Genomic DNA, 94,567 nt, shown 5'->3' with positions numbered 1-94,567 from the left:
CCTCCCGCCCGCCATTCCCTGATCCTCTCGGCCCACCAGCGCAGATCATCGTCCGAATAGGAACCGGCATACAGGGTCTGGTGGTCCGGTCCGTGGAGGCGGACGTAGACGAAATCGGCCGTGGCTTCGAGGACGCAGGGCAGCCGGGCCCCGCTCGTGACGCAATAGGCGGCGTTGTGCTTGGCCAGCAGGTCGAAGACCCCGGGCTGGTTCCACGTGTCATGCCGAAACTCGACGGCCACCCGTATCGGTTCAGGCAGCGCCGAGAGGACGGCGGCCAGCCGGGCGTCGTCGCGCTCCATATCCGGCGGCAGCTGCAGGAGCAGCACGCCGGCCTTGCTGCCAAGCTCTTTCCAGCATCGGGTGATGCGTCCGATCCAGGCCTCCGGTTCCCGCAGTTTTCGGGCGTGGGTGAGGCCGCGCGGTGCCTTCACCGAGAATTCGAAGTCCTGCGGCAGCCGGTCCCGGTAGCGGGCAAAAGCCTCCTCGCGCGGCCACCGGTAGAAGCTGCCGTTGAATTCCACCGTGTCAAAGCGCCCGGCATAGTACTCAAGCCACTTCCCAGCGGGCAGGCCGGCGGGATAGAGCTGCCGCCGCCAGTGGTTATAGGTCCAGCCCGAGGTCCCGATCCGTAGTCTGCTCACCGGACCCAAGGTACTCGGGGCACCCGGAAATCTCACCGATGGCCGTACCGCGGTGTCCGCTGCGGACGCACACTTGTACTATCCCGTGTCCCCTGAGCGAAAGGATCCGCTATGGCACAGCGAGAGAGCACAGGTTCCGGACGAGGAATCTATCTGCGCATGGTTCAGGACTTCAGGGCGGAACCGGCCGCGGTGTACCACGCCTGGACCGACTTCGCCCATGCCACAGACTGGTGGGGCCCGGAAGGGTTCATTGTCCCGGCGGACCGGGTCAGCGTGGACGACAGGGAAGGGGGCAGTTACAAGGCCTGCATGGTCAACACCGTCACGGGGGACGAACTGTGGTGGGGCGGAACCCTGGAACGGCTGGATCCGCCGGACCACCTTTCGATGACACAGCAGTGGGAACAGCCGGATGGAACTCCGGCCAGCAACGTCACCTTGATAACCGTGGACTTGGAACCGCGCGACGCCGGCACCCAGATGACGTTCCAACAGGGACCGTTTTCGAGCACCCGGGACAGGGACGGCCATGAAAGCGGTTGGAAGCAGTCATTCCACCGGCTCGCAGACTACCTCGCCCGCAACGCGTGAAATAACCCGCGGTCTTTCGCGGTTGCACCACTAGGTCCGCTGGTTCGGCATGCACCGTGGCCGGCGACAGGAAAAGACGTGCACAACGAAAGGCCAGTGTTCCATGACGTACCCGCTTTCCATCCTCGATTTCGCTTCCATTGACGAGGGCGGGACCGCCGCTGAGTCCTTCCGCGACAGCCTGGCGCTCGCCCGGCACGCTGAAGGACTGGGGTACCGGCGCATCTGGTACGCCGAGCACCACAACATGCCCACGATTGCCTCGTCGGCCACGAGCGTCCTGATCTCCTTCATTGGCGCCAACACGTCCTCCATCCGGCTGGGAGCCGGAGGCATCATGCTGCCCAACCATGCACCCCTGACCATCGCCGAGCAGTTCGGCACCCTCGAGTCCCTGTATCCCGGCCGAATCGACCTGGGCCTCGGCCGCGCCCCGGGCAGTGACCAGAAGACCCTGCGTGCACTGCGGCGGGATCCGATGTCCGCCGATTCCTTCCCCCAGGACGTCCAGGAACTGCAGGGCTACCTCACCGGCAATAGCCTGATTCCCGGTATCGACGCCATCCCCGGAAAGGGCACCAACGTGCCGCTGTACATCCTGGGATCGTCCCTGTTCGGTGCCCGGCTGGCTGCCGCCCTGGGCCTGCCGTACTCCTTCGCGTCACATTTCGCGCCGCAGGCCCTGCAGGATGCTGTCGCCCTCTACCGCAGGGAGTTCCGGCCCTCGGCCCAGCTGGCCGAGCCCTATGTCATCGCCGGGGTTAACGTCCTGGCGGCGGACACAGCGGAGGAAGCGCAGGAGATTTTCCTGCAGTCCCAGCGCCGCCGCGTGACCCAGTTACTGGGCAAGGACCGCACGTACACGGATGAGGAAGCGGACCTGGTGCTTGAATCCCCGGCCGGCCAGCACATCAAGATGATGGGCCACTACTCCGCCCTGGGCACCACAGCGGAGGTCCGTGAGTACCTCGACTGGTTCGCCGGCCATGCCGGTGCCGACGAGCTCATCGTTGCCACGCATGCCCCCACGCTCGAGCAGCGCCTGCGTTCGTTCACCCTGCTGTCCCAGGCCATGCAGCCGGTCCAGGCGTAGGCGGCTGCGGCCGGGCGTGGCCGTGGACCTATGCCAGAATCAAAACCATGACGACGTCTTCCCCTGCCATCCGCGTCAAGGTTCCCATGCGCTGGTCGGACATGGACGCCTACGGGCACGTAAACAACGTCGAGGTGCTCCGGATGCTGGAAGAGGCGCGGATCCTGGCTTTCGGACCGCCGGCCGGCACCGGAGCGCCCGGTGTCCGGCCGCCGGTGGCCCTGTTCGATTCCGTGCCGGGGCATGTCCAGTCCCTGGTCTCCGAACACAGGGTCAAGTACCTGGCGCCGCTGGAGTACCGTAACGTGCCCGCCGACGTCGACCTGTGGATCAGCTCGGTCAAAGGTGCAAGCCTTGCGATCTCCTACCGGGTTTCGGACCCGGTGACCGGCACGGCATGCATCAAGGCCGAAACAACCCTGGCCTTCGTGGACGCCGTTTCGGGGAGGCTGCTGCGGGTGAGCGAGGAGCAGCGGGTGCTGGTGCGGCCCCACTCCGGAGCGTCTGTCTTTTCCTGACGGCTGTCAGGCGCCACGGGGGCCGGACTATCATTCGGGAAAGCGGCCAACGAGGGCCAGCTGCCAACAGCACCGATTAACCGGGGGATCCGCCGCGCCCTTAAGGAGGCCCGTCGTGTGGAACAACCTGTGGACCAGCCTTGGCATCACCCCCGTTGACGCCTTGTGGGTCGTCATTTCATCCTTCGGGATCTACCTCGTCTTCTTCCTGATGGTCCGCGGCTTCGGCCAGCGGGCGCTGGCGAGCTGGTCCACGCTGGATAAAGCGATCGTGATAGCACTCGGTTCAGTGCTGGGGCGCGTCATCCTGGGTTACACGCCCACGCTCGCGGCCGGCATCATCGGCCTGGCGACGATGTTCGTGATGCTGCGGCTGGAGGGATACCTGCGGCGGAGCAAACGCGGGGCCTACCTCACCAGCAAGCCCATCCTGCTGATGGCGGGGGAGCAGGTCTTGGAAGGCGCGCTTGGCCGGGCCCGGATCCAGGACGATGAGCTCTACTTCAAGCTCCGCCAGGCCGGGATCCGCAACTTCTCGGAGGTGTCCCTGGTCATCCTGGAGCCCACGGGGGACGTGAGTGTGCTGCGGCGGGGGACACCGGTGGATCCTGTGCTGCTGCGCCGGATCGAGGACCGCGCCCTCATCCCCAAAGAGCTGCTCATGCCGGAATGATCACCGCGCAAGGGCCTTCCGCCGAGAGGCCAGTTGCGGCTCTGTCCAGCCGTGAAACCGGCCGCAACTGCCCTGTCGCGAGGGGGATGGGACCGCCTGGCGGAGGGGCGTGGTCGCGGACCGGCGAAAAGTAGTGTAGAGTCTTTCTCAGTTGTTGTGTTGCGCATTTTGTATTTCAAGCGGCGAAACCCAAACGGGCTAGCCGCTTTTCTGTAAAAGCGGTAAAGGAACACCGCGACTGAAACCTCCCGAAAGTCGGGAAGTGTTTCAATCCAGAAGGAATATTAAAATGGCTACAGGTACCGTGAAATGGTTCAACTCCGAAAAGGGCTTCGGCTTCATTGAGCCCGACGACGGCAGCGCCGACGTCTTCGCTCACTACTCCGCTATCAACTCCAGCGGCTACAAGTCCCTCGAAGAGAACCAGAAGGTCTCCTTCGACACCGAGCAGGGCCCCAAGGGTCCGCAGGCCACGAACATTCAGGGCCTCTAATTCCAGAAGCCTAGACGCCGCCGCTGAGGCAGGCATCTAAAGAGAAGAGCAGGGCGGGCAACCGTCCTGCTCTTCTCGTTTAACCCCTCCGCCGAGAGGCCAGTTACGGCTCATTTGAACGCTCAAACGAGCCGTAACTGGCCTCTCGATGGTTTTCGGCGGCGCCGAAGCGGAGGTCAGTCCTCCACGCGCACAGCCGTTTCGCGCAGGTACTGTTCCACGCGGGTGTAGGCGTCCTGGGTCAGGGCCCGCCAGAGCTGCAGCGCCAGCCGGGGCTCGTGTTCTTCCATGCGGCTGATTTCCTCCGCCGGCAGCCGCCAAAGAGTGACATCGCCGTCGGCTTTGACCGTGGTTTCCTGCCGTTTGTCTTCTCCCAGCGCCATTTCGCCGAAAGTCATCCCGGCGCCGAGCCGGTTCAGCTTGACCCGGTGGCCGCTCGGGCCCGGCATCAGCGTCTGGACGTGGCCGGAAGCGATGAAGTAGACGCCGCTGAAGCGCTGTCCGATCCTGCGGATCACGTCTCCATCCTGGTAGCTGAGCTCTTCCATTCGCCCGGCGAGGTTCTTCGCCGCCTGTGGATCGAGCGGCGACAGGGCGGGGGAGTCGGCCGGCAGAATACGTTCGGGCTGCACGAGGTCCGCACCGTAGCGGCGCAACAACTCCTCCTCGCACCACTCCACCGCGGCGGACCGGGTCCCGAAGGAGGCAACCGGCTGGCCCCCTTCCGCCAGTGCAGCCGGCACGTCGCCGGCCGTGTCCACTACGGCCAGCTGCCGCCCGGACTCTGCGAGCATGCTCGCAGCTTCACTGAACATGCGCAGGGCGACGCCCGAGACTTCATCGACACTGCGCAGGTCCAGGACCACCAGCACGACGTCGTCCTCCAGGGAGGCGAGTTCCCGTACCATGGCCTCGGCGCCGGCGAAGAGCAGGTCACCGTTGAGTTCCAGGATCCGGGCACGGTGGGCGTTGGCACGCAGGAGGGCCGCCGCGTCTTCGCTGCGGCGGATCCCTGAGGGGGTGGTGCCGATGTCGTAGGAACCGCGCAGGGCGGATTTGCCCGTGCGTCCGGCCCGGACGAAGTGCAGTTCAAGGTCGTGGGACAGCCGCTGGCTGACCGCCACGCCCCGGACGCTGCTTCCGTGCCCGTCCAACGGCGGGGAATAGACCGCCAGGCCGATTTGGCCCGGCAGTACGGCAATCGTTCCGCCCCCCACACCTGACTTGGCGGGCATGCCGACGCTGCTCATCCAGGAACCGGCATCGTCATACATGCCGCACGTGGCCATGACGGACAGGACACGTTCCACGGATGCGATATCCAGGACCTGGTCATTGGTGAGGGGGTTGCGTCCTGCGTTGGCCAGGGTAGCGGCCATCATGGCCAGATCGAGTGCGTTGACCATGACGGAGCACTGGCGGAAGTAGTCTTCGATCACCGGTGCGGGGTCTGATTCGATAATGTCGAAACTCCGCAGCAAATAGCCAAGGGCATGATTGCGGTGGCCGGACTTAAGTTCTGACTGGTATATGCGTTCGCTAACGGACAATTGACGTCCGGCAAAAGCCGAATATGTATTGAGGATCCGCTTGAACCGGGAATTGCCCCCCGCTCCGCGCACGAGGGATGTTGCGGTGAGGGCACCCGCATTGATCATGGCGTTCGCCGGCCGCCCTGTTCCCTCCGCCAGTGAAATCTCGTTGAAGGAGTCGCCGGAGGGCTCCACGTCGACTTTCGCGTCAACTTCCTCCATCCCGCGGTCAGCGAGGGCAAGACCGTAGGTAAAAGGTTTGGAGATCGACTGGATGCTGAACTCCTCCCTGGTGTCGCCGACCTCGTAGACATAGCCGTCAGCTGTCGCCAGGACGATTCCGAAGTGGTCCGGATCCACGTGCGCCATCGCGGGGATGGAGCTGTACGGCTGCCCGTCCTTGAGAGCGGCAATCTCGGCGTGGATACGTTGGAGGTAGTGCTCGATGGGGGATTCCATCCTTCCAGCCTAGGCGTTCGAAAACATCCGTGACGTAACCGTTACCTTCGTGTATGCTGGGCGCAGTTGTTGTGTTGGGCTTTTGTAATTGACGCGGCGGGACCCGAATCCAGGGTCAGCCGCTTTTTTTGTAAAACGCCTCATGGGACACTTCAACTGGAAACTCTCCGACGGTCGGAGAAGTTTCGTTTCAGAAGGATGATTAAAAATGGCAACAGGCACCGTGAAATGGTTCAACTCCGAAAAGGGCTTCGGCTTCATCGAGCCCGATGACGGCAGCGCCGATGTTTTCGCCCACTACTCCGCCATCAATGCGAGCGGCTACCGCTCACTCGAAGAGAACCAGAAGGTTAGCTTCGACACCGAGCAGGGCCCCAAGGGTCCCCAGGCGGTAAACATCCAGCCTGTCTAACAAGACTTCGGCCCTTCCACGGGCCAGCTGGACGCACAGATGCAGGACGGTTTCCGTCCTGCATCTGTTGCTTAAAGTCCGCGATCCGAACAGTCCTGAGGTTCCGGCCCCCAAAATCTGAGGCGCTTGTGGCCCATGGTGCTGGTGTGCGCTCCCCATCCACAGAATTCGGTCCAGTACAACCCCTTGTGAGAGAATTCAAGGTCCCGGGTGACCCCGGGCACACTGCCGAGGCTGATCTCCTGCCCGGCTCCTCGCACGATAGGACCCCTGGCCGATGGCTGAAAACACTCCCCGCGCGGATGCAGTACCGCATTCGGAGCGAATCGATGATGACGGCGGCAAAGCTGCCAAATGGAAAATTGTTGGCCCCGGACTCGTGGTTGCGGCCACGGGTGTTGGCGCAGCAGACATGGTTGCCACCCTGGTGGCAGGTTCGCGTTATGGCTACGGGCTGCTCTGGGCGGTCATCCTCGGCGTCATCCTGAAGATCATCCTCGTCGAGGGTGCCGGCCGTTTCACGCTCGCCACAGGCAAGACCATCTTCGAAGGCTGGCGCTCCCTGGGACGCTGGACCACCTGGTACTTCGGTCCCTACATCATGATTTGGGGCTTCGTCTACGGTGCGACGGCGATGTCCTCCGCGGCGCTTCCGCTCGCGGCGGTCTTCCCGTTCCTGCCGCTGTGGGCCTGGGCCATCGTCATGGGCCTCGCCGGCTTCGTGATGGTGTGGTTCGGCAAGTACGCCACCTTCGAGAAGATCACCGCCGTCCTGGTCGGCCTGATGTTCGTCACTGTTGTGGGCCTCGCCATCATCGCTACCCCCAACATTCCGGAGATGTTCAAGGGCCTGGTCCCGATGATCCCCGAAGGCGGCGTCGTTTACACCCTGGCCCTGGCCGGCGGCGTCGGCGGCACCATCACCCTCGCTGCTTACGGTTACTGGCTGCGTGAAAAGGGCTGGTACACGCCGAAGTGGATGAAGGTCATGCGCATCGACAATTCCATGGCGTACGTGATGACGGGCATCTTCGTCATCGCCATGCTCATTGTCGGAGCCGAGGTTGTCCGCACCGCAGGCATCACCCTCAGCGCCGGAGATAAGGGCCTGCTGGACCTCTACGACGTGCTGAAGCTGGAATACGGCGACTTTGTGGGCACCGGCTTCCTCGTCGGCTTCTGGGCTGCGTCATTCTCCTCCATTATTGGCGTCTGGAACGGCGTTTCGCTCATGTTCGCTGATTTCTGGGGCAACATGCGCGGCAAGGAATCCGGCCACCCGGATACCCGCGTAGGTGGCAAATACTTCAAGTTCTACGTCCTGTGGCTGACCTTCCCGCCGATGATCCTCTTCGCGCTGGGCCAGCCCATCGGCCTGATCCTGGCCTACGGCGTACTCGGCTCCCTGTTCATGCCGTTCCTGGCCGTCACGTTGCTGGGCCTGCTCAACGGCAAACGGATCCCGAAGGAATGGGCCAACCGCCTGCACACGAACATCGCCCTGGGAGCCACTGCCCTGCTGTTCATCGTCCTCGGTGTGCAGCAGGCATGGAAGGCTCTGGCCCCCGTTTTCGGCGGCTAGCAGCACCCTTCCGAGCCCTTCTGAACTGCCCTGCCGCACCCGATTGCGGCGGGGCAGTTTAGCGTATTACCAGGTGTTCCACGAGGGAAAAACCAGCTTCGGAAAGAAGTCGCCGGACCCCATCCCCGCGCCGAGAACCCTCCGCTACTCTTAAATGGCGAGAGAAGGTTCAGCATGGAAATCAGCGCAGCGGGTGGCCTGAATCGTCTGATTGCGGGCCGGTATCGACTCAACGAACCTATTGGCCGTGGCGGCATGGCCACCGTCTATCGAGGACAGGATGAGGCTCTCGGCCGCGGCATCGCAGTGAAGCTTTTCCGAGCGAGCGCTGTCGACCCCGACGACGTCGGGCGCCAGAATACCGAGACGCGCCTCCTGGCCTCACTCACCCATCCCGGACTCGTTACTCTGTTCGATGCAGGCAAGGATGATGCCGGACGCGACGACGGCAAGGCCGGCGAACCCCGGGCATTTCTGGTCATGGAACTCGTCGAGGGGCCGGACCTGCGTAAAAGGCTCCGGGAGGCTGCAATACCCGCAGCCGACGCCGCCTACATCGGAGCGGAACTGGCTGGCGCCCTGGCCTATATTCACGGCAAGGGCGTTGTCCACCGTGACGTGAAGCCGGCGAACATCCTGCTGCCACCGGGCGTCCCCGGTACGGCACCGCGCGCCAAGCTCACGGATTTTGGCATAGCACTCATGCTGGACGGTGCCCGGATGACGGCCACAGGTGCAACCCTCGGCACGGCCAACTACCTCAGCCCGGAGCAGGCGTCCGGCGCGTCTGCCCAGACGTCCTCGGACATCTATTCCCTGGGACTCGTGCTGCTGGAATCCGTCACCGGCCGCATCGAGTTTGGCGGCAGCCCTGTTGAAGCCGCCGTCGCCCGCCTCAGCCGCGATCCGGATATTCCAGGGAGCCTGGGTCCGCAGTGGCGATCGCTCCTCGGTTCAATGACGGCGCGTGATCCGAGGGACCGTCCTACCGCCGCGGAAGTCTCCGCGTTGCTGCTCGACTACCGTTCGGCAGGAGCACCATTCCAGCGCTCTTCGTCGTACCCGGTCGGCCTACCCGCCCAGGACGCAGCGGCGAGCATTGTCGACGGGGCTGTGCAGGGCACCTCCGAGCAGAGGGAGACGGGCGCTGTCGGGGATCGCAGACTGCACCCCCTCACGCCGCTGCCTGCCATTGAAAAGGCCGCCGCGGCTTATCTTGCCGGAGACGGCGGATTGCGGCATCCCGACGTCCACACACCTGCTGCTCCGCCCACGCCGCCTTCCATCGGCCGGGTTCCGGCTCCCGGAGCAGTTCGTACCCAGGAAAAACGGCATTCGCAGCGATCCTGGACCCGGGTACCGGGGAACGTTCCGGAGCTCGCGCTTCGCCTGCCCCAGGGAAGGGCCGTCATGGCCGGAAGGGCGTTGCTGGCCGTGCTGGTCATGACAGTGCTGACAGTGACGGTAGTGCTGGCGGCGAACCGGCTGAGCGCGTCCCAGGACGGACGCTTCGACCTCATTCCCGGGCAAGGTACCGGCTCCAGCGCAGAACCCGGCGGGGGCACGCCGTAGGCCGGGTTGTTTGCATGAGACGCCGCGTCTCGCATACTTAGAGGATGACTTTCCCGGCAATTGACCCAACCGAGCGCTGTCCCTGCCTGAGCGGGGATACCTACGAAGGTTGCTGCCGCCGTTTCCATGCCGGGACAGTTCCGGCTCCTACCGCGGAAGCGCTGATGCGTTCCCGGTATTCCGCCTTTGTGACCGGGGACGCCGGGTACCTGCTGCGCACCTGGCATCCCAGTGCGCGCCCTGCCCGCCTGGAACTGGAACCGGAGCGGACGTGGCGCAGGCTGGACATCCTTTCCACACAGGCCGGCGGGCCCTGGGACTCCACCGGCGTCGTCGCCTTCGAGGCCCATTACCGTGAGGACGGACTGGCCGGGGTGCAGGGCGAGCGCAGCAGCTTCATTCGCGAAGAAGGACGTTGGCTCTATGTGGACGGCGAGTAGGCCTTTGGCCTTCCCGATGAGGTAGCCCGGACCTAGGCTTAAAAGACGTTCGACGGCGGCCCGGACAGGGTCCTCTCCCGGGAAGCTCTCCCGGGAACAGGCAACTCAGCGCAGCGCCTGTCACGAGTCGGACCCTATGCAGACGAGGACACCATGAAAGCACTCGTTTATGAAGGACCCGGACAGAAGGCATGGAAAGACGTTCCGGATCCGACGATCCAGGATCCCCGCGACGTCATCGTCAAGATCGACACCACCACCATCTGCGGAACGGATCTGCACATCCTCAAGGGCGACGTTCCCGCTGTGGCTCCCGGCCGGATCCTGGGACATGAGGGCGTCGGAACCGTCACGGAAAAGGGTTCCAGCGTCAACTCCTTCAATGTGGGTGACAAGGTCATTCTGGCCTGCGTTTCAGCCGACGGTTCCTGCAGTTTCTGCAAGGACGGGCTGTACTCGCACTGTCTTGGCGATGAGGGCCAGGTCGGCATTGGCTGGATCTTCGGGCACCTGATCGACGGAACCCAGGCGGAGTACGTCCGCGTGCCCTACGCCGATACCTCCATGTATCTCCTCCCGGAGGGCGTCTCGGCGGAGCACGGTACCCTGCTGAGCGACATTTTCCCCACCGGTTTCGAGATGGGCGTGCAGTACGGCCGGACAAAGCCCGGCGACGTGGTGGCAGTCATCGGTGCCGGGCCGGTCGGGCTGGCGGTCATAGCTACGGCGGGGCTGTACGGTGCCGCGAAGATCATCGCCGTCGACCTGGACGCGAACCGCATCCAGCAGGCGCGGAAATTCGGTGCCACGCACGGCGTCAACTCCGGTGACGCGGACTGGAAAGAGCAGATCATGTCCCAGACTGACGGGTGGGGCGTGGACGTTGCCGTGGAGGCGGTGGGCATTCCGCGCACATTCGAGATGTGCACCGAGATTGTCCGTCCCGGCGGGAACGTGGCCAACGTGGGCGTGCACGGTGCTCCGGTCAGCTTGGACCTTCCCCGGCTGTGGATTGAGAACATCGACATCAGCATGGGCCTGGTCAATACCAATACCCTGTCCATGCTCCTGAAGCTGATTGCTGAAGGAAAGCTGCCGGCGGAACAGTTCATCAGCCACCGGTATGCGCTGCACGACATGATGACGGCGTATGACACGTTCTCCCGGGCTGCGGAGACCGATGCGCTGAAGGTGATGCTGCAGGCATAGCCATCTTGCCCGCGGTCCGGAAGTTTCGTCGGTTTCGGACCAGCAACAGGAACTGCGGCCGTGTTGCGGCCGCAGTTCCTGTTGTTTCATGACGCTTAGATGACGGAAGTATGTTTCGGGCCCGTTTCGAAGTTGTCCTATAGGCAAATCTTGATGTTTAGTGGTCACACTCGCGTCAAAGGGTGACGCGGCCATGTCTTTCCGCGTCCTTTCCGGCACGAACCAAGCGCGTGCCCCTTACTGAAACCGAGGCAGCATTGAGCGCGACCATTCCTCCCGTGACCCGCGTAGAGCAGCACGGAATCGAGCCGATTCCCGGGGCAGAACGAACGTCACGGCCGCTGGACCTGTTCCGCCTCTCCTTCGGAGGTGCGAACACCTTTGCCACAGTGGTCCTGGGATCCTTTCCCATCATCTTTGGATTGTCCTTCCGTGATGCCGCGCTCGCCACGCTTCTGGGAGTTGTCGCCGGAGCCCTGGTCCTGGCGCCAATGGCCGTCTTCGGTCCCACGAACGGAACCAACAATGCCGTCTCGTCATCAGCCCACCTCGGTGTCCACGGCCGCGTCGTCGGGTCTTTCCTCTCGCTGCTGACCGCTTTCGCGTTCTTTTCCATCTCTGTCTGGAGCTCCGGCGATGCGCTGGTTGGTGGAGCCAACCGATTGGTGGGACTGCCAAACAACGTGTTTACCCTCAGCGCGGCCTACGCGGTCTTCGCTGTCCTCATCCTGACCGTCTGCATTTACGGCTACCGGTTCATGCTGTGGGTCAACAAGATCGCCGTCGTAGCCGCCTCGGCGCTTTTCCTGCTCGGGATCTTCGCTTTTGCCGGTGCCTTCGACCCCTCCTACGCGGGAGTCTTTGGCCCCGGCGCTGACGCCGAGACCGCGGCGCTGTTCTGGCCGTCCTTCATCGGGGCAGCCCTCATCGCCATGTCCAACCCGATCTCCTTTGGCGCTTTCCTGGGTGACTGGTCCCGGTACATTCCCAAGGAAACGCCCAAGATCAAAGTCATGGGCGCGGCCTTTATGGCGCAGATGGCGACCCTGGTTCCGTTTTCCTTCGGGCTGGTCACGGCTTCCATCGTGGCTGTCCAGGCTCCGCTCTTCCTGGAGAACTCCGACTACGTGGGCGGCCTGCTGGAAATCGCACCGGCGTGGTACTTCCTGCCTGTCTGCCTGATCGCGCTCATCGGCGGTATGTCCACAGGAACCACAGCCCTGTACGGAACGGGCCTGGACTTCTCCTCGGTCTTTCCCCGGTTTTCCCGGGTGCAAGCCACGATTTTCATCGGCACGCTGGCCATTATGTTCATTTTCGTGGGCAGGTTCGCCTTCAACGTGGTGCAGAGCATCTCGACGTTCGCGGTCCTGATCATTACCTGCACCGCGCCGTGGATGATCATCATGATCATCGGTTTCGTGACCCGCCGGGGCTGGTACGACTCAGATTCCCTGCAGGTCTTCAACCGGCGGCAGGTCGGCGGGCTCTACTGGTTCAACAACGGATGGAACTGGCGGGCCATGGGGGTATGGGCAGTCTCCGCAGTTACCGGACTGATGTTCGTGAACCTGCCCGGGCAGTTCGTGGGTCCGCTGGGCAACCTGGCAGCCGGCGTCGATCTCAGCATCCCCGTTTCCCTGGGGCTGGCAGCAGCCCTGTATCTGCTGGTCCTGCTCATCTTCCCGGAGCCTGCTGACGCATTCGGGCCACAGGGACCCCGCTTCGTCCGGGCGGGTGCACCCCGGAACATCCCTATCACCGCTGACCGGGAACACACCCCTAACGCGGGATCCGTGGCATCGGAAACTGCACCAACCAACGCAGTCTAGGGACCCGGAGGGAGGAGCGAAGTACGGTTTTACCGCAGCAGCTCCTCCCTCCACTGAGCGTAATGCGGGGCAACTTCCCGGTCGGCCTCATGGGCTGATGCGGCAAGGGCACGCAGGACCGAACCCTCGGCAGCCAGTTCAAACCGGTGGGCGGAAACCGTCTGGTCCTGACGGCAGCGGTCCGAGGGCTCCACGGGGTCAGGTGACGCGGCCGCCGGACGCCAGCCCGCCGCCGTCGCGCTGGCCAGGACCTTGGAATCGCCGAGCACCCCCACGGAACGGTGCCGGACGCCGGCGAGGTCCAGGTCTTCGTAAAGGCTGTCCCCGGAGGGCCCTGTCAGCCGGGTGACGCTGCGCAGCGCTCCGCCCGGTTCGCCGGAGCGGCCCAGGACCAGGGTTTCCCGAAGCAGTACGCGGGAGCGCTCCGCGAAACGCACCCGGGTTTCCCGCTCTACGTTTGAGCCGCCGGCCACCACGAACGGCGCGCCGTCCCAGATCAAGGCGGCATCCTCCGCCACCACGGCATCCAGCGACCAGCGGGATGCACAGCCGTCGGCGTCGTAGGCCACCATTCCCGCGGGCTCAATGACTTCCAGGGTCACCCCGGATCCGACGTGCAGTTCGATCCGCACGTCGTCACCGCCGAGCAGCATCATGTGGATCCCGATCAGGGCCACCCGCAGGTGCAGCGGTCCCGCCGTTCCGGCCACCGGCCGCGGAGCCAGGTACAGGCCCTGGTCCAAGACGGAGAACCTCGCGCGGTCACCGGCGCGCTCGACGGCGATGCGGGTCGGCCGGGTACCGCCGGCCGGCGTGGTGGCGGGATGGGGATCAGTGCTGGTGGACGGCACCCGGTGCCTCATCATGGCTGTGAATGTAGCCGCCCTCTTCGTCCGCGTGGAAATGCGGTGCCATCGGTCCGGGATCCTGCGGAGTGTGCGCGCCGTCGCGGTGCCGGGCCACCATCCAGCGAACCCAGGTGCTGAGCTCGTCGATCGTTTCCTGCCGCTTGCGGGACAGCGCCAGAACGGGTCCGCCCTCACGTGCCGCAGTGGCATCGGCGACCATCTGCTCGACGTCGACGTCCACATGCGGGCCGAGGTCGATCTTGTTGATGACCAGCAGGTCCGCCCGGGCGATGCCCGGTCCCCCCTTGCGCGCCACGTCTCCGCCGCCGGCGACGTCCAGGACGAAGATCTGCGCGTCCACGAGGGCGGGGGAGAAGGTCGCGGTGAGGTTGTCCCCGCCGCTTTCGACCAGGACCAGGTCCAGCGGGGCGAAATCGGCTTCCAGATCTTCCACAGCCAGGAGGTTGGTCGTCACATCGTCACGGATGGCCGTATGGGGGCACGCCCCGGTTTCGACGGCGCGGATCCGTTCCGCGGGAAGCACACCGGCCGAGCGGAGGAAGCGCGCGTCCTCGTCGGTGTAGATGTCATTGGTAATCACGCCGATGTTCAGTTCCTGGGACATGGCCCGGCAGACCGTGGCGATCAGCGAGCTTTTGCCGGTTCCCACGGGACCGGCAACGCCGAGCCGGAGGGAACGGGTGGACGGGGGTGTGGTGTTCTCAGGCAACGAACAGCCTCCTTGTTCTTGTGGTGTGGTCTTCGGCCCAGTGCTCCATCCAGGGAGCGCTCAGTGCGGGAAGTTCCTCAAGGCCCCGGATGCCCCGGGCGGCTTCGGCGACGGCCTCGATGGTCTCTTCAGCGGCCAGGATCCACCCGGTCGCAGTCATGGGGTCAATGGGCAGGAGTTTCAGTGCCGCCGCAACAACTGACTGCGCGTCGTCGTAGCAGCAGAGCCGGGCCAGGGACGCTTCACCCATTCCGAGGGCAGCAGCGGTCACGCCCAGCGCCACCGGCCGCAGGGGCTTCCGTACCTCTGCTGCCAGGCGTTCGACGGCGGGGTCCGCGCCCTTGAGGGTTCCCGCCAGGCGCAGCATCCCGCGGCCGAGCCGCCGGGAGGCATCACGCTGGGCAGCGGACGGGGTCCGTGCATCCAGGGCGGCTTCAAGCTCGGGAAAGAAGCCGGCACCCGCTGAACCGGACTGGATCAGCCGTGCGTGGCGAAAAGCCAGGACGGTCGCGCAGGCCTCCATCTGCACCACTGTGTGCAGCCGCGAGAGCAGGTACGGGTACACGCCGTCGACCCCCAGCCCGGCCAGCACGGCAGGCTCCAGGCCCGCCGAATGCGAGTAGGCGCCGGAGGGCAGGCGGGAGTCCGCGAGCAGGAAACCGGCCAGCACCGAACCAGTGTCAGACATGGGACCGCCTAGAACAGGGTGTAGCGCTGGGTGAGGGGAAGCTCGGAGACCGGCGCCGGCTCAATGACCTGCCCGTCGATGCTGACCAAAAAGGTCTCCGGGTTGACCTGGATGTCAGGAAGGGCGGTGTTGTTCGGCAGGGAAGCCTTGGTGACGTTGCGGGTGGAACTGATGGCGGTCAGCGAACGGGTCAGTCCCAGTTTCCCGGCAAGCCCGTCCTGGAGTGCGTCGGGGGAAACAAACGACGTCGAGAGGTGGGGTGCGGAGGTAGCGGTGCCGGCGAGGGCTTCGCGCATCCAGACCGGCTGCGGGGTAGGCAGCGAAGCGTTCGGATCGCCCATCTGCCCGGCCACGATGGCACCGCCCTTGATCACGATCGAAGGGCGGATCCCGAAGAAGGCAGGGTTCCACAGCACCAGGTCCGCCATCTTGCCGACCTCGACTGAGCCAACCTCGGCGTCGATGCCGTGCGCCACGGCGGGGCAGATCGTGTACTTGGCAATGTAGCGGCGCACCCGCTCATTGTCTGCTGGCAGGGCGGATTCGGCGGCGCCCATGTAGTCCTTCATCACGTGGGCCACCTGCCATGTCCGGGTTATCGTCTCGCCGATGCGTCCCATGGCCTGGGCGTCTGAGGAGGTGATGGACATGGCACCGAGGTCCTGGAGGACGTCTTCGGCCATCATTGTGTTGGCGCGGATCCGCGACTCGGCAAAGGCAAGGTCTTCGGGGATGCGCGGATTCAGGTGGTGGCAGACCATGAGCATGTCCAGGTGCTCGGCCACGGTGTTAACCGTGAACGGCAACGTGGGGTTGGTCGACGCCGGCAGCACGTTGGCTGCGGCGGCCACGGTGATGATGTCCGGTGCATGCCCGCCGCCGGCTCCCTCAGCGTGGAACACATGGATGCCGCGGCCCTTGATGGCCGCGAGGGTGTCCTGGACGTAGCCTGCTTCGTTCAGTGAATCCGCGTGCAGCGCCACCTGCACGCCCCAGCGGTCGGCCGCCGTCAGTGCTGCATCGATGGCAGCTGGAGTAGAACCCCAGTCCTCATGGACCTTGTAACCTGCAGCGCCGGCGAGCGCCTGTTCTTCCAGCGCGGCCTGGCTGACGGTGTTTCCCTTGCCGTAAAGCAGGAAGTTCAGCGGCAGATGGTCCAGCGCCCGGTGCATCACCTGCAGGTTCCAGGCACCGGGAGTGACGGTGGTGGCCTTGGACCCTTCAGCGGGTCCGGTGCCGCCGCCGCCCACCGTAGTGATGCCGGAGGCAAGGGCCTCCCTCAGCGCGTCGGTTCCGAGCAGGTGCACGTGCGTATCAATGCCGCCCGCTGTCAGGATTTTGCCTTCGCCGGCTATCACCTCGGTGCCGGGCCCAATCACCAGCGCAGGGTCGATCCCGTCCATGATGTCCGGATTTCCGGATTTTCCGACCCCGGCGATCCGGCCGTCCTTGACCCCGACGTCGGCGCGGACGATCCCCCAGTGGTCCACGATCACGACGTTCGTGACGATCAGGTCCGGAGCACCTTCAGCGGACGTCCGGGTGGACTGCGCCATTGACTCCCGGATGTTCTTGCCGCCGCCGAACACCGATTCGTCGCCGCCAAACGTCAGGTCCTGCTCGGGGGAGATCCACAGGTCGGTATCGGCCAGCCGGATCTGGTCTCCGACGGTGGGTCCGTAAAGGTGGGCGTATTCGCGCCGGCTCACCTGCATGCCTGGGCTCCTTCGGAAGGGGTGCGGATCTGGAGTCCAGGCACAGCGGCAGCGCCGGCCAGCCGGACGAGCGTCACCTCGCGCGACGCCCCCGGTTCGAACCGGACAGCTGTTCCGGCGGGTACGCCCAGCCGGAATCCTTCGGAGGCGCTCCGGTCGAAGGAGAGCGATGAATTCACGTCAGCGAAGTGGAAGTGGGACCCGACCTGGATCGGACGGTCGCCGTCGTTCACCACTACCAGGGTCCGGGTTTCCCGGCCGGCGTTGATTTCCACGGTGCCTTCAGCGGTGCGCACTTCGCCGGGGATCAGGGGAGCGCTCATGAGATCGGCTCCGTGATGGTGACGAGCTTGCGTCCGTCGGGAAAAGTAGCCTCGATTTGGAGGTCCGGAATCATCTCCGCGACGCCTTCCATCACATCGGCACGGGTCAGGACATTGCGTCCCTCGCTCATGAGGTCTGCGACCAGTCCGCCTTCGCGTGCGCGTTCCATGACCCAGCAGGAGAGAAGGGCAACGGTTTCGGGGTAATTAAGTTTGACTCCCCGGTCGCGCCGGTCGCGGGCGACCATACCGGCTACGCTCAGCAGCAGTTTTTCCGTGTCCGACGGTGTGAGGAACATGGGTGGATTGTTCCACCTCGATGTTTCGGAAAGTCACGGAGATGTTTCCGGTATGTTGCATCCGCAGCTGGCGCCGGGCAGGGAAGCTGCCGGGGCCTCCGCTAGTTCTTGCCCGGTGCGGCAGCTTTGGCGGCCGACTTCGCGGCCTTGGCTGCCGTCGCTGTCTTGGCCGCCTTTGCAGCCTTTTTCGTGGTCGAGCCCGTGGCATCCTTGGCGGTCTTGATGGCTGCTGCCGCGGCTGCCGTTTTCACCGGCGTCGGCACCTTGACGACCTTGACCTTCTTTTTGTTCTTCGTGTCCAGGATGAGGGCCGCTGCGACTCCCAGCATCCAGACGTCCTTGGCATACGGCACTCCGGCCGGTGAAGGCCGGAAACCGTCGTCTTCAGTGAGTTCGGGAGTCTTGAGGTACATGGTGACCAGGCCGCCGGAGAAGGCGCCCAGCGCGAGGCCCGCGAGCCGGCTGGGGACAAAAGGAGTCATGAGGGTGAGTCCGAGAGTAATCTCTGCCGCGCACAAGAGCTTTCCGAAGCGGGCAGGTTCCAGGTCCAGGACCTGGGGGAAGGCGTTTCCCGCCATCTGCTGCAGGCCGGCCGCCGATTCTTCGTCCAGGTTCCGCTTGTTAAGGCCCGAGTTCAGGATGTAGGCACCGGTTGTAAGCCGCAGTGGAATATGGCTGAGTTTCATGGTCGTCCTAACTGGGTCGCGCCGGTCAGCGGTTTCACGCCCGAGCCTACGGCGGTGCGGGACACGGCGCCAGACTTCGAGGACAAAGCCATGGGCATCCCGGCCGCGACATTGGGAGCACAAACCCAACACACCGCCGCCACGTTACCTTCGTCTCCTTGTTTCTGCTTTGATTAAGCAGGTACCAAGCACTCCGAAGATACGTGCAGAAGACTTTTGGACGACACGAGAAGGTCACCAATGGATTACCTCCCGGCCGAACATCCACGGCCGCGACATTTCATTCTCCATCTCAGCGACACCCATCTGCTGGCGGGCCCGGACCCGCTCTACGGATCAGTGGACAGCAAGGCGAAGCTTCAGGCCGTCTTCGAGAGGCTGGAGGCCGCTGAACGCAAGCCCGAGGCGATCATCTTCACCGGTGACCTCACCGACAAGGGCGAAGCCGAGGCCTACGCCCAGCTGCGGTCGATTGTGGAACCGGCGGCCGACCAGATGGGGGCAAAGGTCATTTGGGTCATGGGCAACCATGACCGGAGGGATACCTTCAGGGAACGCCTGCTGGACGAGGCTCCGAGCATGGCTCCCATGGACCGTGTCTACGAGGTCAACGGGCTGCGGATCATCACCCTGGATTCGACTGTCCCCGGCTACCACCACGGTGAACTCAGCGACGCTCAGCTCACCTGGCTTCGCTCCCAGCTGCGCACGCCTGCCGCAGAGGGAACCATTCTGGCCCTTCACCACCCGCCCGTCCCCAGCGTCCAGGACCTCACGGTCCTGGTGGAACTGCGCCACCAGCGTGACTTGGCGGCTGCGGTGGAAGGCACGGACGTCCGGGCCATTATCGCCGGCCACCTGCACTATTCGACCTTCACCACCTTCGCGGGGATTCCCGTGTCGGTCGCGTCGGCAACGTGCTACACCCAGGACCTGGCAACACCGGGAACCCGCGGACAGGACGCCGGCCAGGCGTTCAACATGATCCACGTGTATGAGGACTCCGTAGTCCACTCCGTGGTTCCGCTGGAGGAGCGGGACACCGTGGGGGAACGGGTGGATGAGACAGAGACCCGGCGCCGGCTGGACGCCGCGGGAATCCGGATCCTGGACGCCCGTACCCTGAGCAGCGCCTAGGCCGGCAGCTGACTAGTCCTCGTCGTCGGGCTCGGGGCCGAGGTTGAAGAAACGTCCCGTGATGGAAGTCGGCGTGAGTTCCACATAGCGGCTCTTGCGCGTGCGCACCCAGGGCTTCAGGGGGAGTTTCTCGGCCTCCTCAATCTCAGCGGAAAGCTCGAGTTCCCGGGTAGTGCCCTTGATGACCACCGACCAGGCTTCGTCGCTCATGATGCCGTCGGTCTCGAAGGCGACGTGGGAATTGACCGTCAGCTCCGCAAGCTTGTTCCCCGGTGCCGTGCGGAAAAGAAGCACCCCGTCGTGGGCGTAGTAATTGATGGGGAAAATATCAGGCTCTCCGGCAACGCTCATCGCGATCCGTCCGTGAAAGGTCTTTTCAACGTACTTCCAGGATTCCTCGGCCGTGAGCTCGACAACCGGAGGCTTCTCTTCGCTAGTCATGACCCCAGTGTGTCAAGCCGCGCGTCCTACCGCCACAGTAAGGCGGCTTCCGAAGTTGACGGCGGCGCAACAGGTTACAAGAGTAGGGTGCGGAAGCTATTCCACCTGATCAGCACTTACCTCAAGCGAGAGAGAGCATGATGACGGACGACGAAAAGCAGTACTCCGCACAGCAGAACCTGACCACCCGCCAGGGCCATCCGGTCACGGACAACCAAAACACCCGCACCGTGGGCTCCCGGGGTCCGGCCACGCTGGAGAACTACCAGTTCCTGGAGAAGATCAGCCACTTTGACCGGGAGAGGATCCCCGAGCGTGTGGTCCATGCCCGCGGGTTCGTGGCTTACGGAGAGTTCGAAGCGACCGGTAAGTGGGGCGAAGAGCCCATTTCCAAGTACACCCGGGCCAAACTGTTCTCCGAGCCCGGCAAGAAGACCGACGTCGCCATCCGGTTCTCCACGGTGATCGGCGGCCGTGACTCTTCCGAAGCCGCACGGGATCCCCGCGGCTTCGCGGTGAAGTTCTACACCGAAGACGGCAACTGGGACATGGTGGGCAACAACCTCGGTGTCTTCTTCATCCGTGATGCGATCAAGTTCCCCGACGTGATCCACTCGCTGAAGCCGGACCCCGTCACCTTCCGCCAGGAACCGGCCCGGATCTTCGACTTCATGTCACAGACCCCTGAGTCCATGCACATGCTGGTCAACCTCTTCAGCCCCCGGGGCATCCCCGCGGATTACCGGCACATGCAGGGCTTCGGCGTGAACACCTACCGCTGGGTCAACGCTGACGGGGAATCCAAGCTGGTCAAGTACCACTGGCTGCCAAAGCAGGGCGTGAAGTCCCTGACCGAAGAGGACGCCGCCAACATCCAGGCCGGCGATCTCGGCCACGCCTCCAAGGACCTCTATGAGGCGATTGAACGCGGTGACTACCCGCAGTGGGACCTGTACGTGCAGCTGATGGATGACAACGACCATCCGGAACTGGACTTCGATCCGCTCGATGACACGAAGACCTGGCCTGAGCAGGACTTCGTGCCCCAGCTGGTGGGCACCATGACGCTCAACCGGAACGTCTCCGACCACCACAATGAGAACGAACAGATCTCCTTCGGCACCGGTGTGCTGGTGGACGGACTGGAGTTCTCCGACGACAAGATGCTGGTGGGACGTACCTTCAGCTATTCGGACACCCAGCGCTACCGGGTGGGGCCGAACTACCTGCAGCTGCCGGTCAACTCGGCCAAGAACGCCAACGTGGCCACCAACCAGCGCGGCGGGCAGATGTCCTACGGCACGGACCTGGCCCCGGGCCAGAACCCGCACGTCAACTACGAACCCAGCATCACCGGCGGTGTGCAGGAGGCTCCGAAGCAGGGCCCGTCCGAGGTGGGGCCGGAGCTGAACGGGAGGCTGACCCGCGCCAGGATCGAGCGCACCAATGACTACATGCAGGCCGGACAGCGGTACCAGCTGATGGAGCAGTGGGAGAAGGACGACCTGGTCAAGAACTTCGTCGACAACATCTCGCAGGCCGCACGTCCCGTCCAGGAACGCATGCTCTGGCACTTCTACATGTGCGACGACGAACTCGGCGCGCGGGTCGGCGAAGGCCTGGGCATTGGGCTGGCTGAGATCAAGGACCTGGGCCCGCTTCCCACCCAGACCCTGAACGAGGAAGAGCTGGACCGCATGAAGAACCTTGGTGCCAACGGTCCGCGGAACGTCGAGGGCCTGACCATGACCCACTGCGTGCCGAATGAGCACGTGGTGGTCACCCGTTAACTGAGGCGGGAACCAGAAGACAGTGCGACGGGGGGGGGGGGGGGGTTGGGGGGCCCCCCCCCCCCCCCCCCCCCACTTAACTGTCAGTTCGGGGTGACGTACGCGCCGGAGATGCCGCCGTCGACCATAAAGGTGGAGGCCGTGATGAAGGAGGAGTCGTCGCTGGCCAGGAAGGCCACGGCTCCGGCCAGTTCCTCCGGCTCGGCGAAGCGGCCCAGCGGTATGTGCACCAGCCGGCGGGCGGCCCGCTCCGGATCCTTGGCGAACAGTTCCTGCAGCAGGGGAGTGTTCACCGGTCCGGGGCACAGTGCGTTGACGCGCACCCCCTGCCGCGCGAATTCCACGCCGAGTTCCCGGCTCATTGCCAGGACCCCGCCCTTGGAAGCGCTGTAGGAAATCTGTGAGGTGGCCGCGCCCATGACCGCCACGAAGGACGCCGTGTTGATGATGGAGCCCCTGCCGGCTTCCAGCATGTACGGCAGGGCGTACTTGCAGCAGTAGAAGACAGAGGTCAGGTTGACCTCCTGCACTTTCCGCCACGCGTCGATTCCGGTGTCCAGGATCGACGCGTCGTCCGGAGGGGAGATCCCCGCATTGTTAAAGCTAATGTCCACCCGCCCGTAGGTCTCCTGCGTGATGGCGTAGAGGCGCTTGACGTCTTCTTCATTGGTCACGTCCACCGGAACGAACAGGCCCCCGACCTCATCGGCGGCAGCTTTCCCGGCGACCGGATCGATGTCCGCGACGACGACGTGTGCCCCTTCGGCTGCCAGCCGGCGGGCACTGGCGAGGCCAATCCCGCTGCCGCCCCCGGTAATGACCGCAGAACGGCCTTCCAGCCGGCGAGGGGGTGTGGATGAGACCGGATCCAGCATGGTGTTTCCTCCTTTGGCCGTTACCGGCCCGTGGCAATAAAGACGTTCTTGGTTTCCGTGAACGCATCCAGGGCGTCCGGGCCCAGTTCCCGGCCGAGCCCTGACTGCTTGAAGCCCCCAAACGGCGTCCAGTAGCGCACCGATGAGTGCGAGTTCACGGAGAGGTTTCCTGCCTCCACGGCGCGTGCAGTCCGCAGCGCCCGGCCCAGGTCCCGGGTCCAGATGGATCCGGACAGCCCGTAGGCGGAGTCATTGGCAATGCGGACGGCGTCCTCCTCGTCCCGGAAGGGAACGACGGCGAGCACGGGTCCAAAGATCTCTTCCCGGAGGGCGCGGCTGTCCGGGGCAGGGGCGAGCACTGTTGGCGGGAACCAGAATCCGGGGCCGGCCGGCGCCTTGCCCTGGAACACGACGTCGTCCTCCGCTACGTATCCGGCGACCCGGTCCCGCTGCGCTGCGGAAATCAGGGGACCCATGGCGGTATCCGCCTGCCGCGGATCGCCCACTGACAGCCCCGTGACATGGGGCTCGAGGAGCTCAAGGAAACGTTCGTACACCCGGTGCTGCACCAGGATCCTTGAGCGGGCGCAGCAGTCCTGCCCGGCGTTGTCGAACGCCCCGCCGGGGGCTGCGGCTGCTGCGGACTCGAGGTCGGCGTCGTCGTAAATGATGTTGGCGCTTTTGCCGCCGAGTTCCAGCGTGACCCGCTTCAGCTGCGCGGAGCACCCGGCCATGATTCCCCGGCCCACCTCGGTGGACCCGGTAAACACCACTTTCCGCACCGCCGGATGGGTCACAAAGCGCTCGCCGATGACCGACCCCTTGCCCGGAAGGACTTGGAATACCCCCTCGGGAAGGCCAGCCTCCCGTGCCAGCTCGGCCAGCCGCAGGGCCGTGAGCGGGGTCAACTCGGCCGGCTTGAGGACCACGGTGTTTCCGGCAGCCAGCGCCGGAGCGAATCCCCAGCCTGCAATGGGCATGGGGAAGTTCCACGGCACGATCACTCCCACCACCCCAAGGGGTTCATGGAACGTGACATCGATGCCGCCGTCCACGGGAATCTGCGTGCCGGTGTGTCTCTCCGGAGCGCCGGCGTAGTAGTTCAGCACGTCCCGGACGTTGCCTGCTTCCCAGCGGGCGTTGGCCAGGGTGTGCCCCGCGTTCGCCACTTCCAGGGCGGCGAGGTTTTCCACGTCGGCGTCCACGGCGGCGGCGAAACCCCGCAGGAGCCGGGCACGGTCTGAGGGGCCGGTGGCGCGCCAGGACTCGAACGCCCGTGCCGCGGCCTCAATGGCGGCATCGGTTTCCGCCAGCCCCAGGGGAGTGACGGCGGTGATGATCTCCTCCGTGGCGGGATTCAGGATGGTGGTGCTCACCGGCGTGCTCCTTGCGCTTCGGGTGTCCTCGTTAGGCCTGTCCCGTCCTTTTGGGTGCGCACCCTGGCGCACTCGGCCACGAATCCCTCGAACAGCCGCAGGTCCCCGGGATTCTGTTCGGGATGGAACTGCACGCCCAGGACCCAGTTCCGTCCCGGCAGTTCGACCGCCTCCACCGTCCCCTCGGGCGCTTCCGCGGTGATCCGCAGTCCGCGGCCGAGCTCGGCGATGCCCTGGTGGTGGTAGCAGGGGGCGCTGGCGGCCGGTCCCAGCAGGGACCGGATGATGCTGTCCGGCGCAGTGCTGAAAGTGACATCGGCGAAGCTCCCGGGCGTGGCCTGATAGTCGACTTCGGGGCGGACGTCCGGCAGGTGCTGGATGAGCGTTCCACCCAGGACGACGTTCAGGATCTGCGCTCCCCGGCAGATGGCGAAAAGGGGGAGGTCCCTCTCCAACGCTGCCCGGGTCAGGGCGAAGTCGTGCGAGTCCCGCTGCGGCTGGCTGACGGTCTTGGGGTGCGGTGCGTGGCCGTAGGCGGCCGGGTCCACGTCGGTGCCGCCGGAGGTGACCAGCCCGTCGAGTCCGTCCAGGATGGCTGTCTCGGTTCCGAGCGGCGGGAGCAGGACCGGGCTGCCGCCGGCCGCTGTGACCGCCTCAACGTAGGTGCCGGGAACAAGTGCAGCACTGCCTTTCCATACTCCCCAGGCAGCCTGCTGGTAGTAGGTGGTGATGCCGATCAGCGGCCGCCTCGAAAGACCGGTTCGCAAGGCCGGGCGTTCGCTGCCGGACTCAGAGCCGTTCAAAGCCACGCTTGCGCTCCCAATCGGTGACGGCTCCGTCAAAGGCAGCCAGCTCGACGTCGGCCGCGTGCACGTAGTGGGTGACGACCTCGTCTCCGAAGGCCTTGCGGGCAATCTCGCTGCCGGCCAGCAGGTCCCGGGACGCCCGCAGAGTGGTGGGCAGGCGGTCGGCGCCGGTGGTGTAGGCATTGCCCGCCGTGACCGCCTCCAGCGGCAGCCGGTTCTCCAGGCCGTGGATAGCCGCGGCAACCAGGGCAGCGGTCGCCAGGTAAGGGTTCAGGTCACCCCCGCCAACGCGGTTTTCGGTACGCATTCCCGCACCGTGCCCGACGACGCGGAGGGCGCAGCTGCGGTTGTCCAGGCCCCAGGCGATCGCTGTCGGTGCGAAGCTGCCCTCCACGAACCGCTTGTAGGAGTTCACGTTTGGTGCCAGGAAATAGGTGAGTTCCTTCAGCGCTGCCAGCTGGCCGGCGATGAACTGCTCCATGACCGGGCTGAAACCGTGTTCGCCCCCGCCTGGGAACACCGGTTCGCCGTCCAGGTCCCGGAGGCTGAAGTGGATGTGGCAGGAGTTGCCCTCCCGTTCGTTGTACTTCGCCATGAAGGTCAGGCTCTTGCCCTGCTGGTCGGCGATCTCCTTGGCTCCGGTCTTGTAGAAGGAATGGTTGTCACAGGTCCGCATCGCCTCGTCAAACCGGAACGTCACCTCCTGCTGGCCGAAATTGCACTCGCCCTTGGAGGACTCCACCACCATCCCGGCGCCTTCCATGCCGGTGCGGATGGCGCGCAGGACCGGCTCCAGCCGGGAGGTGGCCAGCAGCGAGTAGTCCACGTTGTACCGGCTGGAGGCCTGCATGCCGGTGTACCCCCGGTCCCAGGCATCCGAGTAGCTGTGGTCAAAGAGGATGAACTCCAATTCGGTGCCGATGTAGGCGCGGTACCCCAGTTCTTCCAGCCGGTCCAGCTGCCGGCGCAGGATCTGCCGGGGCGAGGGAGCCAGCGGAGACCCGTCGGTGCGCAGGACATCACACTGCACCATGGCTGTTCCGGGCAGCCATGGCACCATCCGCAGGGTGTCCATGTCCGGACGCATGACCAGGTCCCCGTAGCCGTTTTCCCAGGAGGATGATTCGTAGCCCTCGATCGTGTTCATGTCCACGTCGACGGCGAGCAGGTAGTTGCAGCCCTCGGCGCCGTGGGGATAGACGTCCTCGAGGAAGGACCTCGCGCCGCAGCGTTTGCCCTGAAGCCGGCCCAAATGGTCGGTGATGGCCACGATCACGGTGTCGATGCTGCCGGCCGCGACAAGGTCACGCAGTTCTTCGAGAGCCAGTCCGTTGGGGGATTGCTGCTTCATGCTTTCCACACTCCGAGGTCGTAGTACCGCTTACCTGATTTCCGATTCCGCCTGGTCGATCTGCGCGAACTCTTCTTCGGGTGCGCTGGCCACCAGGTGGTGCCGGCTATAGAACCAGAAGTAGGCCAGTGCCGCCACGAAAATCCCTGCGGTGATCGAGGCAGCGAGCACATCCACCACGAAGGTGGCGATGACGGCGACCACGGCAAGGAAGAGGGCGACGCCGGTCGTGAACGCACCGCCGGGGGTGCGGTATCCGCGCGCGAGGTCTGGTTCGCGGCGCCTGAGCACAATGTGCGAGAGGTTCAGCAGCACGTAGGAGACTGTGGCGCCGAAGACCGCAATGTTGATCAGCAGGCCGCCGTCGCGGGTAAACGCGGCGAGCAGGAAGCCAATGGTGCCGGGGACGATCAAGGCCATGTACGGAGTGCGCCACTTGGTGGTCAGGGACAGCCAGCGGGGCAGGTATCCCGCCCGGGAAAGGGCGAAGAGCTGACGCGAGTAGGCGTAGACGATCGAGAAGAAACTGGCCACCAGGCCCGCAAGGCCTGCGTAGTTCACGAAGTCGGCCAGGAACGTGTTGCCGCCGTAGGCGATGCGCAGCGCCTCGGGCAGCGGGTTGTCCGAGGTGCTCATGGCTTCGGCGCCGGCAGCTCCGGGCACCAGCACCAGCATCAGGGCGCCGAAGACGAGCAGGAGGGCCATCGCCGCGATGATTCCGCGCGGCATGTCCTTTGTGGGATTGGCCGTCTCCTCGGCGGCGAGGGGGACACCTTCAATGGCCAGGAAGAACCAGATGCCGTAGACCAGTGCCGCCAGGACACCGGCAATGCCCATCGGCAGGAAGGAACTGGCCCCCGCGGCGTTGGAGGGCACGATGTCGAAGAGGTTCGCGGCGTCGAACTTCGGGACCAGCCCCACCACGGTGGCGACAAGCGCGAGGACCGCGACGGCGGTGATGACGAACATCAGTTTGAGGGCTTCACCGACGCCGCGCAGATGAATGCCGATGAAGAGGGCATAGGTGACCAGATAGACCGGCCAGGAGTTGGTGAGGCCGAAGAGTCCCAGGGCTTCTATGTAGCCGCCAATGAAGGTGGCGATGGCTGCAGGCGCGACCGCGTACTCAATCAGCACCGCCATGCCGGTGGCGAAGCCGCCAAGGGGGCCCAGCGCCCTGCGCGCGAAGCCGTAGCCTGCTCCGGCGGTGGGGAGGGTGGAGGACAGCTCCGCCAGGCCAAAGACCATACAGGTGTACATGATGCCCATGAGGACGAAGGCGATGAGCAGTCCGCCCCAGCCGCCCTGGGCCAGTCCAAGGTTCCAGCCGGAGAAGTCTCCGGAGATGACGTAGGCGACGCCCAGGCCTGCCAGCAGGATCCAGCCTGCTGCGCCGCGCTTGAGCTGCCGGTGGCTCATGTAGTTTGCGTCGACCTTGGTGTAGTCGACCCGGGATTTAGCCATGCCGTTTTCCTTCTCGGAGAGGGACCGGATGAAACGCAGGAAGAGCTGACGGAGCGCCGTACACGGATGGAGAGGCAAACGCATTGCAATGGACTAATTTCAGTCCATAGGGAAGCTGGGGCCAGTCTGCTGTCAGCTCATATGTTCCGTCAAGGGCCTGATGGAACATTTCATTGGTCTGATTCCATCCATTTGAAGCTACGCTTGCTCCATGAACGACCCCAGCATCGCTTCGGCAGGACTTGCGCCGCGGTCCGCGCGGCGGCGGAATGCCTTCGAAGAGACGGTGGAAAGGCTGCTGCAGGGACTGAAGCTGGGGATTTATGCTGCCGGCACGCGGTTGCCGCCCGAGCGGGAACTCGCCGCGCAGCTGGGCGTTTCCCGGGCGACGCTGCGGGACGCGCTCGCGGAACTGCAGGCTGCGGGCTACCTGCAGTCCCGCCGGGGCCGGTACGGGGGCACGTTCGCCGCTACGGTGCTGCCGGGCACGGCTGCCCTTTCACCGGACAGCGACGCCGCCGAACTCCAGGATGTGCTGCTGTTCCGCAGGGTGGTGGAACCGGCTGCCGCGCGGTTGGCCGCGGAGGCGACACTGACCGCGGCGGCCAGGTCCCACCTGCTCTCGGCGCTGGCTGAAGTGGACCAGGCGAACACGGACACCTTCCGGCCCAAGGACTCCAGGTTCCACATTGCCGTGGCCGAACTCTCGGGATCCTCCCGGCTTGTGGCAGCTGTTGCCGACGTACGGGCACAGACCAGTGACCTGCTGGACCGGATTCCGCTGCTCCAGACCAACCTGGACCATTCCCAGGCGCAACACCGCGAAATCGCCGAAGCGATCCTCAAGGGCGATGCAGACGCAGCCGAGGCTGCCGCCGTCGCACATTTGGAGGGCACCGAGCGCCTGCTTCGCGGCTTCCTGACCTAGCGGAGTCCTGACCGCGGCAGCCCCGGCGCCGCGCGTTCGATGCTAGTTTTCCCAGGGCGCCTTGATGGGGAAGTACTTTTCCAGGAAATCCGTCACGCGGTCGGTGCGTTCTTCAGTGGAGACTTCGGGGAAAGAACCGTCGTTCAGGCAGAACAGGTCCTTGTTCCGCTTGGTCAGGAGCTGGTCCATGGACTTCAGGCCCCGGTAGGACGTGGTGTCCACGTATTTCACCTTGGCGGTTTCCTGCGTGACGGCACGGCCGGTCAGCAGCGCGTAGTAGTGGTAGAGCGAGTTCGTGACGGAGATGTTGTCCTTGGCGCGGAACCTGCTGGCGGCCGTGGCGGCGAACTCTTCCGGGAACACGGCCTCCATTTCCACCAGCACGCTTTTGCGCAGCGGAGCCGCTGTGTGTTCGAGGTGGCGGGTGGTGACCCTTCCGAAACGCTCCCACAACAGCCGCCGGTTGACCCGGGCGGCGTTTTCGAAGCCGCTGCGCTCGGGATCGTTGGCGCCCAGCCCAATGCGGGTGCTGGCCTCGATGAACTTGGTGATGCCGCCGGGGGAGAAGAACAGGTCCGGTCCCACCGGGCGGCCGAAGAACATGTCGTCGTTGGAGTAGAGGAAGTGTTCGGAGAGCCCGGGGATGTGCTGGAGCTGGGACTCCACGGCCTGGGAATTGAAGGTGGGCAGCACGGACGGGTCGCGGAAGTGCTCGGTTGCCGGCACAAACGTGACCGACGGGTGGTCTGCCAGCCAATCCGGGCGCGGAGAGTCGGACGCGATGAAGATGCGGCGGATCCACGGCGCGAACATGTACACCGAACGCAGGGCGTACTTGAGTTCATTGATCTGCCGGTAGCGGGCCTCGTGGTCGTCGCCCTCGCCGACGACGGCATTCTCCATCAGGGCGGCGCGCCGTGCCCGGTATTCGGGGGAGCTGCCGTCCACCCAGGAGAAAACCAGGTCCACGTCGAACCGGATGTCAGTGGCATGGTCCGCGAACATGTTCTCGATGGTCGGCCAGGTCAGGCCGTGCTTGTCCACGCTGCCGCGCACCACTTCGGAGGCCGGCAGGGTACGGCGGGTCAGCGAGTTCTCCACCGGGAGGGTGATTTCCTTCTCGCCTAGTTCCCAGAGTTCCACCTGCACTCCGGCTGAAGGCCCGAAGACGAGGTTCGTTCCGCTGGTTCCGCGGGGGCGGAAGATGCGGAAAATGCGGGTCTTTTCGTGCTGGGACAGGTCGCCGTCGGCGATGAGCAGTGTCCGGGATTTCTCGGTGTCGACGCTGCGCGAATAGAACGGTTCGTCGCGGCATGCGTCGACCAGGGCCCGGCGGAGCTCCTCGCGGAGCCTGACGTCGACGGCGATGACGGGACGCTCGTCGTTGCCGCGCACCAGCAGGTAGTCCAGGCCCGCGTCGTCCAGGACCCGGCGCAGGAAGAGGAGGTCTTCGACCATGGCCTGGTGCGGCGTCAGGCCGGTGTCCATCAGGGTCAGCCGGCCCTTGATCTTGGTGACGTTGGGACGGTGCTCCACCCGTTCAATGACAGCGAGGGACGCTGTCTGCAGGTCTTCGGCTTCGAGGCCTTCTTCCGGGGTGCCGAAGTAGACGTCGTGCTCGGCTGTGATGTCGGTAATGGGAGCCTCCGAAGTGTCGTGCCGCTGGGGCACACGTGAATGGTGGAAGCGTGCGGCGCTGCACGGTGTCCGGTTCCGGGCTCATGCCGGGCCGGTTGGGGCCGATCGGATGCCGGGAACCGCCGAACTATGGGCGGTGCTGCCGGGGATGCGTAGCATTGACTGGAGCACGCGGAAACTTCCGGGAGCCGATGTGAAATACCGTAACACCCTGTTTGCGGCAGTAATAATGACCGGGCTCAGTCTGTCCTCCTGTGCAGTGCCGCAGGAGAGCAAGGAGCAGCCCGTGACGTGGCGCTGGTATGAAGTTGATGCCGCTTCCCTGGAGTTCGAGCACCGCTCTGACTGGACGGTGGAAGAGATCGCCCCGATCGCCAATGATCCTGCCGGGGGTGTGTCCCTGGAGGTGCGCGACGGCGGCGGGCGGCTGATCGCCGGGCTGGACACCGGCGTCATTACTGACCTGGTCTGTCTTCCAACGGAGCAGCCTCCTGCCTATGTCGAATACGACGCCCAGCCGATGCCCGAACTGGAGTCAGCAGACGGCACGGAGCAGCGTTTTGTGTACCGGTCGGTGTCTCCTGCTCCGGGTATGGGGGCACAGGTGACCTATGCGGTGGTCAGCGGGCCGGTTCCGACTCCCGAAGCAGTTGCCTGCGGGCTTTTTGATTACTTCAGACTGACGGAAGCAAGCGGTGGACGGTTCTCCGGGGCGGTTCAAGCTGATGAAGGTTCCAGCGTTGCCCAGCATCTGCAGAAGGCAGCCGACTTTGAGAACTCGCAGGAGTTCCGGGATGTGAAGCGGATGCTGGTTTCGCTGCGGAATACTGACTGATCTCGCTGTACGGCTGACCCGGGCATTTTCGAGTTTTCCTCCCGTTTCGGTGGCTTCCTGTGGATAAGTAACTATGCTTTGCGGCAGTTTGAGTAGCATCTACGCACATTGGATAGCCAACCCGGGGGTTCTTGATGTTCAGTCTCGCTGATCGACGCCGTGCTGCTGCGGTTTTCTTGTCCCTTGCCGGTGTTGTTGCGCTGTCGGCGTGTTCGGAATCGCCGGATCCCGGTGCCAATGCAGCGCAGTCTCCGAGTGCTTCGGCGAGCGAAACGGCTTCAAGCCCCGCTCCGTCGCCGTCTCCTTCCGCGACTTACAAGCCTGCTTCGGCGGAGGGTCCTGCGGAGAATGTTCCTTTGCCGGTGATGCCGGAGGAGGCGAAGGTTGAGTCCAAGGAAGGCCTGATTGCTTTCGCTAGGCACTGGTATGACCTGGTGAACTACGGGTACGAGACGGGTGACGTAGAACCGGTAAAGGCCGTTAGCGGGCCAGACTGTTATGCATGCGAGAGCTTCTACAGGGGCATAACAGACGTGTACAGCACAGGTGGGTGGTTGGAAGGTGGGGAAATCGAGATAATCACACTCGATTCTGAGTATAAGTTGACGTCTGAAGGGCGGCGTCAAGTCCTCATCTCTGTAAAGCAAGGAGACATGGTGTACTGGGATAAGGCCGGTAATCCAGATCCCCGGCCGGGTGATGAGATTTCATTCCTCCAAATAATGGAACTCTCATTCGAAAATGATGAGTGGTACGTCCACATCGCGGAATCGACTGGCGAGTGAAATGTCGTCGATTTACGGCATGTGGCTTAAGGGCTTACTTCTCGTCGCTGTGATGTACGCTTCCGGGAGCCAAACATCCCAGGTGTCTCCTCTCGCAGAATCGCCCATCATTGATTGGGGTGATGGAAGCGTGCGGGGAGAAACACGCTGGGTGCAGGACCCCTCATCTGGTAAATGGACAAGTGCGGAAGTGCCTTTCACTAACAGTAAGTATGTCTTCCGCTACATGCTCCTGTGTTTTGACGAGAACGACGGTGACATAGCGTGCCTGCCCTCCCTTCCTGAATGCCGCAGTGCCTCGGACGGCGTGGTGGTGCAATGGGAGAGGAGTCTTCGCACGACTACCGCGCCCGTCTGGGAGCAGGTAGGCGGGCCAACATGTATTTATTCCGAAGACCCTGCCGCCTTCGAGGAGCGGCTCCGCGACGCGGTACTGACGGCTTTCCAGGAGGCTCCCATTGCGGCCGGTTCCATGGTGCTGCAGCCGAGCCCGCACACACTTGTGGGCGCCCATACCAATGTCTATGTCGAGGCGAGCGGACAGGTCTTCGAGATGAATCTCCTGGGCCAGGAAATCCGCATTGCAGTGGAGCCGACGGAATACACCTTTGATTACGGTGACGGTTCGGTCTACGGCCCGGCAGCCGTTCCGGGAGGCCCGCTGCCTGAGTCCAGATGGGGCGAGCAGACGGCAACGAGCCACGTCTATGGGCAGACCGGCGACTTCCCGGTGATGGTGACGACTTTCTTCTCGGGAGAGTATTCGGTCAACGGTGGTCCTCTGATTCCGATTGACGGACGCGCGGAGGTGACGTCACCGGCGCAGGTCCTGAGTGTCTGGCGGACCGAGTCCAGGAACGTTGCCGACAACTGCCTGGTCAATCCAACGGGGATTGGCTGCTGAGTTCAGGCCTCAACCGGCAAGCAGAACTGAAGCAGCGAAAATGTTTGCGGTTTTCGGGCAGCGCGGGATAAGAGACGTCAGTACGCGCAACGCGTCCCGGGACAGTAACCTCCCGACGGGGAGCATCATTGGTTAAGGCTGCCGGACCACCAGCATTGCCCAGCTCCAGCATTTTCGAGTTTTCCTCCCGTTTCGGTGGCTTCCTGTGGATAAGTAACTATGCTTTGCGGCAGTTTGAGTAGCATCTACCGCACATTGGATAGCCAACCCGGGGGTTCTTGATGTTCAGTCTCGCCGATCGACGCCGTGCTGCTGCGGTTTTCTTGTCCCTTGCCGGTGTTGTTGCGCTGTCGGCGTGTTCGGAATCGCCGGATCCCGGTGCCAATGCAGCGCAGTCTCCGAGTGCTTCGGCGAGCGAAACGGCTTCAAGCCCCGCTCCGTCGCCGTCTCCTTCCGCGACTTACAAGCCTGCTTCGGCGGAGGGTCCTGCGGAGAATGTTCCTTTGCCGGTGATGCCGGAGGAGGCGAAGGTTGAGTCCAAGGAGGGGCTGATTGCTTTCGCGCGGCACTGGTATGAAGTAGCGAACTATGCGTATCAAACAGGTGACGTCGAGCCGATGAAAGCAATAAGCGGACCCGACTGCACTGCGTGCCACGGAGTATATTCAGCATTAGAGCGATGGTACGAGGGGGACAAGTGGCTTGCGGGTTCCCTTATCGAGATTGATTCCATCGCCTCCGAATACGCGCAGACGGAAACAGGTGAGCGACAGGCCTTGATCATGTTTGCACAGGTCCCGATTCAGTCTTACGGGCCGGAAGGCCATATCGAGACTGCTGGCGAGGGCGATACATACGTTCAGCTCCTGAACGGGCGCTATGAAGATGGTTCCTGGATCGCCTACGACATTGTGACGATGAAAAAACTGCCATGATCTCCGCCAGGCAAAGAGCGCTAAACGGATTTGTCTCCCTAGCACTTATGCCACTAGTTCTTGCCGCAGGAAATGCTGAGGGCGAGCTTGGAGAGGCCGGGACGGTCAGAGGCGAAGTTAATTATTATCAAGACCCCGTAAGTAAAGCCTGGTCGCATATTCAAGTGGGTCTGGCAGATGACCCTATGCAGTATCAGTTCGAATTGGCCTGCTTTGATGAGAGCAACGGAGATCTTGAGTGTCTACGGGTTTTCGGAATGTCGTGTGATTCTGGTCCTGACGGACGCCTGGTGTGGTGGATGACGGCGTTCAAGGGTGTACCTGAACCCGAATGGAAAAGGATTGGCTCCCAGCCGAGCTGTATTTATTCCGAAGACCCTGCTGCCTTCGAGGAGCGGCTCCGCGACGCGGTACTGACGGCTTTCCAGGAGGCTCCCATTGCGGCCGGTTCCATGGTGTTGCAGCCGAGCCCGCACACACTTGTGGGCGCCCATACCAATGTCTATGTCGAGGCGAGCGGACAGGTCTTCGAGATGAATCTCCTGGGCCAGGAAATCCGCATTGCAGTGGAGCCGACGGAATACACCTTTGATTACGGTGACGGTTCGGTCTACGGCCCGGCAGCCGTTCCGGGAGGCCCGCTGCCTGAGTCCAGATGGGGCGAGCAGACGGCAACGAGCCACGTCTATGGGCAGACCGGCGACTTCCCGGTGATGGTGACGACTTTCTTCTCGGGAGAGTATTCAGTCAACGGAGGTCCTCTGATTCCGATTGACGGACGCGCGGAGGTGACGTCACCGGCACAGGTCCTCAGTGTCTGGCGGACCGAGTCCAGGAACGTTGCCGACAACTGCCTGGTCAATCCAACGGGGATTGGCTGCTGACTCACCGGGCAGGCAATTGCCGGCCAGCCACCCCTGCCGGCGCTGGAACCGCGAAGAACGTCCGCGGGTCCTGCAGCAATGCGGGATAGGAGAAGTCGGCACGCGCAACGCGTCCCGAGACGGAAACCTCCCTCCGGGCAGCATCATTGGTCAGGGTAGCCGGACCAACACTGCCCAGCTCCAGCATTGACGGATCGGGCCCCAGCAGAGCCACCGCATCGCCGTCCTCCGCCACATCGAGGAAACGCTCCAGCTGGCGTCCGGCCTTGCCGGTCACCGGGGTTCCCCTGGCCGAGAGCATCGGCAACTCGATGACCGGCCCCGAAGGCCCACGGACCGGCCGGGCGACCCACACCACGTTCCGCGTGGGTTCAGCCGGGAACACCAGGGATGCGGGCTCCGGCCAGACATACGGCAGTGCCCGCGCAGTACCGGGAAAGAGCGGACCGTAAAAGGCTTCGTCCTTGGCCAGCAGGTTCGAACGGTGGCTCTCGTGCAGGGCTGAATCTCCCAGCCACGGAGGCAGGACAACGTCGCCGCCGTCGGCCTCGGGTGCGAACTCCACCAGCTGCTTCCGGACCGTGTCGGCAAAGCCGCGGCCCGTCCAGGCGTCCGTCATCGCCAGTCCGTAGGACGTCAGGGCCGGCACATACCCCATCCACATCCGCGTCGCGGGATGGTTCTGCCAGCCGTAGTCGGGCACGGCCAGGGCCCGCAGAATCTGCAGGGTCTCCACCCGCTGCTTGCCCAGCCGCGGCGAATCCAGCACCTTGGCGCTGCGGGCGAAGCTGTCATAGGGGAGGAACGTCTGCATCAGGTCAGTCCGAACGCCTCGGATTCGGGCGCAGCGTGGCCGGGGTCAGTACTCGGCATACAGTTCCCCTGCATAAACAGGTTCCGTGACGCGGTTGTCCGGACCCGGCAGGGGACAGGCCCAGGCTTCGTCGTAGGCGCACGACGGGTTGTAGAGAAAATTGAAGTCCAGCACCAGCGAATCGCCGGACCCTTCCCCGAGATGGGCGCCCTTGATCGTGTCCAGAAGGTAGCGGCCGCCTCCGTACGTTCCGTCCGGCTTGCCTGCCAGTCCGTCCCGCAGCGGCAGGAAAAGTCCACCCCCGTAGGTGGCCAGCCGCCAGACGGCCAGCCCGCCCACGGGCGTTGAAACGGTCCCGAGCCGTTCAAAGTAGACTGTGCCGTCGGTACCGGTGGCAACTTCCAGGTGCTCGCCCGCGCCGTCGTCGTCAATCGCTGCCTGGAAACGGAGTTCCGGATCGTAGGGCGCGACAGTGAGCCCTTCGAAGCGTGCCTTTGCCTCGTCTCCGAGGGGCGACGCGGGGTGGGAAGCGAACAACCGGTCCCGCTCGCGGCGCCACAGGAAATGGGCGGCCGACGGCGATTCCTCCTCCGCGGCCCGGCGCACCTGGTCGTAAATGCCGAACATGTGTCGGCGCCAGTCTGCGGTCCGGAGTGCCGAAGCGGGGGAAGCCATGAGCCCAGCGTAGTGTGTTCGGGTGACTATGGGACTTCTGATTGTGGTGTTGGCTTCGATCTTTGTGGGCGCAGTGGCCCAGCGGATTGCGGGCCTTGGCTTTGCCCTGCTGATTTCACCGTTCCTGGTCATCATCCTCGGCGCGCATGAGGGGGTGCTCATGGTCAACGTGTGCGGTCTGGTGTCGTCGCTGCTCATCATGTTCCGGGTCTGGAAGGACGTCGACTGGAGCATGTACCGCTGGCTGGCCATTCCCGCAGTCGCCGGCAGCATTCCCGCTTCGATGGCTGCGGTGTTCCTTCCCGCGGCCCCGATGGCGGTGATTGTCGGGGCTGTAGTCCTGGTGGCATTGGGAGCATCGCTTGTCCTGGCGCGCAATTCCGTGGTGGTCAAGGGCAATACTGCCAAGGCCGTGGCCGGGTTCGCGTCCGGGGTCACCAACGCCGTTGCGGGGGTGGGCGGTCCAGCTGTCAGCGCGTATGCCGTGATGGCCCGCTGGCCGCAGCGGCCGTTTGCCGCCACGCTGCAGCCGTTCTTCGTGACCATTGCCGCTGTGACCCTGGCCGTGAAGCTCACCATGGATCCGTCGCAGATGCCTCCGTTCAGTTTCCTGGCGTGGACGCTGATTGCCGCAATGATCGTCGGCGGGATTTATGCCGGGGAGCGGCTCCAGAAGCACCTTCGGGATGACCATGTGCGCTTCGCAGTCATCGTCATCGCTTTTCTCGGCGCTGCGACGGCGATGGTCAAGGGCATCTTCGATCTCCTGGGGTAGGGGACTGGCCAGCACCGACTCACGCCGGGCGCCTGAGCCGTGCCGCCGGTCCCCAATGGCACGATAGAGAGCGATGAAACTCTTTAAGCGCCCGAAAAAGCCGGGTGTTCTGCCCATGCCGCTGTGGCTGCAGGGAATGTTCGAACTGGGGCAGGCCGCTGTGCTCTCTGCCCTCGTCGTCATCCTGCCCCTGACCGGGGTCTGGGCCGCCAACGGGTTCTCCGACCGGGATTACGCGTCGCTGGCACGGCTGAGCGGGCAGGCCTGGCTCCTGCTGCACGGAGTGCCGCTTACCCTGAGCCTGCCGGCTGGAACCATCGGCCCGGAAGAGAGCACTGGGCTGCTGTCCCTCATCCCGCTCGGCTTGACCCTCATTCCGTTTTTCCTCTGCTGGAGGGCAGGACGCCGCCTGGCCCGGGCCTCCTACACCGACCAACTGTGGCAGGCCCTGCTTGGTGCCCTGGGGACCTACGCCGTGCTCGGAGTCGCCGCAGCCTACTTCTCCGGCAATGAAGACGTGAGCATCTCGCTCGTGGCGGGCGGGCTCGTCCCCCTCATCGCGGCCGGCCTGGGCGTCATCATCGGGGCCCGGCAGGAGGCCGGCTCCTGGGTCAGGTTGATTGGCGTCGACCTCACCGACTGGATCGCCCGCACCAGCCAGCATTCGCGCTGGGCCGGCTCCTACCTCTGGGCCGCGGTCCGTGCCGGAGCCGTGGGCGTCACCGCGGCGGTGAGCCTTTCTGCCCTGCTCCTGGTCGCAGCACTGGCCATGAACTGGACCCAGATGGCGGCGGTCTACCAGAGGCTCGACGCCGGAATCATCGGCGGCGTTGTCCTCACCGTCGGGCAGCTTGGCCTGCTTCCCAACCTCGTGGCCTGGACTCTTGCGTGGGCATCAGGCGCCGGCTTCAGCCTCGGCACCGGAAGCACGATCAGCCCGCTGGAAACCACCGTAGGGCCGCTGCCCGCGCTTCCGGTGCTCGCAGCGCTCCCTGGCGGGCAGCTGGAATTCGCCTACGCTGCCCTGCTCATCCCGGTTGCAGCAGGAGTCCTCGCCGGTTGGTGGTTCCTGCGGGAAGGGGAAAACCACTTCGATGAATGGCTCGCGATCAAGGTAGATGCACGCTGGTTCACAGCCACCGTTTCGACAGTGTGCCTCGGCGGCATCATCGGAATCGTCGCCGGGCTCTTTGCAGCAGGTGCTGCGCTTCTCTCGCGGGGCTCACTCGGTATCGGACGGTTCGTGGAGGTGGGCCCCGATCCGCTGTGGACCGGAATGTGGATTGCGGCCGAGGTGGCCGTCGGCACGGTCATCGGCTACGCGGCAGGCCCGTGGCTGGAGCGGGAGAAGTCCCGGCGCCCAGCAGTGGACGCGCTTGGCGGCGTGCGAACCTAGGCGGTGCCCGCGGGAGCAGCCGGGAGGCTTAGCGCTGCGCCTCCATGTCCCTCTCTAGCTCCTCTTTCCGGTGATGGAGGAACGCCGTCATGATGTTCGAACCGGCAGCGGCGACCATATCCGCCACCGGCTTCATCGGCCGGGACGGACTGCCGAATCTGGTCTGGTGCAGGCGCAGGTGGATGATCAGCTCATGGAGGTTCGAGAGCTCGTAGTAGGTGTCGGGCCGCGGCTGGCTCAGCGACGTGTTGAAGCGGAAGGCAACAGCTTCCAGGCGCCGGCGGAGCGTCCGTGTCTTGCGTGCGGACTCCGGCTCGAGGCCCTGGTCGGAAATGGGTGCCTGGGGGATGTCGTAGGTGCACCCGTGCTGGAGTTGACCCAGAGGCGGCCTCGCCTCGAGCACAGCCCCCAGCCGTTCCGAGTAGCGCTCCTCAAGATGGTCCCTGCTCCAAAGCCGGGTACCGCCGCCGTCAGGGGCCGCTTCCCAGAGCTGGGCGGAGATGATGAGCGAGGTCAGGACGGCTCCTCGGCTTGTCGCAGCGCGCACCGCTTCGGTGTCCGTCTGCGGGTTCCCCTGCCTGAGGGCCAGCAGGACCTGGAGCGCGGCGTGATACCGGGCAAGGTGCAGGGAGCTGAGCGCCTGGTCTATGGACTCGCTCAAGGTCAGCTCCTTTGCGGGAACCTCTCCGCTGGATTTCAGGGCCATGCCGATAAGTTCTGAGCAGCCGCTGAGCACGTCCGGGATTTTTGCCTGGAGGACGGATTGGTCCGGGGCATACGCCAGGGCAATAAGGTCTGCCTCGACCGGCTCTGCCGTTTCGGCCAGCGGCACTCCGAACAGGCTCGGTGCATCAGCGCTCATGATCAGGTTCGCCCCCATCCCAGCCGCTTAGGGCTGCGGCAGCATTCCGCCGAAACTCGTGTAGTCCTTCAGGCAGCTTTCCGTAGCCTGGACGGTCAGCGCCGACTGCATGCACGCTTCATACCGTGCGGTCATCGGCCACAGAGCCACCATGGCCGCGAGGCCCAGCGTCATGAACGCCGTGGCGGCCAGGCCCATGGAAACAATCACGCGCAGCATGCGGTGCATCCCATAGCGGACGATCTTCACCATGGTCATGATGCCAACCACCATGGCGGCGATGCCCAAGGCGAGGGGGAGCAGCTTCCATGGCAGGGCCAGTTCCGAACTGAGCAGCATGCCGGTGAGCAGTGCTATAAAGACCCACAGGTAGGACCGTGCCTCTTTGGACTGTGCCTCGGTAGGTTCCGGCTTGCGGGTTGCCGGGGGGAACGGCGGTCGCGCTTGCAGTGGAGGGCCGTCGTTGTTCATGGATTAAGCCTAGGCGACGCTTGGACTTAAGGTTGACACATGCGAATTGTTGTTCTGGTTTCCGGCACCGGCTCGAACCTGCAGGCCGTGCTCGACGCCGTTGCGGCGGGGGAGCTCGACGTCGAGATCTCAGCCGTCGGCGCGGACAGGAACGGAACCTACGGCGTCGAGCGCGCAGCCGCGGCAGGTTACGAGACCTTCGTCGTCAACTTCAAGGACTATCCCGTCCGGTCCGACTGGAACCGTGCGCTGACCGACAAGGTCGCCTCGTATCAGCCCGACGTGGTGCTGTCCTCAGGATTCATGCGCATTGTCGACGAGCATTTCATCGAAACCTTCGAAGGGCGCTACGTGAACACGCACCCGGCGCTGCTGCCGTCCTTCCCCGGAGCGCACGGCGTCCGCGACGCCTTGGCGTACGGCGTGAAAGTCACGGGCTGCACCGTCCATATTGCCGACGCCGGAGTCGATACCGGCCCGATCCTCGCCCAGGCGGCAGTCGAGGTGCTCGACGGCGATACCGAAGACAGCCTGCATGAGCGGATCAAGGTGCAGGAGCGCCGGCTCCTCCTCGAAACACTGCGCAAGATCAGCCGGGACGGGCTCCCGCAGCTCAGTACACCTAGCCCCCGATGAAGCGGCTCCGGTCCGGCCGCTAGTCGAGTGCCGCGCCGCGGGTTTCCGGTGAGAACCTGGCCATCCAGAGGACGGACAGCAGTACCAGCACACCGGCCAGGGCAAAGGACAGCGGCAGGCCAAGGTACGGCCACAGCACCGAGACAAACAGCAGCGGCCCGAACCCGGCTCCCACCCGGGACGCCGTCGAGGCCCAGCCAAAGCCGCTGGCACGAACCTGGGTTGGATAGAGCTCGGACACATAGGTGTAGAGCACCGGGATGGCCACCTGCACCACAAAACCGTAGATGAGCAGCCACGTCGTCGCCGCAGCGGGTACGTCCACCACCAGGGCGACGACCACCAGCGAAGCGGCGGCAGCGGGACCCGTGACAGCCAGCAGCCACTTCCGGCCCACCCGCTCCACCAGCAGTGCAGCAGCAATGACGCCCAGCAGTCCCACGGCGGCCATGCCGGACGTCGTCAGGAACGCCTTGTACTCGGCGTAGCCGGCATCCACCAGGATCTTGGGCATCCACTGGAGTGCCAGGTAGTAGACGAGCAGGATGGTGACGAACAGCGACCAGGCCGTGACAGTGTTTTTCGGATTGGTCCGCCAGACTTCGCCCAGCTGGCTGCCCATGGACCGAAGGGAAAACTTCGGTGCCGGCTCCGCCTCGGGGATCCGCCATTCCGTCTGCGTGCCGCCCGTGCGCTGGATCAGGTCGTTAATGACGGACCGGGCTTCCTCTGTGCGGCCCTTGCGGACCAGGAACAGCGGCGATTCCGGCACGGAACGCCTGACCCAGAAAACCAGCAGGGCCGGGGCCACCATGATGAGCATGGTCCACCGCCAGTCCGCGACGGTGGCCATGATGAACGCCGAGGTGACACCGCACAGGGCAGCGCCTACCGGCCACCAGCCGTCCATCGCCGTCAGGACCCGCCCGCGCTGCTTCCGGGGAGTGAACTCGCCGACCAGCGCATAGTCCACCGGGACACAGCCGCCCAGCCCAACCCCGGCCAGGAAACGGAAAACGCAGAACCAGGCGATGTCCGGTGCGAAGGCCCCCAGCACAGTGAAGATCGAGAAGATCAGCAGCGTCGCCGTAAACGCCCGCTTGCGGCCGATGGCATCCGCAATGGAGCCCCACAGGAAGGCGCCTATCGCCATCCCCAACAGATTCGCCGTACCGATCCAGGCTGCCTGGGCGGGGACCAGGCCCCACTCCTTCGAGAGCAGCGGGATCAGGACGCCGTTGAGGGTCACGTCCCAGGCGTCGAACATGAAGCCCAGCCCGCCAATGAGGAAGATCCGCCCCTGGACGCGCCAGCGCCAGGGAAGGTTTTGGACTACCTCGTCACCCGTGGGCAGGGCATGCGTTGTCGTCATGGGTGGCGCCTCTCAGAAACGAGTTATGGTCAGAAGTACAATAACTGACCACACTCTACAACGAATGACACCGCCGGCGGCCTGAGCGCCGTAATCTTCCGACCCCGGCGCGGCGCGGGGTGCTGGAAGCTCCGGAGCGGCCGCGCCACAAGGGTGACGGACAGGGCTGCCAGTATTACCTGCGGCCCTGTCCCGAAGGCAGCCAACGCCTAAACTCGGAACTGGGCCGCCAGAAGGCCCGTGTGCATCGATCCGCCGATACCCCGTTGGAGTGACTTCCGTGAGCAACACCCCCCTTGACCGTGTACCCATCCGCCGGGCCCTGATCTCGGTCTATGACAAGACCGGCCTGACGGAACTGGCTCAGGGTCTCTCCGCCGCCGGAGTCAGCATCGTCTCCACAGGTTCCACCGCCAAGCAGATCGCCGCAGCCGGCATCGAGGTCACGGAGGTTGCCGAAGTCACCGGCTTCCAGGAGTGCCTGGACGGCCGCGTCAAGACGCTCCACCCGCGCGTGCACGCCGGCATCCTGGCCGACCGCCGCCGACAGGACCACCGGGACCAGCTCGAGGAACTGGGCATCGAGCCCTTTGACCTGGTGGTGGTGAACCTCTACCCGTTCGTGGAAACCGTGAAGTCCGGCGCTGCCCAGGACGACGTCGTCGAGCAGATCGACATTGGCGGGCCCTCCATGGTCCGCGCCGCTGCCAAAAACCACCCGTCAGTCGCCGTCGTCGTGGATCCGTCCAAGTACGCCGCTGTGACCGCAGCAGCCGCTGAGGGCGGCTTTGACCTCAACGAACGACGCCGTCTGGCAGCCGAAGCATTCGCTCACACCGCCGCGTACGACACGGCTGTGGCTAAGTGGACCGCTGCGCAGTTCGGTGACGGCACCGAAGCCGGGGCCACCTGGCCCGCCTACACCGGCATGGCATTGGAACGCTCCGAGGTGCTGCGCTACGGTGAAAACCCGCACCAGGCTGCGGCGCTGTACGCAGACCAGGACTCCCTGCCCGGTGTGGCCCAGGCTGACCAGCTGCACGGCAAGGCAATGTCCTACAACAACTACGTCGACGCCGATGCCGCCCTGCGCGCAGCGTTCGATTTCGAGCAACCGGCAGTCGCCGTCGTCAAGCACGCCAACCCATGTGGCGTCGCCGTAGCGTCCCCCGGTGCCGAAGACCCGATTGCCAACGCGCACGTGAAGGCACATGCCTGCGATCCGGTGTCGGCCTACGGCGGAGTCATCGCCGCAAACCGGACCGTAACGGCGGGAATGGCGGAAACTGTCAAGGACATTTTCACCGAGGTAGTCATCGCGCCCGACTTTGAACCCGAAGCCGTGGAGATCCTTTCCCGCAAGAAGAACATTCGCCTGCTCACCCTGCCCGACGGCTACGGCCGCAACCCGCTGGAGTTCCGGCAGGTCTCCGGCGGTGTGCTGATGCAGCAGCCGGACACCGTTGAAGCCGAAGGCGATGACCCCGCCAACTGGACCCTGGCAGCCGGGGAACCCGCAGATGAGGGAACTCTCGCCGACCTAGCTTTCGCCTGGCGCGCGGTCCGTGCCGCCAAGTCCAACGCCATCCTGCTGGCCCGCGATGGCGCGTCCGTGGGTGTGGGCATGGGACAGGTGAACCGGGTGGACTCCTGCAAGCTCGCCGTGGAACGGGCCAACACGCTGGCCGGCAGCGACGACGAGCGTGCCCGCGGGTCCGTGGCTGCCTCCGACGCGTTCTTCCCCTTCGCCGACGGACTGCAGATCCTGCTCGACGCCGGTGTCCGCGCCGTCGTCCAGCCGGGCGGTTCCGTCCGCGATGAAGAAGTCATCGCTGCGGCCAACGCGGCGGGTGTGCCCATGTACTTCACGGGCGCACGCCACTTCTTCCACTAGGGCTTTCCGAAACGCCACGCAACGGTTACCCCGCTGCGGGCTGCACGCATGACTACGGCGTGTGGCCCGCAGTTTAGGGAGCGCTTCAGCGCTGTGGCATAGTTGGACACAGAAACCAGACCCAAAAAGCCGGGTCCCCGCATGTCTAAAGCCATGTCCGTGGACCCCCATTCCACAAGGAGACCGTGTGGCTGACAAAATCAAGGTTGTGGGCTCTGTCGTAGAGCTCGACGGCGACGAGATGACGCGGATCATCTGGCAGTTCATCAAGGACCGCCTGATCAACCCCTACCTGGACGTTGACCTCAAGTACTACGACCTTTCGATCCAGAACCGTGACGCCACGGATGACCAGGTCACCATCGACGCAGCCAACGCCATCAAGGAACACGGCGTGGGCGTCAAGTGCGCAACCATCACCCCTGATGAAGCCCGCGTTGAAGAATTCGGCCTGAAGAAGATGTGGGTTTCCCCGAACGGGACCATCCGCAACATCCTCGGCGGCGTCGTCTTCCGTGAACCGATCATCATCTCCAACATCCCGCGCCTGGTCCCGGGCTGGAACAAGCCGATCATCATCGGCCGCCACGCCCACGGCGACCAGTACAAGGCCACCAACTTCAAGGTCCCCGGCGCCGGTACCCTGACGCTGACCTACACCCCGGCTGACGGCGGCGAAGAAATCAAGCAGACCGTTGTGACGTACCCCGAAGAGGGCGGCGTTGCCATGGGCATGTACAACTTCAACGAGTCCATCAAGGACTTCGCCCGGGCTTCCTTCGCCTACGGCCTGCAGCGGAACTACCCGGTGTACCTCTCCACGAAGAACACGATCCTGAAGGCCTACGACGGCCAGTTCAAGGATCTCTTCCAGGAAGTCTTCGACGCGGAGTTCAAGGACCAGTTCGAAGCAGCCGGCCTCACGTACGAGCACCGCCTGATCGATGACATGGTTGCCTCCGCGATGAAGTGGGAAGGCGGCTACGTCTGGGCCTGCAAGAACTACGACGGCGACGTCCAGTCCGACACGGTTGCCCAGGGCTTCGGCTCGCTGGGCCTGATGACCTCCGTGCTGATGACCCCGGACGGCAAGACCGTCGAGGCTGAAGCCGCACACGGTACCGTGACCCGTCACTACCGCCAGCACCAGCAGGGCAAGCCCACCTCCACGAACCCGATCGCTTCGATCTTCGCGTGGACCCGTGGCCTGATGCACCGCGGCAAGCTGGACAACACCCCCGAGGTCATCAACTTCGCCGAGACACTTGAAGACGTAGTCGTCAAGACGGTCGAATCCGGCAAGATGACCAAGGACCTGGCACTGCTGGTCGGACCCGATCAGCCGTACCTGACCACCGAAGAGTTCCTGGCCGCACTGGACGACAACCTCAAGATGCGCCTGGGTTAATTCCCCGGTTTCTCCGTCAGACAGAGAACGTTTCTCCGTAAGACAGGGAACACAGAACAGCCCCCGTCCCAAAGGACCGGGGCTGTTCTGTGTTTGGGATACCTGCCTGCCCTAGGAACCGGATCCTGAGGAGCTGGAACCTGAGCCTGAACCGGACCCCGAGGACCCGGAGCCGAAGGAACCCGACCCTGATCCGCCGGACCCCATGCCGGAGCTGGAGCCCGACCCGCTGGAGCCCGAGCCGCCGGAACCGGATCCTGAGGAGCCCATGCTGCCGGAGGAACCGCTTCCGGACGTACCGGAGCTAACGGAGGAGATCAGCGGCTCCGAGGAGGATTCGCCGCTGATGACATTGCTGTCGCCGCTGCCGGTGTACGACGCGGAGACCTCGATCTTGCGCGGCTTCGCCTTCTCGCTGACCGGGATAAATACGCTGAGGACGCCGTTCTCGTACTTGGCGGAGATGCCCTCGATATCGATGCCCTGGCCCAGGTTGAGCTGGCGCAGGAACGTTCCCGATTCCCGCTCGCGGGTCAGCCACGTTGCCCCCTCGGGGACGTGGATCGTGCGCTCGGCACGTATCGTCAGCAGCTGGCCGTCCACGTCGACGTCGACCGAGCCCGGATCGATACCCGGAAGGTCGGCGTTCATGATGTAGTGGTCGCCCTCCCGGTAGAGATCAATGGGCATCAGCCGCAGCCGCTGGCGCGGATCCAGGAGAGCGCCTGCCACACGGTCCAGTTCGCGGAAAGGATCGAATTTCATGGCCATTCTCATCAACTCCTTTTCACCCGTCCCGCGGGGCGGGTGCATGTGTTTTTTCACTGGCGAAAATGAATGAATAAACGAAGGGTCGATTACCGCCCCCGGCACCAAGTGGAAATGCCGGTCCTTCCAGACTAGGCCGCGGGCGCGCAGAAAGTCAGTCCACCGGCCACAAATGGACTGGTTCGTTGCTGTGCATGTGATGCCAGTAGCGGCGGGTCATCTCGGCAAGCGCCGATGCCCGGTCGAAGCCCGTTGCCTCAAGCTTGTTGAGGACGGAGACCTGCCAAGCGGCCCCGTTCTGCTCGCTGCGGGCGCGTTCACCGATGACGGAGAGATAGCGCTCCACCAGTTCGTCGTCGACGCCGAGTTCGCGCAGCCCGTCCGCGGCCAGGGGTACCAGATGCCGGACCACCAGTTCGGCGACGGGGATGTCGCCGATGCCGGGCCAGTAAACGGAGGCTTCCAAACCCAGCCGCGAGCAGGCGAGGAAGTTGTCCGTCGCCGTCTTGAAGGCCATCCGGGTCCACAGCGGACGGTCAGACGTGCGCAGGGCGTGCACCAGGCCGTAGAAGAAGGCTGCGTTGGCGGTCACGTCAAGGACTGTCGGCCCTGCCGGGAGGACCCGGTTTTCCAGCCGCAGGTTCGGGGTGTGCGTTCCGGGATCGTAGATCGGCCGGTTCCAGCGGTACACGGTGCCGTTGTGCAGCCGCAGTTCCGGCAGCAGCGGTGCGCCGGACTCCGTGGTTCCTGAACTGGAGGGGGATACCTCGGGCAGCAGCGCCGGGAAGTACCGGACGTTTTCCTCGAACAGGTCGAAGATGGAAGTGATCCACCGTTCACCGAACCAGACCCGTGGCCGCACGCCCTGGTTGCGCATCTCAGGCGGACGCGTGTCGATGGCCTGCTTGAAGAGCTCGATCCTGGTTTCCTGCCACAGGACGTGCTCCATGAAAATGGGGGAGTTGGCGGCCAGCGCAACCTGAGGTCCTGCGATCAGCTGTGCCGCGTTCCATGCCGGGGCGAACTCGGAGGGGCTGACCTCAAGGTGCAGCTGCAGGGACGTGCATGCCGCTTCCGGCGCGATGTTCTTGGCGTACTGGGTGAGCGTCTCCGCTCCCGTCAGTGACAAATGGACGTCCTCGCCGCGTGCCTGCAGGACCGAGGTGTTGAGCGCGGCATAGCGGGCTCCGGAACTGATCCAGGCGTCGCCGTCGAGCACTGACGGTGTCAGCGTGGGCAGGATGCCGACCATGAGGATGTTGGCTTCGGCCTTGGCCGCGAGTTCGTCGGCACGGTTGAGCTGGCGGCGCAGGCTCTCTTCAAGCTCCATCAGCCCTTGGCCGCGGATGGAGAGCGCAGGGTGGTTCATCTCGATGTTGAAAGCGCCCATCTCTGTCTGGAACGCAGGATCGGCGATTTCTGCCAGCACCGAGGTGTTCCGCAGGGCAGGCGTGAAGTCATCATTGGTCAGGTTGAGTTCCAGCTCGACACCGATGCTGGCGGTGTCGGCGAACTCTGCGGTGCCGAGGAAGCCGGCAAACCGGTCGAGGTTCTCCAGCAGGCGTGCACGGTACCTGGTCCGCTGTTCCCGGCTAAAGGACTTTGAGGTGACTTCTGCTCCCATGGTTGAAGATAACCACGCGATGCGGGCTATGTATAGCACCCGGCCCGGCCTCGTGGTGCAGTGATTCCGGCAGCTGGAAGGGGTGTTGCCCGGCTGCTGCCTGCGCCTAGGCTCGGGAGTGGAACGGATCGGTTGGGCAGAGAGCAAGGAGAGGCAGCATGGAGATTGGAAAGCAGCAGATTGTTGATTTCCTGAAGAGCCGGGGGAGCGGCGACCAGGCCAGCCAGGCGGAATCCCAACTGCCCGACAAAGTGGACACGGACAAGGACTCGGGCCTGCTCAGCAAGCTCGGAGTCAACCCTCAGGACCTCATCGGCAAGTTCTCCGGAGGCCTGGGGGGACTGTCAGGAGCCTAGGAAACGACGACGCCGGCGAGGCATCCGCCGGCGTCGCCGCCTCAGCTGGTCTAGACGGAACCCGGGGTTTTGCTGAAGGTGCGTGACGCAGCAGCCTGCAGGTCGTCATTGGGGTACCGGACGCCCAGCTGCGCCCTGACCTCGTCAAAGAGCTGCATGGTCCGCAGCGAGTCCGCCAGCGGCATGGTGGGGCTTTCGGTCAGCCCTTCCTGGATGCAGCGGGTCACTTCCCGGAGCTCATAGGTGTAGCCGTTGCCCACCTGCTGGAACCGTTCCACCCTGGCTTCGCCCTGGTGCTGCTGGATGTGCAGTTCCACGGGGTTGTGCAGCGGCGCACCCGTGCGGACCCAGCCTTCCGAACCCGAGATCGTGGCGGTCCGCGGTCCGGAGGCAAGCAGCGAGGAGGTCAGCTGGGCGACGGCGCCGGAGTCATAGCCAAGGTTTAGGGCGTTCTGGCTATCGACGCCGTCGCTGTTAAGCGCTCCGGCGGCCTGGACGCGCTGCGGGAAACCGAGCGCACCCACGGCGATGGTCAGCGGGTAGATGGTGAGGTCCAGCAGGGCGCCGCCGCCGGCCGCCGGATCCCAGAGCCTGCTGGCGGGGTCATACGGTGCCGGGAAGCCCAGATCCGCCTGGACCCAGCGGATGTCCCCGAGTTCGCCGCTGGCTAGGATCTCCCAGAGCCTGTTGATGCAGGGAAGGAACCGGGACCATACCGCTTCCATCAGGAAGACCCCGTGGCGGGAGGCAACGTCGATGAGGTCCGCCATTTCGGCGGCGTTGATGGTGATCGATTTTTCGCACAGGACATGCTTGCCGGCTTCGAGGGCTTCACGGGTCAGTTCATAGTGCTGTGCGTGGGGCGATGCGATGTAAACGACGTCGACGTCCGGATCTTCGAAGAGCTGCTGGTATCCCTTGCCCCGGGCCTCGTCGTCGTAGTAGCTGGACGCGAAACCGAACCGGTCCGCGAACTCTGCTGCGGTGGCCTGTGAGCGGGAACTGACAGCCTGCAGGACGGCGTCTTCAAGCCGTGCAATGTCTTCGGTGACACGCGCGGCGATGCGGCCGGTGGCTACAACGCCCCAGCGGAGGATCCGTCCGGTCGCCTGCACCGGGCTCGGTGCCCCTTGAAGGACGCACGGCGGTGTGCGGATAAACTGCGGGGCGTTCATAATCCTCGGCTTTCGGTTGTAGCTTGGGCGGCTAGTCTCTCGGCAATAGAACTACCTTATGGTCCGCACCCTGTGCTGCCCAGCCCCAACAGTAACTCCCGTTCTGGAGGGCGCCGGCGGGCCGCGGAACAGCGAAGCCCGGGCTGCTTTCCAAAGGAAAGGAGCCCGGGCCTTTGTGCTGATGAACTGGAGTTACTTGACCAGTTCGGCCAGCGTCGGATCGTTGGCGTAGGCCTCAGCTGCGTTGTCCTTGGTGACAATCTGCGGCTCGAGGAGGTAAGCCGGAACGACCTTCACGCCGTTCTCATAGGACTCGTCGTCGTTGATTTCCAGCTCTTCGCCGGCGCCGAGGCCCTTTACCATGTCGATGGTGTGGGCAACGAGGGCCCGGGTGTCCTTGTTGATGGTGGAGTACTGGACGCCTTCCATGATGGACTTCACGGATTCAACTTCGGAATCCTGTCCGGTAACAACCGGAACCGGCTTGCCGGCAGCGGCAACGGAGGTCAGGATGGCGCGGGCCAGGGTGTCGTTGGGGGACAGGACGCCGTCCAGTTCCTCAGCGGCGTAGGAACCCGAGAGCAGGGTATCCATGCGCTTCTGGGCGTTCTCGGCCTTCCAGCCCTGGGTGACAGCCTGGTTGAATTCGGTCTGGCCGGAAACAACGTTCAGGTTGCCCGCTTCGATTTCCGGCTTCAGGACGTCCATTGCGCCGTCGAAGAAGACCTGCGCGTTGGCGTCATCGGGGGAACCGGCGAACAGTTCGATGTTCCACGGGCCTTCGGGCTTGTTGGCCTTCATTCCGTCCAGCAGGGCCTGGCCCTGCAGCTGGCCGACCTGGAAGTTGTCGTAGGCGACGTAGTAGTCGACGTTCTCGGTGTTGGTCAGCAGGCGGTCGTAGGCGATGACGGTGATGCCGGCATCCTTGGCTTCCTGCAGCTGCGAACCGAGCTGGGCGCCGTCAATGGCACCGACAACCAGGACCTTGACACCGTTGGTGATCATGGAGCTGATCTGGTTCTGCTGCTCGGAAACGCCGCCGTTGGCGAACTGGACCTGCGGCTCGTAGCCGGCTTCCTTCAGGCCGTCGTTGAACAGGCCTTCGGCCAGGACCCAGTTCTCCGAGGTCTTCTGGGGCAGTGCGACGCCGATTGCCGATCCTTCTTCGAAGCCGGCTGCTTCGCCGGAAGCGGACTCGTCGGCCCGGCCGCAGGCGGACAGCGACAGTGCTGCCACCGTGGCGACGACGGCAAATGACTTTGCGAACTTACGCATGGTGTTCCTTCTCTTGATTGGTGGAGCGGTGGTATTTCGTGGTGCGGATTAATGGGCCCGGTGGGGCTTAGGCATCCGTTCCAATGGTGGATTTGGTGCCGGTGGGCATTTCAGGCTTGGGGTTCACGGGAGCAGGGACGGAAAGCTTGTCCTTGGAACCGAAGTTCTTCATCATCATGCCGATGATGGACGGCTTGCCCTGGCTCTTGTTGTAGACGTCCAGTGCGACGGCGATCAGCAGGACCAGGCCCTTGATGATCGAGGTGAGGTCGGCGCCGATGCCGAGGAGCTGGAGGCCGTTGTTCAGCACGGCCATGACCAGGCCGCCGACGATCGAGCCCACCACGGTGCCGACGCCGCCGGAAACGGCTGCACCGCCAATGAAGACTGCGGCGATGGCGTCGAGTTCCCAGCCGGTGCCGTCAAACGGTCCGGAGGCGGTGGAGCGGGCCACGAAGATCATGCCGGCCAGGGAGGCCAGGATGGACATGTTCATCATGACCAGGAAGTTGACCTTCTTGCTCCGCACGCCGGAGAGCTCAGCTGCGTGCAGGTTGCCGCCCACAGCGTAGACGTGGCGGCCGACCACGGTCTTGGTGGAGATGAAGACGTACAGGACCACCAGGGCGGCCAGGATGATGCCGGATACCGGGAACGAGGTGCCCGGACGGCCCGTGGAGAACAGGTACGTGGCGTAGAGGATGGCAGCGACCAGAAGGCCGGTCTTGGTGACGGCAACCCAGGCAGGCGGATTAACCGAGCCGATCTTCGCCGTCTTGGCACGGCGGCGGACTTCACCGACGATCACGACGGCGGCGAGGACCAGGCCAAGGAACAGGGTCAGGTTGTTGTAGCCCGTGTTGGGGCCGACCTCGGGCAGGTAGCCTGCGCCGATGAACTGGAACTCCTGCGGCACGGGAACCGTGTTGGACTTGCCGATGTACTGGTTGGCGCCGCGGAAGATCAGCATGCCTGCGAGCGTGACGATGAATGCCGGTATGCCCACGTAGGCCACCCAGAGACCCTGCCAGGCACCAATGGCGGCACCCATCAGCAGGCCGAGCAGGATGCCCGCCCACCACGGAATGCCCCAGTCCCGCATGGCCATGGCCACGATGATGCCGGTGACGGCGGCGACTGAGCCGACCGAGAGGTCAATGTGCCCGGCGATGATCACAAAGACCATGCCCACGGCAAGGATGAGGATGTAGGAGTTGCCGTTGAACAGGTTGATCATGTTCGTGGGCGTCAGGGTCTTGCCGCCGGTCAGCCACTGGAAAAGGCCGATCAGGACGACGAGGGCAAAGATCATGCCGAACTGGCGGCCATTGCCGCTCAGCAGCTGTTTCATGGCTTTCATGAGAGGGGTCCTTGGGTGGCGAGGTCGGAGGTTTGCTTGCCGGCGGAGGTCATGAGCTTCATGAGGTTTTCCTGGCTGGCTTCAGCCTTGGAAAGTTCACCGGTGATCGCGCCTTCGAAAATTGTGTAGATGCGGTCGGAGAGACCAAGGAGCTCGGGAAGCTCCGAGGAGATCACGATCACGCCCTTGCCCTGGTTGGCCAGCTGCTGGATGATCCCGTAAATCTCGTATTTGGCACCGACGTCGATGCCGCGGGTGGGCTCGTCGAGGATCAGCAGGTCCGGGTCGGTGAACATCCACTTTGCCAGGACAACCTTCTGCTGGTTTCCTCCGGAGAGCTTGGAGACGCCTTCGTCCACGGTGGGAGCCTTGGTCCGCAGGTTCTTGCGGTATTCCTCGGCGTAGCGGTATTCCTGGTCCTTGTCGACAACCAGGCCCTTGGTGATCTTCTTCAGGTTCGAGGCCACCGTGGTGGCCTTGATGTCATCGAGCAGGTTCAGTCCGAGGGTCTTGCGGTCCTCGGTCACGTACGCGAGGCCGTGGCTGATGGCCTGCGGCACGGACTTGAAGGTGACTTCCCGGCCGTCCTTGATGATCTGGCCGCTGATGAAGTTGCCGTAGGAACGTCCGAACAGGGAGCGGGCCAGTTCCGTGCGCCCGGCGCCCATGAGGCCGGCGAAGCCGACAATCTCGCCGCGCCGGACATGGAAGTTGGATCCCTTGCAGACCAGGCGGTCCGGCACGGTGGGGTGTCCGACGGTCCAGTCCCGCACTTCAAAGAACACTTCACCGATGTTCGGGGTGTGGTCCGGGAAGCGTGACTCGAGCGAGCGGCCCACCATGCCCTTGATGATGCGGTCTTCGTTCGCGCCGTCGACGGCTACGTCGATGGTTTCGATGGACTTGCCGTCACGGATGATGGTGATGGAATCAGCGATCTGCTCGATCTCGTTCAGCTTGTGGGAGATCATGATGCAGCTGATGCCCTTGGACCGCAGTCCTGCCATCAGGTCCAGCAGGTGCTGGGAATCGGTTTCGTTCAGTGCCGCCGTGGGTTCGTCGAGGATGAGCAGCTTCACGCGCTTGCTCAGGGCCTTCGCGATCTCCACGAGCTGCTGCTTGCCCACGCCGATGTCCTTGACCGGGGTGGTGGGATCTTCCTCGAGGCCAACCCGGGCCATCAGCTCGGACGCTTCGAGGTTTGCGCGGTCCCAGTCGATGAAACCGAAGCGCCGCGGCTCGTTGCCCAGGAAGATGTTCTCCGCGATGGAGAGCTCCGGGATCAGCGCCAGTTCCTGGTGGATGATGACGATTCCGGCGGCTTCAGAGGAGCGGATGTCCTTGAACTGGACGACCTCTCCCTGGAAGACGATTTCGCCGCTGTAGGTTCCGTACGGGTACACCCCCGAAAGGACCTTCATGAGGGTGGACTTTCCAGCTCCGTTTTCGCCGCAAATGGCGTGGATCTCACCGGCTTTTACCGAGATGGAGACGTCGGACAGAGCTTTGACACCGGGAAATTCCTTGGTGATGGAACGCATTTCCAGGATGGTGTGGTTATGCGGCATCTGCCCAAACCCCGCCGTAGGGGCACTGGACGCTGAGCGCTCCAGTTGCCCGAGCTGCAACTGCTGCTCGCATAAGTGCCTCCCGTAGTGACTTCTTTGTCTTGCTGCTGACCCAATGAGGGGTCGATAGAGAAGTAAACTCTTATTCCCTGCTTGTCGTCAAGTCTTTAACACAACGGGAGTAGGGCGTGGAAAAACATACTTTGTAAATCAATTCCGGGTCAGAGCACGGCACCGGCCTGCGCCAGCACCAGGGAAGCGGCGCCCAGCGCTTCAGCGCGGTCTCCGAGCGAGGACATGGTGACCGTAGTGGTCTCGCCGATCAGGGGCACTGCGTGGCGTATGAGGCCGCGGCGGATCGGGTCCAGGAAGGTCTCGCCGAGTCCGGTCAGGGATCCGCCGACCACGATGACTTCGGGGTTCAGGGTGTTTGCAATGCTGGCGACCGCGCGCCCAACCGCCATTCCGGCGTCGTCCACCACGCGCAGGGTGGCAGGGTCTCCGGCAGCGGCCTGGCGCATGATGTCGGCGGTGCTGACCGGCTCTGCCGCGGTGCGGCTCAGGAGGTCGATCATGGTGGAAGTGGATGCGACCGTTTCCAGGCAGCCCCGGTTACCGCAGCGGCAGACCAGTCCGTGGTCGGAGATCGTTGCGTGGCCAATTTCCCCTGTGACACCCACATGCCCGTAGAAGAGGGCACCGTTGATGACCAGGCCCGCTCCAATGCCCGACGCCACTTTGACGAAGATGAGGTTTTCGCAGCCTCCGTGGGGACCCCACGTCACCTGCGCCAGGGCGCCGAGGTTGGCGTCATTATCGACAAACACCGGAACCCGCAGCCGTGCAGCCAGGTCTTCGCGCATGTTCACGCCCACCCACTCCGGCAGGATGGCACCGCGCACCACGGTTCCGGTGCGCCGGTCGATCGGTCCCGGAATGCCGACGCCGGCTCCCAGTACCCGGTGCCGTTCAATGCCGGCGTCTGCCAGGACCCGGTCAAAGAGTTCCGCGGCGGCGTTCATGCCCTCATCAGCCGTGTGCCCCAGGGGCAGCGAAACCGAGGCCTCTTCGAGGATCTGGTAGCCGAGTGTCGCCAGGACCACGCGGACGTGCCGCCGGCCGATGTCGATGCCTGCGGCTACGGCCCCGGTGTCGTTCAGTCTGACCGAGAGGGCCCGTCGGCCCGAACTGGTGGTTGGTTCGGTGTTGACCAGCTGCGCCTGGCTCATCTCGCGGACGATGTTGGAGACGGTGGCGTTGGAGAGCCCTGTGATCCGGGAGAGCTCTGCCTGGGTTTGCGGTCCGCCCGTGAGCAGTGCCTCAAGCAGCAGCTGCTGGTTGCGGGCCCGAAGCGCGGTTTGGGAGCCGGGCTTGCTGCGGCGCCGGCCCGGTGTGGGCTCCGTCATCATTGAGGGTGATTGGGCAGACATAAACTTCAGCGTCCTACAGATGCATGTTGCCGTCAAGAAATGAACACAAGATCACGGACGGGCCTGTGTCCTGAAGGCAGTTCCTTACTCGGCGGTGAGTGCCGCGCGGTGTTCGGCGGCCATGTCCAGGTAATGCTCGGCATTGCGGCGGACGTTCGCGAATTCCTCCTCGGTCAGCTCCCGGCGGACCTTGGCAGGCACACCGGCAACCAGGGAACGCGGCGGGACCTGTGTGCCTTCCAAGACCAGGGCTCCGGCCGCTACCAGGGAGCCCGCCCCGATGACGGCGCCGTTCATCACGGTGGCGCTCATGCCGATGAGGCAGTCATCCTCCACTGTGCACCCATGGACGACGGCGTTGTGGCCGACGCTGACCCTTTCGCCAACCGTTGTGGGAAAGCCGGGATCTGCGTGCAGCACCACGTTGTCCTGCAGGTTGGTTCCCGCCCCGACCCGAATTGAATTGGAGTCTCCGCGGACGCAGACGCCGTAGAAGGCGCTGGATCCGGAACCCATGTGGACATCGCCGATCAGGGATGCGGTCGGTGCCAGGAAGACGCTGGGATCGACTGCGGGAGTCTTGCCGCCCAGGGAAATGATGTGAGCCATGCGACAACTGTAGCGGGCAGCCCGGGTCCCGGCAGGGAGCCTTAGTTGAAGACGATGGTGCGGCGCCCGTCGAGCAGGACCCGGTGCTCGGCGTGCCACTGGACAGCCTTCGACAGGGTACGTCCTTCCACACCGGCCCCCAGGGCGGCCAGCCGTGCCGCCGTCCGGGAGTGGTCCACGCGGATGACTTCCTGCTCGATGATCGGCCCCTCGTCCAGGTCCGAGGTGACGTAGTGGGCGGTCGCCCCGATGAGTTTCACGCCCCGTGCGTGGGCCTGGTGGTAAGGGCGCGCGCCCTTGAAAGAAGGCAGGAAGGAGTGGTGGATATTGATCGCGCGGCCGGAAAGCTCCCGGCACAGGCCATCGCTGAGAATCTGCATGTACCGGGCCAGCACCACAAGCTCGATGTCCAGATCCGTCATGAGGGCACGCAGTGCGTCCTCAGCGGCCGGCTTCGTCTCCGCGGTCACCGGGATGTGGTGGAAGGGCACGCCGTAGAACTCGGCCAGTCCGGCCAGGTCCGTGTGGTTGGAGACGATCGCCGGAATCTCGATCGGCAGGTTCCCGGCACGCTGCTGGAAGAGCAGGTCATTGAGGCAGTGCCCGTCTTTTGAGGCCATGATCAGCGTCCTCACCGGTACGCCGGCCTGATGCAGTTCGAAGTCCATGCCGAAGGCGTCGGCCACAGGCTCGATGCCGGCACGGACGGACTCGTAGGTCTGCGGCGCCGTGAAGTCGACGCGCATAAAAAAGGAACCGGAGTCCGGGCTGCCGTACTGCTGGGATTCGGTGATGTTGCCCTGGGCTGCTGCGAGGGCGCCGGAAACGGCATGCACGATGCCCGGACGGTCCGCGCAGGAAAGCGTCAGGGTGAAGGAGGCTTCACCGGGTGTCGTGGCGGGCGGGTTGGATGCCGGGAACGCGGCGGCTGCATGTTCGGTCACCCGAACAGGTTACCGCCCGCAGCGGGGAAGCCTAGGCTGGAGCCATGGACGTTACATTCGCCCCGCTCACCGACAAGGACGAGGAAGAGCTGGTCAAGTTCCTGACCACCAACCGTTTTCCCTTCCATCAGATAACTGCTCCGTCGGAGGAACTGGTACGCAGGCTGCTGCTGGAAGGCCGGTTCGAGTCTGACGGTGTGCGCACCTTCTGGGTCTTTGGCAGCAACCAGCGCCTGGGTCTGGTGATCCTGGAGGACCTGGCCGAAGAGTGTGCCGTTTTTGACCTGCGCCTGATCGAGGAGCACCGCGGAGAAGGCAAGGGTGTCCCCGTGGTCAAAGCGCTGACGGCCGAGGCGTTTACGCAGTACCCGCACCTGCGGCGGCTGGGAGGAAAGATGCGGGAAGACAACATTGCCATGCGCAAGACGCTCCTTCGCTCCGGGTTCGTCAAGGAAGCCCACATCCGTGAAGGGTGGCCGCTTCCCGGCGGGAACCGTATCGCAGCGGTAACCTACAGCAGGCTGCGCTCGGACTGGGAGGCCGGCACTGTTACCGGCTTCGTCTGGGAAGAGATCGCGGCCGGCACCGGCTGACGCCGAGTCCGGGGAATCCCCGCGCAGCGTGGCCCGCGCTAGACTGGGGAGCGTCGCGACTGGCGTTGGGTGGGTCACCACCAGGAAGCGGCACAAGCAAGTCCAAACCACGGATCGCACGCCTGGGCCATGGTCACGTTGTCATCTGTTTGTCATGCCCGGAACCCGGGGGTGCCCGGCAGGTAGCCTGACCTATAGAACACCCTTCCCCAGGAGATCCACGTGAGACTATCCACCCAGCCCGTCACCAATGCGCCCCTCTCCGAGGTTGACCCGGAGATCGCAGCCGTCCTCGACGGAGAACTGGCCCGCCAGCGCAACACGCTGGAAATGATCGCTTCAGAGAACTTTGCCCCGCGCGCCGTCCTGGAAGCCCAGGGTTCCGTCCTCACCAACAAGTACGCCGAGGGTTATCCCGGACGCCGTTACTACGGCGGCTGCGAGCAGGTCGATGTGGCGGAAAACCTGGCCATCGAACGGGTCAAGGCCCTGTTCGGTGCTGAGTTCGCCAACGTCCAGCCGCACTCCGGTGCCCAGGCCAACGCAGCTGCACTCTCGGCCCTGATCAAGCCCGGAGACAAGATCATGGGCCTGAACCTGGCGCACGGCGGGCACCTGACGCACGGGATGAAGCTTAACTTCTCCGGCAAGCTCTATGAGGTCGCCGCGTACGGCGTCGACGACAAGACCTACCGGGTCGACATGGACAAGGTACGGGAGCAGGCCCTTGCCGAGCGCCCCCAGGTCATCATTGCCGGCTGGTCCGCCTACCCGCGCCAGCTGGACTTCGCGGCCTTCCGTGCCATCGCCGATGAAGTCGGCGCCTACCTGTGGACCGACATGGCCCACTTCGCCGGGCTTGTCGCCGCCGGACTGCACCCGACCCCCGTCCCGCATTCCGACGTCGTCACCTCCACCGTGCACAAGACCCTCGCCGGTCCTCGCTCGGGCGTGATCCTCGCCAAGGAAGAGTTCGGCAAGAAGATCAATTCCAGCGTGTTCCCGGGCCAGCAGGGCGGACCCCTGATGCACGTGATTGCAGCCAAGGCCGTGGCCTTCAAGGTTGCCGGTTCCGAGGAGTTCCGCGAACGCCAGGAACGTGTCCTCGAAGGTGCGCGGATCGTGGCCGAACGCCTCAGCGCCCCGGACGTCGCCGAACACGGAGTTTCGGTCCTGACCGGAGGCACGGATGTCCACCTCATCCTGGTGGACCTGCGCAACTCCGAACTGGACGGCAAGCAGGCCGAGGACCTGCTGCACTCCGTTGGCATCACGGTCAACCGCAACTCCATTCCGTTCGACCCCCGCCCCCCGATGGTCACCTCCGGCCTGCGGATCGGCACTCCGGCGCTGGCAACCCGCGGTTTCGGCGCAGCGGAGTTCACCGAGGTTGCGGATATCATTGCCACCGCGCTGAAGCCGGCACCGGACACCGAAGCCCTGTCCCGCCGCGTTTCGGCCCTGGCTGACAACTTCCCGCTCTACCCCGGACAGGAGCAGTGGTAACAGTGGAAAAGGGCACGAATATGGAGGGCCACGTGGAGGAAGAAACCTCGCAGGCACCGCAAACCGCCCGGAAACTGGACGGGATCCAGGCGGCCAAGGACATCAAGGAAGAGCTGGCCCAGCGGATCCAGGTCCTGAAGGAGGAGCACGGCATCACCCCGGGACTTGCCACCGTCCTGGTGGGTGACGACCCGGCCAGCCACTCCTATGTGGGCGGCAAGCACAAGGACTGCGCGCAGGTGGGAATCAACTCCATCCGCCGCGACCTGCCGGAGGACATTACCCAGGAAGAGCTCGAGAAGGCCATCGACGAGCTGAATGAGGATCCGGCCGTCACGGGTTACATCGTGCAGCTGCCGCTGCCGAAGCACCTGGACACCAACGCCATCCTGGAACGCATCGCCCCGGAGAAGGACGCTGACGGGCTGCATCCGGTGAACCTGGGCCGTCTGGTGCTCAACGTGTCCGACGCGATGACGTCTCCGCTGCCCTGCACTCCGCACGGCATCGTGCAGCTGCTGGTCCGCAACGGGATCGCGCTGACCGGCAAGAACGTGCTGGTCATCGGACGCGGCGTGACAGTCGGCCGCCCGCTGGGGCTGCTGCTGACCCGCCGTCCGATCAACGCCACGGTCACCCTGGCCCACACCGGCACGGTCAACCTGCCCGAACTCCTGGCCGAGGCCGACGTGGTTGTGGCCGCGGCCGGATTCCCGGGGATGGTCAAGGCCGCTGAACTGAAGCCCGGTGCGATTGTCCTGGACGTCGGCGTCACGCGGATCACCGATCCGGAGACCGGGAAGACCACACTTAGCGGCGACGTCGAGAAGGATGCAGCAGCGGTGGCGTCCTGGATCTCGCCCAACCCCGGCGGCGTCGGGCCGATGACGCGCGCCATGCTGCTCGCCAACGTCGTTGAGGCAGCCGAACGCCGCGTGGGAATCCTGCCCGGCTAGCCCTGGCCCGGCAACGGGCTGGAATCACGTTCGAAGGCCTGTGCGCGGCGGATGCACAGGCCTTCGGCGTCTGCACTATGCTGTCCGGGTGCCCCAGATCACCTCGTCAGCCAGCCCCATAGCGGAAAGCCTGCAGGACACCGTCATTTCGGCGTCCGGCCTGACCAAGTCATACGGCGATTTCACCGCCGTTGACGGCATCAGCTTCGACGTTCCGGCGGGGGAGGCGTTCGGTCTGCTGGGCCCCAACGGCGCCGGTAAGTCCACGACCATGAAGATGATCGGCGGCGTCTCCAAGCGCACCTCCGGTGACCTCCGGATCATGGGGCTGGACCCTGACCGCCACGGCCCCGAAGTCCGGGCCCACCTCGGGGTGGTTCCGCAGCAGGACAACCTGGATGAGGATCTCCGGGTGCGGGACAACCTCCTGGCATACGGGCGGTACTTCGGGCTGCCCAAGAGCTACCTGCAGCCCAAGGCAGACGAACTGCTGGAGTTCGCGCAGCTTACCGACAAAGCCAGGGCACGGGTGGACGACCTGTCCGGCGGTATGAAGCGCAGGCTCACCATCGCCCGGTCCCTGATCAACGATCCCAAGATCCTGCTGCTGGATGAGCCGACCACGGGCCTGGATCCGCAGGCACGGCACATCCTGTGGGACCGGCTCTTCCGGCTCAAGGAAGCCGGAGTTACCCTCATCCTCACAACCCACTACATGGATGAGGCCGAACAGCTCTGTGACCGGCTGATCGTCGTGGACAAGGGCGCCATCATGGCCGAAGGCTCTCCGGCAGCCCTGATCCGCAACCATTCCTCCCGCGAAGTAGTTGAGCTGCGCTTCGGCTCCGAGCGGAACACCACGGTAGCCTCCGACCTGGACGGCATCGGTGAGCGCATCGAGACCCTGCCGGACCGGGTGCTGATTTACGCTGAGGACGGCGAGGCCGCCCTGGAAGCCGTCACCAGCCGCGGCCTGCGGCCCATCACGTCCCTGGTACGCCGTTCCTCGCTGGAGGACGTCTTCCTCCGGCTGACCGGCAGGAGCCTCGTTGACTGAGCAGCAAACCCATGCCGTCCTGGGCCTGAGGTCGCCGCTGACGCCCGAGGAGGCTGCCCGCCGCGCCCGCCGGTTCGGCCCGGTCTACTACGCCGAGCACTGGCTGCGCCGCATGCGCGGCTATGGCTGGACAGTGCTGGTGACCGCCGTCGGCACCCCGCTGGTCTATCTGTTTGGCATGGGCGTGGGCCTGGCCACCCTGGTGGATACGGGAACCAACGCAGCGTTCGACGCCGGGAACGGTGCGTCCGTCTCCTACCTGATGTTCGTTGCGCCGGCACTCCTGGCAACCGCGGCCATCATGGTGTCCTCGGAGGAGAACACCTACACGGTGATGTCCGGCTTCAAATGGCGGCGTACCTACTACGGACCCAACGCCTCGCCGCTGTCCAGCGGCCAGCTCGTGGACGGTCATGTCCTCGGACTGGGCGTGCGGCTGCTCATCACCTGCGGCGCCTATTTCATCTTCCTGCTGCTCTTCGGTGCGGTGGGGAATCCCGGAACCGCGTGGCTGATGATCCTCACCGCCATCCTGGGCGGGCTCGCGTTTGGCCTGCCGCTGATGGCTTACAGCGCTTCCATCCAGGAAGACCGCGGACAGTTTGCCATGGTGCAGCGTTTCATCGTGATGCCGCTCTTCCTCTTCTCGGGGACCTTCTTTCCGCTGGACACCCTGCCGCTGGTCATCCGCTGGATCGGCTGGATCTCGCCGCTCTGGCACGCGACGGAACTGGGCCGGATGTTCAGCTACGGAATCACCGAGCCGGCCTGGCTGACGGCGGTGCACGTTGCGTACCTGCTGGTGCTGGCGGCAGCCGGCTGGCTGCTCGCCCGGCGCATCTTTACGGGAAGGCTCGGCGCATGAGCGCGCAGGCAGCCAACCGTGCTGGCCTCCTCGAACCGCAGCAGCGGATCCTGGGTTCCCTCTACGCCCGAAACATCCGTGCGGTCTTTGCCCGCGGGCTGAAGGCCACGTGGGGAAGCAACTGGTCGATCATGATCAGCGGCTTCGTCGAACCGGTCCTGTACCTGCTGGCTATGGGAATCGGCCTCGGCTCGCTGATTGGAACCGTGGCCGGGCCGGGCGGCGAACAGATCAGCTACGCCGCGTATATCGCGCCCGCACTTCTGGCCGTCTCCGCGATGAACGGCGCGATCTACGACTCCACCATGAACGTGTTCTTCAAGCTGAATTTCGCGCGGCTTTACGAGGGCATGCTGGCAACATCCCTCGGCCCGCTGGACGTGGCGCTGGGGGAGATCCTGCTCGCCCTGCTGCGCGGCGCCATGTACGCGACCGGCTTCACGGCCGTCATGGCCGCCATGGGCCTGGTCAGCTCACCCGCCGCCCTGCTGATGATTCCGGCCGCCGTCGTGGTGGCCTTCGGGTTCGCCTCCATCGGCATGGCCATCACCAGCTACATGAAGACCTTCCAGCAGCTGGACTGGATCAGCTTCGTGATGCTGCCCATGTTCCTGTTCTCCGCGACGTTCTATCCGCTGAGCGTCTACCCGCAGGCTGTGCAGTGGCTGATCCAGGCGCTGCCGCTGTGGCACGGTGTGGAGATGCTGCGCCAGATCAGCGCCGGGGCACTGTCCCTGGCCACCGCCGGGCACCTGCTCTATTTCGCGGTGATGATCGGTTTCGGCCTGGTCATCACGACCCGGCGCCTGGAAGCACTCTTCCTGAAATAGCGGTTCCGGCCCGGCCCCGGGTGCTGGACCGGCGCCGCCACGGTCAGACCGTGCGCACGCGCGCCGCCAGCGCGGCCTGCAGTCGGGACTCCACTCCAAGCTTGGCCAGCACCCGCGACACATGGGTCTTCACTGTGGTTTCCGAGATGCCCAGTTTGCGCGCGATCCGAACATTGCTCAGGCCCTCCGCCAGGCAATCCAGGACTTCTACTTCACGGGCGGTCAGCTCCGCCTCCGGGGGTTGCTCCTTGGCCGGAGGGGAAGCCGCCGCAGCATCTTTCCGGCCGGCGACAAAGGCGTCCACCAGCCGTCCGGCGACCTCCGGGGCAATCACGGTGCCGCCGTCGTGGACCCGGCGCAGCGCCGTCGTAATTTCCGCCGGTTCAGCCGTCTTGAGCAGGAAGCCTGCGGCACCGGCGGAGAGGACGCCGAACAAATATGAATCGTGGTCGAAGGTAGTCAGTGCCACGACCTTTGAGAGTCCGGCACCGGCAATTTCCGCCGTCGCCTGAACGCCGTCCACTACCGGCATCCTCAGGTCCATCAGCACAACGTCCGGCGTCAGCACCTGCGCCATGCGCACGGCTGTGGCGCCGTCGGCCGCCTCGCCGACCACCGCGAACCCGGGCTCGGTTTCCAAGACCATGCGCATGCCCAGCCGGATTGCGGCATGGTCATCCGCCAGCAGTACCCGAATGTCCCCGCTCATACCTCTATTCCTTCTGCGCCGGTGCTTCTTTTGTCCCGCAGAGGTGCGGGCAAAGGTTCCTGCAGCGGTGATCCGTCTGCCGGGAGGCTCGCCTCAACCGTCCAGCCCCTGCCTGATGCTGCGGGTCCGGCCCAGGCCCGGCCGCCAAGCTGCTCGGCCCGTGCCAGCATGCTGGGCACCCCGGTCCCCGTTCCGGCGAGGGCGGGGGAGCCGGCCGTCCGGCCGGGGCTGCTGCCGCCGTCGTCCTCCACCACCAGGCGGATACCGCCGGAAGCATGCTCGAGCAGCATACGCACCCCGGCGCCGTCCGTATGGCGGGCGGCGTTCACCAGCGCCTCCACCGCTATCCGGTAGACCGCCGCCTGTACCGGGGAGGGCAGCTCCTCCGGATGGTCCAGCAGATTGGACCAGCTGATCTCCATTCCGGCGGCCCGGTGCCCGTCGACGACGGCGTCCAGGTCCTTCACGCTGCCGGCCAGAGGCCGGGGGACCCCGCTGCTCAGCGTGCGGATCATCCCGTTGAGCTCCTCCAGGCCCTTCACGCTTTCCCGGCGCACATGGCCCAGGACCTCCGCCTGCAGGCTGCTCCCCGGGGGACTGCGCAGCGCGGCGCCGGACTGCAGGGCGATCGCGGAGAGGCGCGAGGACAGCACATCGTGAAGCTCCCTCGCCATGTCCTGCCGTTCGGCGGCCAGCGCCAGCTCATGTTCCCGGGCAGCGAGCCGTTCCTGGTCGCGGGCAGCAGACCGGATCGCGGCCGCCCGTGCGCTTTCGCTCTCCGCCAGTTGGGCAGCCTTGCGCAGGTTGGAGGCCCATTCAGCCGGAAGCAGCAGCACCATGCCGGTCAGCAGGATCACCATGACGCCGTCGCGCAGGTCCCCGGTCAGTGCCCACGCCGCTGCGCCCGAAACTCCGCACAGCACCAGGACACTGATTTCCGCGGCACGGGCCGCCCGGGCAGACCCGAACAGCACCAGTGAGAAGACCGCCTCAAAGGCCAGGAACAGCCCGGCGGTGCTGTTCGCCAGCACCAGTGCAACCGCCGCCGCGAAGCAGACAGTGACCATCACGGCAGTCTGCCTGCGGCGCAGCAGGACCGCGGCACAGCCGATCACGGTCAGGGCCGGCCACCACGGCGCGAGCCCCGGTACCAGCGGAGATCCGGTGGCAGTGAGGTCCAGGGAATGCAGCAGCCAAGCCAGGGCAGCGTAGCCGACGGCGAGCAGGGCGTCTTCTCGCTGGATCCGGCGGGCAGGGGAGGGCCTGCCCCAGGAGTAGTTCATCCCTCCATCCTGACTCGGGCACCCGGCGCGGCCAAGCGGGATCGCCCCGCCATGGCACCAAAGGATGACGGCGGCTGCGACGAAGGCCGGACTCGCGCACGCTCCCCGGCGCGGAAGAGTGGGGGCCATGACACCGGAAACCCTTCTTCAGCTGGGCGTCCTTGCCCTGATAGACAGCACCAGCATCGGCACGCTGGTCATACCGGTGTGGCTTCTGCTGCGCCGGGATGCGGGCAAGACCACGGGAAAGGTGGCCAGCTACCTTGCCGCTGTGGGCGTGTTCTATTTCCTCGTGGGGATAGTGCTGCTCTCCGGTGCGGGCGGACTGGGGCGGATGATGGGAGGGGGAGCCGGGGCACTGCTGGAAACCCCTGCCGTGCAGACGATGATGATTGCGGCAGGGGCGGCCATGCTGCTCTGGTCTTTCAAGGACACCGGCAGGAAAGGGAACACCCCCGCGGCCCCGGTGGCGGCCTCGGGCACTGTCCACAGCGATACTCAGGGCAATACCCAGGGCAGTGTTCCGGCCGGTGTTCCTGATGCCGGAACCGCCCAGCCGGACAGCGCCCGCGTATCAGCCGCAGCCCGGCGCTCGCAGTCGGCCGAAAACCGCTGGCAGTCCCGGATCGGCAAGGCCCTGGACTCCAGGGGAGGGCTGATGGGACTCGCCCTGCTTGCCGGCGTGCTGGAGCTGCCCACCATGCTGCCGTACCTCGCCGCTGTGGGACTGGTGACAGCGTCGGGAACGGGATGGTCCGCCTCGGCCGGGATCCTGGCGCTGTACTGTGCAGTGATGCTGCTGCCGGCCCTGCTCCTGCTTCTCTCCCGGTGGCTGCTCGGCAGGCACCTGGACGGACCGCTGGAGCGGCTGCGCGCCTGGCTCACCAAGGCTTCGGGTGAAGCGGTGCTCTGGATTGTGGGAATCGTGGGGTTCCTGCTGCTGCGGGCAGGACTTGCGGGACTCTTCCCCGGCGCATCCTGGAACCCCTTCGGTGGCTAAGGCCGGTCCTCAGCCACGGGAGTCCAACTCAGCCAGGACCGTCCGGAACACCTGGGCAACGGGTTCGCTGAACAGGACGAACTCCACGGTCTCGATCCCGTTGCCGGGATGCTCCCTGACGGTCCGCAGCCCGATTTCGGCAACGTCGCGGGCATCCCAACCATAGACACCGGCGCTAATGGCGGGGAAGGCCACACTCGACGCACCGAGGGAGACCGCCGTCTGGAGGCTGTTGGCGAAGGCAGCCCGCAGCAGCTCCGGGTCGGTCTGCCCGGCCCGGGCGTTAGGCCCCACAGTGTGGATGACCCAGCGTGCCGGTAATCCAAAGCCCTCCGTGGCGGCGGCCTCACCTACTGGCAACCCGTTCGGGTAGGTTTCCTCCCGCAGCTTCCGGCACGCTTCCAGCAGTTCCGGGCCGGCGGCGCGGTGAATGGCGCCGTCGACTCCTCCTCCGCCCAAAAGCGAGGAGTTAGCCGCGTTGACCACGGCCTCCACGTCCCGACGCGTAATGTCTCCGGTGACCAGCGCTATCTCCATCGCCCCAGCCTTCCAGCAAGGCCCGGGTCCGGGCAACAGCTTCCCCGAGGCATGCATTCCGGCCCTCCAGACGGGGGCGTTTTCGCCGTAGGGGTAAGAGGAAGGAGGAGGGCGGAAAATTTGAGAGAATAAGGCCATGCAGTCCATCCGAAACGGCCAGACGCCGTCAGCATCCAGCCCCGGCAGGGGAATCAGCCGCAAGATGGCCACCATCGGCACCACAGTGATGGTGTTTGTGTTCATCGTTGCCGTGATTTTCGCTGCCAATGAGAACGACGTCGTTGGCTGGCTGGTGGTGATCATCTCTCTGGGGTGGCTGCTCCTGTTTGCGTTCGTGGTCTTCAGCATCCGCGGCGCCGCGCGCAAGGCGGGGGCCAAGATCGCAGAAGCCCAGGACTCGTTGAACCGTGCCGCGGGCGGCGCGCCTTCGGTCCAGGTGATGGACGAGGCCACGACCATCCGCGACCAGAAGCTGGACCACAGCTTCAAGATCATCCAGGTCCAGTCCAAGGTGATCCGCGACAACCTCGGCAGTGATTCCGACCAAGTGGCACGCGCGCTCGAGACCATTGAAATCACCGCGCACAATGCCCGGGGAATGATGAAGACAGACGACGGCGGCCCCGTAGAGGGCACGCTGGTCGACTGATCCGCAGGCGCGGAGCACCCGGTGCGTGCCTGTCCCGGGCAGCGCCGCCCAGATGAACCCAAAGGCTACTGGAGGGTAAGGTTATTGGCGTGAGCATGGCATCGGCAGGGGATAAACCCGCACTGAGAATCGCAACTGTGAACGTCAACGGCATCCGTGCCGCCTACAAACGGGGCATGGCCGAGTGGCTGGCAGACCGGGACATCGACATTCTGTGCCTGCAGGAAGTCCGGGCGCCGGATGCGATTGTCCGCGAACTGCTGGGCAGCGAATGGCACATCCTGCATGCCGAGGCGGAAGCCAAGGGGCGTGCCGGCGTTGCCATCGCTTCGCGGACCGAGCCGGTCGCGGTGCGTGAGCACATCGGCGAAGACTACTTTGCACTGTCCGGACGCTGGGTCGAAGCTGATTTCAAGGTTCCGGTCGAGGGTGAAGAGAAGATCCTGACCGTCGTGAGCGCCTACGTGCACTCCGGAGAAGCCGGAACCCCCAAGCAGGATGACAAGTACCGGTTCCTGGACGTTATGGCTGCGCGGCTGCCGGTGCTGGCTGCCACCAGTGACTACGCCCTGATTGTGGGCGACCTGAACGTCGGCCACACCACGCTCGACATCAAGAACTGGAAAGGCAACGTCAAGCGGGCCGGCTTCCTCCCCGAGGAACGCGCCTATTTCGACCGTTTCTTCAGTGACGAAATTGGCTACGTTGACGTGGCGCGCAAGCTGGCCGGCGAGGTAGCCGGTCCCTACACCTGGTGGTCCTGGCGCGGACAGGCCTTCGACAACGACGCCGGGTGGCGCATTGATTACCACATGGCTACTCCGGGACTCGCCGAGCGCGCCGTCAGCGCCGTCGTCGACCGGGCTGAAACGTACGACGCCCGCTTCTCAGACCACGCGCCCGTCGTGGTCGACTACCAGTTCTAAGGTGCCCCGATGAGCGAAACTCCCGTCCGCCAGCGCATCCTTTCCGGGATGCAGCCTTCGGCTGACTCCCTGCACCTGGGCAACTATCTCGGCGCCCTGGTGAACTGGGTTCGGCTGCAGGAACAGTACGACGCCTTTTTCTTCATCCCCGACCTGCATGCGATTACCGTCCCGCAGGATCCTGCGGATCTTCGCCAGCGGACGCGCGTGACGGCTGCCCAGTACATCGCCGGCGGCGTGGACACGGAGCGCGCAACACTGTTCATCCAGTCGCAGGTGCCCGAACACGCACAGCTGGCCTGGGTGCTGAACTGCATCACGGGATTCGGCGAAGCATCCCGCATGACTCAGTTCAAGGACAAGCAGCAGCGCTTCGGGTCGGATGCCGCGAGCGTGGGGCTGTTCACCTATCCGATCCTGCAGGTGGCGGACATCCTGCTTTACCAGCCCCACGGAGTGCCGGTTGGCGAAGACCAGCGCCAGCACGTGGAACTCAGCCGGGATCTGGCCAAGCGGTTCAACACCCGGTACGGAGACACTTTCACCGTCCCGGAGGCCTTCATCCAGAAGGAATCCGCGAAGATCTACGACCTGCAGAACCCTACCGCCAAAATGTCCAAGTCTGCCGCTTCTCCGGCAGGACTGATCAATTTGCTGGATCCGGACAAGGTCATTGCAAAGCGGATTAAGTCGGCCGTCACGGACGACGGCACGGAGATCCGTTTCGACCGTGAGGCCAAACCTGGCGTTTCGAACCTGCTTTCCATTTACTCACTCATGACCGGCCGCAGCGTCGAGACCTTGGTGAAGGAGTATGAGGGGAAGATGTACGGACATCTGAAAGTCGATCTGGCAGACGTCGTCACGGAGCACATCCGGCCTATCCGGGAACGTGCCCTTGAACTCTTGGACGACCCGGCTGAACTGGACCGTCTCCTGGCAAAGGGCGCGTTGAAAGCCCGGGAAACAGCGTCGGCTACACTTGCCGATGTGTACGACAAAATGGGTTTCATGCCACTGGGTTCAACTGCCGGCTAAGTCTTATGGGCTACACGAACTCGACCGTCCAAACTTCATCCGGCGCAGCCAGCGGCGGCGATCAGCGGGTGCCCGAAAGCGCCTGCTGGGTGGGGATCGTCATTCCGGTGCCGGAACCCATCGCCTCGGAGCTCCGCCGGGCGCGCGCTTCCTTCGGCGATCCCATGGCCTCGGTCATCCCGGCGCACATCACGCTGGTGACCACCACCCCGGCGTCGGACTGGCCATCGGCCCTGCAGCACGTCCGCCAGGTCACCGCGGAGCAGGCACCCTTCAAAGTGACACTGCGCGGTGCTGCATCCTTCCGTCCCGTCACCCCCGTGGTCTACCTGCAGGTGGCTGACGGTTTCGACGAGTGCTCACGCCTGCACCAGCAGCTGCAGAGCGGTCCGCTGGACCATCAGATGCCTTATCCCTACCACCCGCACGTCACCGTCGCGCACGATGTCAGTGAAGCAAGCATGGACGACGCCGTCAGCACGCTCCGGGATTATGAGGCAAGCTTCACCGTCGGACACATCGGGGTCTTCGAGCATGATCCGCAGGGCCTGTGGGTGCTGCGGGAAGAAATGGTCCTCAGGGGCTAGCTGTACTGCCGGAACCGGCGCGTTCACGTGCCTGCCGGAGGTAAATGCCGGACCAGGCAGCGATAATATCTGCTGCCCGTGTGGTCTGTTCCCGCTCCGGCATAAGGTGCTGGGCCCCCTCCAGGGAGATGAAGCTGCGCGGGTGCCGTGCCGTCCGGAAGATCTCGGAAGCGTTGTCGATTCCCACGGTGCCGTCAGTGGGGGAGTGCATGATCAGCAGCGGCAGGTCCAGCGAGGCGATGCACCCGGCCAGGTCGTGCCGGTGCAGGTCCTGGACCAGCTCGTGGCGAATGGTGAGCGTCCGTCCGGCCACTTCGACGTCGGCCTGTCCCTGGGCAGCGATGTTCTCCAGCTCGTCCTCGAAGAGGTGGGCAACATGGGACGGACGGAACGGTGCAGCGATGGTCACAACTGCCGCCAACCCCGACAGGTCAGGTGCAGCTGCCAGCGCCGCGGCTCCTCCTAGGGAGTGGCCAATCAGCAGTGCGGGCGCGCGGTCGACGGAATGCATGAAGTCGAACGCGTTGAGCAGGTCGGCAACCTTGGTGCTGAAAGACCCGTCTTCCCAGTTGCCGGTCGAGCGGCCGAGTCCTGCAGCGTCATAGCGGAGCACGCCTATGCCGTGTTCGGAGAGGACCTTGGAGATCCTGGATGCGGCGGCACTGTTCTTGCCCAGGGCGAAGCCATGGCAGAAGACGGCCCAGCCCAGGGGATCCCCGTCGGGGATGTCCAGCGTGCCGGCCAGCGTGGTCCCGTTGGTTCCGGGGAAGGAGACGGACTCGAACTCAGGCATGGCCCAACCCTATCTGGTGCAGCGCAGGCGTGCCCGGGGGACACCAGCGCACTGAACACATGCACAAGGCGGCGGCCCTTCCGGAAAGGTCCGGAAGGGCCGCCGCCTTGTGGCAGTTTCTGCCCTGAACTAGATGGAGCGGTTCAGGATGGCCTGCTTGACCTCTGAGATCGCCTTGGTGACCTGGATGCCGCGGGGGCATGCTTCCGAGCAGTTGAAGGTGGTGCGGCAACGCCACACGCCTTCCTTGTCGTTCAGGATTTCCAGCCGCATGTCTCCGGCGTCGTCACGCGAGTCGAAGATGAAGCGGTGGGCGTTCACGATTGCGGCCGGACCGAAGTACTGTCCATCGGTCCAGAACACCGGGCAGGAGGAGGTGCAGGCGGCGCAGAGGATGCACTTGGTCGTGTCGTCGAAACGCTCACGGTCCTCGGCTGACTGCAGGCGCTCCTTGGCCGGCTCGTGGCCCTTGGTGATGAGGAACGGCATGATCTCGCGGTAGGACTGGAAGAACGGTTCCATGTCCACGATCAGGTCCTTCTCCACCGGCAGGCCCTTGATGGGCTCAACGAGGATGGGCTTGGACGTATCCAGGTCCTTCAGCAGCGTCTTGCAGGCAAGGCGGTTGCGGCCGTTGATGCGCATGGCATCGGAACCGCAGACGCCGTGGGCACAGGAGCGGCGGAAGGAGACGGAACCGTCGTGCTCCCACTTGACCTTGTGCAGGGCATCGAGCACACGGTCGGTGCCGTACATGGTGAGCGTCCACTCATCCCAGTGGGCCTCGTCGGAGACCTCAGGGTTGTAGCGGCGCACCTTCAACGTGATGTCGAAGGAGGGAATTTCACCGGCCGTGGATTCGGCAAGGTCAATCTTCGAGGCCGGCTCAGCGACTTCCGTTGTCATTAGTACTTCCTCACCATCGGCTCGTAGCGCGTGAAAATGACCGGCTTGGTATCGAGCCGGATGCCTGCAGTGTGCTCGGCGTTGTCCGCTTCATCGACCTTGTAGGCCATGGAGTGCAGCATGAACTTCTCGTCGTCGCGCTCCGGGAAGTCCTCGCGGAAGTGGCCGCCGCGCGACTCTTCGCGGTGCAGGGCCGCTACCGACATGACCTTGGCCAGTTCCAGGAGGAAGCCAAGTTCAACGGCTTCCAGCAGGTCAAGGTTGAAGCGCTTGCCCTTGTCCTGGACGTTGATCTTCTTGTAGCGCTCTTCGAGGGCTGCAATGTCGGAGAGGGTCTGGTTGATCGTCTCGGCCGTGCGGAAGACCTGCATGTTGGCATCCATGGTGTTCTGCAGGTCACGGCGGATTTCGGAAACACGCTCGGTGCCTTCGGAATTGCGCACGATGTCGAGCAGGGCCACGGTGTCAGCTTCCGGGTTCTCCGGCAGATCGACGAAGTCAGCCTGCAGGGCGTACTCGGCGGCGTAGATGCCCGCGCGCTTGCCGAACACGTTGATGTCCAGCAGCGAGTTGGTGCCCAGTCGGTTCGAGCCGTGCACGGATACGCAGGCCACCTCGCCGGCAGCGTACAGGCCGGGAATCACGGTGTCGTTGTCCTGCAGGACTTCGGCCTTGATGTTGGTCGGGATGCCGCCCATGACGTAGTGGGCGGTCGGGAAGACCGGCACCGGCTCGGTGTACGGTTCCACACCGAGGTAGGTGCGCGCGAACTCGGTGATGTCCGGGAGCTTGGCATCGATGTGAGCCGGCTCCAGGTGCGTCAGGTCGAGCAGGACGTAGTCCTTGTTCGGTCCGCAGCCGCGGCCTTCACGGACTTCGTTGGCCATGGAGCGGGCCACGATGTCACGCGGGGCAAGGTCCTTGATGGTGGGGGCGTAGCGCTCCATGAAGCGTTCACCCTCGGAGTTGCGCAGGATCGCACCTTCACCGCGGGCTGCTTCGGAAAGCAGGATGCCCAGGCCGGCGAGGCCGGTCGGGTGGAACTGGATGAACTCCATGTCTTCCAGCGGGATGCCCTTGCGGAACGCGATGCCCATGCCGTCACCGGTAAGGGTGTGGGCGTTGGACGTGGTCTTGAAGACCTTGCCTGCGCCGCCGGAGGCGAACACAACGGACTTGGCCTGGAAGACGTGCAGTTCGCCGGTGGCGAGGTCATAGGAGACCACGCCGGCCGTGCGCTTCTGGCCGAAGCTGTCCGTCACCGTCAGCAGGTCCAGCACGTAGTACTCGTTGTAGAACTCAACGTTGTGCTTGACGCAGTTTTGGTAGAGCGTCTGGAGGATCATGTGGCCGGTGCGGTCTGCGGCGTAGCAGGCACGGCGGACCGGAGCCTTGCCATGGTCGCGGGTGTGGCCGCCGAAGCGTCGCTGGTCGATCCGGCCTTCAGGCGTGCGGTTGAAGGGCAGGCCCATCTTTTCCAGGTCGAGCACGGCGTCGATGGCTTCCTTGGCCATGACCTCCGCGGCGTCCTGGTCTACCAGGTAGTCGCCGCCCTTGACCGTGTCAAAGGTGTGCCATTCCCAGTTGTCTTCTTCTACGTTGGCCAGTGCTGCGCACATGCCGCCCTGTGCTGCTCCGGTGTGGGAACGCGTGGGGTACAGCTTGGTCAGTACCGCCGTCCGCGCGCGCTGTCCGGATTCGATGGCGGCACGCATACCGGCGCCGCCGGCGCCGACAATGACGACGTCGTACTTATGGACCTGCATACCAGATGCTCTTTCTGTTGAAACTGTGTGTAGCTCTTAGGGAGTTGCTGCGGTGGCTGCGCGGCTAGGGTGCCGGGCAGAAGGACGGCAGCTGGTCCAGAGTCGCGTTGGCGGGGCACGGATCGAAGGTGAAGATCACCAGGGTGCCGAGAACGATGATGACGACGGTCGCGGAGTACAGGACCGTCTTGAGCCACATGCGGGTGGAGTTCTTGTCCGCGTAGTCATTGATGATCGTGCGCACGCCGTTGGTGCCGTGAAGCATCGCCAGCCACAGCATGACCAGGTCCCAGACCTGCCACAGGGGCGAAGCCCACTTGCCGGCAACGAAACCGAAGTCGATGGCGTGGATACCGTCACCGAGCATCAGGTTCATAAAGAGGTGGGTGAAGATCAGGACGACAAGCAGTGCACCCGAAATGCGCATGAAGAGCCATGCGATCATCTCGAAGTTTCCCTTGCCCGAACCGTTGCGGGTGTACTTCGGGGAAATGCGTCCGGCCCGGGGGGCCTCAAGTGAAGGAGTGCTCATGGCTTAGTGACCCCCGAAAACGATGGGAAGGTGGCGGATGGAGAAACCGATCATGGTCACGAGCCACAGACCGACTACGCCCCACAGCATCTGGCGCTGGTACTTGGGACCCTTCTTCCAGAAGTCGATAAGAATCACCCGGAGGCCGTTGAAGGCGTGGAACACGATGGCGGCGACGAGGCCGAGCTCACCGAGGCCCATGATGGGGTTCTTGTACGCTCCGATGACCACGTTGTAAGCCTCGGGCGACACACGCACCAATGAGGTATCCAGGACGTGGACCAAAAGGAAGAAGAAGATCACCACGCCAGTAATCCGATGGGCGACCCAGGACCACTGGCCTTCGCGGCCGCGGTAAAGCGTGCCTGCTGGTAACTTCGACACTGAATTTTCCTCCCTGCATCGCAGCGGCGCTAGCGCGTCTTCCACGCAGTGATGACGCCGGTGCGAGAGCACTTCTAGGCTCAAGCATAATCTAGGCCCCGGTGAGACCGGGATCAATTTAGGTTCCCCTACTGTGTGAGCTGGCTTACACTGCGGCGCCCCGGGGGTGCCCGCAGGTGCCCGTGCTGCCGGGGTTTTAGGGGGCCGGTCAGCTAACCTTGGCACTGATGAGTACTGAAATGACAAATGTGAACCCGGGCGCGGCACCGGATGCCGGAGTTTTCGACCGCTTTTACGGTGTGATTCCAGCAGGGGGGGTAGGAACCAGGCTCTGGCCGCTCTCCCGCGCCGCTGCTCCAAAGTTCCTGCACGACCTGACAGGGTCCGGCTCTACCTTGATCCGGGCCACCTATGACCGCCTGGCTCCGCTCAGCGATGACCGCGTGATGGTCGTGACCGGAACCCTCCACCGCGCGGCCGTGCTGGCGCAGCTGCCCGAGATCCAGCACGAGAACCTCGTGCTGGAGAGCGAGCCCAAGGATTCCGCCGCCGCCATCGGACTGGCTGCTGCCATCCTCTACCAGCGCGATCCCTCGATCATCATGGGTTCGTTCGCCGCCGACCAGGTGATTACGCCCGTGGAGGTCTTCCAGGAGACAGTTCGGGAAGCCGTCCATACTGCTGCCCAGGGCTACATCGTCACCATCGGTATCCATCCGACGCACCCTTCCACCGGATTCGGCTACATCAAAGCCGGCGAAGCCCTGGAGATCGACGGAGCGCCCAGTGCGCACGCCGTCGTCGAATTCGTGGAGAAGCCCTCCGAGGACACAGCGCGCAGCTACCTGCGCAGCGGCAACTACAGCTGGAACGCCGGTATGTTCGTTGCCCCCGTGGCACTGATGCTGAAGCACCTCCTGGAGAACGAGCCTGAGCTGCACGCAGGGCTCATGGAAATCGCAGAAGCGTGGGATACGGAAAACCGCCGTGAAACAGTACTGCGGATCTGGCCCACACTGCCCAAGACCGCCATCGACTACGCCGTTGCGGAACCTGCCGCTGCCGCGGGAGACGTAGCCATGATCCCGGGAATCTTCAGCTGGGACGATGTGGGGGACTTCGCCGCGATCGGCCGGCTGAACCCCGCCGAGGAAAACAGCGAGCTGACCGTGATGGGAGAGGGCGCCCGCGTCTATTCCGAGAACGCCTCAGGCATCGTCGTCTCCGATACCAAGCGGGTTATCGCCCTGATCGGGATCGAAGACGTAGTGATTGTGGACACGCCGGATGCACTGCTGGTGACCACCAAGGACCATGCCCAGGAAGTGAAGAAGGCCGTGGAACACCTGAAGGCCAGCGGAGACACGGACGTACTGTAGGGCACGCCTTCCGCAATTGGCCTGTGGGAAGTCTTAATGTCCGCCGTTTCCCGCAAGCCAGAGCAGGTTGGCTAATCTGGAAGATGTGCAGACGACCCCACTAAGCAGTTCACCCGTTCCTTCGATCCGGGGAAGCGTTGCCCCGATTCTTGGGGAGCTCATCGACTTCCGGCGGGACCTGCACTCACATCCGGAACTCTCGCACAAGGAATTCCGCACCACCGACCGCATTATCGAAGCGCTGGAGGCCGCAGGCCTCCAGCCCAAGCGGCTGGAGAACACGGGAGCCTACGTCGATATTGGCGACGGACCCGTTCGCCTCGCGCTGCGGGCCGACATTGATGCGCTCCCGGTCCTCGAAGAGACCGGCCTGCCCTATGCCTCGGTTAACACCGGGATTACGCACGCCTGCGGTCATGACATCCACACCACGGTGATGGTGGGCGCGGCGAAAGTCCTGGCGCGGCTGGAAGCCCAGGGCTCCCTGGGCGGACGGATCCGCGTCATCTTCCAGCCTGCCGAGGAAGTGATGCCCGGCGGGGCACTCTCCGTCATTGAACAGGGCATCCTCGAAGGCGTGCCGCGCATCCTGGCGCTGCACTGCGACCCGAGGGTCGACGTCGGGCAGGTCGGCACCCGCATAGGCGCCATCACCTCGGCGTCGGACACGATCCGGATCGAACTCTCCGGGCAGGGTGGCCACACCTCCCGTCCGCACCTGACCCAGGACCTCGTCTTTGCGCTGGGGCAGATTGCCGTCGGCGTCCCTGCGGTGCTCTCCCGCCGGATCGATGTCCGCAGCGGAGTCTCCGTGGTCTGGGGGCAGATCCACGCCGGCTCGGCACCCAATGCGATCCCGGGCCACGGGTTCATGGCAGGGACCATGCGCTGCCTCGACGCCGAAGCCTGGCAGGCGGCAGGAACGCTGCTCGACGACGTCGTGCGGGACATCGCAGCGCCCTACGGAGTCCAGGTGTCCCTGGAGCACACCCGCGGCGTGCCTCCGGTCATCAACGCCGAAGCTGAGACGGGCCTCATTGAGGCGTCTGCCCGGGCGGAACTGGGCGAAGATTCAGTGGTCCTGACTCCGCAGTCCATGGGCGGCGAGGACTTCGCCTGGATGACGCAGGCAGTCCCTGGGGCCATGATGCGCCTGGGCACCCGTACCCCGGGCGGGGAAACCTACGATCTGCACCGCGGGGATTACAACCCTGATGAACTCTCCATCAGTTGCGGCGTTTCCGTCATGGCCGCGGCGGCAGTGCGTGCTGCCCGGGGCCTGCGGCACTAGGCACTGCCCGGTCGGCGGCCGTTCCGCAGGCCGCTGATGATAACAACATGTAAACAAATGTTCCCCGAGTCACGATTCTGCCTTCCCAAGCGCCTTTGTACCGCTAAGGTTAGGTCTTGCTGCGCTTCATGAGGTAAGGGGCGCACACCACGCGCCTGCGCGAAAGGCCATTCGCACTGAACGGCTGTGCTGCAGACTTCTCGGGTGGATCCCATTTCTTTTCTGGAGGAACATTGAAGAATTTCCCGCGCAGCTTTAAGCGCAATGCCGGTGTATCCGCCGCCATGCTGGGCGCGTCCGCGCTTCTGCTGGCCGGCTGCGGTGCAGCTCCGGAGGAAGACGCAGCCTCTTCCGACGCCGCGAGCGGCAGCGCAAGCAGCGACTTCCTGGCCTGCATGGTTTCCGACTCCGGTGGCTTCGATGACCGCTCGTTCAACCAGTCCGGCTTTGAAGGCCTGAAGGCTGCGGAAGCGGACCTTGGCATTGAGATCAAGACCGCTGAGTCCCAGTCGGAGACCGACTTCGGACCGAACCTGGATTCCATGGTCGTCCAGAACGGCTGTGACATCACGGTCACCGTTGGCTTCCTCCTGGCCGACGCCACCGAGGAAGTGGCTACCGCCAACCCGGACAGCCACTTCGCCATCATCGATGACAACTCCATCGAGCTGGACAACGTCAAGCCGATCATCTATGACACGGCCCAGGCTGCTTTCCTCGCCGGCTATGTAGCTGCCGGAACGTCCGAGACGGGCAAGGTCGCCACCTACGGCGGCGTCAACATCCCGACCGTGACCATCTTCATGGACGGCTTCGCTGACGGCGTTGCGTACTACAACGAAGAGAACGGCGCCAACGTCGAGGTCCTCGGCTGGAACAAGGCCGAGCAGACCGGTTCCTTCATCGGCGACTTCACCAACACCGGTGCCGGCAAGACGACCACCGAAAACTTCATCAACGAAGGCGCCGACATCATCATGCCGGTTGCCGGTCCGGTGGGTACCGGCACCCTTGACGCAGTTGTCGAAGCCAACGCAGGCGGCGGCAACAACAAGGTCATCTGGGTCGACTCCGACGGCTTCGAGACCGCCGGCAACGGCAAGGAGTTCATCCTGACCTCCGTCATGAAGCTCATGGGCGAGGCCGTTGAAGAGGTCATCTCCACCGACGTTGAAGGCAACTTCGACTCGACCCCGTACATCGGCACCCTGGAGAACGGCGGCGTCACCCTGGCTCCGTACCACGACCAGGAAGACGCTGTTCCGGCCGATGTCAAGACTGCCGTTGACGAAATCAAGCAGAAGATTATCGACGGCGAAATCACCGTAGAATCCGCAGCCAGCCCGAAGTAACAGGGGCAGGCAGCTTCCAGAACCGCCGTTCGTCCGGATGCACAGCAGCCGGGCGGACGGCGGTTCGTTCTGTTCCGGGTAACCTTCCAACAGGGGGTACCCAAACACTCAGACACAAACAGATTGGTTGGGGTTGTGAAACTCGAACTCAAAGGCATCACCAAGCGCTTCGGCACCTTGGTTGCCAACGACCACATTGACCTGGTCATCGAGCCGGGACAGGTACACAGCCTTCTCGGTGAAAACGGGGCGGGCAAGTCAACGCTCATGAACGTCCTGTACGGCCTCTATGAACCGACAGAGGGCGAAATCCTGATCAACGGCAAACCCGTTGTCTTCTCAGGTCCGGGTGATGCAATGGCCGCAGGAATCGGCATGGTGCACCAGCACTTCATGCTGGTACCGGTCTTCACCGTTGCCGAGAACGTTGCCCTTGGCAATGAGAGCACCAAGGTCGCCGGTGCCCTCAACCTGGACACCACGCGCGCCCGCATCCGCGAGATTTCGAACCAGTACGGGTTCGACGTGGATCCGGACGCCGTCGTCGAGGACCTGCCCGTTGGCGTGCAGCAGCGCGTGGAGATCATCAAGGCCCTGATCCGGGACGCTGAAGTCCTGATCCTTGATGAGCCCACCGCCGTGCTGACTCCGCGCGAGACCGACGAACTGCTGGCGATCATGCGCCAGCTGTGCAACGACGGCAAATCCGTGGTGTTCATTTCCCACAAGCTGCGCGAAGTCAAAGCCGTGTCCGACGTCATTACGGTGATCCGGCGCGGCAAGGTCGTCGGCGATGCCGCGCCCGGCGCATCCACCACGGAACTGGCCTCCATGATGGTGGGCCGCTCCGTCAGCCTCAACCTGCAGAAGGAACCGGCGCAGCCGGGAGCAGCCACTTTCCAGGTCCGCGACCTTGTGGTGCTCTCCGATACCGGCCAGGCAGTGGTCGACCACCTGAGCTTCGAGATCTCCAAGGGCGAGATCCTCGCCGTTGCCGGTGTCCAGGGCAACGGCCAGACCGAACTGACCGAGGCCATCATGGGCCTGCAGGAGCACGTGACCGGCTCGATCCAGCTCGACGGTGAAGAACTGGTGGGCAAACGGGTCGCCCAGATCATCGACGCCGGCGTGGGCTTCGTGCCCGAGGACCGCAGCGTTGACGGGCTGGTCGGGCCCTTCACGGTCGCGGAGAACCTGATTCTGAACCGGTACAACAAGGCGCCCTTCGCCAAGGGACTGTCCATGCGTCCCGCGGTGGTGGCGGCCAATGCCGCGGAGAAGATCGACGAGTTCGATATCCGTACGCAGTCAGCCGAAGCCGCAGCAGGGACGCTGTCCGGCGGCAACCAGCAGAAAGTCGTCATGGCCCGGGAGCTTTCGCGCCCGTTGTCGCTGTTCATCGCCTCCCAGCCGACGCGCGGCGTGGACGTGGGGTCCATCGAGTTCCTGCACAAGCGCATCATTGCCGAGCGCGACGGCGGAACGCCGGTGATGATCGTTTCCACCGAACTGGACGAAGTCCTGGAGCTGGCAGACCGGATCGCCGTGCTGTACAGCGGCAAGCTCATGGGCATTGTCCCGAGCAACACCTCGCGCGATGTGCTGGGCCTGATGATGGCCGGCATGCGCGCCGAAGACGCACTTTCGCAGCAGAGCGAGAACGAGGGAGGGGCGCAGTGAGCCCGGAAGAAGCACACAGGCAGCAGGGCGATCCGGCCCACCGGAAAGAGGAGGCGGCTGCTGAAGAAACCCGCCTGCTGACCTCTGCCGAAACAGCAGGCGGGGCGATGCCGCCTCCCGCGGTGCCGGTGCCGGCCTCTGAACTCCACCCCGAGGAGGGCCAGGAGTCCCTCCTGCGCCGCATCGTGACCGGGAACGCCCTGGTCTCCGTCCTGTCCGTGCTGATGGCACTGGTCGTGGGCGGCCTGCTGATTGCCTTGACTGACGAGGATGTTGCGAAGGCATCTGCCTACTTCTTCTCCCGGCCGGCGGATCTTTTCGCTGCTGCCTGGTCGGCAGCTTCGGGAGCCTACGTCGCCCTGTTCCAGGGATCGATCTTCAATAACGAGGCCGAGACCTTCTCCCGGATGATCTACCCTCTGACGCAGACGCTGACGGTGGCGACCCCGCTGATCTGCGCCGGCCTCGGTGTCGCCCTGGCGTTCCGCGCCGGGCTGTTCAACATCGGCGCGCAGGGCCAGATCATCATCGGTGCAACCCTGGCAGCCTGGGTTGGTTTTACCTGGCACCTGCCGGTGGGCCTGCACCTGCTGCTCGTGGTCATTGCCGGTGCACTCGGCGGTGCCATCTGGGGCGGCATAGCCGGCCTGCTCAAGGCCCGAACCGGTGCGCACGAGGTCATCGTGACCATCATGCTGAACTACATCGCGATCCAGCTGGTGCTCTTCCTGCTCACCACCCCCGGATTCCAGCGCCCCGGCTCCACCAACCCGATCAGCCCGCAGGTTGATGATTCCGCCATGTTCCCGTCCCTGCTGGGCAGCGGATTCCGCCTCCACTGGGGCTTCATCATGGCCATTGCCGCCACGGTCTTCATCTGGTGGCTGCTGAACCGTTCCACGGTCGGCTTTGAGCTTCGCGCCGTTGGTGCGAACCCCGCCGCAGCCCGGAACGCAGGCATCAATACGACCAAGGGCTACGTGACCGTGATGCTGATCGCGGGTGCACTGGCCGGCCTTGCCGGCGTTGCACAGGTCTCCGGTACCGAACGCGTGCTGACCTCCGGTGTTGCGGCCAGCTTTGGCTTCGATGCCATCACCGTTGCACTCCTGGGACGTTCCACCCCGTGGGGCACCTTTGCCGCAGGCCTGCTCTTCGGCGCCTTCCGCGCCGGAGGCGTCACCATGCAGACCAGCACGGGAACCAACATCGACATTGTGCTGGTGGTCCAGTCACTGATCGTCCTCTTCATCGCCGCGCCGCCGCTGGTCCGGTCCATCTTCAGGATCCCGCCGCCCGGGGCGTTCAAGACGTCCGGCAAGCGCACGCCCAAAAACGCCGATGCAGGGCAAGGAGCATCATGAGCACCGCAACAACTCTTTCCCCGGCCGGCCGGCCGGCAGACATCCAGATCATCCGCAGCTGGAAAACGCCCATCCTGCTCGGCATCCTCGCCCTGCTTGGCTTCATTGTCTTCGGGCTCGGAGCGCCGTCCACTGACGTGACCTTCCGGTTGACGGAGGGGAACTCAGCGTTCCCGCTGCCCGACGTCGTGGTCTCCGCTCCGGTCCTCGGGTGGATCGCTTCCGTGGTCCTGCTGGCCTCGGCGGCGTACGCGTTTGTCCTGGTTAGCCGCTACCAGCACATCCCCGGATGGCTGATTGCCGTGTTCGCGGTGTTCTTCGTCGCCGCCTTCCTTACCTGGGCGGTGGGCAGTGCCCGAAGCCCCAGCGTCGCGCTCTACGGCCTGCTGGCAGGTTCCTTCGTCCTGGCGTTCCCGCTGATCTTCGGTTCGCTGTCCGGCGTGCTGTGTGAACGCTCGGGTGTGGTGAACATTGCGATCGAAGGGCAGCTGCTTTTCGGCGCCTTTGCCGCCGCGGTGGCAGGCTCGCTCTCAGGCAACGCCTTTGTGGGCCTGTTCGCGGCAGCCATTGCCGGCGTGCTGGTCTCGCTGGTCCTGGCAGTGTTCAGCATCAAGTACATCGTGAACCAGGTGATCGTCGGCGTCGTGCTGAACGTGCTGGTGTCCGGCCTGACCGGATTCCTCTTCTCCACCGTGCTGAGCGCCGACTCCGCGAAGTGGAACTCGCCGCCCCGCCTGGAATCGATTCCCATCCCGCTGCTGTCCGACATTCCGATCCTGGGCCCGATCCTCTTCGACCAGTCCATCATCGGCTACCTGATGTATGTGGCCGTGGCAGCCGTGTACTTCGGACTTTTCCATACCAAGTGGGGCCTGCGCACCCGTGCCGTGGGCGAGCACCCCAAGGCGGCAGACACCCTGGGCGTGAACGTGAACCGGACCCGGTTCTGGAACGTCCTGCTGGCAGGTGCCGTGGCCGGAGTCGGCGGTGCGTTCTTCACCCTCGTATCGGTGTCCTCCTTCAACCGGGACATGACGTCGGGCCAGGGCTACATCGCTCTTGCTGCGCTGATCCTGGGCCGCTGGAATCCGATCGGCGCACTGTTCGCGGCACTGCTCTTCGGCTTCGCGTCGAACCTGCAGTCGGTGCTGAGCCTCTTGGGCACGCCGGTCCCGAACCAGTTCCTGGCCATGCTGCCCTATGTGGTAACCATCTTCGCCGTCGCCGGCGTGGTAGGTAAGTCCCGGGGGCCGGCAGCGAGCGGCATACCGTACATCAAGGGCTGAGAAGCCCGAAAGGAAAACAATGAACGCAGAAGCAGGCATCCCTGCCCACGCACCGGCCGACGTCGACTGGGCCGTCCTACAGGACGCCGCCCGCGAAGCCATGGCCCACGCCTATGTTCCCTACTCCCGTTATCCAGTGGGCGCCGCGGCATTGACCGACGACGGCCGGATCGTCTCAGGCTGCAACATCGAGAACGCTTCCTACGGCCTGACGCTGTGCGCTGAGTGCTCCATGATCAGCCAGCTCAACATGACCGGCGGAGGCCGCCTGGTGGCCTTCACCTGTGTCGACGGCCAGGGCCAGACCCTGATGCCGTGTGGCCGCTGCCGCCAGCTGCTGTACGAATTCCGGGCTCCGGGCATGCAGCTGCTGACCGTAAGCGGCATCAGGACCATGGACGAAGTGCTGCCGGACGCCTTTGGGCCGCAGCACCTGGAAGAGGCAGGCAAATGAGTTCCGAAAAGTTCGACACCGTAGACATCATCCGCACCAAGCGGGACCGGGGGACACTCTCCCCGGAGCAGATCGACTGGACGATCGACGCCTACACCCGCGGCGCCATTGCTGACGAGCAGATGGCAGCCCTGAACATGGCCATTCTGCTCAACGGCATGAACCGGGAAGAAATCTCCCGCTGGACCGCAGCCATGATTGCCTCGGGGGAGCGGATGGACTTCTCTTCCCTGGGCAAGCCGACCTCGGACAAGCACTCAACCGGCGGCGTGGGGGACAAGATCACCCTGCCGCTGGCTCCGCTGGTGGCGGTCTTCGGGGTTGCCGTGCCGCAGCTCTCCGGCCGCGGACTGGGTCACACCGGCGGAACGCTGGATAAGCTCGAAGCCATTCCCGGCTGGCGTGCTGCCCTGAGCAACGACGAAATGATGGCACAGCTGGCGGACGTCGGCGCCGTGATCTGTGCAGCCGGTGCCGGTCTGGCGCCCGCGGACAAGAAGCTCTACGCACTGCGCGACGTCACGGGAACGGTTGAAGCCATTCCGCTGATCGCGTCCTCGATCATGAGCAAGAAGATTGCCGAAGGCACCGGGTCGCTGGTGCTGGACGTCAAGGTCGGCTCCGGAGCCTTCATGAAGAACCTGGACGACGCCCGGGAGCTGGCCCGCACCATGGTCACACTCGGTAAAGATGCAGGCGTGAACACCGTGGCCTTGCTCACTAACATGGCGACGCCGCTGGGCCTGACCGCCGGCAATGCCATCGAGGTGGAGGAATCGGTGGAGGTCCTCGCCGGCGGAGGCCCGTCCGACGTCGTCGAACTGACTGTGGCGCTGGCGCGTGAAATGCTCACCGCCGCCGGCCAGCCCGACGCCGACCCCGAGGCCGCGCTAAAGGACGGGCGCGCCATGGACGTCTGGCGCCGGATGATCCAGGCACAGGGCGGCGACCCGGATGCCGCCCTTCCGGTAGCCAAGGAGTCCGAGACGATCCTGGCTTCGGCAGACGGGGTCCTCACGGAGCTCGACGCCCTCGCCGTCGGCGTCGCAGCCTGGCGGCTCGGTGCAGGCCGGGCCCGGAAGGAAGACGCGGTCCAGCTCGGCGCCGGCGTACGGCTGCACGCCAAGCCCGGCGACACGGTCAAGGCCGGGACGCCGCTGATGACCCTGTTGACGGACACCCCGGAGAAGTTCGACCGGGCCAAGGAAGTGCTGGCGGACGCCGTCACGATTTCCCCGGCCGCCGGGAACGTCGCTCCGCTGATCCTCGACCGGATCAGCTAGGTCACGCGCCTCCCCTCACCGAGATGACAGAAACTGCCCGTATGAGCTCTCATACGGGCAGTTTCTGCTATCTCGCGGGGAAGAGGACGGGTCAGCAGGGCGGACTCAGGGTCGGGGCGGGGTTCTCTCAGGGTGCTCCCGGGGACATGCCCGGTGACGGGCACTCTTTCAGAAGTGGCATCGTTGTAGGTACAGATATCTACCCGAGGAGTGCCGCCCATTGGACGTTCTTAACGCCGTAATGGACACCATCAACGAATTCGTCCTGGCCTACTCAGGGGCTCCCTGGGTTTATTTCGTGCTCTTCGCCTGTTGCCTGCTGGACGGATTCTTTCCCCCCATCCCCAGCGAATCACTCGTGGTCGGGTTGTCCGCCCTCGTGTTCCTGGACGGCGGACCGAACGTCTGGCTGATCGCCGTCTCAGCAGCGGCCGGCGCCTTCGTCGGCGACAACATCGCCTACGCCCTGGGCCGGACACTGCGTACTGACAGGTTCCGCTGGATGCGCGGTCCGCGAATGCAGCGGGGCTTCGTGTGGGCAGGACGTGAGCTGGAGAAGCGTGCAGTGTCCCTGATCCTGATCGCACGGTTTATCCCCGTGGGCCGGGTGGTGGTCAACCTGACCGCCGGGGCCACCCGCTTCCCGCGGCGGATGTTCGTGGCATTGACGGGCATGTCGGCGATTCTGTGGGCGGCGTACTCCGTGGCTATCGGCGCCCTCGCCGGGGCCTGGTTCAAGGAGAACCACCTGCTCGCTGTGGTGGTGGCGATCACCGTTGCGCTGGTCCTGGGCCTGATCATCGACCGGATCATCGCCAAGCTCCGCGGACCGACTCCTCTCCGCACCCGCGAGCCGCTGGAAGAGAATGTCAACTCTGAGCCTTAAGCGCGCCGGGTGACCCTCACGTAGAGTTGGCATGTGACTGAGCCCATGACGAATCCCGCTGCCCTTTCCACCTTCGACGTCCGCGTACTGCCCAAGGTTTCCCTCCACGACCACCTCGACGGCGGACTGCGCCCGGGCACGATCGTGGAGCTTGCCGAGGCCGCAGGCCACACGCTGCCGTCCACCGACCCCGTCGCCCTGGGGGAGTGGTTCCGTGAATCGGCGAACTCCGGCTCGCTGGTCCGCTACCTGGAAACCTTCGACCACACCATCGCCGTGATGCAGACCCGTGAGGGCCTGACCCGGGTTGCCCGCGAGTTCGTTGAGGACCTGGTGGAGGACGGAGTGGTGTACGCCGAAGTCCGCTGGGCACCCGAGCAGCACCTGCGCGGTGGACTCAGCCTGGACGAGGCCGTTGAAGCCGTCCAGGCCGGCCTGGAGGAAGGCGTGGCCGACGCCGAAGCCAACGGACACCTGATCCAGGCAGGGCAGCTCATTACCGCCATGCGGCACGGTGACCGCGGCATGGAGATTGCCGAACTCGCCGTCCGCCACCGCGACCGCGGCGCCGTGGGCTTTGACATTGCCGGCGCTGAGGACGGCTTCCCGCCGTCGCGCTTCAAGGATGCCTTTACCTACCTCGCCGAGCAGATGTTTCCTGTGACGGTCCACGCCGGCGAAGCCGCGGGCGTGGAGAGCATTGTGGACGCCCTGGTCCACGGACGGGCGCTTCGCCTGGGCCACGGCGTGCGGATCGCGGAGGACATCGAAGTCGACTTCGAAGACGAGGACGCGCCCGACGCCGGGAATGACACCTCAGTCGGCATGGTCACCCTGGGCGACGTGGCCGGCTGGGTCCGGGACAGGGGGATCCCGCTGGAGATCTGCCCTTCCTCGAACCTGCAGACCGGCGCGGTGGAATCCTTCGGTGAGGACATCGAATCGCATCCGATCGACCTGCTCTACCAGACCGGCTTCATCGTGACGGTAAACACCGACAACCGCCTGATGAGCGGGGTCAGCCTGACGGACGAGTTCGAACTCCTGGTCGAGACCTTCGACTACGACCTGGACGACATCCTGGAGCTGACCATGAACGCCGTCAACGCTGCGTTCCTGCCGCTGGAAGAGCGTGCAGCCCTGGCCGGGTACGTCACCGAAGGATTCAACCGCGCCCGTGGCTAGCGAAGCTTCCGGGGCCGGTGACCTGGGGCAGGCGTTCGCCCGCCTGGCCCAGGTCATCGCCCTGCTGCGAGAACGCTGTCCCTGGACCGGTGCGCTGACCCACGAGTCGCTCCTGGAATACCTGCTCGAGGAATCCTACGAAGTCATCGAGGCAGTGGAAACCGGCCACACCGGGGCAGAAGATGCCGCTGAACTAAGCGGCGAACTAGGGGACGTCCTGTTCCAGGTGCTGCTGCACGCCCGGCTCCAGGAGGAAGCCGGCCACTTCTCTATTGCCGACGTCGTCGAGTCGCTGACCAGGAAGATGATCCGGCGCAATCCCCACGTCTTCAAACCTGACGGCACCCTCACCGAGGCAACCACCGAGGACCAGGCGGAGATCGAGCGTTCCTGGGACGCTGTGAAAAAGACCGAGAAGCCGCACCGGACCAGCCCGTTCGACGGCATTCCGGCCTCTCTCCCGGCCCTCGCCCTGGCCGCGAAAGCGCAGGCAAGGGCCCGGCGGGCCGGCCTGCCGGTGCCCGCGGCGGACGGAACGGGACCCGCCTGGGACAGCGAAGAGGAACTCGGCGCACTGCTGTTCGAAACGGTGCGCCAGGCTACGGAACGCGGCATCGATCCCGAAGCCGCCCTGCGTGCGGCAGTCCGCCGTTTTACGGCTGCGGCGCCTCCCGTTACCGAATGACGCCTCCGGTCCTTACTAAGGGCGCGGATTCCACTAGGCTGGGAGCAGACAGCGTGGTCCCCGTCATAGGCCCGGCTGTAGTTTCCACCCTCAAGTTCCAATGAACAGGAGCATTCCCATGGCCATCATTGATGCCATCCACGCCCGAGAGATCCTTGATTCCCGGGGAAACCCGACCGTGGAGGTCGAGGTCCTGCTCGACGATGACACGTTCGGCCGTGCCGCCGTTCCTTCCGGTGCTTCCACCGGCGCTTTCGAAGCCAATGAACGCCGCGACGGCGAAAAGGACCGCTACCAGGGCAAAGGCGTGCTCCAGGCCGTGGAAGCCGTGATCGACCAGATCCAGCCGGCACTGCTGGGCTTCGATGCCGCCGACCAGCGTGCCATCGATCAGGCCATGATCGACCTGGACGGGACCGAGAACAAGTCGGGACTGGGCGCGAACGCCATCCTCGGTGTCTCCCTCGCCGTGGCCCGTGCCGCAGCAGAGTCCGCGGCCCTGCCGCTCTACCGCTACCTCGGCGGCCCGAACGCGCACATCCTGCCCGTGCCGCTGATGAACATCCTCAACGGCGGCTCCCACGCGGATTCCGACGTCGACATCCAGGAATTCATGATCGTTCCGCTGGGTGCTGACACCTACTCGGAAGGCCTGCGCTGGGGCGTGGAGGTTTACCACAACCTCAAGTCCGTCCTGAAGGAGCAGAGCCTCTCCACCGGCCTCGGCGACGAAGGCGGCTTCGCTCCGAACCTGCCGTCGAACCGTGCAGCCCTGGACCTGATCCTCGAAGCCATCACGCGGGCCGGTTACACACCGGGAACCGACATCGCCCTGGCCCTGGACGTTGCCTCCTCCGAGTTCTTCAAGGACGGCTCCTACGTCTTCGAAGGCCAGAACCGCAGTGCCGCGGAAATGTCCGCCTACTACGAGGAACTGGTCCGTGACTACCCGCTGGTCTCCATCGAAGATCCGCTGGATGAGAACGACTGGGACGGCTGGAAAGCCCTCACCGCCAGCCTCGGGGACAAGGTCCAGCTGGTTGGCGACGACCTCTTCGTCACCAACCCCGCCCGCCTCGAGACCGGCATCAAGGAAAACGCCGCCAACTCGCTGCTGGTGAAGGTCAACCAGATCGGCACGCTGTCCGAGACCCTGGATGCCATCACCATGGCTCAGCGCGCCGGCTACACGACGATCACCTCGCACCGCTCCGGCGAAACCGAGGACACCACCATTGCCGACATCTGCGTGGCGACCAACGCCGGCCAGATCAAGACCGGTGCCCCGGCCCGCTCCGAGCGCGTGGCCAAGTACAACCAGCTGCTGCGCATCGAAGAAGAGCTCGACGACGCCGCACGCTACGCAGGACGCAGCGCTTTCCCGCGTTTCACGGCCTAGCAAGTACACCGGCGGTGGGTACCCTCGAATACGGGGGTGCCCGCCGTCGGCGTTTTTCCCGGGCACACCCAGATCCACAGAGCCCGCCACGCAAGGAGCCCCATGTCCACCCGACGCCCCAAGGTCCCCAAGCCGGCGGCCGACGGACTTCCGGCCGCGCCCCGTGTACGCCGTGATCCCGGCGGGCAGGCAGCATCGACGGGCGGCAACGCCCCGGGCACAGCAGCCGGGAACAGCGCCCCCGGCGCGCCAAAGAGCACCACGGGCGCGAAAACCGCAGGCCGCAAGCCCCGGCTGCCGAAGTCACAGAAGGACTCCAAGCCCAACAGCGGCTCGGCTGCCCGCGCCGCCGCCCGGCAGGAACTTGCCGCCGAAATCCGCAGCGGTGTCTCGGCCCCCGGCAGCGAACCGGCACAGGCGTCCCCGAGGACGGACGCACCCTTGCAGCCCGTCCCGGCGAAGTCGTTTTCCGGACGGCTGCTGGCACTTGGAATCGTGATGGTGGTCGTCACGGTCCTGCTGGCGCCCTCGGTGCGGACCTATCTGCAGCAGCGCTCCGAAATCGCAGCCCTGGAGGCCCAGATTGCCCGGGAGCAGGAAGTCGGAGCAGAGCTCGAGCAGACTCTGGACCGGTGGGAAGACCCGGCCTTCATCAAGGCACAGGCCCGGGAGCGGATCTTCCTGGTGATGCCCGGCGAAACCCGCTACCTGGTCAAGGGCGAGAACGGGATCGAGGAGATCGAGGAACAGGCCGCGGCAGAGGCGCCGCAGGACCTGGAATGGGTCGATGCACTGTGGGATTCGGTCCTCCGTTCCGCCACTGCACCGTAACCGGCAGGCGGGCCGGGAACCTCGGAGGGGAACCGGTTTCCCTCTGGGCACAGTAGGCTGGATGACTGAGACAGCTACACCTCGGGTCCTTCGCGGACCCCCAGGAAGGACCTTCGCCGCATGACCCCTGACCAGCTCACACCGACCCAGGACGATCTGGAGACCCTGAGCCGGCAGCTCGGACGGCCGGTGCGTGACGTCGTTGAAATCGGCGCCCGCTGCATCTGCGGCAACCCGCTGGTGGCCACCACGGCACCCCGGCTGGGCAACGGAATTCCCTTCCCCACGACGTACTACCTGACCCACCCGGTGATCACGTCCGCCGTTTCCCGGCTGGAGGCCGCGGGAATGATGACGGAAATGACTGCCCGGCTGGAAACCGATGCCGAGCTGGCTGCCCGCTACCGCCAGGCACATGAGGCCTATCTCCAGGTCCGCAAGGAGATCGGGGAACGCACGGGCACCGGACCTGTTCCGGAGATCGACGGCGTTTCGGCCGGCGGAATGCCCACACGGGTGAAGTGCCTTCACGTGCTGGTCGGCCACTCCCTGGCGGCCGGACCCGGCGTAAACCCGCTGGGTGACGAAGCACTGGAAGCCATCTCCGAATGGTGGACGCGTGAGCGCTGCTATTGTGAGGGCGCATGGGCGGTTGACGGACCTGCACCCTCGCGGGACCTGAGCCGCCACACGAAGACGCAGGGACTTTCGGCTGCTGAGCTGGACCGCAAGCGCGCTGCCCGGCGCGCGGCGGCAGCTGCGGAGCAGGAAGCGGCCGGAGAAGGGGAACAGGCCATGGAAAACACGAACCACGTGGTCCGGGTAGCTGCCGTTGACTGCGGAACGAATTCGATCCGCCTGCTGATTGCCGACGCGGAAACGGTCGACGGCGTCACCACGCTCACCGACGTCGTGCGCCTGATGCGTATTGTCCGGCTGGGCGAAGGAGTCGATGCCACAGGCCGCCTCTCTGCTGAGGCACTTGAACGCACCTTTGCGGCGACCGATGAATATGCCGCGCTAATCAAGGAACACCGCGCTGAGAAGGTCCGTTTCGTGGCTACTTCCGCCACGCGTGACGCGGAGAACCGTGACGAATTCATGGACGGCGTCCGCGCCCGTCTGGGCGTGAGCCCGGAAGTCATCAGCGGCGACGAGGAAGCGGGACTGTCCTTCGCCGGCGCCACCAGCGTCCTGCCTGCCGGCAACGGAACCCGAACGCTGGTCGTGGACCTGGGCGGCGGATCGACGGAGTTCGTCCTCGGCACGTCCGAGGGCGTGCTGGCCGCCAAGAGCACCGACATGGGCTGTGTTCGCTTCACCGAGCGCCACCTCGTTTCCGATCCTCCCACCGACGCCCAGATCGCCATGGCACGGGGGGACATCCTGGACATGGTGGCGCAGGTCCTGGAGACCGTGCCGCTTTCCACGGCCGACAGGCTCGTTGGGGTTGCCGGAACGATCACCACGGTGACGGCCCATGCCTTGAAACTTCCGGAATACTCCTCCGCCGCAATCCACGGCAGCGAACTGAGCGCCGAAGCGATCGACGACGCCACGAAGTCGCTCCTGCACATGTCGCACGACGAAAGGGCTGCCCTGCCTTACATGCACCCCGGCCGCGTGGACGTCATTGGCGCCGGCGCCCTGATCTGGAAGACGATCGTGGACCGCATGGCCGAACTGACTGACGGGCGCGTGGAGTCCGCCGTGACTTCCGAGCACGACATTCTCGACGGCATCGCACTGAGCACGCTGCGGTGAGCGTGGAAGGAAAGGAACGGCGCCCAAAGGGCGCCGCGATGAGGCGCGCTGCGGGCAGCGGTGCCCTGTCCCTGACAGCGGTCCTGCTGATCCAGTTGGCAGCACCTGCGCCTGCCCACGCCGATGAGTGGCGGGACAGGGAATACTGGCTGGCCGACTACGGCATCACGGAAGCGTGGAAGAAGTCCCAGGGGGAAGGGGTGAAGGTCGCGGTCATTGACACCGGCATTGATCCTTCCCACCCCGACTTGGCCGGTGCCATCGCCGGGGGAACCGATGTGTCCGGCGCCGGCGATCCGTCCGGCGGCAGGGGACTGGGCGTCAACCCGGAGCACGGAACGCTGGTTGCCACCCTGCTGGCGGGCCGCGGGCATGCCGCCAAGGACAGCGAGGACGGCGAGGACAAGGACGAGCAGGATTACAAGGGCCCGGGCAACGGGCCTGACGGGATTATCGGGGTAGCGCCCAAGGCCGAACTGCTGACGGTTTCGGCATGGATCGGCGAAGCGAACCCCGGAGGCGTTCCCATTGACCAGCAGCTGCCCAACGCGGTGCGCTGGGCAGTGGACAACGGCGCGAAGGTGATCAACATGTCACTGGGTTCTTCGTCCACCGCGTGGCCGGAGAGCTGGGATGACGCCTTCCTTTACGCCGAGCAGAACGACGTCGTGATTGTCGCCGCTGCGGGAAACCGCGGCGTCGGGATGATCCAGGTTGGAGCACCAGCCACCATTCCGGGCGTGCTGACCGTTGCCGGCCTGGACCGGCAGGGGAAGGCGAGCTGGGATTCCTCCTCCGAAGGCATCAGCATCGGAGTTGCTGCGCCCGCCGAGAACCTGGTGGGCGGGCTCCCGGAGGGTGCCTCCCGGTACGCCGAGTGGTCCGGCACCTCCGCTGCGGCACCGCTGGTGTCCGGCGTCGCCGCCCTGATCCGGTCCGCGTACCCGGAACTGACAGCGGCCCAGGTCATCAACCGGATCATTACCACGGCCAAGGACGGCGGGGTTCCGGGCCGGGATACCCTCTACGGCTACGGAATTATCGACGCCAACGCCGCGTTGAATGCAGACGTTCCCGCGGTGGCAGGTAATCCACTCGGAACCATTGAAGAATGGATCCGGATCCACCGCCGCGGCGAGGCTCCGACCGCGCCGGCCGGACCTGAACCGGTCAGCGAGGCCCTGCCGGATATTCCGGAACCCAAGGTGCCCGCTGCGGCTGAACCCTACACTGAAGAAGACCCGCTGCCGGCCGTGCTGGTCCTGGGCTTCGCCGGACTGATCCTGCTCGTTGGCGCCGGCGGAAGCATCGCCGTCCTGCGGATCCGGCGCTCCGCCGAGGCGTCTGCAGGCGCCGTTCCGGGGGACCTCCCCGGCGGGGAGGAACAGAAACTGGAGCCTTCCCGCTCCGCTTGATAAGCACCGGGGCAGTCGGGTAGAAACAGACTGCGGAACACTTCGTGAAGACTTTCACAAGTCGGGTAGGATATTTGCTATGGCATCGCACACACAGTTCTCTGATCGTCCACGCGTACTCGTGGTTGGCGGTGGCTACGTTGGACTCTACGTAGCCAAGAACCTGCAGAAGCAGGTCAAGAAGCACGGCGGGATCGTCACGGTAGTGGATCCGCTGCCGTACATGACGTACCAGCCCTTCCTGCCTGAGGTTGCGGCGGGAACCATCAACGCACGCAACGCCGTCGTTTCGCACCGCATGCACCTGAAGGACACCGAGCTCATTTCGGGCAAGGTGACCGCGGTCAACCATGCCGCCCACACAGCCACCGTGGAGCCCGCCGACGGGGGTGAGCCATTCGAGCTCAGCTACCGCGACATCGTTATTGCTGCCGGCTCCATTACCCGGACCTTCCCCATCCCGGGCCTGGCCGAAGTTGGCATCGGCATGAAGACGATCGAAGAAGCAGTGGAGATGCGCAACAAGGTGCTCGAGCGCATCGAGACCGCCTCCCTGATGACCGATCAGGCTGCCCGCGCCCGCGCACTGACCTTCGTCGTCGTCGGCGGCGGCTTCGCCGGCATTGAGACCATCACCGAAATCGAAGACATGGCCCGCAGTGCCGTGCGTGAGAACAACCGCCTCAAGCGCGAAGACCTGCGCTTCGTGATGATTGAAGCAATGGGCCGCGTCATGCCCGAGGTCAAGCCGGAGCAGGCTGAATGGGTTGTCTCCTCCATGCGTGAGCGCGGCATTGAGGTGCTGCTCAACACCTCGCTGGCCAGCGCCGAAGGCGGCCTGCTGAAGCTCATCAACATGGCCGACAAGTCCCCGGCCGGCGAATTCGAAGCCGATACCCTCATCTGGACTGCCGGCGTGCAGGCCAACCCGATGGTCCGCGCCACCGACTTCCCGATCGATGACCGCGGCCGCGTGCGAACCAACGCCGAACTGCGGATCACCGGCGACGACGGTCCCCTTGAAGGTGCCTGGGCGGCCGGCGACGTTTCGGCCGTGCCCGACCTGACCGGAGGCGGCGTCGGAGGGTTCTGCGTCCCGAACGCGCAGCACGCCGTCCGCCAGGCCAAGCGCCTGGCCAAGAACCTCCTTGCTGCACGCTACGGAGAGGGCAGTGTCCAGGAATACCGCCACAAGAACCTCGGTGCTGTGGCAGGCCTGGGCCAGTACAAGGGTGTTGCGAACATCATGGGCTTCGGCATGAAGGGCTTCCCGGCCTGGCTGGCCCACCGCGGCTATCACGGCATGGCCATGCCCATGTTTGAGCGCAAGTTCCGCGTCATCTCCGGCTGGGCGGCGAACTTCTGGTTCGGCCGTGACTTCACGCAGCTGATGCACCTGAAGAACCCGCGCAAGGCATTCGTGGAGGCTGCAACGCCCGCCAAGAAGCCTGCCGCCAAGTAGCAGCACGCGAACCGCCATACGACGGCGGCCACTGGATATCCTCCGGTGGCCGCCGTCGGCGTTAACCCTGTTTCCTGCCGTCCCTGCCGCTCAAGTAGGCTGGTCTATGCGCCTGGACCCGGTTTGTTCGCCGGCGTTCCGATGTGCGGGCGCCCCAGTAGCCCAATGGCAGAGGCAGCGGACTTAAAATCTGTGTGTTGTCGGTTCGAGTCCGACCTGGGGTACAAAGTGAACGTTTAGCAACCATGCGCCTTGGCATCATGCAACATCTTGGCCACAGGTGTGACGAGTGTTACAAGGCTGTAACCGTAGGCTCTTATCTTGGACACATTATTCAACTAGTTTTTCTTGTAATCAGGAACACCTGATAACAGCATCAAAGGCACCCGCCTTTCGATCGGGGAGAAAAACTACATGACTGCACTTCGCAAGACCGGGCCGCTTGGCCTGGGGGATGGTTACAGCCGCGCAGCAAAGATTGCAGCATTGGGCATGGGCATCGCCCTGTTTGCCTCTGGCTGCGCCAGCGGAAGCGACTCCGGCACGGAGTCCACGCCGTCCGATGCTTCTTCGTCGTCAGCTGACAGCTCAGTTCTCACGTGCCCGGAAAGCCAGGGCGGCACCGGAGAGGATCCGGGAGAGAAGGGCGACCCCTCAGCTGTTCCCGCTTCGACCGGCACCACAGAGACTCCTCTGAAGCTCGGCACCCTTCTTCCGACCACCGGCGCCCTCGCGTTCCTGGGCCCGCCGGAAATCGCCGGCGTCGACCTGGCAGCCCAGGAAGTCAACGCATCAGGCGGCGTGCTGGGCCAGCCGATCGAGATCGTGCACCGCGACTCCGGCGACACCACCACCGACATCGCCACCCAATCGGTCACCGACCTGCTGGGCCAGGGCGTCAGCGGCATCATCGGTGCCGCCTCGTCCGGCGTTTCCAAGACGGTTATCAACCAGATCACCGGTGCCGGCGTCATCCAATTCTCCCCGGCCAACACATCGCCTGACTTCACCGACTGGGATGACCAGGGCCTCTACTGGCGCACCGCCCCCTCCGACGTTCTCCAGGGCCGTACCCTGGGCAACTACATTGTGGAGTGCGGCGCCCAGACCGTTGGCATGATCGTCCTCAACGACGCCTACGGCACCGGCCTGCAGTCGAACATCAAGGGCTCCGTGGAGTCCGCAGGCGGCCAGGTCGTCGCCGAGGAAATGTTCAACGAAGGCGACTCACAGTTCAGCAGCCAGGTTGACGCCGTCGCCGGCGCCAACCCGGACGCAATCGTCGTCATCAGCTTCGACCAGGCCAAGAGCATCGCACCGCTGCTCGCCGGCAAGGGCGTCGACCCGTCACAGATCTTCTTCGTGGACGGCAATACCTCGGATTACAGTGCAGACCTTGAAGCAGGAACCCTTGAAGGTGCCCAGGGCACCATCCCGGGTCCGTTCGCCTCTGACAACTTCAAGAAGGCACTGCTGGAGGTCGACCCGGCCCTGAAGGACTGGGCCTACGCCGGTGAAAGCTACGACGCCGTGACCATGCTGGCTTTGGCAGCTGAAGCTGCCGGCAGCACCGACGGCAAGGCAATGGCAGCTGAGCTCCAGGGTGTTTCCGCCGACGGCGAGAAGTGCTTCGACTACGCAGGCTGCGTCACCATCCTGCGCGGCGGCGGAGACATCGACTACGACGGTTACTCCGGACCGGTCACGTTCGACGAGAACGGCGACCCGACCGAGGCCTTCATCGGCATCTACCAGTTCGACGCCGACAACAAGCCGGTACCGAGCCGCTCCGAGGTTGGAAAGCTCTAGCACCAAACCAAGCATCAAACACACTCGCACAACTCAAAGGGCCTCCGCTTCGGCGGGGGCCCTTTGATGTTCAGGCGGAGACTGTCCCTGGGGGCCGGGAAAGGGCAGCTGCGCCGCCCGCGCACGGGAAGCGGTCTCCCGCACAGTACCGCTCCCGTTGAGCTTCCTGGCGCCCCCGATGGCCCTTTGCCGTCCCGACACGACAGTGGGCGCGCGCGGGGG

General features: G+C 64.6%; 90 protein-coding genes, 1 tRNA gene, 2 pseudogenes and 1 riboswitch. Of the genes and pseudogenes, 55 read left to right on the top strand and 38 right to left on the bottom strand.

Annotated features, from left to right (window positions below; all coding sequences use genetic code 11):
• Nucleotides 1–644, bottom strand: a 644-nt coding sequence (locus TVB01_RS06690; protein ID WP_422455096.1) for a DUF72 domain-containing protein, incomplete at its 3' end; no start/stop codon positions are given.
• 111 nt (nt 645–755) lie between these two features.
• Here TVB01_RS06690 and TVB01_RS06685 point away from each other — a divergent pair.
• The 5 genes from TVB01_RS06685 to TVB01_RS06665 all read left to right on the top strand — a co-directional run bounded on the left by TVB01_RS06685 (nt 756) and on the right by TVB01_RS06665 (nt 4,015).
• Nucleotides 756–1,238 carry an SRPBCC family protein gene (locus TVB01_RS06685; protein WP_422455094.1) on the top strand — a complete coding sequence of 161 codons (483 nt, stop codon included), beginning with the start codon at nt 756–758 and terminating at the stop codon, nt 1,236–1,238.
• 103 nt (nt 1,239–1,341) lie between these two features.
• A complete protein-coding gene (locus TVB01_RS06680) occupies nt 1,342–2,331 on the top strand; it encodes an LLM class flavin-dependent oxidoreductase (RefSeq protein WP_422455093.1) in 990 nt (329 codons plus the stop codon).
• A gap of 47 nt (nt 2,332–2,378) precedes the next feature.
• Nucleotides 2,379–2,849, top strand: coding sequence for an acyl-CoA thioesterase (locus TVB01_RS06675; protein WP_422455092.1), 471 nt, complete (start codon nt 2,379–2,381; stop codon nt 2,847–2,849).
• A gap of 115 nt (nt 2,850–2,964) precedes the next feature.
• Nucleotides 2,965–3,522 carry a DUF421 domain-containing protein gene (locus TVB01_RS06670; RefSeq protein ID WP_422455091.1) on the top strand — a complete coding sequence of 186 codons (558 nt, stop codon included), beginning with the start codon at nt 2,965–2,967 and terminating at the stop codon, nt 3,520–3,522.
• Between the two features lie 289 nt (nt 3,523–3,811).
• Nucleotides 3,812–4,015 (top strand): cold-shock protein, encoded by a 204-nt coding sequence (locus tag TVB01_RS06665; protein ID WP_055240158.1) that lies wholly within the window; start codon nt 3,812–3,814, stop codon nt 4,013–4,015.
• Nucleotides 4,016–4,191: 176 nt separating this feature from the next.
• Here TVB01_RS06665 and glsA read toward each other — a convergent pair whose 3' ends face one another.
• Complete coding sequence (gene glsA, locus TVB01_RS06660; RefSeq protein WP_422455089.1) at nt 4,192–6,006, bottom strand: glutaminase A; 1,815 nt, start codon at nt 6,004–6,006, stop codon at nt 4,192–4,194.
• 208 nt (nt 6,007–6,214) lie between these two features.
• Between glsA and TVB01_RS06655 the strand changes: the two genes are divergently transcribed.
• From TVB01_RS06655 to TVB01_RS06630, 6 genes are all read left to right on the top strand, one after another.
• On the top strand, nt 6,215–6,418 hold the full coding sequence (locus TVB01_RS06655) for a cold-shock protein (protein WP_055240160.1): 204 nt from the start codon (nt 6,215–6,217) through the stop codon (nt 6,416–6,418).
• Nucleotides 6,419–6,695: 277 nt separating this feature from the next.
• Nucleotides 6,696–8,000, top strand: coding sequence for an Nramp family divalent metal transporter (locus TVB01_RS06650; protein ID WP_422455088.1), 1,305 nt, complete (start codon nt 6,696–6,698; stop codon nt 7,998–8,000).
• Between the two features lie 174 nt (nt 8,001–8,174).
• Entirely contained in the window at nt 8,175–9,572 is a 1,398-nt protein-coding gene (locus TVB01_RS06645) for a serine/threonine-protein kinase (RefSeq protein WP_422455086.1), read from the top strand.
• A gap of 44 nt (nt 9,573–9,616) precedes the next feature.
• Nucleotides 9,617–10,012 carry a YchJ family protein gene (locus tag TVB01_RS06640; RefSeq protein ID WP_422455084.1) on the top strand — a complete coding sequence of 132 codons (396 nt, stop codon included), beginning with the start codon at nt 9,617–9,619 and terminating at the stop codon, nt 10,010–10,012.
• Nucleotides 10,013–10,165: 153 nt separating this feature from the next.
• On the top strand, nt 10,166–11,221 hold the full coding sequence (locus TVB01_RS06635; RefSeq protein WP_422455082.1) for a zinc-dependent alcohol dehydrogenase family protein: 1,056 nt from the start codon (nt 10,166–10,168) through the stop codon (nt 11,219–11,221).
• A gap of 230 nt (nt 11,222–11,451) precedes the next feature.
• Nucleotides 11,452–13,053: a purine-cytosine permease family protein gene (locus tag TVB01_RS06630; protein ID WP_422455080.1), complete on the top strand. Its 1,602-nt coding sequence runs from the start codon at nt 11,452–11,454 to the stop codon at nt 13,051–13,053.
• A 29-nt stretch (nt 13,054–13,082) separates the two neighbouring features.
• On the opposite strand, the gene TVB01_RS06625 is transcribed toward TVB01_RS06630, so the two are convergent.
• From TVB01_RS06625 to TVB01_RS06595, 7 genes are all read right to left on the bottom strand, one after another.
• The gene (locus TVB01_RS06625) at nt 13,083–13,919 is read right to left on the bottom strand and encodes an urease accessory protein UreD (protein WP_422455078.1); all 837 of its coding nucleotides are present in this window, start codon (nt 13,917–13,919) and stop codon (nt 13,083–13,085) included.
• The gene (gene ureG / locus TVB01_RS06620; RefSeq protein ID WP_422455076.1) at nt 13,885–14,631 is read right to left on the bottom strand and encodes an urease accessory protein UreG; all 747 of its coding nucleotides are present in this window, start codon (nt 14,629–14,631) and stop codon (nt 13,885–13,887) included. The genes TVB01_RS06625 and ureG overlap by 35 nt, the downstream gene beginning before the upstream one ends.
• Entirely contained in the window at nt 14,624–15,319 is a 696-nt protein-coding gene (locus TVB01_RS06615) for an urease accessory protein UreF (protein ID WP_422455074.1), read from the bottom strand. The genes ureG and TVB01_RS06615 overlap by 8 nt, the downstream gene beginning before the upstream one ends.
• Before the next feature lie 8 nt (nt 15,320–15,327).
• Nucleotides 15,328–17,034, bottom strand: a complete 1,707-nt coding sequence (locus TVB01_RS06610; RefSeq protein ID WP_422455072.1) for an urease subunit alpha — start codon at nt 17,032–17,034, stop codon at nt 15,328–15,330.
• Complete coding sequence (locus TVB01_RS06605; protein WP_422455112.1) at nt 17,025–17,345, bottom strand: urease subunit beta; 321 nt, start codon at nt 17,343–17,345, stop codon at nt 17,025–17,027. The genes TVB01_RS06610 and TVB01_RS06605 overlap by 10 nt, the downstream gene beginning before the upstream one ends.
• Before the next feature lie 8 nt (nt 17,346–17,353).
• Nucleotides 17,354–17,656, bottom strand: coding sequence for an urease subunit gamma (locus TVB01_RS06600; protein ID WP_422455071.1), 303 nt, complete (start codon nt 17,654–17,656; stop codon nt 17,354–17,356).
• A 101-nt stretch (nt 17,657–17,757) separates the two neighbouring features.
• A complete protein-coding gene (locus TVB01_RS06595; RefSeq protein ID WP_422455070.1) occupies nt 17,758–18,342 on the bottom strand; it encodes a hypothetical protein in 585 nt (194 codons plus the stop codon).
• 240 nt (nt 18,343–18,582) lie between these two features.
• On the opposite strand from TVB01_RS06595, the gene TVB01_RS06590 reads away from it, so the two are divergent.
• On the top strand, nt 18,583–19,479 hold the full coding sequence (locus tag TVB01_RS06590; RefSeq protein ID WP_422455069.1) for a phosphodiesterase: 897 nt from the start codon (nt 18,583–18,585) through the stop codon (nt 19,477–19,479).
• A gap of 12 nt (nt 19,480–19,491) precedes the next feature.
• Here TVB01_RS06590 and TVB01_RS06585 read toward each other — a convergent pair whose 3' ends face one another.
• A complete protein-coding gene (locus TVB01_RS06585) occupies nt 19,492–19,920 on the bottom strand; it encodes a pyridoxamine 5'-phosphate oxidase family protein (RefSeq protein WP_422455068.1) in 429 nt (142 codons plus the stop codon).
• A 140-nt stretch (nt 19,921–20,060) separates the two neighbouring features.
• Between TVB01_RS06585 and TVB01_RS06580 the strand changes: the two genes are divergently transcribed.
• Nucleotides 20,061–21,710 (top strand): catalase, encoded by a 1,650-nt coding sequence (locus tag TVB01_RS06580; protein WP_422455066.1) that lies wholly within the window; start codon nt 20,061–20,063, stop codon nt 21,708–21,710.
• An 83-nt stretch (nt 21,711–21,793) separates the two neighbouring features.
• Here the strand turns inward: TVB01_RS06580 and TVB01_RS06575 are convergent, their stop codons facing one another.
• Genes TVB01_RS06575 through eat form a run of 5 tightly spaced genes read right to left on the bottom strand, consistent with a single transcriptional unit; the run spans nt 21,794 to nt 27,582 of the window.
• The gene (locus TVB01_RS06575; RefSeq protein WP_422455065.1) at nt 21,794–22,585 is read right to left on the bottom strand and encodes a 3-oxoacyl-ACP reductase; all 792 of its coding nucleotides are present in this window, start codon (nt 22,583–22,585) and stop codon (nt 21,794–21,796) included.
• A 20-nt stretch (nt 22,586–22,605) separates the two neighbouring features.
• Nucleotides 22,606–23,961 (bottom strand): aldehyde dehydrogenase family protein, encoded by a 1,356-nt coding sequence (locus tag TVB01_RS06570; RefSeq protein WP_422455063.1) that lies wholly within the window; start codon nt 23,959–23,961, stop codon nt 22,606–22,608.
• Nucleotides 23,958–24,770 (bottom strand): gamma-glutamyl-gamma-aminobutyrate hydrolase family protein, encoded by an 813-nt coding sequence (locus TVB01_RS06565; RefSeq protein ID WP_422455061.1) that lies wholly within the window; start codon nt 24,768–24,770, stop codon nt 23,958–23,960. Before TVB01_RS06565 ends, TVB01_RS06570 begins: the two co-directional genes overlap by 4 nt.
• Nucleotides 24,751–26,118, bottom strand: coding sequence for a glutamine synthetase family protein (locus tag TVB01_RS06560; RefSeq protein ID WP_422455059.1), 1,368 nt, complete (start codon nt 26,116–26,118; stop codon nt 24,751–24,753). Before TVB01_RS06560 ends, TVB01_RS06565 begins: the two co-directional genes overlap by 20 nt.
• 30 nt (nt 26,119–26,148) lie before the next feature.
• Nucleotides 26,149–27,582 carry an ethanolamine permease gene (gene eat / locus TVB01_RS06555; RefSeq protein WP_422455057.1) on the bottom strand — a complete coding sequence of 478 codons (1,434 nt, stop codon included), beginning with the start codon at nt 27,580–27,582 and terminating at the stop codon, nt 26,149–26,151.
• Nucleotides 27,583–27,793: 211 nt separating this feature from the next.
• Here eat and TVB01_RS06550 point away from each other — a divergent pair, with 211 nt between their 5' ends.
• Nucleotides 27,794–28,510, top strand: a complete 717-nt coding sequence (locus TVB01_RS06550; protein ID WP_422455055.1) for a FadR/GntR family transcriptional regulator — start codon at nt 27,794–27,796, stop codon at nt 28,508–28,510.
• A gap of 42 nt (nt 28,511–28,552) precedes the next feature.
• Here the strand turns inward: TVB01_RS06550 and TVB01_RS06545 are convergent, their stop codons facing one another.
• On the bottom strand, nt 28,553–29,998 hold the full coding sequence (locus TVB01_RS06545) for a stealth family protein (protein WP_422455110.1): 1,446 nt from the start codon (nt 29,996–29,998) through the stop codon (nt 28,553–28,555).
• Between the two features lie 436 nt (nt 29,999–30,434).
• On the opposite strand from TVB01_RS06545, the gene TVB01_RS06540 reads away from it, so the two are divergent.
• The 5 genes from TVB01_RS06540 to TVB01_RS06520 all read left to right on the top strand — a co-directional run bounded on the left by TVB01_RS06540 (nt 30,435) and on the right by TVB01_RS06520 (nt 34,491).
• Nucleotides 30,435–30,983, top strand: coding sequence for a hypothetical protein (locus tag TVB01_RS06540; RefSeq protein WP_422455053.1), 549 nt, complete (start codon nt 30,435–30,437; stop codon nt 30,981–30,983).
• Between the two features lie 134 nt (nt 30,984–31,117).
• A complete protein-coding gene (locus TVB01_RS06535; protein WP_422455051.1) occupies nt 31,118–31,768 on the top strand; it encodes a DUF6318 family protein in 651 nt (216 codons plus the stop codon).
• 190 nt (nt 31,769–31,958) lie between these two features.
• The gene (locus tag TVB01_RS06530) at nt 31,959–32,672 is read left to right on the top strand and encodes a hypothetical protein (protein WP_422455049.1); all 714 of its coding nucleotides are present in this window, start codon (nt 31,959–31,961) and stop codon (nt 32,670–32,672) included.
• 281 nt (nt 32,673–32,953) lie between these two features.
• Complete coding sequence (locus TVB01_RS06525) at nt 32,954–33,607, top strand: DUF6318 family protein (RefSeq protein ID WP_422455047.1); 654 nt, start codon at nt 32,954–32,956, stop codon at nt 33,605–33,607.
• Nucleotides 33,608–33,864: 257 nt separating this feature from the next.
• Complete coding sequence (locus TVB01_RS06520; RefSeq protein ID WP_422455045.1) at nt 33,865–34,491, top strand: hypothetical protein; 627 nt, start codon at nt 33,865–33,867, stop codon at nt 34,489–34,491.
• A gap of 1 nt (nt 34,492) precedes the next feature.
• On the opposite strand, the gene TVB01_RS06515 is transcribed toward TVB01_RS06520, so the two are convergent.
• Nucleotides 34,493–35,305: an MSMEG_6728 family protein gene (locus TVB01_RS06515; protein WP_422455043.1), complete on the bottom strand. Its 813-nt coding sequence runs from the start codon at nt 35,303–35,305 to the stop codon at nt 34,493–34,495.
• Nucleotides 35,306–35,350: 45 nt separating this feature from the next.
• Nucleotides 35,351–35,980 (bottom strand): DUF1684 domain-containing protein, encoded by a 630-nt coding sequence (locus tag TVB01_RS06510; protein WP_422455042.1) that lies wholly within the window; start codon nt 35,978–35,980, stop codon nt 35,351–35,353.
• 28 nt (nt 35,981–36,008) lie between these two features.
• Between TVB01_RS06510 and TVB01_RS06505 the strand changes: the two genes are divergently transcribed.
• Together TVB01_RS06505 and TVB01_RS06500 are read left to right on the top strand one after the other, a co-directional pair.
• On the top strand, nt 36,009–36,755 hold the full coding sequence (locus tag TVB01_RS06505; protein WP_422455109.1) for a TSUP family transporter: 747 nt from the start codon (nt 36,009–36,011) through the stop codon (nt 36,753–36,755).
• Nucleotides 36,756–36,828: 73 nt separating this feature from the next.
• Complete coding sequence (locus TVB01_RS06500) at nt 36,829–38,151, top strand: DUF6350 family protein (RefSeq protein WP_422455040.1); 1,323 nt, start codon at nt 36,829–36,831, stop codon at nt 38,149–38,151.
• 28 nt (nt 38,152–38,179) lie between these two features.
• On the opposite strand, the gene TVB01_RS06495 is transcribed toward TVB01_RS06500, so the two are convergent.
• Nucleotides 38,180–39,013 carry a hypothetical protein gene (locus TVB01_RS06495; RefSeq protein WP_422455039.1) on the bottom strand — a complete coding sequence of 278 codons (834 nt, stop codon included), beginning with the start codon at nt 39,011–39,013 and terminating at the stop codon, nt 38,180–38,182.
• A 27-nt stretch (nt 39,014–39,040) separates the two neighbouring features.
• Nucleotides 39,041–39,484: a hypothetical protein gene (locus TVB01_RS06490; RefSeq protein ID WP_422455037.1), complete on the bottom strand. Its 444-nt coding sequence runs from the start codon at nt 39,482–39,484 to the stop codon at nt 39,041–39,043.
• Nucleotides 39,485–39,523: 39 nt separating this feature from the next.
• Here TVB01_RS06490 and purN point away from each other — a divergent pair, with 39 nt between their 5' ends.
• Entirely contained in the window at nt 39,524–40,120 is a 597-nt protein-coding gene (gene purN, locus TVB01_RS06485; protein ID WP_422455035.1) for a phosphoribosylglycinamide formyltransferase, read from the top strand.
• Nucleotides 40,121–40,139: 19 nt separating this feature from the next.
• Here the strand turns inward: purN and TVB01_RS06480 are convergent, their stop codons facing one another.
• Nucleotides 40,140–41,492 (bottom strand): MFS transporter, encoded by a 1,353-nt coding sequence (locus TVB01_RS06480; RefSeq protein ID WP_422455033.1) that lies wholly within the window; start codon nt 41,490–41,492, stop codon nt 40,140–40,142.
• A gap of 280 nt (nt 41,493–41,772) precedes the next feature.
• On the opposite strand from TVB01_RS06480, the gene purH reads away from it, so the two are divergent.
• Entirely contained in the window at nt 41,773–43,386 is a 1,614-nt protein-coding gene (purH, locus tag TVB01_RS06475; protein WP_422455031.1) for a bifunctional phosphoribosylaminoimidazolecarboxamide formyltransferase/IMP cyclohydrolase, read from the top strand.
• Nucleotides 43,387–43,573: 187 nt separating this feature from the next.
• Nucleotides 43,574–44,794: an NADP-dependent isocitrate dehydrogenase gene (locus TVB01_RS06470; protein ID WP_422455029.1), complete on the top strand. Its 1,221-nt coding sequence runs from the start codon at nt 43,574–43,576 to the stop codon at nt 44,792–44,794.
• Nucleotides 44,795–45,118: 324 nt separating this feature from the next.
• Here the strand turns inward: TVB01_RS06470 and TVB01_RS06465 are convergent.
• Both TVB01_RS06465 and TVB01_RS06460 read right to left on the bottom strand, forming a co-directional pair.
• Nucleotides 45,119–45,565, bottom strand: a pseudogene (locus tag TVB01_RS06465) (Hsp20/alpha crystallin family protein); the annotation flags it as partial.
• Nucleotides 45,566–45,716: 151 nt separating this feature from the next.
• A complete protein-coding gene (locus TVB01_RS06460) occupies nt 45,717–47,186 on the bottom strand; it encodes a glutamate--cysteine ligase (protein ID WP_422455028.1) in 1,470 nt (489 codons plus the stop codon).
• 158 nt (nt 47,187–47,344) lie between these two features.
• Here TVB01_RS06460 and TVB01_RS06455 point away from each other — a divergent pair, with 158 nt between their 5' ends.
• Nucleotides 47,345–47,542, top strand: a complete 198-nt coding sequence (locus TVB01_RS06455; protein WP_422455026.1) for a hypothetical protein — start codon at nt 47,345–47,347, stop codon at nt 47,540–47,542.
• A gap of 50 nt (nt 47,543–47,592) precedes the next feature.
• Here the strand turns inward: TVB01_RS06455 and TVB01_RS06450 are convergent, their stop codons facing one another.
• From TVB01_RS06450 to purU, 7 genes are all read right to left on the bottom strand, one after another.
• A complete protein-coding gene (locus TVB01_RS06450; RefSeq protein ID WP_422455024.1) occupies nt 47,593–48,717 on the bottom strand; it encodes a Gfo/Idh/MocA family protein in 1,125 nt (374 codons plus the stop codon).
• A gap of 192 nt (nt 48,718–48,909) precedes the next feature.
• A complete protein-coding gene (locus tag TVB01_RS06445) occupies nt 48,910–49,992 on the bottom strand; it encodes a substrate-binding domain-containing protein (protein ID WP_422455022.1) in 1,083 nt (360 codons plus the stop codon).
• Between the two features lie 67 nt (nt 49,993–50,059).
• Nucleotides 50,060–51,352 carry a multiple monosaccharide ABC transporter permease gene (gene mmsB, locus TVB01_RS06440; RefSeq protein ID WP_422455020.1) on the bottom strand — a complete coding sequence of 431 codons (1,293 nt, stop codon included), beginning with the start codon at nt 51,350–51,352 and terminating at the stop codon, nt 50,060–50,062.
• Nucleotides 51,349–52,920: a multiple monosaccharide ABC transporter ATP-binding protein gene (gene mmsA / locus TVB01_RS06435; protein WP_422455018.1), complete on the bottom strand. Its 1,572-nt coding sequence runs from the start codon at nt 52,918–52,920 to the stop codon at nt 51,349–51,351. The genes mmsB and mmsA overlap by 4 nt, the downstream gene beginning before the upstream one ends.
• Nucleotides 52,921–53,141: 221 nt before the next feature.
• Nucleotides 53,142–54,350 carry an ROK family protein gene (locus TVB01_RS06430; RefSeq protein WP_422455017.1) on the bottom strand — a complete coding sequence of 403 codons (1,209 nt, stop codon included), beginning with the start codon at nt 54,348–54,350 and terminating at the stop codon, nt 53,142–53,144.
• 84 nt (nt 54,351–54,434) lie between these two features.
• Nucleotides 54,435–54,959, bottom strand: coding sequence for a gamma carbonic anhydrase family protein (locus TVB01_RS06425; protein ID WP_422455015.1), 525 nt, complete (start codon nt 54,957–54,959; stop codon nt 54,435–54,437).
• A gap of 41 nt (nt 54,960–55,000) precedes the next feature.
• Nucleotides 55,001–55,828 (bottom strand): formyltetrahydrofolate deformylase, encoded by an 828-nt coding sequence (gene purU, locus TVB01_RS06420; protein WP_422455107.1) that lies wholly within the window; start codon nt 55,826–55,828, stop codon nt 55,001–55,003.
• Nucleotides 55,829–55,947: 119 nt separating this feature from the next.
• Between purU and TVB01_RS06415 the strand changes: the two genes are divergently transcribed.
• The 6 genes from TVB01_RS06415 (at nt 55,948) to TVB01_RS06390 (ending at nt 61,710) form a co-directional block, all read left to right on the top strand.
• On the top strand, nt 55,948–56,496 hold the full coding sequence (locus TVB01_RS06415; RefSeq protein ID WP_422455013.1) for a GNAT family N-acetyltransferase: 549 nt from the start codon (nt 55,948–55,950) through the stop codon (nt 56,494–56,496).
• Between the two features lie 45 nt (nt 56,497–56,541).
• Nucleotides 56,542–56,631: riboswitch (ZMP/ZTP riboswitch) on the top strand.
• 87 nt (nt 56,632–56,718) lie between these two features.
• Nucleotides 56,719–58,002, top strand: coding sequence for a serine hydroxymethyltransferase (glyA, locus tag TVB01_RS06410; protein WP_422455011.1), 1,284 nt, complete (start codon nt 56,719–56,721; stop codon nt 58,000–58,002).
• Between the two features lie 20 nt (nt 58,003–58,022).
• Nucleotides 58,023–58,958, top strand: coding sequence for a bifunctional methylenetetrahydrofolate dehydrogenase/methenyltetrahydrofolate cyclohydrolase (locus TVB01_RS06405; protein WP_422455105.1), 936 nt, complete (start codon nt 58,023–58,025; stop codon nt 58,956–58,958).
• Nucleotides 58,959–59,046: 88 nt separating this feature from the next.
• Entirely contained in the window at nt 59,047–60,015 is a 969-nt protein-coding gene (locus TVB01_RS06400; protein WP_422455009.1) for an ATP-binding cassette domain-containing protein, read from the top strand.
• Nucleotides 60,008–60,880, top strand: a complete 873-nt coding sequence (locus tag TVB01_RS06395) for an ABC transporter permease (protein ID WP_422455007.1) — start codon at nt 60,008–60,010, stop codon at nt 60,878–60,880. Before TVB01_RS06400 ends, TVB01_RS06395 begins: the two co-directional genes overlap by 8 nt.
• Nucleotides 60,877–61,710, top strand: a complete 834-nt coding sequence (locus TVB01_RS06390; protein ID WP_422455005.1) for an ABC transporter permease — start codon at nt 60,877–60,879, stop codon at nt 61,708–61,710. The genes TVB01_RS06395 and TVB01_RS06390 overlap by 4 nt, the downstream gene beginning before the upstream one ends.
• Before the next feature lie 43 nt (nt 61,711–61,753).
• Here the strand turns inward: TVB01_RS06390 and TVB01_RS06385 are convergent, their stop codons facing one another.
• Both TVB01_RS06385 and TVB01_RS06380 read right to left on the bottom strand, forming a co-directional pair.
• On the bottom strand, nt 61,754–62,419 hold the full coding sequence (locus tag TVB01_RS06385) for a response regulator (protein WP_422455003.1): 666 nt from the start codon (nt 62,417–62,419) through the stop codon (nt 61,754–61,756).
• Nucleotides 62,416–63,702 (bottom strand): sensor histidine kinase, encoded by a 1,287-nt coding sequence (locus TVB01_RS06380; protein WP_422455001.1) that lies wholly within the window; start codon nt 63,700–63,702, stop codon nt 62,416–62,418. The genes TVB01_RS06385 and TVB01_RS06380 overlap by 4 nt, the downstream gene beginning before the upstream one ends.
• A 127-nt stretch (nt 63,703–63,829) precedes the next feature.
• On the opposite strand from TVB01_RS06380, the gene TVB01_RS06375 reads away from it, so the two are divergent.
• Nucleotides 63,830–64,702: a GAP family protein gene (locus tag TVB01_RS06375; protein WP_422454999.1), complete on the top strand. Its 873-nt coding sequence runs from the start codon at nt 63,830–63,832 to the stop codon at nt 64,700–64,702.
• 9 nt (nt 64,703–64,711) lie between these two features.
• On the opposite strand, the gene TVB01_RS06370 is transcribed toward TVB01_RS06375, so the two are convergent.
• Nucleotides 64,712–65,239 (bottom strand): O-acetyl-ADP-ribose deacetylase, encoded by a 528-nt coding sequence (locus TVB01_RS06370; RefSeq protein ID WP_422454998.1) that lies wholly within the window; start codon nt 65,237–65,239, stop codon nt 64,712–64,714.
• A gap of 136 nt (nt 65,240–65,375) precedes the next feature.
• Here TVB01_RS06370 and TVB01_RS06365 point away from each other — a divergent pair, with 136 nt between their 5' ends.
• From TVB01_RS06365 to TVB01_RS06350, 4 genes are all read left to right on the top strand, one after another.
• Complete coding sequence (locus tag TVB01_RS06365; RefSeq protein WP_422454996.1) at nt 65,376–65,888, top strand: hypothetical protein; 513 nt, start codon at nt 65,376–65,378, stop codon at nt 65,886–65,888.
• A gap of 95 nt (nt 65,889–65,983) precedes the next feature.
• The gene (locus tag TVB01_RS06360) at nt 65,984–66,814 is read left to right on the top strand and encodes an exodeoxyribonuclease III (RefSeq protein WP_422455103.1); all 831 of its coding nucleotides are present in this window, start codon (nt 65,984–65,986) and stop codon (nt 66,812–66,814) included.
• Between the two features lie 9 nt (nt 66,815–66,823).
• On the top strand, nt 66,824–67,852 hold the full coding sequence (gene trpS / locus TVB01_RS06355; RefSeq protein WP_422454994.1) for a tryptophan--tRNA ligase: 1,029 nt from the start codon (nt 66,824–66,826) through the stop codon (nt 67,850–67,852).
• A gap of 5 nt (nt 67,853–67,857) precedes the next feature.
• Nucleotides 67,858–68,439 carry a 2'-5' RNA ligase family protein gene (locus tag TVB01_RS06350; protein WP_422454993.1) on the top strand — a complete coding sequence of 194 codons (582 nt, stop codon included), beginning with the start codon at nt 67,858–67,860 and terminating at the stop codon, nt 68,437–68,439.
• Here TVB01_RS06350 and TVB01_RS06345 read toward each other — a convergent pair.
• The 5 genes from TVB01_RS06345 to sdhC all read right to left on the bottom strand — a co-directional run bounded on the left by TVB01_RS06345 (nt 68,429) and on the right by sdhC (nt 72,820).
• Nucleotides 68,429–69,232, bottom strand: coding sequence for an alpha/beta hydrolase (locus tag TVB01_RS06345; RefSeq protein WP_422454992.1), 804 nt, complete (start codon nt 69,230–69,232; stop codon nt 68,429–68,431). The genes TVB01_RS06350 and TVB01_RS06345 overlap by 11 nt on opposite strands.
• Before the next feature lie 129 nt (nt 69,233–69,361).
• A complete protein-coding gene (locus TVB01_RS06340) occupies nt 69,362–70,138 on the bottom strand; it encodes a succinate dehydrogenase iron-sulfur subunit (protein WP_227895203.1) in 777 nt (258 codons plus the stop codon).
• The gene (gene sdhA / locus TVB01_RS06335) at nt 70,138–71,904 is read right to left on the bottom strand and encodes a succinate dehydrogenase flavoprotein subunit (RefSeq protein WP_422454990.1); all 1,767 of its coding nucleotides are present in this window, start codon (nt 71,902–71,904) and stop codon (nt 70,138–70,140) included. Before sdhA ends, TVB01_RS06340 begins: the two co-directional genes overlap by 1 nt.
• Nucleotides 71,905–71,968: 64 nt before the next feature.
• Nucleotides 71,969–72,436, bottom strand: a complete 468-nt coding sequence (locus TVB01_RS06330) for a succinate dehydrogenase hydrophobic membrane anchor subunit (protein WP_422454989.1) — start codon at nt 72,434–72,436, stop codon at nt 71,969–71,971.
• A gap of 3 nt (nt 72,437–72,439) precedes the next feature.
• Nucleotides 72,440–72,820 (bottom strand): succinate dehydrogenase, cytochrome b556 subunit, encoded by a 381-nt coding sequence (gene sdhC, locus TVB01_RS06325; protein ID WP_227895200.1) that lies wholly within the window; start codon nt 72,818–72,820, stop codon nt 72,440–72,442.
• Between the two features lie 227 nt (nt 72,821–73,047).
• Between sdhC and TVB01_RS06320 the strand changes: the two genes are divergently transcribed.
• From TVB01_RS06320 to TVB01_RS06230, 19 genes and pseudogenes are all read left to right on the top strand, one after another.
• Nucleotides 73,048–74,199 carry a mannose-1-phosphate guanylyltransferase gene (locus TVB01_RS06320; RefSeq protein WP_422454987.1) on the top strand — a complete coding sequence of 384 codons (1,152 nt, stop codon included), beginning with the start codon at nt 73,048–73,050 and terminating at the stop codon, nt 74,197–74,199.
• Between the two features lie 85 nt (nt 74,200–74,284).
• Complete coding sequence (locus tag TVB01_RS06315; RefSeq protein ID WP_422454985.1) at nt 74,285–75,490, top strand: amidohydrolase; 1,206 nt, start codon at nt 74,285–74,287, stop codon at nt 75,488–75,490.
• A 233-nt stretch (nt 75,491–75,723) separates the two neighbouring features.
• Nucleotides 75,724–76,842 carry a BMP family lipoprotein gene (locus tag TVB01_RS06310; protein ID WP_422454983.1) on the top strand — a complete coding sequence of 373 codons (1,119 nt, stop codon included), beginning with the start codon at nt 75,724–75,726 and terminating at the stop codon, nt 76,840–76,842.
• Nucleotides 76,843–76,977: 135 nt separating this feature from the next.
• Nucleotides 76,978–78,522: an ABC transporter ATP-binding protein gene (locus TVB01_RS06305; protein WP_422454981.1), complete on the top strand. Its 1,545-nt coding sequence runs from the start codon at nt 76,978–76,980 to the stop codon at nt 78,520–78,522.
• Nucleotides 78,519–79,886 carry an ABC transporter permease gene (locus TVB01_RS06300; protein WP_422454980.1) on the top strand — a complete coding sequence of 456 codons (1,368 nt, stop codon included), beginning with the start codon at nt 78,519–78,521 and terminating at the stop codon, nt 79,884–79,886. The genes TVB01_RS06305 and TVB01_RS06300 overlap by 4 nt, the downstream gene beginning before the upstream one ends.
• Nucleotides 79,883–81,172 (top strand): ABC transporter permease, encoded by a 1,290-nt coding sequence (locus TVB01_RS06295; RefSeq protein WP_422454978.1) that lies wholly within the window; start codon nt 79,883–79,885, stop codon nt 81,170–81,172. Before TVB01_RS06300 ends, TVB01_RS06295 begins: the two co-directional genes overlap by 4 nt.
• Nucleotides 81,173–81,191: 19 nt before the next feature.
• The gene (locus TVB01_RS06290) at nt 81,192–81,626 is read left to right on the top strand and encodes a cytidine deaminase (RefSeq protein WP_227895195.1); all 435 of its coding nucleotides are present in this window, start codon (nt 81,192–81,194) and stop codon (nt 81,624–81,626) included.
• Complete coding sequence (locus tag TVB01_RS06285; protein ID WP_422454977.1) at nt 81,623–82,909, top strand: thymidine phosphorylase; 1,287 nt, start codon at nt 81,623–81,625, stop codon at nt 82,907–82,909. The genes TVB01_RS06290 and TVB01_RS06285 overlap by 4 nt, the downstream gene beginning before the upstream one ends.
• A 241-nt stretch (nt 82,910–83,150) precedes the next feature.
• Nucleotides 83,151–83,795, top strand: a complete 645-nt coding sequence (locus TVB01_RS06280) for a DedA family protein (protein WP_422455101.1) — start codon at nt 83,151–83,153, stop codon at nt 83,793–83,795.
• Between the two features lie 45 nt (nt 83,796–83,840).
• Nucleotides 83,841–84,980 (top strand): adenosine deaminase, encoded by a 1,140-nt coding sequence (locus tag TVB01_RS06275; protein ID WP_422455099.1) that lies wholly within the window; start codon nt 83,841–83,843, stop codon nt 84,978–84,980.
• Nucleotides 84,973–85,665: a MazG nucleotide pyrophosphohydrolase domain-containing protein gene (locus tag TVB01_RS06270; protein ID WP_422454975.1), complete on the top strand. Its 693-nt coding sequence runs from the start codon at nt 84,973–84,975 to the stop codon at nt 85,663–85,665. Before TVB01_RS06275 ends, TVB01_RS06270 begins: the two co-directional genes overlap by 8 nt.
• A 118-nt stretch (nt 85,666–85,783) precedes the next feature.
• Nucleotides 85,784–87,064: a phosphopyruvate hydratase gene (eno, locus tag TVB01_RS06265; RefSeq protein ID WP_422454973.1), complete on the top strand. Its 1,281-nt coding sequence runs from the start codon at nt 85,784–85,786 to the stop codon at nt 87,062–87,064.
• A gap of 102 nt (nt 87,065–87,166) precedes the next feature.
• Entirely contained in the window at nt 87,167–87,895 is a 729-nt protein-coding gene (locus tag TVB01_RS06260; RefSeq protein ID WP_422454972.1) for an FtsB family cell division protein, read from the top strand.
• A gap of 120 nt (nt 87,896–88,015) precedes the next feature.
• Nucleotides 88,016–88,585: pseudogene (locus tag TVB01_RS06255) on the top strand (DUF501 domain-containing protein); the annotation flags it as partial.
• 105 nt (nt 88,586–88,690) lie between these two features.
• Nucleotides 88,691–89,659, top strand: a complete 969-nt coding sequence (locus TVB01_RS06250; protein WP_422455098.1) for an exopolyphosphatase — start codon at nt 88,691–88,693, stop codon at nt 89,657–89,659.
• A gap of 38 nt (nt 89,660–89,697) precedes the next feature.
• Nucleotides 89,698–91,074, top strand: a complete 1,377-nt coding sequence (locus TVB01_RS06245; RefSeq protein WP_422454971.1) for a S8 family serine peptidase — start codon at nt 89,698–89,700, stop codon at nt 91,072–91,074.
• 79 nt (nt 91,075–91,153) lie between these two features.
• Nucleotides 91,154–92,536: an NAD(P)/FAD-dependent oxidoreductase gene (locus TVB01_RS06240; RefSeq protein WP_422454969.1), complete on the top strand. Its 1,383-nt coding sequence runs from the start codon at nt 91,154–91,156 to the stop codon at nt 92,534–92,536.
• A gap of 151 nt (nt 92,537–92,687) precedes the next feature.
• Nucleotides 92,688–92,760 (top strand) — tRNA-Leu (locus TVB01_RS06235).
• Between the two features lie 190 nt (nt 92,761–92,950).
• Nucleotides 92,951–94,345, top strand: coding sequence for an ABC transporter substrate-binding protein (locus TVB01_RS06230; protein ID WP_422454968.1), 1,395 nt, complete (start codon nt 92,951–92,953; stop codon nt 94,343–94,345).
• Nucleotides 94,346–94,567 lie beyond the last annotated feature (222 nt).

This window comes from Arthrobacter sp. 7Tela_A1 (genome assembly GCF_049311065.1).
Lineage (GTDB): Bacteria > Actinomycetota > Actinomycetes > Actinomycetales > Micrococcaceae > Arthrobacter_B.
The sequence above is the reverse complement of the archived record's forward strand: the minus strand, read 5'-3'. Positions and strand labels throughout refer to the sequence as shown.

Excerpts from the sequence above, each read along its gene's own strand:
- TVB01_RS06685 (WP_422455094.1), top strand. The coding sequence starts at position 756 with ATGGCACAGCGAGAGAGCACAGGTTCCGGACGAGGAATCTATCTGCGC.
- TVB01_RS06680 (WP_422455093.1), top strand. The coding sequence starts at position 1,342 with ATGACGTACCCGCTTTCCATCCTCGATTTCGCTTCCATTGACGAGGGC.
- TVB01_RS06675 (WP_422455092.1), top strand. The coding sequence starts at position 2,379 with ATGACGACGTCTTCCCCTGCCATCCGCGTCAAGGTTCCCATGCGCTGG.
- TVB01_RS06665 (WP_055240158.1), top strand. The coding sequence starts at position 3,812 with ATGGCTACAGGTACCGTGAAATGGTTCAACTCCGAAAAGGGCTTCGGC.
- glsA (WP_422455089.1), bottom strand. The coding sequence starts at position 6,006 with ATGGAATCCCCCATCGAGCACTACCTCCAACGTATCCACGCCGAGATT.
- TVB01_RS06655 (WP_055240160.1), top strand. The coding sequence starts at position 6,215 with ATGGCAACAGGCACCGTGAAATGGTTCAACTCCGAAAAGGGCTTCGGC.
- TVB01_RS06650 (WP_422455088.1), top strand. The coding sequence starts at position 6,696 with ATGGCTGAAAACACTCCCCGCGCGGATGCAGTACCGCATTCGGAGCGA.
- TVB01_RS06645 (WP_422455086.1), top strand. The coding sequence starts at position 8,175 with ATGGAAATCAGCGCAGCGGGTGGCCTGAATCGTCTGATTGCGGGCCGG.
- TVB01_RS06640 (WP_422455084.1), top strand. The coding sequence starts at position 9,617 with ATGACTTTCCCGGCAATTGACCCAACCGAGCGCTGTCCCTGCCTGAGC.
- TVB01_RS06635 (WP_422455082.1), top strand. The coding sequence starts at position 10,166 with ATGAAAGCACTCGTTTATGAAGGACCCGGACAGAAGGCATGGAAAGAC.
- TVB01_RS06625 (WP_422455078.1), bottom strand. The coding sequence starts at position 13,919 with ATGATGAGGCACCGGGTGCCGTCCACCAGCACTGATCCCCATCCCGCC.
- TVB01_RS06615 (WP_422455074.1), bottom strand. The coding sequence starts at position 15,319 with ATGTCTGACACTGGTTCGGTGCTGGCCGGTTTCCTGCTCGCGGACTCC.
- TVB01_RS06610 (WP_422455072.1), bottom strand. The coding sequence starts at position 17,034 with ATGCAGGTGAGCCGGCGCGAATACGCCCACCTTTACGGACCCACCGTC.
- TVB01_RS06600 (WP_422455071.1), bottom strand. The coding sequence starts at position 17,656 with ATGTTCCTCACACCGTCGGACACGGAAAAACTGCTGCTGAGCGTAGCC.
- TVB01_RS06595 (WP_422455070.1), bottom strand. The coding sequence starts at position 18,342 with ATGAAACTCAGCCATATTCCACTGCGGCTTACAACCGGTGCCTACATC.
- TVB01_RS06590 (WP_422455069.1), top strand. The coding sequence starts at position 18,583 with ATGGATTACCTCCCGGCCGAACATCCACGGCCGCGACATTTCATTCTC.
- TVB01_RS06585 (WP_422455068.1), bottom strand. The coding sequence starts at position 19,920 with ATGACTAGCGAAGAGAAGCCTCCGGTTGTCGAGCTCACGGCCGAGGAA.
- TVB01_RS06580 (WP_422455066.1), top strand. The coding sequence starts at position 20,061 with ATGACGGACGACGAAAAGCAGTACTCCGCACAGCAGAACCTGACCACC.
- TVB01_RS06575 (WP_422455065.1), bottom strand. The coding sequence starts at position 22,585 with ATGCTGGATCCGGTCTCATCCACACCCCCTCGCCGGCTGGAAGGCCGT.
- TVB01_RS06560 (WP_422455059.1), bottom strand. The coding sequence starts at position 26,118 with ATGAAGCAGCAATCCCCCAACGGACTGGCTCTCGAAGAACTGCGTGAC.
- eat (WP_422455057.1), bottom strand. The coding sequence starts at position 27,582 with ATGGCTAAATCCCGGGTCGACTACACCAAGGTCGACGCAAACTACATG.
- TVB01_RS06550 (WP_422455055.1), top strand. The coding sequence starts at position 27,794 with ATGAACGACCCCAGCATCGCTTCGGCAGGACTTGCGCCGCGGTCCGCG.
- TVB01_RS06545 (WP_422455110.1), bottom strand. The coding sequence starts at position 29,998 with ATGGACACCGGCCTGACGCCGCACCAGGCCATGGTCGAAGACCTCCTC.
- TVB01_RS06535 (WP_422455051.1), top strand. The coding sequence starts at position 31,118 with ATGTTCAGTCTCGCTGATCGACGCCGTGCTGCTGCGGTTTTCTTGTCC.
- TVB01_RS06525 (WP_422455047.1), top strand. The coding sequence starts at position 32,954 with ATGTTCAGTCTCGCCGATCGACGCCGTGCTGCTGCGGTTTTCTTGTCC.
- TVB01_RS06520 (WP_422455045.1), top strand. The coding sequence starts at position 33,865 with ATGTCGTGTGATTCTGGTCCTGACGGACGCCTGGTGTGGTGGATGACG.
- TVB01_RS06515 (WP_422455043.1), bottom strand. The coding sequence starts at position 35,305 with ATGCAGACGTTCCTCCCCTATGACAGCTTCGCCCGCAGCGCCAAGGTG.
- TVB01_RS06510 (WP_422455042.1), bottom strand. The coding sequence starts at position 35,980 with ATGGCTTCCCCCGCTTCGGCACTCCGGACCGCAGACTGGCGCCGACAC.
- TVB01_RS06505 (WP_422455109.1), top strand. The coding sequence starts at position 36,009 with ATGGGACTTCTGATTGTGGTGTTGGCTTCGATCTTTGTGGGCGCAGTG.
- TVB01_RS06500 (WP_422455040.1), top strand. The coding sequence starts at position 36,829 with ATGAAACTCTTTAAGCGCCCGAAAAAGCCGGGTGTTCTGCCCATGCCG.
- TVB01_RS06495 (WP_422455039.1), bottom strand. The coding sequence starts at position 39,013 with ATGAGCGCTGATGCACCGAGCCTGTTCGGAGTGCCGCTGGCCGAAACG.
- TVB01_RS06490 (WP_422455037.1), bottom strand. The coding sequence starts at position 39,484 with ATGAACAACGACGGCCCTCCACTGCAAGCGCGACCGCCGTTCCCCCCG.
- purN (WP_422455035.1), top strand. The coding sequence starts at position 39,524 with ATGCGAATTGTTGTTCTGGTTTCCGGCACCGGCTCGAACCTGCAGGCC.
- TVB01_RS06480 (WP_422455033.1), bottom strand. The coding sequence starts at position 41,492 with ATGACGACAACGCATGCCCTGCCCACGGGTGACGAGGTAGTCCAAAAC.
- TVB01_RS06460 (WP_422455028.1), bottom strand. The coding sequence starts at position 47,186 with ATGGGAGCAGAAGTCACCTCAAAGTCCTTTAGCCGGGAACAGCGGACC.
- TVB01_RS06455 (WP_422455026.1), top strand. The coding sequence starts at position 47,345 with ATGGAGATTGGAAAGCAGCAGATTGTTGATTTCCTGAAGAGCCGGGGG.
- TVB01_RS06450 (WP_422455024.1), bottom strand. The coding sequence starts at position 48,717 with ATGAACGCCCCGCAGTTTATCCGCACACCGCCGTGCGTCCTTCAAGGG.
- TVB01_RS06445 (WP_422455022.1), bottom strand. The coding sequence starts at position 49,992 with ATGCGTAAGTTCGCAAAGTCATTTGCCGTCGTCGCCACGGTGGCAGCA.
- mmsB (WP_422455020.1), bottom strand. The coding sequence starts at position 51,352 with ATGAAAGCCATGAAACAGCTGCTGAGCGGCAATGGCCGCCAGTTCGGC.
- mmsA (WP_422455018.1), bottom strand. The coding sequence starts at position 52,920 with ATGCCGCATAACCACACCATCCTGGAAATGCGTTCCATCACCAAGGAA.
- TVB01_RS06430 (WP_422455017.1), bottom strand. The coding sequence starts at position 54,350 with ATGTCTGCCCAATCACCCTCAATGATGACGGAGCCCACACCGGGCCGG.
- TVB01_RS06425 (WP_422455015.1), bottom strand. The coding sequence starts at position 54,959 with ATGGCTCACATCATTTCCCTGGGCGGCAAGACTCCCGCAGTCGATCCC.
- TVB01_RS06415 (WP_422455013.1), top strand. The coding sequence starts at position 55,948 with ATGGACGTTACATTCGCCCCGCTCACCGACAAGGACGAGGAAGAGCTG.
- TVB01_RS06405 (WP_422455105.1), top strand. The coding sequence starts at position 58,023 with ATGGAGGGCCACGTGGAGGAAGAAACCTCGCAGGCACCGCAAACCGCC.
- TVB01_RS06390 (WP_422455005.1), top strand. The coding sequence starts at position 60,877 with ATGAGCGCGCAGGCAGCCAACCGTGCTGGCCTCCTCGAACCGCAGCAG.
- TVB01_RS06385 (WP_422455003.1), bottom strand. The coding sequence starts at position 62,419 with ATGAGCGGGGACATTCGGGTACTGCTGGCGGATGACCATGCCGCAATC.
- TVB01_RS06380 (WP_422455001.1), bottom strand. The coding sequence starts at position 63,702 with ATGAACTACTCCTGGGGCAGGCCCTCCCCTGCCCGCCGGATCCAGCGA.
- TVB01_RS06375 (WP_422454999.1), top strand. The coding sequence starts at position 63,830 with ATGACACCGGAAACCCTTCTTCAGCTGGGCGTCCTTGCCCTGATAGAC.
- TVB01_RS06370 (WP_422454998.1), bottom strand. The coding sequence starts at position 65,239 with ATGGAGATAGCGCTGGTCACCGGAGACATTACGCGTCGGGACGTGGAG.
- TVB01_RS06365 (WP_422454996.1), top strand. The coding sequence starts at position 65,376 with ATGCAGTCCATCCGAAACGGCCAGACGCCGTCAGCATCCAGCCCCGGC.
- TVB01_RS06360 (WP_422455103.1), top strand. The coding sequence starts at position 65,984 with ATGGCATCGGCAGGGGATAAACCCGCACTGAGAATCGCAACTGTGAAC.
- trpS (WP_422454994.1), top strand. The coding sequence starts at position 66,824 with ATGAGCGAAACTCCCGTCCGCCAGCGCATCCTTTCCGGGATGCAGCCT.
- TVB01_RS06350 (WP_422454993.1), top strand. The coding sequence starts at position 67,858 with ATGGGCTACACGAACTCGACCGTCCAAACTTCATCCGGCGCAGCCAGC.
- TVB01_RS06345 (WP_422454992.1), bottom strand. The coding sequence starts at position 69,232 with ATGCCTGAGTTCGAGTCCGTCTCCTTCCCCGGAACCAACGGGACCACG.
- TVB01_RS06340 (WP_227895203.1), bottom strand. The coding sequence starts at position 70,138 with ATGACAACGGAAGTCGCTGAGCCGGCCTCGAAGATTGACCTTGCCGAA.
- sdhA (WP_422454990.1), bottom strand. The coding sequence starts at position 71,904 with ATGCAGGTCCATAAGTACGACGTCGTCATTGTCGGCGCCGGCGGCGCC.
- TVB01_RS06330 (WP_422454989.1), bottom strand. The coding sequence starts at position 72,436 with ATGAGCACTCCTTCACTTGAGGCCCCCCGGGCCGGACGCATTTCCCCG.
- TVB01_RS06320 (WP_422454987.1), top strand. The coding sequence starts at position 73,048 with ATGAGTACTGAAATGACAAATGTGAACCCGGGCGCGGCACCGGATGCC.
- TVB01_RS06295 (WP_422454978.1), top strand. The coding sequence starts at position 79,883 with ATGAGCACCGCAACAACTCTTTCCCCGGCCGGCCGGCCGGCAGACATC.
- TVB01_RS06290 (WP_227895195.1), top strand. The coding sequence starts at position 81,192 with ATGAACGCAGAAGCAGGCATCCCTGCCCACGCACCGGCCGACGTCGAC.
- TVB01_RS06285 (WP_422454977.1), top strand. The coding sequence starts at position 81,623 with ATGAGTTCCGAAAAGTTCGACACCGTAGACATCATCCGCACCAAGCGG.
- TVB01_RS06280 (WP_422455101.1), top strand. The coding sequence starts at position 83,151 with ATGGACACCATCAACGAATTCGTCCTGGCCTACTCAGGGGCTCCCTGG.
- TVB01_RS06275 (WP_422455099.1), top strand. The coding sequence starts at position 83,841 with ATGACGAATCCCGCTGCCCTTTCCACCTTCGACGTCCGCGTACTGCCC.
- eno (WP_422454973.1), top strand. The coding sequence starts at position 85,784 with ATGGCCATCATTGATGCCATCCACGCCCGAGAGATCCTTGATTCCCGG.
- TVB01_RS06260 (WP_422454972.1), top strand. The coding sequence starts at position 87,167 with ATGTCCACCCGACGCCCCAAGGTCCCCAAGCCGGCGGCCGACGGACTT.
- TVB01_RS06250 (WP_422455098.1), top strand. The coding sequence starts at position 88,691 with ATGGAAAACACGAACCACGTGGTCCGGGTAGCTGCCGTTGACTGCGGA.
- TVB01_RS06245 (WP_422454971.1), top strand. The coding sequence starts at position 89,698 with ATGAGGCGCGCTGCGGGCAGCGGTGCCCTGTCCCTGACAGCGGTCCTG.
- TVB01_RS06240 (WP_422454969.1), top strand. The coding sequence starts at position 91,154 with ATGGCATCGCACACACAGTTCTCTGATCGTCCACGCGTACTCGTGGTT.
- TVB01_RS06230 (WP_422454968.1), top strand. The coding sequence starts at position 92,951 with ATGACTGCACTTCGCAAGACCGGGCCGCTTGGCCTGGGGGATGGTTAC.